The organism is Roseomonas sp. SRI_022, from assembly GCF_057586215.1.
Genome location: NZ_JBYCZL010000019.1, coordinates 1 through 110619, shown reverse-complemented (window position 1 = coordinate 110619; position 110619 = coordinate 1). Strand labels below are relative to the sequence as shown.

Annotated in this window: 95 protein-coding genes, 1 tRNA gene, 2 pseudogenes and 1 riboswitch; of the genes and pseudogenes, 51 read left to right on the top strand and 47 right to left on the bottom strand. The window is 67.1% G+C overall.

The genetic code is table 11. From position 1 onward, the window contains the following. Nucleotides 1–148: 148 nt before the first annotated feature. The 8 genes from AC2YHJ_RS18710 to AC2YHJ_RS18675 all read left to right on the top strand — a co-directional run bounded on the left by AC2YHJ_RS18710 (nt 149) and on the right by AC2YHJ_RS18675 (nt 9518). Nucleotides 149–1369, top strand: a complete 1221-nt coding sequence (locus AC2YHJ_RS18710) for an LL-diaminopimelate aminotransferase (RefSeq protein WP_487397607.1) — start codon at nt 149–151, stop codon at nt 1367–1369. A gap of 35 nt (nt 1370–1404) precedes the next feature. After that, nucleotides 1405–1866 carry a VOC family protein gene (locus AC2YHJ_RS18705; RefSeq protein ID WP_487397606.1) on the top strand — a complete coding sequence of 154 codons (462 nt, stop codon included), beginning with the start codon at nt 1405–1407 and terminating at the stop codon, nt 1864–1866. A 55-nt stretch (nt 1867–1921) separates the two neighbouring features. Next, nucleotides 1922–3214, top strand: coding sequence for a homoserine dehydrogenase (locus AC2YHJ_RS18700; RefSeq protein WP_487397605.1), 1293 nt, complete (start codon nt 1922–1924; stop codon nt 3212–3214). Next, a complete protein-coding gene (locus AC2YHJ_RS18695; RefSeq protein WP_487397604.1) occupies nt 3211–3660 on the top strand; it encodes a hypothetical protein in 450 nt (149 codons plus the stop codon). Before AC2YHJ_RS18700 ends, AC2YHJ_RS18695 begins: the two co-directional genes overlap by 4 nt. A 79-nt stretch (nt 3661–3739) precedes the next feature. Then, entirely contained in the window at nt 3740–4750 is a 1011-nt protein-coding gene (gene glpX / locus AC2YHJ_RS18690; RefSeq protein WP_487397603.1) for a class II fructose-bisphosphatase, read from the top strand. Nucleotides 4751–4758: 8 nt separating this feature from the next. Further along, nucleotides 4759–6540 carry a single-stranded-DNA-specific exonuclease RecJ gene (recJ, locus tag AC2YHJ_RS18685; protein WP_487397602.1) on the top strand — a complete coding sequence of 594 codons (1782 nt, stop codon included), beginning with the start codon at nt 4759–4761 and terminating at the stop codon, nt 6538–6540. Nucleotides 6541–6596: 56 nt separating this feature from the next. After that, nucleotides 6597–6672: transfer RNA gene (locus tag AC2YHJ_RS18680), tRNA-Glu, on the top strand. Between the two features lie 563 nt (nt 6673–7235). Next, a complete protein-coding gene (locus AC2YHJ_RS18675) occupies nt 7236–9518 on the top strand; it encodes a P-loop ATPase, Sll1717 family (protein ID WP_487397601.1) in 2283 nt (760 codons plus the stop codon). 132 nt (nt 9519–9650) lie between these two features. Here the strand turns inward: AC2YHJ_RS18675 and AC2YHJ_RS18670 are convergent. The 5 genes and pseudogenes from AC2YHJ_RS18670 to AC2YHJ_RS18650 form a co-directional block, all read right to left on the bottom strand. Then, nucleotides 9651–10447 (bottom strand): annotated as a pseudogene (locus AC2YHJ_RS18670) (DDE-type integrase/transposase/recombinase); the annotation flags it as partial. Between the two features lie 191 nt (nt 10448–10638). Then, a pseudogene (gene tnpC / locus AC2YHJ_RS18665) lies at nt 10639–11837 on the bottom strand (IS66 family transposase). Between the two features lie 63 nt (nt 11838–11900). Beyond that, nucleotides 11901–12248, bottom strand: coding sequence for an IS66 family insertion sequence element accessory protein TnpB (gene tnpB, locus AC2YHJ_RS18660; protein WP_487397600.1), 348 nt, complete (start codon nt 12246–12248; stop codon nt 11901–11903). Further along, a complete protein-coding gene (gene tnpA / locus AC2YHJ_RS18655) occupies nt 12245–12640 on the bottom strand; it encodes an IS66-like element accessory protein TnpA (RefSeq protein ID WP_487397599.1) in 396 nt (131 codons plus the stop codon). Before tnpA ends, tnpB begins: the two co-directional genes overlap by 4 nt. Nucleotides 12641–12747: 107 nt before the next feature. Continuing rightward, nucleotides 12748–14814 carry an ATP-dependent helicase gene (locus AC2YHJ_RS18650; RefSeq protein ID WP_487397598.1) on the bottom strand — a complete coding sequence of 689 codons (2067 nt, stop codon included), beginning with the start codon at nt 14812–14814 and terminating at the stop codon, nt 12748–12750. 179 nt (nt 14815–14993) lie between these two features. Here AC2YHJ_RS18650 and AC2YHJ_RS18645 point away from each other — a divergent pair, with 179 nt between their 5' ends. Continuing rightward, nucleotides 14994–15953, top strand: a complete 960-nt coding sequence (locus AC2YHJ_RS18645) for an MBL fold metallo-hydrolase (RefSeq protein ID WP_487397597.1) — start codon at nt 14994–14996, stop codon at nt 15951–15953. Here AC2YHJ_RS18645 and AC2YHJ_RS18640 read toward each other — a convergent pair. The 5 genes from AC2YHJ_RS18640 to AC2YHJ_RS18620 all read right to left on the bottom strand — a co-directional run bounded on the left by AC2YHJ_RS18640 (nt 15942) and on the right by AC2YHJ_RS18620 (nt 22502). Further along, on the bottom strand, nt 15942–16499 hold the full coding sequence (locus tag AC2YHJ_RS18640; protein WP_487397596.1) for a DsbA family protein: 558 nt from the start codon (nt 16497–16499) through the stop codon (nt 15942–15944). The two genes, AC2YHJ_RS18645 and AC2YHJ_RS18640, sit on opposite strands and share 12 nt — an antisense overlap. A gap of 85 nt (nt 16500–16584) precedes the next feature. Next, nucleotides 16585–17763 carry an MFS transporter gene (locus AC2YHJ_RS18635; protein WP_487397595.1) on the bottom strand — a complete coding sequence of 393 codons (1179 nt, stop codon included), beginning with the start codon at nt 17761–17763 and terminating at the stop codon, nt 16585–16587. Nucleotides 17764–17833: 70 nt separating this feature from the next. Next, on the bottom strand, nt 17834–18715 hold the full coding sequence (locus tag AC2YHJ_RS18630) for an alpha/beta fold hydrolase (RefSeq protein ID WP_487397594.1): 882 nt from the start codon (nt 18713–18715) through the stop codon (nt 17834–17836). Between the two features lie 286 nt (nt 18716–19001). Then, on the bottom strand, nt 19002–22259 hold the full coding sequence (locus AC2YHJ_RS18625) for an error-prone DNA polymerase (RefSeq protein WP_487397593.1): 3258 nt from the start codon (nt 22257–22259) through the stop codon (nt 19002–19004). 3 nt (nt 22260–22262) lie between these two features. After that, complete coding sequence (locus AC2YHJ_RS18620) at nt 22263–22502, bottom strand: hypothetical protein (protein WP_487397592.1); 240 nt, start codon at nt 22500–22502, stop codon at nt 22263–22265. A 102-nt stretch (nt 22503–22604) separates the two neighbouring features. Between AC2YHJ_RS18620 and AC2YHJ_RS18615 the strand changes: the two genes are divergently transcribed. Continuing rightward, nucleotides 22605–23075, top strand: a complete 471-nt coding sequence (locus AC2YHJ_RS18615) for a hypothetical protein (RefSeq protein ID WP_487397591.1) — start codon at nt 22605–22607, stop codon at nt 23073–23075. Nucleotides 23076–23088: 13 nt separating this feature from the next. Here AC2YHJ_RS18615 and AC2YHJ_RS18610 read toward each other — a convergent pair whose 3' ends face one another. From AC2YHJ_RS18610 to AC2YHJ_RS18600, 3 genes are all read right to left on the bottom strand, one after another. Continuing rightward, a complete protein-coding gene (locus AC2YHJ_RS18610) occupies nt 23089–23829 on the bottom strand; it encodes an SOS response-associated peptidase (protein ID WP_487397590.1) in 741 nt (246 codons plus the stop codon). Between the two features lie 145 nt (nt 23830–23974). After that, nucleotides 23975–24115, bottom strand: a complete 141-nt coding sequence (locus tag AC2YHJ_RS18605) for a hypothetical protein (RefSeq protein ID WP_487397589.1) — start codon at nt 24113–24115, stop codon at nt 23975–23977. Between the two features lie 1351 nt (nt 24116–25466). Further along, nucleotides 25467–25895, bottom strand: coding sequence for a Ros/MucR family transcriptional regulator (locus AC2YHJ_RS18600; RefSeq protein WP_487397588.1), 429 nt, complete (start codon nt 25893–25895; stop codon nt 25467–25469). Between the two features lie 192 nt (nt 25896–26087). Between AC2YHJ_RS18600 and AC2YHJ_RS18595 the strand changes: the two genes are divergently transcribed. Both AC2YHJ_RS18595 and AC2YHJ_RS18590 read left to right on the top strand, forming a co-directional pair. Beyond that, nucleotides 26088–27878 (top strand): RecQ family ATP-dependent DNA helicase, encoded by a 1791-nt coding sequence (locus AC2YHJ_RS18595; RefSeq protein ID WP_487397587.1) that lies wholly within the window; start codon nt 26088–26090, stop codon nt 27876–27878. Between the two features lie 65 nt (nt 27879–27943). Beyond that, a complete protein-coding gene (locus tag AC2YHJ_RS18590; protein WP_487397586.1) occupies nt 27944–29062 on the top strand; it encodes an HNH endonuclease in 1119 nt (372 codons plus the stop codon). A gap of 43 nt (nt 29063–29105) precedes the next feature. On the opposite strand, the gene AC2YHJ_RS18585 is transcribed toward AC2YHJ_RS18590, so the two are convergent. Then, entirely contained in the window at nt 29106–30260 is a 1155-nt protein-coding gene (locus AC2YHJ_RS18585; RefSeq protein ID WP_487397585.1) for a hypothetical protein, read from the bottom strand. Nucleotides 30261–30607: 347 nt separating this feature from the next. On the opposite strand from AC2YHJ_RS18585, the gene AC2YHJ_RS18580 reads away from it, so the two are divergent. Then, complete coding sequence (locus AC2YHJ_RS18580) at nt 30608–34552, top strand: beta strand repeat-containing protein (RefSeq protein ID WP_487397584.1); 3945 nt, start codon at nt 30608–30610, stop codon at nt 34550–34552. 444 nt (nt 34553–34996) lie between these two features. Here AC2YHJ_RS18580 and AC2YHJ_RS18575 read toward each other — a convergent pair whose 3' ends face one another. Both AC2YHJ_RS18575 and AC2YHJ_RS18570 read right to left on the bottom strand, forming a co-directional pair. Continuing rightward, complete coding sequence (locus AC2YHJ_RS18575) at nt 34997–35467, bottom strand: GIY-YIG nuclease family protein (protein WP_487397609.1); 471 nt, start codon at nt 35465–35467, stop codon at nt 34997–34999. Between the two features lie 237 nt (nt 35468–35704). Continuing rightward, nucleotides 35705–36244, bottom strand: coding sequence for a DUF4823 domain-containing protein (locus AC2YHJ_RS18570; protein WP_487397583.1), 540 nt, complete (start codon nt 36242–36244; stop codon nt 35705–35707). A gap of 645 nt (nt 36245–36889) precedes the next feature. Then, nucleotides 36890–36998: riboswitch (SAM-I-IV-variant riboswitch) on the top strand. 457 nt (nt 36999–37455) lie between these two features. Here AC2YHJ_RS18570 and AC2YHJ_RS18565 point away from each other — a divergent pair. Continuing rightward, nucleotides 37456–37734 carry a hypothetical protein gene (locus AC2YHJ_RS18565; RefSeq protein WP_487397582.1) on the top strand — a complete coding sequence of 93 codons (279 nt, stop codon included), beginning with the start codon at nt 37456–37458 and terminating at the stop codon, nt 37732–37734. A gap of 413 nt (nt 37735–38147) precedes the next feature. Here AC2YHJ_RS18565 and AC2YHJ_RS18560 read toward each other — a convergent pair whose 3' ends face one another. The 5 genes from AC2YHJ_RS18560 to AC2YHJ_RS18540 form a co-directional block, all read right to left on the bottom strand. Further along, a complete protein-coding gene (locus AC2YHJ_RS18560) occupies nt 38148–38927 on the bottom strand; it encodes a hypothetical protein (protein WP_487397581.1) in 780 nt (259 codons plus the stop codon). 1141 nt (nt 38928–40068) lie between these two features. After that, on the bottom strand, nt 40069–43599 hold the full coding sequence (locus AC2YHJ_RS18555; RefSeq protein WP_487397580.1) for a VapE domain-containing protein: 3531 nt from the start codon (nt 43597–43599) through the stop codon (nt 40069–40071). An 84-nt stretch (nt 43600–43683) separates the two neighbouring features. Further along, nucleotides 43684–44025 carry a MerR family transcriptional regulator gene (locus tag AC2YHJ_RS18550; RefSeq protein ID WP_487397579.1) on the bottom strand — a complete coding sequence of 114 codons (342 nt, stop codon included), beginning with the start codon at nt 44023–44025 and terminating at the stop codon, nt 43684–43686. Nucleotides 44026–44157: 132 nt separating this feature from the next. Continuing rightward, nucleotides 44158–44829 (bottom strand): hypothetical protein, encoded by a 672-nt coding sequence (locus tag AC2YHJ_RS18545; protein WP_487397578.1) that lies wholly within the window; start codon nt 44827–44829, stop codon nt 44158–44160. Then, nucleotides 44826–46088: a tyrosine-type recombinase/integrase gene (locus AC2YHJ_RS18540; protein WP_487397577.1), complete on the bottom strand. Its 1263-nt coding sequence runs from the start codon at nt 46086–46088 to the stop codon at nt 44826–44828. Before AC2YHJ_RS18540 ends, AC2YHJ_RS18545 begins: the two co-directional genes overlap by 4 nt. Nucleotides 46089–47221: 1133 nt before the next feature. Between AC2YHJ_RS18540 and AC2YHJ_RS18535 the strand changes: the two genes are divergently transcribed. Next, the gene (locus AC2YHJ_RS18535; protein WP_487397576.1) at nt 47222–47608 is read left to right on the top strand and encodes a YMGG-like glycine zipper-containing protein; all 387 of its coding nucleotides are present in this window, start codon (nt 47222–47224) and stop codon (nt 47606–47608) included. A gap of 109 nt (nt 47609–47717) precedes the next feature. On the opposite strand, the gene AC2YHJ_RS18530 is transcribed toward AC2YHJ_RS18535, so the two are convergent. Next, nucleotides 47718–47999, bottom strand: a complete 282-nt coding sequence (locus AC2YHJ_RS18530; protein WP_487397575.1) for a ParB N-terminal domain-containing protein — start codon at nt 47997–47999, stop codon at nt 47718–47720. Between AC2YHJ_RS18530 and AC2YHJ_RS18525 the strand changes: the two genes are divergently transcribed. Further along, nucleotides 47998–48621, top strand: a complete 624-nt coding sequence (locus AC2YHJ_RS18525) for a hypothetical protein (protein ID WP_487397574.1) — start codon at nt 47998–48000, stop codon at nt 48619–48621. The two genes, AC2YHJ_RS18530 and AC2YHJ_RS18525, sit on opposite strands and share 2 nt — an antisense overlap. A gap of 248 nt (nt 48622–48869) precedes the next feature. On the opposite strand, the gene AC2YHJ_RS18520 is transcribed toward AC2YHJ_RS18525, so the two are convergent. From AC2YHJ_RS18520 to AC2YHJ_RS18500, 5 genes are all read right to left on the bottom strand, one after another. After that, nucleotides 48870–49676 carry a substrate-binding domain-containing protein gene (locus AC2YHJ_RS18520; protein WP_487397573.1) on the bottom strand — a complete coding sequence of 269 codons (807 nt, stop codon included), beginning with the start codon at nt 49674–49676 and terminating at the stop codon, nt 48870–48872. Nucleotides 49677–49762: 86 nt separating this feature from the next. After that, complete coding sequence (locus tag AC2YHJ_RS18515) at nt 49763–50590, bottom strand: anti-sigma factor family protein (RefSeq protein ID WP_487397572.1); 828 nt, start codon at nt 50588–50590, stop codon at nt 49763–49765. Further along, complete coding sequence (locus tag AC2YHJ_RS18510; RefSeq protein WP_487397571.1) at nt 50587–51123, bottom strand: RNA polymerase sigma factor; 537 nt, start codon at nt 51121–51123, stop codon at nt 50587–50589. The genes AC2YHJ_RS18515 and AC2YHJ_RS18510 overlap by 4 nt, the downstream gene beginning before the upstream one ends. Nucleotides 51124–51608: 485 nt before the next feature. Next, the gene (locus tag AC2YHJ_RS18505; RefSeq protein ID WP_487397570.1) at nt 51609–52583 is read right to left on the bottom strand and encodes a Bug family tripartite tricarboxylate transporter substrate binding protein; all 975 of its coding nucleotides are present in this window, start codon (nt 52581–52583) and stop codon (nt 51609–51611) included. Beyond that, nucleotides 52580–53734, bottom strand: coding sequence for a CaiB/BaiF CoA transferase family protein (locus AC2YHJ_RS18500; RefSeq protein WP_487397569.1), 1155 nt, complete (start codon nt 53732–53734; stop codon nt 52580–52582). Before AC2YHJ_RS18500 ends, AC2YHJ_RS18505 begins: the two co-directional genes overlap by 4 nt. 101 nt (nt 53735–53835) lie before the next feature. Between AC2YHJ_RS18500 and AC2YHJ_RS18495 the strand changes: the two genes are divergently transcribed. From AC2YHJ_RS18495 to AC2YHJ_RS18465, 7 genes are all read left to right on the top strand, one after another. Beyond that, nucleotides 53836–54804 (top strand): LysR family transcriptional regulator, encoded by a 969-nt coding sequence (locus AC2YHJ_RS18495; protein WP_487397568.1) that lies wholly within the window; start codon nt 53836–53838, stop codon nt 54802–54804. 93 nt (nt 54805–54897) lie between these two features. Further along, the gene (locus AC2YHJ_RS18490; RefSeq protein WP_487397567.1) at nt 54898–55698 is read left to right on the top strand and encodes an enoyl-CoA hydratase; all 801 of its coding nucleotides are present in this window, start codon (nt 54898–54900) and stop codon (nt 55696–55698) included. A gap of 84 nt (nt 55699–55782) precedes the next feature. Then, nucleotides 55783–56769, top strand: a complete 987-nt coding sequence (locus AC2YHJ_RS18485) for a Bug family tripartite tricarboxylate transporter substrate binding protein (RefSeq protein ID WP_487397566.1) — start codon at nt 55783–55785, stop codon at nt 56767–56769. Then, on the top strand, nt 56766–57257 hold the full coding sequence (locus AC2YHJ_RS18480) for a MaoC family dehydratase (RefSeq protein ID WP_487397565.1): 492 nt from the start codon (nt 56766–56768) through the stop codon (nt 57255–57257). The genes AC2YHJ_RS18485 and AC2YHJ_RS18480 overlap by 4 nt, the downstream gene beginning before the upstream one ends. A 264-nt stretch (nt 57258–57521) precedes the next feature. After that, nucleotides 57522–58295, top strand: coding sequence for an SDR family NAD(P)-dependent oxidoreductase (locus AC2YHJ_RS18475; RefSeq protein WP_487397564.1), 774 nt, complete (start codon nt 57522–57524; stop codon nt 58293–58295). 56 nt (nt 58296–58351) lie between these two features. Then, entirely contained in the window at nt 58352–59347 is a 996-nt protein-coding gene (locus AC2YHJ_RS18470) for a Bug family tripartite tricarboxylate transporter substrate binding protein (protein WP_487397608.1), read from the top strand. A 43-nt stretch (nt 59348–59390) separates the two neighbouring features. Beyond that, nucleotides 59391–60569, top strand: a complete 1179-nt coding sequence (locus AC2YHJ_RS18465; protein ID WP_487397563.1) for a CaiB/BaiF CoA transferase family protein — start codon at nt 59391–59393, stop codon at nt 60567–60569. A gap of 103 nt (nt 60570–60672) precedes the next feature. On the opposite strand, the gene AC2YHJ_RS18460 is transcribed toward AC2YHJ_RS18465, so the two are convergent. Continuing rightward, entirely contained in the window at nt 60673–61650 is a 978-nt protein-coding gene (locus tag AC2YHJ_RS18460) for a Bug family tripartite tricarboxylate transporter substrate binding protein (RefSeq protein WP_487397562.1), read from the bottom strand. Between the two features lie 295 nt (nt 61651–61945). Between AC2YHJ_RS18460 and AC2YHJ_RS18455 the strand changes: the two genes are divergently transcribed. Together AC2YHJ_RS18455 and AC2YHJ_RS18450 are read left to right on the top strand one after the other, a co-directional pair. Then, nucleotides 61946–62911, top strand: coding sequence for a Bug family tripartite tricarboxylate transporter substrate binding protein (locus AC2YHJ_RS18455; RefSeq protein WP_487397561.1), 966 nt, complete (start codon nt 61946–61948; stop codon nt 62909–62911). A 14-nt stretch (nt 62912–62925) separates the two neighbouring features. Next, nucleotides 62926–63792, top strand: coding sequence for an IclR family transcriptional regulator (locus tag AC2YHJ_RS18450; protein WP_487397560.1), 867 nt, complete (start codon nt 62926–62928; stop codon nt 63790–63792). Here AC2YHJ_RS18450 and AC2YHJ_RS18445 read toward each other — a convergent pair. Further along, nucleotides 63725–65065 (bottom strand): aspartate aminotransferase family protein, encoded by a 1341-nt coding sequence (locus tag AC2YHJ_RS18445; RefSeq protein ID WP_487397559.1) that lies wholly within the window; start codon nt 65063–65065, stop codon nt 63725–63727. The two genes, AC2YHJ_RS18450 and AC2YHJ_RS18445, sit on opposite strands and share 68 nt — an antisense overlap. Nucleotides 65066–65196: 131 nt before the next feature. On the opposite strand from AC2YHJ_RS18445, the gene AC2YHJ_RS18440 reads away from it, so the two are divergent. From AC2YHJ_RS18440 to AC2YHJ_RS18405, 8 genes are read left to right on the top strand one after another with little or no spacing between them, the layout of a single operon-like run. Beyond that, a complete protein-coding gene (locus AC2YHJ_RS18440) occupies nt 65197–66096 on the top strand; it encodes an SMP-30/gluconolactonase/LRE family protein (protein ID WP_487397558.1) in 900 nt (299 codons plus the stop codon). Nucleotides 66097–66107: 11 nt separating this feature from the next. After that, entirely contained in the window at nt 66108–67013 is a 906-nt protein-coding gene (locus tag AC2YHJ_RS18435) for a dihydrodipicolinate synthase family protein (RefSeq protein WP_487397557.1), read from the top strand. After that, nucleotides 67013–67291 (top strand): (2Fe-2S)-binding protein, encoded by a 279-nt coding sequence (locus AC2YHJ_RS18430; protein ID WP_487397556.1) that lies wholly within the window; start codon nt 67013–67015, stop codon nt 67289–67291. Before AC2YHJ_RS18435 ends, AC2YHJ_RS18430 begins: the two co-directional genes overlap by 1 nt. Beyond that, nucleotides 67288–68703 carry an FAD-dependent oxidoreductase gene (locus AC2YHJ_RS18425; RefSeq protein ID WP_487397555.1) on the top strand — a complete coding sequence of 472 codons (1416 nt, stop codon included), beginning with the start codon at nt 67288–67290 and terminating at the stop codon, nt 68701–68703. Before AC2YHJ_RS18430 ends, AC2YHJ_RS18425 begins: the two co-directional genes overlap by 4 nt. Beyond that, nucleotides 68700–69812 carry an NAD(P)/FAD-dependent oxidoreductase gene (locus AC2YHJ_RS18420; protein ID WP_487397554.1) on the top strand — a complete coding sequence of 371 codons (1113 nt, stop codon included), beginning with the start codon at nt 68700–68702 and terminating at the stop codon, nt 69810–69812. Before AC2YHJ_RS18425 ends, AC2YHJ_RS18420 begins: the two co-directional genes overlap by 4 nt. Then, entirely contained in the window at nt 69809–70576 is a 768-nt protein-coding gene (locus AC2YHJ_RS18415; RefSeq protein WP_487397553.1) for an SDR family NAD(P)-dependent oxidoreductase, read from the top strand. The genes AC2YHJ_RS18420 and AC2YHJ_RS18415 overlap by 4 nt, the downstream gene beginning before the upstream one ends. Continuing rightward, a complete protein-coding gene (locus AC2YHJ_RS18410) occupies nt 70576–71784 on the top strand; it encodes a CaiB/BaiF CoA transferase family protein (protein ID WP_487397552.1) in 1209 nt (402 codons plus the stop codon). The genes AC2YHJ_RS18415 and AC2YHJ_RS18410 overlap by 1 nt, the downstream gene beginning before the upstream one ends. A 25-nt stretch (nt 71785–71809) precedes the next feature. After that, nucleotides 71810–72772, top strand: a complete 963-nt coding sequence (locus tag AC2YHJ_RS18405) for a Bug family tripartite tricarboxylate transporter substrate binding protein (RefSeq protein WP_487397551.1) — start codon at nt 71810–71812, stop codon at nt 72770–72772. 50 nt (nt 72773–72822) lie between these two features. Here AC2YHJ_RS18405 and dapA read toward each other — a convergent pair whose 3' ends face one another. The 5 genes from dapA to dctP form a co-directional block, all read right to left on the bottom strand. Next, a complete protein-coding gene (dapA, locus tag AC2YHJ_RS18400) occupies nt 72823–73749 on the bottom strand; it encodes a 4-hydroxy-tetrahydrodipicolinate synthase (RefSeq protein WP_487397550.1) in 927 nt (308 codons plus the stop codon). Between the two features lie 231 nt (nt 73750–73980). Beyond that, nucleotides 73981–74418, bottom strand: coding sequence for a type II 3-dehydroquinate dehydratase (locus AC2YHJ_RS18395; protein WP_487397549.1), 438 nt, complete (start codon nt 74416–74418; stop codon nt 73981–73983). A 23-nt stretch (nt 74419–74441) separates the two neighbouring features. After that, on the bottom strand, nt 74442–75743 hold the full coding sequence (locus AC2YHJ_RS18390; protein WP_487397548.1) for a TRAP transporter large permease: 1302 nt from the start codon (nt 75741–75743) through the stop codon (nt 74442–74444). After that, nucleotides 75740–76234 (bottom strand): TRAP transporter small permease, encoded by a 495-nt coding sequence (locus AC2YHJ_RS18385; protein WP_487397547.1) that lies wholly within the window; start codon nt 76232–76234, stop codon nt 75740–75742. Before AC2YHJ_RS18385 ends, AC2YHJ_RS18390 begins: the two co-directional genes overlap by 4 nt. Nucleotides 76235–76239: 5 nt before the next feature. After that, the gene (gene dctP / locus AC2YHJ_RS18380; RefSeq protein ID WP_487397546.1) at nt 76240–77229 is read right to left on the bottom strand and encodes a TRAP transporter substrate-binding protein DctP; all 990 of its coding nucleotides are present in this window, start codon (nt 77227–77229) and stop codon (nt 76240–76242) included. A 189-nt stretch (nt 77230–77418) separates the two neighbouring features. On the opposite strand from dctP, the gene AC2YHJ_RS18375 reads away from it, so the two are divergent. From AC2YHJ_RS18375 to AC2YHJ_RS18365, 3 genes are all read left to right on the top strand, one after another. Next, nucleotides 77419–78186 (top strand): GntR family transcriptional regulator, encoded by a 768-nt coding sequence (locus AC2YHJ_RS18375; RefSeq protein ID WP_487397545.1) that lies wholly within the window; start codon nt 77419–77421, stop codon nt 78184–78186. Then, nucleotides 78183–78857 carry an FCD domain-containing protein gene (locus AC2YHJ_RS18370; RefSeq protein WP_487397544.1) on the top strand — a complete coding sequence of 225 codons (675 nt, stop codon included), beginning with the start codon at nt 78183–78185 and terminating at the stop codon, nt 78855–78857. The genes AC2YHJ_RS18375 and AC2YHJ_RS18370 overlap by 4 nt, the downstream gene beginning before the upstream one ends. 71 nt (nt 78858–78928) lie before the next feature. Beyond that, the gene (locus AC2YHJ_RS18365) at nt 78929–79588 is read left to right on the top strand and encodes a TetR/AcrR family transcriptional regulator (protein WP_487397543.1); all 660 of its coding nucleotides are present in this window, start codon (nt 78929–78931) and stop codon (nt 79586–79588) included. Nucleotides 79589–79590: 2 nt separating this feature from the next. Here the strand turns inward: AC2YHJ_RS18365 and AC2YHJ_RS18360 are convergent, their stop codons facing one another. Further along, a complete protein-coding gene (locus tag AC2YHJ_RS18360) occupies nt 79591–80463 on the bottom strand; it encodes a shikimate dehydrogenase (RefSeq protein WP_487397542.1) in 873 nt (290 codons plus the stop codon). Between the two features lie 170 nt (nt 80464–80633). Here AC2YHJ_RS18360 and AC2YHJ_RS18355 point away from each other — a divergent pair, with 170 nt between their 5' ends. After that, nucleotides 80634–82499, top strand: a complete 1866-nt coding sequence (locus AC2YHJ_RS18355; protein WP_487397541.1) for a bifunctional sugar phosphate isomerase/epimerase/4-hydroxyphenylpyruvate dioxygenase family protein — start codon at nt 80634–80636, stop codon at nt 82497–82499. Between the two features lie 162 nt (nt 82500–82661). Next, nucleotides 82662–82796, top strand: a complete 135-nt coding sequence (locus tag AC2YHJ_RS18350) for a hypothetical protein (RefSeq protein ID WP_487397540.1) — start codon at nt 82662–82664, stop codon at nt 82794–82796. Nucleotides 82797–82819: 23 nt separating this feature from the next. Here the strand turns inward: AC2YHJ_RS18350 and AC2YHJ_RS18345 are convergent, their stop codons facing one another. The 7 genes from AC2YHJ_RS18345 to AC2YHJ_RS18315 form a co-directional block, all read right to left on the bottom strand. Further along, the gene (locus tag AC2YHJ_RS18345; protein WP_487397539.1) at nt 82820–83458 is read right to left on the bottom strand and encodes a TetR/AcrR family transcriptional regulator; all 639 of its coding nucleotides are present in this window, start codon (nt 83456–83458) and stop codon (nt 82820–82822) included. Continuing rightward, entirely contained in the window at nt 83455–84939 is a 1485-nt protein-coding gene (locus AC2YHJ_RS18340) for an efflux transporter outer membrane subunit (RefSeq protein ID WP_487397538.1), read from the bottom strand. The genes AC2YHJ_RS18345 and AC2YHJ_RS18340 overlap by 4 nt, the downstream gene beginning before the upstream one ends. A 2-nt stretch (nt 84940–84941) precedes the next feature. Continuing rightward, nucleotides 84942–88097: an efflux RND transporter permease subunit gene (locus AC2YHJ_RS18335; RefSeq protein ID WP_487397537.1), complete on the bottom strand. Its 3156-nt coding sequence runs from the start codon at nt 88095–88097 to the stop codon at nt 84942–84944. Between the two features lie 12 nt (nt 88098–88109). Then, the gene (locus tag AC2YHJ_RS18330; RefSeq protein ID WP_487397536.1) at nt 88110–89318 is read right to left on the bottom strand and encodes an efflux RND transporter periplasmic adaptor subunit; all 1209 of its coding nucleotides are present in this window, start codon (nt 89316–89318) and stop codon (nt 88110–88112) included. A 203-nt stretch (nt 89319–89521) separates the two neighbouring features. Then, on the bottom strand, nt 89522–91003 hold the full coding sequence (locus AC2YHJ_RS18325; protein WP_487397535.1) for a phospholipase D-like domain-containing protein: 1482 nt from the start codon (nt 91001–91003) through the stop codon (nt 89522–89524). Between the two features lie 20 nt (nt 91004–91023). Continuing rightward, nucleotides 91024–91896 (bottom strand): endonuclease/exonuclease/phosphatase family protein, encoded by an 873-nt coding sequence (locus tag AC2YHJ_RS18320; protein ID WP_487397534.1) that lies wholly within the window; start codon nt 91894–91896, stop codon nt 91024–91026. Nucleotides 91897–92077: 181 nt separating this feature from the next. Next, nucleotides 92078–93646, bottom strand: coding sequence for a GMC family oxidoreductase (locus AC2YHJ_RS18315; protein ID WP_487397533.1), 1569 nt, complete (start codon nt 93644–93646; stop codon nt 92078–92080). Nucleotides 93647–94005: 359 nt separating this feature from the next. On the opposite strand from AC2YHJ_RS18315, the gene AC2YHJ_RS18310 reads away from it, so the two are divergent. The 8 genes from AC2YHJ_RS18310 to AC2YHJ_RS18275 all read left to right on the top strand — a co-directional run bounded on the left by AC2YHJ_RS18310 (nt 94006) and on the right by AC2YHJ_RS18275 (nt 101160). After that, entirely contained in the window at nt 94006–94212 is a 207-nt protein-coding gene (locus tag AC2YHJ_RS18310; protein ID WP_487397532.1) for a cold-shock protein, read from the top strand. A 209-nt stretch (nt 94213–94421) separates the two neighbouring features. Next, complete coding sequence (locus AC2YHJ_RS18305; RefSeq protein ID WP_487397531.1) at nt 94422–94580, top strand: hypothetical protein; 159 nt, start codon at nt 94422–94424, stop codon at nt 94578–94580. A gap of 147 nt (nt 94581–94727) precedes the next feature. Next, nucleotides 94728–95063, top strand: a complete 336-nt coding sequence (locus tag AC2YHJ_RS18300) for a hypothetical protein (RefSeq protein WP_487397530.1) — start codon at nt 94728–94730, stop codon at nt 95061–95063. 95 nt (nt 95064–95158) lie between these two features. Beyond that, nucleotides 95159–95470, top strand: coding sequence for an HU family DNA-binding protein (locus AC2YHJ_RS18295; RefSeq protein WP_487397529.1), 312 nt, complete (start codon nt 95159–95161; stop codon nt 95468–95470). Between the two features lie 30 nt (nt 95471–95500). Beyond that, nucleotides 95501–95740 (top strand): hypothetical protein, encoded by a 240-nt coding sequence (locus tag AC2YHJ_RS18290; RefSeq protein ID WP_487397528.1) that lies wholly within the window; start codon nt 95501–95503, stop codon nt 95738–95740. Nucleotides 95741–96059: 319 nt separating this feature from the next. Then, the gene (locus AC2YHJ_RS18285; protein ID WP_487397527.1) at nt 96060–98306 is read left to right on the top strand and encodes a DUF3141 domain-containing protein; all 2247 of its coding nucleotides are present in this window, start codon (nt 96060–96062) and stop codon (nt 98304–98306) included. Between the two features lie 157 nt (nt 98307–98463). Next, a complete protein-coding gene (locus tag AC2YHJ_RS18280; protein ID WP_487397526.1) occupies nt 98464–100155 on the top strand; it encodes a SulP family inorganic anion transporter in 1692 nt (563 codons plus the stop codon). A 159-nt stretch (nt 100156–100314) separates the two neighbouring features. Then, the gene (locus tag AC2YHJ_RS18275; protein WP_487397525.1) at nt 100315–101160 is read left to right on the top strand and encodes a hypothetical protein; all 846 of its coding nucleotides are present in this window, start codon (nt 100315–100317) and stop codon (nt 101158–101160) included. Nucleotides 101161–101307: 147 nt separating this feature from the next. Here the strand turns inward: AC2YHJ_RS18275 and AC2YHJ_RS18270 are convergent, their stop codons facing one another. Genes AC2YHJ_RS18270 through AC2YHJ_RS18255 form a run of 4 tightly spaced genes read right to left on the bottom strand, consistent with a single transcriptional unit; the run spans nt 101308 to nt 106218 of the window. Continuing rightward, the gene (locus tag AC2YHJ_RS18270) at nt 101308–102528 is read right to left on the bottom strand and encodes a M20/M25/M40 family metallo-hydrolase (RefSeq protein WP_487397524.1); all 1221 of its coding nucleotides are present in this window, start codon (nt 102526–102528) and stop codon (nt 101308–101310) included. Further along, a complete protein-coding gene (locus tag AC2YHJ_RS18265) occupies nt 102525–103574 on the bottom strand; it encodes an adenosine deaminase family protein (protein ID WP_487397523.1) in 1050 nt (349 codons plus the stop codon). The genes AC2YHJ_RS18270 and AC2YHJ_RS18265 overlap by 4 nt, the downstream gene beginning before the upstream one ends. Then, nucleotides 103574–105208 carry a gamma-glutamyltransferase family protein gene (locus AC2YHJ_RS18260; RefSeq protein ID WP_487397522.1) on the bottom strand — a complete coding sequence of 545 codons (1635 nt, stop codon included), beginning with the start codon at nt 105206–105208 and terminating at the stop codon, nt 103574–103576. The genes AC2YHJ_RS18265 and AC2YHJ_RS18260 overlap by 1 nt, the downstream gene beginning before the upstream one ends. Before the next feature lie 2 nt (nt 105209–105210). Beyond that, on the bottom strand, nt 105211–106218 hold the full coding sequence (locus tag AC2YHJ_RS18255; protein WP_487397521.1) for an MBL fold metallo-hydrolase: 1008 nt from the start codon (nt 106216–106218) through the stop codon (nt 105211–105213). Nucleotides 106219–106389: 171 nt separating this feature from the next. Here AC2YHJ_RS18255 and AC2YHJ_RS18250 point away from each other — a divergent pair, with 171 nt between their 5' ends. The 4 genes from AC2YHJ_RS18250 to AC2YHJ_RS18235 all read left to right on the top strand — a co-directional run bounded on the left by AC2YHJ_RS18250 (nt 106390) and on the right by AC2YHJ_RS18235 (nt 109501). Continuing rightward, on the top strand, nt 106390–107457 hold the full coding sequence (locus tag AC2YHJ_RS18250) for an amidohydrolase family protein (RefSeq protein ID WP_487397520.1): 1068 nt from the start codon (nt 106390–106392) through the stop codon (nt 107455–107457). Beyond that, the gene (locus AC2YHJ_RS18245; RefSeq protein ID WP_487397519.1) at nt 107454–108563 is read left to right on the top strand and encodes an amidohydrolase family protein; all 1110 of its coding nucleotides are present in this window, start codon (nt 107454–107456) and stop codon (nt 108561–108563) included. The genes AC2YHJ_RS18250 and AC2YHJ_RS18245 overlap by 4 nt, the downstream gene beginning before the upstream one ends. Then, the gene (locus AC2YHJ_RS18240; protein ID WP_487397518.1) at nt 108560–108973 is read left to right on the top strand and encodes a Rieske (2Fe-2S) protein; all 414 of its coding nucleotides are present in this window, start codon (nt 108560–108562) and stop codon (nt 108971–108973) included. The genes AC2YHJ_RS18245 and AC2YHJ_RS18240 overlap by 4 nt, the downstream gene beginning before the upstream one ends. 210 nt (nt 108974–109183) lie before the next feature. Beyond that, nucleotides 109184–109501 (top strand): hypothetical protein, encoded by a 318-nt coding sequence (locus AC2YHJ_RS18235; protein WP_487397517.1) that lies wholly within the window; start codon nt 109184–109186, stop codon nt 109499–109501. 19 nt (nt 109502–109520) lie between these two features. Here the strand turns inward: AC2YHJ_RS18235 and AC2YHJ_RS18230 are convergent, their stop codons facing one another. Next, a complete protein-coding gene (locus AC2YHJ_RS18230) occupies nt 109521–109955 on the bottom strand; it encodes a hypothetical protein (protein WP_487397516.1) in 435 nt (144 codons plus the stop codon). Nucleotides 109956–110180: 225 nt separating this feature from the next. Here AC2YHJ_RS18230 and AC2YHJ_RS18225 point away from each other — a divergent pair. After that, a partial coding sequence (locus AC2YHJ_RS18225; protein WP_487397515.1) for a hypothetical protein occupies nt 110181–110619 on the top strand: 439 nt, incomplete at its 3' end.

Sequence of the window (110619 nt, the reverse complement as noted above, 5' to 3'; positions counted from 1 at the left end):
GTCCGGGCCGCCGCCGCTGCCTTCGCCGGACCTGCTCGCGCCCCGCACGCGCTGAGGGGCCGCGCCACCGCAACGATCCGCTTGCGGCGATACACAGGGCGCGGCGGTTGCTCTATAGGTCGCGCCCCTTCCACCACGGAACGCCGCCATGACCGAGGACTTCCACCGCATCCGCCGCCTGCCGCCCTATGTCTTCGCCGAAGTGAACGCGGCAAAGGCCAAGGCGCGCGCGGCAGCGGAGGACATCGTCGATCTCGGCATGGGCAATCCGGACAGCCCGACGCCGCCGCACATCGTCGCCAAGCTGATCGAGGCCGTGCAGGACCCGCGCACGCATCGCTATTCGCAGTCCAAGGGCATTCCGGGGCTGCGCAAGGCGCTCGCCGGGTACTATGCGCGCCGCTTCGGCGTGAAGCTGGACCCGGAGAACGAAGTCGTCGCCACCCTTGGATCCAAGGAAGGGCTGGCGAACCTGGCCCAGGCCATCGCGAGCCCGGGCGACACCATCCTGGTGCCGAACCCGTCCTATCCGATCCACCAGTTCGGCTTCATCATCGCTGGCGCCTCGGTGCGGAGCATCCCGTACACGCCGGATGATTCGATGCTGTCGGCGATCGACCGCGCCGTGCGGCATTCCGTGCCGAAGCCGACCGCGGTGATCGTCAACTTCCCGTCCAACCCGACGGCGCTGGTGGCCAGCATCGAGTTCTATCGCGAGCTCGTGGCGCTGTGCCGCAGGCACGAACTCTTCATCCTCTCCGACCTTGCCTATGCGGAGTTGTATTTCGGCGACACGCCACCGCCGTCGGTGCTGGAAGTGCCGGGGGCGAAGGATATCACGGTGGAGTTCACCTCGATGTCCAAGACCTACAACATGCCGGGCTGGCGGATGGGCTTCGCGGCGGGCAATCCGCGGCTGATCGCCGCACTCGCGCGGGTGAAGTCCTACCTCGACTACGGCGCCTTCACGCCGATCCAGGTGGCGGCGACCGCCGCGCTGAATGGTCCGCAGGACTGCATCGAGGAGATGCGTGTCCTCTACAAGGATCGGCGCGAGGTTCTGGTGAAGGGCCTCAAGGCCGCGGGCTGGGATGTGCTGGCGCCGGAGGCGTCGATGTTCCTGTGGGCGCCGATCCCTGAGCGCTTCCGCCATCTGGGCTCGGTCGGTTTCTCGAAGCTGCTGCTGGAGAAGGCGAAGGTCGCGGTGGCACCCGGCCTTGGCTTCGGCGAGCATGGCGACGAGCATGTCCGCATCGCGCTGGTCGAGAACAACCACCGCATCCGCCAGGCGCTGCGGGGCATCCGGACCTTCCTGGCCGGCGACAATGCCGCGCCGGCGGAAAGCGACGTGACGGCCGGCGCCGCCTGACGGCGCGCCGCCACTGCAGAGAGGAGGGAAGCGGCATGGAGATCGGCATCAACGGCATGGCGCATGTCGTGCTGACGGTCAGCCGCTTCGCCGAATGCCGCGCCTTCTACGCCAGGCTGCTGCCGCGGCTCGGCATGAAGCCGGTCTTCGACGGGCCGAAATTCTTTTACTGCGTCGGTGCACGGACCGCGATCGGCATCGAACCCTGCGACCCCGCCCACGCGGGGGAGCGTTTCGATCAGGGCCGCGTCGGGCTGCACCATCTGTGCCTGCGCGCCCGCACGCGGGAGGATGTTGACCGCGTCGCCGCACTGCTGCGCGAGATCGGCGCGACGATCATCCGCGCCCCCGTCGAGAGCAGCTGGGCGCCAGGCTATTATTCGGTGCTGTTCGAGGATCCCGACGGCATCCGGCTTGAGGTCAATCACGTGCCCGGCGCCGGCGTGCTGGCCGAGGGCGCGAAGTTCAATTCGTCGGACGGCTACGAGGACAAGTGATGGGCGCGATGGCGATCAAACGACACGGCGACGGTTCGGCGTGGAGGATCGGGGCATGACGCGCCCGCTCGCGATTGCCGTCGCCGGCCTCGGCACGGTCGGCGCCGGCACGGTGAACCTGCTGCGTGCCAATGCCGAGATGATCGCCGCGCGTGCGGGGCGGCCGATCGCCGTTACCGCCGTTTCGGCGCGCGACCGGTCGCGTGATCGCGGCATCCCGGTCGCCGGGCTGCGCTGGTACGATGATCCCGTGGCGCTCGCGGCCGATCCGCAGGTCGAGGTTGTCGTCGAGTGCATCGGCGGCTCGGACGGTCCGGCCAAGGCGCTGGTGGAAGCCGCCATCGCCGCGGGCAAGCATGTCGTGACGGCGAACAAGGCGCTGCTGGCCGTGCACGGGGCTGCACTCGCGCAGGCGGCGGAGGCCAAGGGTGTTGCTCTCGCCTTCGAGGCCTCGGTCGCCGGCGGCATCCCCGCGATCAAGGCGGTCCGCGAAGGCCTGGCCGCGAACCGCATCCAGCGCGTCGCCGGCATCCTGAACGGCACCTGCAACTACATCCTGACGACGATGCGCACCGAGCGGCGCGAATTCGCCGAGGTGCTGAGCGAAGCGCAGAAGCTTGGCTATGCCGAGGCCGATCCGTCGTTCGACATCGACGGCATTGATGCGGCGCACAAGCTCGCCATCCTTGCGGCACTCGCCTTCGGTCGGCCGGTCGATTTCTCCGCGGTGCATGTGGAGGGCATCCGCGAGGTGTCGGCGCTCGACATCTCGCTGGCTGAGGAACTGGGCTATCGCATCAAGCTGCTTGGCATCGCCAAACGTGAGGAAGGCGGCATCTCGACGCGCGTGCATCCCTGTATGGTGCCCGTGCATGCGCCGATCGCGCGCGTGGACGGCGTGTTCAACGCCGTGGTCGCGGAAGGTGACTTCGTCGGGCGCGTGATGATGGAAGGCCGCGGGGCGGGGGCAGGGCCGACCGCCTCGGCCGTGGTGGCGGACCTGATCGACATCGCGCGCGGGCGCTTCACCCCGGTCTGGGGGGCGGGTTCGGCGGCGCTGAAGCCGGAAGCCTCGCTGCCGATGGACCGCCACACCGGCGCCTATTACCTGCGACTGATGGTGGTGGATCGGCCGGGCGTGATCGCAGATGTGACGGGCGTGCTACGCGACAGTGCCATCAGCCTCGAGTCCATGCTCCAGCGCGGCCGCGCGCCGGGCGAGGCGGTGCCGGTGGTGTTGACCACGCACGAGACGAGCGAGGCATCCGTGCGCGCCGCGCTGGCGCGGATCGCAGCACTCGATGCAGTGGTGGAGAAGCCGGCGCTGATCCGCATCGAGGCGTTGTGACTCGCCTCGCCGCGCTGCTGGTCCTGCTCGCGGCACCCGCTGCGGCGCAGGAGGGGCTGCGCGGCACCTGGCGTGGCGCATATCACTGCAACCAGGGCAATACGGCCCTGGCGCTGACTATCGAACCGCGCAAGGTCGGGACGTTCGCCGCGCTGTTCCATTTCGAGGCAGCGTCGGACAATCCCGGCGTGCCGACCGGCTGCTTCGAGATGGAGGGGCGCTTCGAAGCCGCCACGGGCCGGACGGTGCTGCGGCCATTGCGCTGGGTCTTGCGGCCGGCGAACTACCTCATGGTCGGCCTCGAAGGGTCGGTCTCCGTCGAAGGCGGGCGGATGGAAGGTGCGGTGCACGGGCCAGGCTGCACCGCCTTCCGGGTGGAGCTCGTGCCCGGGCCGCCGGCCGCCGAGGCCTGCCGGTCGGGGGCGCCGCTGCTCTCGCTGCGCTGACGCGGAGCAAGATTCCGAGTATGGGACATCAGGGGAGGCGGGTAAGCCTGCCCGGGTGTTTCGATTCGGAGGATAGTCCATGGCGGGTGCGACCCCCGAGCCGGGTGTGGTTGTCGACCGCAACCTGGCGCTGGAACTGGTGCGGGTGACGGAGGCCGCGGCGCTCGCCGCCTCCCGCTGGATCGGCCGCGGCGACAAGAACGCCGCCGACGGCGCGGCGGTCGAGGCGATGCGCAAGGCCTTCGACACCGTCGCCATCACCGGCACCGTCGTGATTGGTGAGGGCGAGATGGACGAGGCGCCGATGCTCTACATCGGCGAGAAGGTCGGACTCTACGCCAGGGCCGGCGGCGGGCCGGAGGTCGACATCGCGGTCGATCCGCTCGAGGGCACCTCGATCACCGCGAAGGGCGGGCCGAACGCCATCGCGACGGTCGCGCTTGCCGAGAAGGGCAACTTCCTGCACGCGCCCGATATCTACATGGACAAGATCGCGGTCGGGCCCGGCCTGCCGTTGGGCGTGGTGAATCTCGACGCTTCGCCGGAAGAGAATCTGCGCGAACTCGCCAAGGCGAAGCAGTGCTCGATCAGCGACCTGATGGTCTGCACGCTCGATCGCGATCGCCACAAGGAGATGATCAAGGCGTGCCGCGCCGCAGGTGCGCGCATCACGCTGATTGGTGACGGCGACGTTGCCGGCGTGATCAATGTCAGCCAGCGCGATGCGGGCATCGACATCTACATGGGTTCCGGCGGTGCGCCGGAAGGTGTTCTGGCGGCCGCCGCGCTGCGTTGCATCGGCGGGCAGATGCAGGGCCGCCTGATGTTCGAGAATGACGAGCAGGTCGCCCGCGCCGCGACGATGGGCGTCACCGATCCGAAGCGCATCTACGGCATCGAGGACATGGCGCGTGGCGACGTGATGTTCGCCGCGACGGGCGTGACCTCTGGCGCGATGCTGCGCGGGGTGCGGCGTTTCCCCGGCGGTGCCTATACGCATTCGATCGTCATGCGCTCGAAGTCCGGCACGGTCCGGTACGTGGAAGGGCATCACAACTTCGCCCTCAAGCCCTCCGCTTTCGTGGCCTGAGGCCCGTGATGGACGGGACGGCCCTCGACGCCCCGGTCCTTGGTGTCGCGCGCAGCGTGACCGGCCGCCGCTGGATCTGGCGGCCGGCGGATGCGCGCACGGGCCTTGGCATCGCGCAGCGGCTCGGCCTGCCGGAGATGGTAGGCAGGCTGCTTGCCGCGCGCGGTGTTGGGCTGGATGTCGCAGCGGACTACCTTGATCCGACGCTGCGGGCGCTGATGCCTGATCCCTCGGCGCTGATGGACATGGATGCCGCGGCGGACCGCATCGCCGCCGCCGTGCGCAGCGGGGAGCATGTGGCGGTGTTCGGCGACTACGACGTCGATGGCGCCTGCGCCGGTGCGCTGATGTCGCGGTTGCTGCGCGACCTCGGCTGCGAGGTGACGCCCTATGTCCCCGACAGGCTGAAGGAAGGCTACGGCCCCAATGGGCCGGCGATCGCATCGCTGTGCGATCGCGGCGCGACGCTGATCGTCTGCGTCGATTGCGGCATCGCGGCCGCGGAGGCACTGGCCGTCGCCGAGGGGCGCGCCGATATCGTGGTCCTGGACCACCACAAGGCGGAAGGGCCGGTGCCGCGGATCCTGGCGGCGGTGAATCCGAACCGGCTCGATTGCGGGTCCGGGCTGCATCATGTCTGTGCCGCCGCCGTTGCTTTCCTGGCCGGCGTGGCAACGATTCGTGCCCTGCGTCGCGCCGGCTGGTTCACGCGGCGGTCGGAACCGGATCTGCTGGGTCTGCTTGACCTCGTTGCACTGGCGACGGTCTGCGACGTGATGCCGCTGACCGGCTTCAACCGCGCGCTGGTCGCGCAGGGGCTGAAGGTGATGGCGCGGCGGGGCAGGGCGGGCATCGCGGCGCTACTGGACGTAACGGGCGCGCGGGATGCGCCTTCGGCGCATACGCTCGGCTTCCTGCTGGGGCCGCGGATCAATGCGTCGGGCCGAATCGGGGAGCCTGATCTCGGGCTGCGGCTTCTGCTGTGCGAGGACGCGGTCGAGGCGCGCGCCATGGCGGAGAAGCTCGATACCGTGAACAAGCGGCGGCAGGAGGTGGAAGGCGAGGTGCTCGCCGCGGCCCATGCCATGGCCGAGCGCCAGGCCGAGGACGGTCGCGCCGTGCTGCTGTTGGTCGCGGAGGGCTGGCATCCGGGTGTGGTTGGCATCGTTGCGGGCCGGATGAAGGAACGCTTCAACCGCCCTGCCTGCGTTGCGGGCGTGGCGGAGGGCCTGGCCAAGGGATCCGGCCGTTCAGTGCCTGGCGTGGACCTCGGTTCCGCTGTTATCGCGGCGCGGCAGGCCGGGCTGCTGGAGACGGGCGGCGGCCACGCCATGGCGGCAGGCTTTTCCTTCCGCGCGGGGCGCGAGGCAGAGATTCACGCGTTCCTCGAGGAACGCCTGCGCCATGCGGCACTTCTGCCGGCCGCGGCCGACCTGCTGGTCGAGGGTGCGTTGAACGTCGTCGCGGCGCAGCCTGAACTGGCGCAGGAGGTGGCGCGGCTTGCACCCTTCGGGCCGGGCAATGAGGAGCCGATCTTCGTCGTGCAGCGGGCGCGCGTGGTGAAGGCGGATCGTGTTGGCAAGGATGGCGCGACCGTGCGCGCCATCGTGGAGGGCGAGGATGGCGGCCGCCTGAAGACGATCTGCTTCCGCGCCAAGGACGGGCCGCTGGCGCAGGCGCTGCTGGCGCAGGACCGGGTGCCGATGCACCTGTGCGGGCATCTGCGGGCGGAACAATGGAACGGGCAGACCACGGTTTCACTGCAAGTGATCGACGCGGCGCCCGCCTGAATGCGTTTGGCCTATTGACCGTGGAGGTGACGCGCTTTAACCCGCGCCTACGGCCGGTCCCCTTCGTCTAGAGGCCTAGGACACCGCCCTTTCACGGCGGCGACACGGGTTCGAATCCCGTAGGGGACGCCAAGAATGGCGCTGAAATGGTAGAAATCGGCCATTTCTGATTGGAGCTCCGAGGATAACCCCCTCAGGAACCCCCGCAACAATATAGCAATTGCCTCTTCATTCCGCCGCCGAGGTCTGCCTCAAGCGATCGCAGGAACCTCTTGGTTCTGCGCCGCCGGCCCGACTGTCGCCAACGGCTTGGGGTGGCCGAATTCGAGCGATCGCTGGTCGTGGAGGGCGTCACCGCCAGCATCGCGGCGACGAAAGTGGAGCAAGCGCTCCGGTCGGCCGAGGAAGCTATCGCCCAAGCAGGTAGCGCATGCGCGGCTATTTGCCAGCCAGATGGAAACCGCGGCGGGGATGGCGGTGCTGCTCGGCGTCGATCATTCGACGCTGTGGCGGGCGGTGCGCATGACAACCTCTCATCCTAGCAAACGCTGAAGAGTGGCGCGGCGATCCTGGCGTTTGGCTTCGCCCGCGCCACGCTCGGGAAAGCCCGCATTCTTGAGCGACGGTTCTTCTGATCGCCAAAAGTGTGCATAAGGAGATGCAACGATCACGATTCGTCAGGAAACGAGCACCGCATGTCCTCGGTCTTCGTCGCTTACGCCTCCGGAAACGAATACCATAAGGACTTGATAGAGGAGGCATGTCGGGATGCAACCACTCCAGATAGGCGGGTCACGCCGTGGTCGGGTCTTGATACCTCCGGCCGTCCAATCGCCAAGTCGGTGGAGGAATGGATTGAGACCGCGGACGCTTTCGTAGGCGATATATCTATTGTAAATGATAACGTTACGTATGAAATCGGCTACGCCCTTGGCCAAAAGAAACCAGTCAGGCTAGTACGCTCTACACATTTCGATTTGAAGGAGGTAAAGAGCGTCGGACTACTTGATACATTGGGCCATGATTCATATGATTTTTCTACAGCATTGTGCAAAATACTAAAGAAAACGGATGATTTGACCAAATGGCCGGAGATAGACAAAAATAAAGACCAACCCGTATTTATTTTGCAGCCACCAAAGCCGAATGATTGGTCACTTCGTTTTATTAGTTCGATTAAGAAGATTGCGCGCGTCCGATTCAGAAGCTTTAGCCCATCCGAAATTAGCCGTCTCAATGCAAGTGAGGCGTACGAGCAGGCGCTATCATCGTTTGGTATTGTCGTGTTTTGGGTTGACGGCAATACGCAGGAGGCCACGCGAAGTAATCAGCGCGCGTCCTTCCTTTTTGGCTTAGCGCGAGGTGTTGGTCTTCCTGCGTTGCTCATCGCACATGAAAAGGATCATCTCCCACTCGATTTGCATGACCATGCAAGTCGCTGGGGGCGATTGGAAGATCTTGATAAACTTGTCGCCACCTTCCGAGACAATGTTGCCGATCTGCAGTCGGAGTACGTCCAGTTTCGGCCGGTGCTGACGAATCTGCTAGAACATTTGCACTGCGGCGACCCAGTCGCTGAAAACGAAGCCGCCGCGCTGTCAACGATCTTCCTTGAAACAGATGGTTATCGAAAGGCATTGGAGGGACAAGTTAATGTATTAGTTGGAAGAAAAGGCAGCGGCAAAACAGCCGTCTTCCTACAGGTTCGCGATCGGACCAGAGCAATAAGAGAGAATATTGTCATCGACTTAATTCCGGATGGACATCAGCTAATCAAAATGAAGGAGGTAATACTAGAAAAAATCTCCCTAGGTTCTCGAAAGGAACTTGTGGCCGCTTTTTGGGAGTATGTATTGTGGCTTGAGATTGCCTATAAACTGCTAGAAAAGGATGAGAAGAGAGCCGCACGCGACCCAAAGCTTCTGGTCCAGTACAGGACGCTTGAAGAGTTGTTTCGCGGCAGGGTGGATACTGGGTTGGGCGATTTTTCCGAGAGATTGACGCGCCTGTCGGAGAACATGCAAGAACGGTTTGAAAAGAATCATGACGATCTAACTCGCCTCGATTCGTCGAAAGTCTTGGAGATTGTTTATGGGCAGGATGTTCGACAGATGCGTGAAGCCGTCCTGGAATATCTTCGCATCAAAGGAATCGTCTTATTCTTATTTGATAACCTAGATAGATTTTGGACTCCCGGCGGCTTCGACGAAAGTGATGCGCTGATCATTGTCGGACTGATCGAGTCCATGCAGGAGATTACTCGCAAGTTCGCTCGACGCAGCCTCGAATTTCGGTGGGGAATTTTCGTTCGGAGTGATGTCTATGAGTTTCTCATCCGAGGGATGGCCGACTACGGCAAGTTGGCGGTCCAAAGCTTGGAGTGGTCAGACAGGGAACTCCTAAAGGCGCTATTTGAGCAGAGACTACGAGCTAGTGTGACTACGCTCGATCGTCCGTGGAGTTCGGTGTGGACCCAGAGTTCAGTACAGGCGGTGGACGGAAAGCCCGTCCTCGACTTCCTTGTCGATGGAAGCCTTATGCGGCCGCGGTATCTAATTCGCCTTTTTGAGATCGCCCGCCGAAGAGCCATCACATTTAGGCGGTCACAGATAGCAGCTGAGGACTACACCGCCGCCATCAAGGAACTCGGCTGGCAGGTTCTGGAGGATCTTGATCGGGAGATTTCGGATCTTGTCCCCACTGCTACCGACCTACTATTCACTATTCTACAAAACAGCGCAGACTTAACGCCCGATAAATTGCGATACATCTCAGGTCGCAAGCTAAGCAATCCCGATTTAATTGAAAAACTGATTAATGTTATGATTTGGAACGGAAGTCTTGGCGTCGACGACGCAGGCGAGCCGAAATATATTTTTGATTGCGGATACAAGCGGCAGTATCTTGCCTCCATTATTGGTTCAAATCCAAACGTTAAGCTGTCGTTGCATCCCACGTTATTGGCCTCCCTGCGTTGACCGCGATAACCTAAAGCTGCCTTTTGAAGGCGGCGGATGGGCGTGCTGAATCTGTTGTGACCGTGCCTCCCAGCCATCGTTCATGAGCGGCGCCTGCTCTAAAGTTCCCTCGATACGGGGCGGGCGACGAAGGCTGCTGGGGGTGAGCCCGTTGAGGCTGTGTGTACGTGGGGGGGGCGTATTGCAGTGGCTCCTCCAGGCTTCAATAATCCGGCACGCTGGGGGCAGGCTGCCGAGCAGGAGCTCGTTGGGGCATTCGTCGCGGAACCGGCTGTTGTAGCTCTCGACGAGCCCGTTCTGTGCGGCTTGCGCGGGTCGTTGTAGTGGCACAGCTGACGCCACGCTCCCGTTGCCAGCGCAGCATCGCGTGCGAGGTCCGGTCGGTGCCATTGTCGCTGACGATCACCGCCGGACGGCCGCGTGGCGCCACAATCCGATCGAGTGCCCGCCCGGCGCGCAACCCCGACAGCGAGGTATTCGCCGCCAGCGCCAGGCACTCGTGGGTGAAGTCGTCCACCACCGCCAGCACGCGGAACAGCCGCCGGCAGGCCAGTGCATCGGAGATGAAGTCCAGCGACCAGCGCTGCTTCATCGCCTGCGGCAGCGCAATCGGCGCCCGCGTGCCGAGTGCTCGCTTGCCCCCGCCGCGTCGGCACATGCCAAGGCGTTCCGCCCCGTACAGGCGGAACAGCGTCTTGTGGTGCAGCCGGTGTCCCTCCCGCACCAGGAGGATGTGCAGGCGCCGGTAGCCAAAACGCCGGCGTTCATTCGCCAGGGCTCGCAGCCGAACGCGACCTCGCCATCGTCAGGGCGCCGCGAGACGTAGCGATAGGTCTTCGCCGCCATGCCGACGAGTTGGCGCGCCGCTGCGAGTAGTCCTTCTCCTCGATCGCCCAGGTCACGGCTTTTCTGCGCGAGCCGGGCGTCAGATACAGCGCAGCCCATTTCGACCGGGCACATCACCGGTCGGGAGCGCCGTACGGGCTACATTGCCGAGGAATCGGCTCGGCGGGAGATGACGGTGTCGGTCGCCCCCACCTTCACGGCGTCTCTCCTAGCTTGCTGGCATTGGCGGTGCGGATCTCCGTATCCGTCCGGTGATGGCCGCGGGTTGGTAGGATCAGGCGGCGACGGCGTGGACGGCTTGGGCGGCCTTCCAGTTCCAGGGCAGCAACTCGTGCAGACGCGATGTCGGGTGGTCGGCGATGCGGGCGATGACGTCGGCAAGCCACGCACGAGGATCGACGTCGTTGAGCTTCGCGGTGATGATGAGCGAGTACATCGCGGCGGCGCGTTTACCACCGTGATCGGAACCGGCGAACAGCCATGACTTTCGCCCCAGGGCGATGCCGCGCAGGGCGCGTTCGGCCGCGTTGTTCGTCAGGCAGATGCGACCGTCGCCTAGGAACCGGGTGAACGCGTCCCAGCGCTTCAGCATGTAGTCCATCGCCTTGGCCAGATCGGCGTGACGAATGGCCGATCAGCCCGCACATAGGTCCAGAGGCGGGCCGTGACCGTCCTGTCCTTCGCCATCATCGGCACCGTGGTGTCGTCGCCGTGCAGACGTTCGGCGGCCAGGACATGCGCGTCGATCAGCCTCCCCAGCGGCGCCAGCATCGCCGTGCAGATACCGACCCAGTCGGCGAGCGTCGAGACGCTGAGATCGACGCCCTCGCGGCCGCAGGTCTCGCTCTGGCGGTTCAGCGGCAGGTGCTGGCCGAACTTGGCCTCCAGGATCATTGCCAGCAGGTTCGGCCCGGCGCGGCCGCGCGCGATCGGGTGGAACGGCGCAGGCGGCTGGGTGATGGTCTCGCAGGATCGGCAGGAGAACCGTTCCCGCACGGTCTGGACCACCTTCCACTGGCGCGGCACCACCTCCAGCGTCTCGGTGATGTCCTCGCCCAGCTTGGAGAGCGTCCCGCCGCAGCACGGACAGGCAGCCGGCGCAGCGATCACCACCCGCTCGCGCGGCAAATGCGCCGGCAGCGGTGCACGCACCGGCTGACGGCGCGCAGGCTGGTTCGGTTGACCTCCGGCGCTGCCCTTGTTGGCCGTCTCCTCCGCCCTGGTGGCATCCTCGCTGGCGGCGGTGACCAGCTCGTCGAGTTCCAACTCCAACTGGTCGATCAACTTGCGGCCGCGCTCCGAGGAGGCACCGAACCGGTCATGCTTGAGCTTGGCGATCAGCAGCCTGAGGTGCGCCACCATCGCCTCGGCGCCGGACGCGCGCGCCTCGGCCTCGCGGCGGGCCGACTGCTCGGCCACAAGCGCAGCGCGCAGGGCTTCGACATCGTCGGGAGTGCTGTCCGGCGCGGGCATCACGCCGGGGATCGAATCACACCCTGCCTGCGGCGGGTAGCCGAATTTCGCTGCCGCGCTGACCTATCCCGCGACTTCCGGTCGCCAGGTGCGCTGCGGGTTCCGCCAGTCGATACCATCGAGCATATAGGCCAGCTGAGAGCCCGATATCGCCACCGATCCATCGGCCGGCGAGGGCCAGATGAACCGGCCTTTCTCCAGCCGCTTCGCATAGAGCGACATGCCGAGCCCGTCGTGCCAGACGATCTTGACCAGGTCGCCGCGGCGACCACGAAAGACGTAGAGGTCACCGGCATAGGGATCACGCCCGAGCGCCTGCTGCACTTGCAGCGCCAGGCCGTTCATGCCGCGTCGCATATCGGTGTGCCCGACCGCCAGCCAGACCCGCACACCCGAGGGAACCGGGATCATCCGCGCAGCACCGACAGCACGCGGCGCAGTGCTGCCGTGCCGATCCCCTCCGTGACCCGCACCACGGTGCCGTCCGGCAGCGCGATCTCGATACGCTGGTCCGGCGAACCGTCCGGATCGGCCGGGGGCGTGGGCGTCATCGGCGCGACAGCCTGCGTCTGCGGTTCGGGCAGCGCCGGCATGACATGCAGCGGCACGAACGTCGGTGCCTCCGCCACGAGCCTGCCGCGCCGCTGCGCGTCCCGCCATTGCCAGAGTAGCCCCCGGCTCACATCGTGCCGACGTGCAACGTCGACGAACTTCACCCCAGGCTCGTCGAGCTCGGCCAAAATCCGATACTTGTCCTCCGCCCGCCAGCGCCGCCGCCGCTCAACACCGGTGATGATCTCCATCCAGCCACACGCCCTCTGCCCTTAACGGCGATCGAAAGAACGCCCGTAGAAGCAGAAGACAGCTTCAGCACCTCATCGGAAGGCGGCCTTCGCCGGAGGGATACGCTTCAGCGCCACATGCCCCTCATCTGAGCAGCAATGTCGACGCGCGGGCCGGCAGGCATACCGTTTGTCGGCTCGCTCCCTCGGTGTCCCGGCCAGTTCACATAGTCGAAGTGATCGAGTATCTCGCGGGGAATGAAGCGAGTCCGGGAGGCGTAGACGTGTCGGTCGCCCTTGGCGCGCTGCCCATGCGTATAGAAGCGCTGCGGCAGGATCAGATAGAGGTCGTCCTTCGCGCGCGTCATAGCGACGTAGAGCAGTCGGCGCTCTTCCTCGATGGCTGCCGTGGTCCCGGTGCCGAGATCCGATGGGATGCAGCCATCCACGGCGTTCAGCACGAACACTGATCGCCATTCCTGCCCCTTCGCTGAATGGATCGTCGAGAGGATCAGATAGTCGTTGTCGAGCGATGGCGCCCCGGCCTCGTCACTGGTCGCCGAGGGTGGGTCCAACGTCAACTCCGTCAGAAAGCGCTCCCGTGAGGGGTATCCCGCGGCGATGCCCTGAAGCTGAAGCAGGTCGGCAACGCGCGTTGAGGCGTCGTCATGCAGCCGCAGCAGGATCGGCTCATACCAGTTCCGGACATGCTCGAGCTGCGCCGGCCATCCGGCCGCGCCACCGCGAAGCGCAGCCAGCAATGCGACCAAGCCGGTCCACTCTGCTCCAAGTCGTGGAGGCACAGGAAGGCGGTCCAGGGCTGCAATCGGGTCAACCTCTGCTGCCATGGAATCCAGCGCGCGGCGCGCCGTCGCCGGCCCTGCGCCGGGTACGAGCAGCATGACGCGAAACCCGGCGACGAGGTCGCGCGGGTTCTGCGCAAAGCGCAGCAGCGCCAGGACATCCTTTACATGCGCGCTGTCGAGGAATTTCAGTCCACCGAACTTCACGAAGGGAATGCGCCGCCTCGTGAGCTCCACTTCAAGCACAGCGCTGTGGCTCGCTGTACGGAACAGCACGGCCTGCTGCTTCAGCGTCGCGCCAGCCTCCCGGTTCTCGAGAACGCGGGTTGCGATGAGGCGCGCCTGCTCCATGTCGTCGTGCACAGTGACAAGATGTGGTCGCTGTGTTCCTTCGCGGTCCGTCCAGAGGTTCTTTGTGAATCGCTCCTTCGCAAAGCCGATGACGGCGTTTGCGGCATCGAGGATCGGCTTCGTGGACCGGTAGTTGCGATCGAGTGTGATGACCGCCGCCGGAGGATCGAACGCCTTCGGGAAATCCAGGATGTTGCGCACTGTCGCGGAGCGAAACGCATAGATCGACTGCGCATCGTCGCCCACCACGGTCAGACCATGGCCGTCGGGTTTCATGCTCTGTAGGATGCGCGCCTGCAGTCGGTTGGTATCCTGGTATTCGTCGACCAGCACGTGGTCGAAGCGGCCGCCAATGTCCTTCCCAAGGCCGGGATCCGTCAGCATCTGTGCCCAGTAGAGAAGCAAATCGTCGAAATCGAGGACACGCTGCGCCTGCTTGGCCTCGACATAGCCAACGAACAGCGTACGCAACTCGTCTTCCCATGACGCACACCAAGGGAAGGCGTCGTTGAGGATATCTGGCAGGGCGGAACCGCTGTTCACGGCGCGGGAATAGATATCCAGGCAGGTCGTCTTGGCGGGGAACCTGCGCTCCGTGCGGGAGTAGCCCAGCTCGTCGCGGACCAGATTCATCAAGTCCGCTGAGTCCTGACGGTCGTGGATCGAAAAGTCCGGCGCCAGGCCGATCTGCTCCGCGGCGTCGCGCAGCAGTCGCACGCCGATGCTGTGGAAGGTCCCGGCCCAGGGCAGCCCCGCCGCCAAAATGCCGGCGCGTTCGCCCATCGCATGTCTGCAAATTGCCTCAGCGCGACGCATAAGATCGCTTGCCGCTCGGCGCGAAAAGGTCATCAGCAGGATGCGGTCCGGATCGGCACCATTCATCAGCAGATGCGCCACGCGATGGGCGATGGTGTTGGTCTTGCCGGAGCCAGCACCTGCGATGACCAATAGCGGGGCGGAAGGCCGGCCGGCCACGTTCACCCCATACTCCACCGCGCGGCGCTGGTCGGCATTCAACCGTTCGAGGTAGGCGGCATTCATCGGGTGAATCGGGGCATAGCACCCACAAGTCTCCCAGTTTCCTGTTTTGTTCGCAATCCGCGCGACGGTTCCGCCCCGAGGTGCAGCGGGAATTCGCGAGCTACAGGCAACTAACCTCTTCAAATTGCGGGGCAGCCATCCGATCCCCTAGGCTGACGACGGGTCCGATGGAGGACGGCATGCGCATCCGCCGCCGAGGCATCATCGCGGCATTGGCAATCCCCTTTTGTGCGCCGCAGGTAGCGCGGTCGCAGCCGGCGACGCCACTAGTCCGTCCGGAGGGACTGCGCAGCGTCTCCACCCATGTTCAGGTCATCCCTGATGGCGACGTGCCGGTGGTCCCCAATGTCGGCTTCGTTGTCGGTGAGACGGGCATCCTCGTGATCGACACCGGGCTTGGACCGCGCAATGGGGAGGCTGTGGCCGCGGTGGCTCGTCGTCTGGGCGGGCAGCGCGGGATGTACTTGGTCACGACGCATGTTCATCCTGAGCATGATCTCGGGGCGCAAGCTTTCCCTGCTACGACCCGACTGATCCGTTCGGCCGACCAGACAACCGACATCGCCGAGTTCGGGATGAGCCTGGCGGGCGTCTTTGCGGCGCGCTCGCCCGAGATGGCGGCCCTGCTCGAGGGAGCCCGGTTCCGCGCGGCCGACGTCGCGTTTGAGCGTGACTACAATCTGGAACTCGGTGGCGTGCACGCCCGAATCCTGGCTCTCGGCCCGAATCACACGCGCGGCGACACTGCCGTCTGGGTGATGCCGGATCGCGTCCTGTTTTCCGGAGACGTGGCCATGAGGGCTCAGCCATCCTTCGCCAGCCCCTACTCGAGTGTGAACCACTGGCTGTCGAGCCTCGACCGGCTCGTAGCGCTTGGGCCGAATGTCATCGTCCCAAGCCACGGTCCCATCGGCGACGCGCGCTTCATTGCCGGGTACCGCGTCTATCTGGTCGAGATCCGCGAGCGTGTCGCCGCCGAGAAGCGAGCCGGCCACAGCCTCGATCAGACCGTCGAAGCGGTCTCCACTGCCATGGCCCCACGCTACCCGGATCGCGGCAGGCTGGCAGGTGCTATCCGGTCGGCCTACGCCGAAGCTCGACAGGAGCCACGACGCACGGTGGCACTTCTATCCCAATAGCTTCTTCACCCAGGATTCCACTGGATCGCCGCTGCTCATATCGGACTGCACCAGACCGTCGATCATGAAGGTCGGCGAGACATGGATGCCGTTCTGTCGCGCATACTTGGCGTGCCATTTCACCTCGGCCTGCAACTCGGGAACGGCGAATGCCTCCGCCAGCGCTAAGCCGCTGTACTGCTCGATGCGCTCAACGATCTGATTTGGCGTCGCATCCATGTTCGGGCCACAGCAATGCTTCTCAAACTCGAACTCCTCGCGGTGTGCGCCGACCGCCTGCATCGCACGCTTCGCGTCTTCCTTACCGCCATCCAGGGTGGATGCCGCGAGGATCGCCCGCACGATGACGCCGGAGTACATGTGCCAGGGCTGCGAGTGCATGCGGAGCTTCACCGAGATCTGATCCGAACCTGCCTTCGCGAGCAACTCATCCAGCTTGTTGAGTGCACGCACGGAGAAGGGGCAGGTGGGCTCCAGGAAGATTTCGAGGCTGCGGGGGCCGTGTCCCCAAACAAGCGGATCTGGGCGGCGTAAGGCTTTGGTCATGCGGCAACTCCTTCCTGCGCAATCTGCGCACTGCGCGTCGCCGCCATTGACGCAGGCGCAGATGGTGCTCGCAAGGGAGCCCCCTTTACGCCGCGGCTTTCGACGGACGCCTCGATGCGATCCCTGCGGCTACAGCTGCGATGAAGATTAGGGCGGTCGACGTCATCAGTGTGACTGGCAACGAGCTCCAGGTCAGTGTCGCACTCGCCAGTATGACGCCCATGGAGTTTGCCGTCCTGGACAATGCGAAAACCTCCGCCTTGCGGTGCTGGGGAGCCAAGGCATCGAGCCGTAGCGAGTAGCAAGTACCCAGCGGGGCGAGAAAACAGCCGACGATGACGGCGCCAATAAGCGTCGTCCCAATCGAGGTGCTTGAAGCCGTAAGGGATGCGCCCAACCCCATCAGCAAAAGTAAGATCGGCACGGTTCGACGGCTTGGCGCCTTATTGCGAGCGCTCACCCATACGCCGCCGGCCACGGAGGCCACACACAAGGCGACTGCAAAGATCGCGCCGTCGGCGGGAGCGAGACCAAAGCTAATCGCAATGGCAACCGATCCGATCTCCACGGCGGCCACGACAGCGCTATTCGCCACGGTGCAGGCTAGCCAGAGGACGATGGAGGGCCGCAGAAGTCGACCGCCATCCGCTGCCGGTTCCAGTCCGGACTTTGGGGCCGCCGCACCGGGGATCGGTGGCACGAGGAATATGGGGGCCGAGCCCAGCGCGACTAGCAGCAACAGCGCGATAACGGGATTGATCGTCGACCCCAGCACCGACGCAAGGAGCGGGGCCACAACAAAGGTGACCTCATTCAACGTCGCGGCCAGCCCCAGCGCGCGAGGCATCGAGGATGGGGCCGCGAGATGATTCAAAATGGATCGCAGGAAGCCAAAGGCTGCGCCGTTGACGAGGCCGCCGGAGGCGGCGGCAATGAGAAGAGCGGGGAAGGGGGCTTGTGCCTGCGCCAAGAGTGCCAATCCGATGAACGCCATCGCCCGAATGGTCACCAGCGCCTTCAAGTAAGATACGGCGTTGAAGTTGGCGCCAAGCCGAGCAAGCGGTACGGCTCCGGAAATCTGCGCAAGGGTTATGGCCAGCACCAGGGCCGCCCCGCTGCCTGCACTGCCAGTCAGGGGCATCGCCAATAGAGTGAAAGCGATCGGGCCGGCCGCTTGCGGGACACTGAACGTTCCGTACGCCAGCAACCAGCGCACCAGCAAGCCAGAGAAGTTGGCGTGCTTGACCTGGCTCAGGAACGCCATGGCCCCACCTCGCTAGCAGGCATCTTGGCATCGGGTGTGGGCGCCCAAACAATTCTGGCGATCATCGATATCAGCGGACGATGGAACCCTCTCCCTCGACCGGATGTCGCTTTAGGTGGTCGATCAGCATTGTGTTGACGCGGTCCGGCATCTGGTCCGGAGCGTAGTGGCCAGCGCCGGCGAGGATCTCGAAGCGATACGGGGCATCCACAAACTCGGCCGTCCCCTCAGCTGCCATCCGACCGACCGTGTCATCCGCGTCGCCCCATATGAAGATGGTCGGCACCTTCACCAATCCACTCTCGCGATAGACCTTGCCTCGGGCTCGATACCAGGCCAGCGCGGCTTCCATGGCGGGAAGGGAGCCCAGGACGGAGAGGTGCTTTTCTGTCGATGCTGGCGGGACGCCGTTGGCGGCATGCCGAACGCGTATCCACTCAGCATCGTTGGCTAGCAGCCTCCCGGCCGCATCGGGGTCCTGGAACGCCTTGTGATGTCTCGAGCGGTGCGGCTGCTCCGGATCATCTCGAAGTGCGCGGATGAACGCCGCCGGATGCGGCCGCGACAGCATGGTGAGCGAGGCAAGCCGCTCCGGCCACCGCGCGGCAATGTCCCAAGCCAGGCTGCCGCCCCAATCGTGACCGACAAGGTGAAAGCGCTGAGCGCCGCCTCCCATTGCTGACGCCAGCGCTAGCGCGTCACCGATCAGGAGCTCGATGTCGTAGTTCGTGAACTGCGCCGGGTCGGGGCGCGCCCCCGCGGAATAGCCGCGCTGATTGGGTGCGACTGCAAGGTAGCCTGCGGCGGCAAGTGCAGGAAGCTGCGCATCGTACAGATGGCGGGAAACGGCAAAGCCGTGCAGAAGCAGGACGAGCGGCGCATCGGGCTCGCCGGCGATCGACACGTCGAAGACAAGCCCCGGCTGCAGCTCAATCCGACGATCTTCGATCACGGCATGTCCTCCCTCGCCTCGACGTTGGCTCAGCGCCGACAGCATTGCAGCAGATCGCCCCCGCGAAAGCGACCGCCCCCTGTTCACTACAGGTTGCGACCCAGTCCCCGGTGATCAGCTCCGGAAGCGCACTGGTCACGTGGCGGTCTTGCATCCAAGCGGCGAGACTCGCTTCGATCTCCTGCCGCTCCCGCTGGTCGGATCGCGCCTTCATATTTGAGCGGCCCGATGGAGGTGGTCGGCCTCAGCTGGGTCTGCCCGGCCTGCACCCACACAGGGCTGCGGTTCAGCGAAAGTCCCGCGTTGCCGGCATCTTCACTTCTGCGCCTGGTCTCGCAGCTCGGGTGCCGCCCTCAACCATCGTCATCAGGTGCTGTAGCAGATCCGACCGGTCGATGAGCCGCGACGCGATGAGGTGAATGATCGGGACCTCGGAGTGCTGGTCCTCGCGCTCAACGCGACCTTCGACCACCATCAGCCCCGACGTCAGCAGTGGTATCCGGTCCCGTTCGGCAATGTGCGTGTAGACCACGACGTTGGCCTGGCCGTGCTCGTCCTCGATCGTCACGAAGATCACGCCCTTCGCCGTCATCGGCTGCTGCCGCATCAACACCAGACCTGGCACGCGGATACGGCGGCCGGCCGGTGCACGCGCGAGGGTCCGCGTGTCCTCGCAGCGCAGCTGGGTCAGGATCGGCCGCAGCAGCGCCATGGGGTGACGTCGCAAGGTGAGGCCGGTGCTGGTGTAGTCCCGTCCGATGGCCTCGCCCTCGGCCATGGTGGGAAGGGTCGGAAGCATTTCCGGGATCAAGGGCCGGTCCTCTGGCTGTTCGGCTGCCATGGCCGCGCCGAACAGCGGCAGGTCGGTCGGCATCCGCGCATCCACCGCTGCCGCGTCCCACCGTGCCGCGCGGCGTCCGAGGCCGATGGCGGCAAACGCATCAGCTCCAGCCAAGGCTTCGATGGCGCGGCGATCCAGGCCGGCCCGCATCGCCACCTCTTCCACCGAGCCGAACGGCGCACCATTGCGCGCTATCCGTGCCTTCACCAGGTTCCGTCCGGCCTCCTCGTGCAGCCCACCCACCATGCGCAGGCCAAGCCGCAGGGCGTGCTGATCCGTGCTGGCTGCGTCTGGCTCCAGGCTGCAGTCCCATTCGCTGTCGTTGACGCTCACCGGCCGGATCGCGACGCCATGCTCCTTCGCATCCCGGACGATCTGCGCCGGGGCGTAGAACCCCATCGGCTGGCTATTGAGCAGCGCGCAGGCAAAGACCGCCGGGTGGTGGCACTTCAGCCAGGACGACGCGTAGACAAGGTGGGCGAAGCTGGCCGCATGGCTCTCCGGGAAGCCGTAGCTGCCAAAACCCTCGATCTGCTTGAACACCCGCTCGGCCATCTCCGCCGAGTAGCCCCGGCGGACCATGCCGCCGACCAACCGGTCCCGATAGGCGCCGACACCTTGGGTGTATTTGAAGGTCGCCATAGCTCGGCGCAGCGCATCGGCTTCGTCCGGTTCGAACCGCGCGGCGACGATGGCGAGCCGCATGGCCTGCTCCTGGAACAGCGGCACGCCGAGAGTGCGGCCCAGAACCGCCTTCAGTTCATCCGCCCTGCCATGCTCCGGCGAAGGACCCGGATACTCTGGCTCCTCGAGTCCCCATCGCCGCCGGATGTAGGGGTGCACCATGTCCCCTTGGATCGGGCCGGGCCGCACGATCGCGACCTGCACGACGAGGTCATAGAACTCTTTCGGCCGCAGACGCGGCAGCATCGCCATCTGCGCCCGGCTCTCGACCTGAAACACGCCGAGGGAGTCCGCACGCCGCAGCATCTCATAGGTGGCCGGATCGTCCTTCGGCACGCTCGCCAGGTCGAGCGACCTCCGATGGCTCGCGCGCAGCAGGTCAAAGCCGCGCCGCAGGCAGGACAGCATGCCGAGGCCAAGGACATCGACCTTGAGGATACCGAGGGCTTCCACGTCGTCCTTGTCCCATTCCAGGACCGTCCGCCCCGGCATGGCGGCATTCGAGACCACCGCCAGCTCGACCAGCGGGCCGCGGGTGATGACGAAGCCGCCGACATGGGTGGCCAGGTGGCGCGGGAAGTTCTGGATCTCCTCGGCCAGTTCCAGCGTCATCGCCAGCCGTCGATCCTGTATGTCCAGGCCGGCCGAGGCCGCGATGTCCGCGAGCGGCTCGTCGGAACTCGGCCCCCATACGGACTTCGCGAGCTTGGCCGTCACGTCCTCGCTCAGACCCATGACCTTGCCGACCTCGCGCACGGCGCTGCGGGATCGGTAGCGGATCACAGTGGCGACGATGGCGGCGCGGTCGCGGCCGTAGCGGTCATAGATGTGCTGGATCACCTCCTCGCGCCGCTCATGCTCGAAATCGACATCGATGTCGGGTGGCTCGCCGCGACTGGCCGAGACGAAGCGCTCGAACAGCAGGTCGTGCTTGGCGGGATCGACGGCGGTGATGCCAAGGACGTAGCAGACGGCGGAGTTGGCGGCGCTGCCGCGCCCCTGGCAGAGGATGCCCTTGCTTCGGGCGAAGCGGACGATCTCGTGCACCGTTAGGAAGTAGGGCGCGTAGCCGAGTTGCTCGATCAGCTGTAGCTCGTGGTCCAGACGGCCGGTGATGTCGCCCCCGACGCCGTGCGGCCAGCGCTCGTCCACCGCCTCCGCGACACGGGCAACCAGCGTCTCCTGCGCCGTGCGGCCGGGCTCAAGCACCTCCTCGGGATACTCGTAGCGGAGCTGGTCGAGGCTGAAGTCGCGGGTGGCCTCAAGGATACGCAGGGAGGCAGTGAGGGCGTCGGGGTAGCGGTCAAAACGCTGCGCCACCAAGTCCAGCGGGTGGAGACGCCGCTCGGCGTTCTTCTCCGCTGCAAACCCAATCTCATCGACCGTCTTTCGGAGCCGGATCGCGGTGAGCACATCGGCGAGGCGTCGACGTTCCGGAACGTGGAAGCGGGCGTCATTGATCGCCAGCAGCACGGCGCCGGCCGCATCCTTCATCCCGGCGAGGCGGTCGAGGCGGGACTGATCGTTGCCCTGCCGCGCGCATGCCGAGGTGCAGTGCAGCGGCAGCACGAGGCGGCCTCGCAGCGCCTCCGCATCGGCCTGCAGGCGGGCGGCGAAGGCTGGGCCGATGTCCCACGGCGGAACGATGGCCAATGCCCACCCTTCGGCAGCCGCGATCAGATCCTCTCGCCGGATGCAGCATTCACCCTTCGGCGCCCTCATGCGGCCCCGGGACAGTAGCACCGTCAGCCGACCGTAAGAGGCACGGTCAGTCGGCCATGCGAGGTACTCGGCGCCATCGTCCAGGAGCAGGCGCGCACCCACCGCGAAGCGCAAGCCAGCCTCCTTCGCGGCGACGTGGCCCTGCACCACGCCCGCGAGGGTGTTGCTGTCGCAGATTCCGATGCCGGCATAACCATGCGCCGCGGCGGTAAGCACCATCTCGGCCGGGTGCGAGGCGCCATCCAGCAGGCTGAAGTTGCTGCGCACCCCAAGATCGGCAAAGGCCGCGGCGGACATGCGTCATCCCGCAGAGTGCGTCGGTGCAGCCTTCGCCTTGAGGACTACGAAGCCGCTGCGCTGCAGGTGCTCGACAAGCCGCTCCGCCGCCAGATGGGTGGCGAACTCCCACCCGCCCGGCACCGGCTTGCCTCGCTGATCGAAGCGCAAGGCATAGGCCAGGGTCTCCGCGATCTCCCGCGCACTGGCAGGGGCGAGGCCGGCGGTGGGGATGGGCGGGATGGCGAGGGGGTCGGCGGACATGGCCGGACGATGCCGGACGCTTGCGAACAAATCAAGAACATCGTATGGATGCCTCACCGGCGGAAATTGCGCTGGTCCTCACCACCCGAGGAGGTCGCAACCATGGCGGACACGGAAGCAGCCGCGCGTATCGAGGCAGAGGCACGCGCCAAGGTCATCTGGTGCAGTGGATCGCCGCAGCAGATCGCGCAGGCAGAAGAAGCACTGCGGGTCTACTTCGTCGCCAAGGGCGTCACGCCGTTCGAAGCCTGGACATCATCGAACTGGGTCCAGAGTGACGCCGATTTCGAAGATGACTTCGGCCTACCGCCCCCCGCGAATGACGTTCCGACACAGCCCCGCGTGACGACGGACGACGAGCTTAAGGCGCGAGTATGGTGGAACGCACGAGAGGTTGCCTGGCGCAGCGTCGGCGGCAGCGTGGCGACGTTAGACGGCCTGCCGCCATGGGAGTTCGACGTCCAAGTCGCGTTCGACCATAGGGCGTGGTTGACGGCGACAGGCAGCAATTACGTCGCCGAGATATGCAATAGCGTGGATGAACCATCGGACGGCGCAAGGCGAGCGATGTAGATCCAGCGCCAAGCTACGTCGGCCTTGGCTCAGACTTCGCCGGCGGGTCGCGCTTTTCGCCGCGAGATACGATTGTCAGTGATCCGTCCGGCAATGGGCGCTGCAGATCCTTCGCCTCGGACCAATCTGCGCTCATCCATGTCTCGATCTCTTCGGGCGCGGTGAGGATCACCGGCATCGCCCTGGGATGAATTGCCTTCACTTCAGCGTTCGGGTCGGTCGTCAGGAAGCCGAAGAGATCGATCGTCTCCTCGCCGGTCTTCACCTTCCGCACGCTCGTCCACTGCGGCACCCAAATGCCCGCGAAAAAGGTCAGTGGGCGGCTATCGTCGCGCGCGAACCAGATATCGCCACCAGCATCCCGGTTGAACTCACTGAAGGACGTGAAGGGAACCAGGCATCGATTTTCCACGCCAAGCCAGCGCTTCCAATGCTTGGAAGAGGTGTTGCGAACGTTCGTGGTGCCGCCGTCAGGCTCCATGCGTAGTAGCTTGTCGAAGTCTACCGGCTTGTCCTTCGCTCGGAGCTTGTCCGCGCGTTTCGTCGCAGCATCAAACAGCGCCTTTTCCGAACTCGGCATGCCCCACCGGACCAAGACCAGCTCGCGGCCCTCGGACGTGTTTCTCACGATTGGGGCTGCGTAGTCGGGGAACACGCTCGGCATCGGCTGCAGGTTGCCGGTGCTGTCGCGGAAGGCTCGCCCAAGGTCGAGGATGGCCTGTTGGTTAGAGACGATGCTGTAGAGGTTGCACATCAGCACTCTTCCATCCGCAGGATCGCGGATTGGATCACCCGCGCGCCAGGACCATTCAACATTCAAATTCGAGACAAGCCCGCCCGCTCCACCAACCAAGCCAGGCCGCGCATCGACAAGCCGGCCAGGACCAGCAGCCCACCCGTCACAGGCCGAAGAGTGATTCCCAGAAGCGCAGCGACCACCGGGTGGCCGGATAGGCAGGGGTGAGGTTCGATGGATCATAGAGGAAAGGCAGCGTGTCCCCGCCACGCCAACTTGGGTGGGAGGTCGCGATACGCGCCATGAACCTCCCGTTCTTGGCCATCCTGCGTACGGAAGCAGAAGACAGGCGCAAAGGTGGATTGCCCTCCGGAGCCTCGCCGCCGATCGAGCCGCCAGACTGCGGCCTCGGTTTCGATGGCGCGGGAGGTCAAGCTCGCCGTGTCGAGCGCAATGATACCCGCCAAGAGAAGCAGCGCGCCCCCTGGCCAGATGACGAACCACGCGTCGAAGCGCAAGGCTTCGCCGATGCGCCATCGTTCAGGGCATAGCCCAGCCAACCCTTGGCCATGTGCGACTTCTCCCCATCAGGCAGCGCGAGTGACGTTCCATCTCCCTCGCATAGCCAACGCACGACGCTGTCAAGGCCGCCTCAGCGACGCAGCGAGGCGCAATGCACCGTCCGCAAACTCATAGATGGGATGTGCGGCTGCAGTGCCGTTCCTAGTGAATGGCAGCCCCATACTTGACGAGCACGTGGCGTACGCGTTCCCGAACAAGAGGTGACCTAGCCCACGTCAGAGGGAGAAGGTCGGCGACGCCTACCGCAATCTCGCCATTGCGGATCGCTGCGCAAGCCCGCCAATACACTTCCGCCTCAGCCGCGCAGTTCCGTGGCGGTGAGGCGGGAACGATGACCGTTTGCATCTCAGGAACCTCCCTTGCCAAAGGAGCTATTGCTGTGCGGTGGTCCGCGCTTCGCCAGCGACCAGGCGAAGCCTATGGCGCATCGACGGGATCGGCGCTGCAACATTTCGTACAGTCCAGCACCGGCGGATTCGACGTTGCGGTGAGGCGGCAGTCATCCTCGTGCAATCACCTGCCAACCTCGTTCGCGCACGACCATCGTTGCGATTGCACTGATCGACCGCGCTACTTACAGCGGAGGCGTGTCTTTCAGGGGAACCGCGGGCGGCGATCGAAAGCGAACCGGGCGACGGGACGTGGCGACGGCTCGTGTCCCAAAGCCAGGCGGGAAAGTGGCCACCCTCTTCTGCAGAAGGAGCAACCCAGTCGCTGCGTCCTCACATGTCGATGGCTGGGCATATCCGACGAAAATTCTCAGGTCCTTGGCGAAGACCCAACCGTCCTTGGCAGATGCAACCCGCGCGATGCTGCCCTCCAACTCCTCGATTGCAGCGAGCCTCGTGCGGCAGCTATCGCGCTCCGCAGTGACCGTCGCGTGCGGCGCGAGTACAGCCACGGCGTCGCGTTCCCGCCATGTCAACTGGACGGCCCAAGACCTCATTCCCCGATCTCCCCTTGACGCGCGATGGTGCGGCGTCGGGTCGCTAAACGCTCGAGGTGCTCGGGGGTTCACTCCAAACGGGGACATTTCTGGGACATTCGCAGAAGCCCTAGTTAGCGGAGCCGTACTACTTCCTCTTCTTCCTCCGCGCCGTACCCGCGGTGCCGAGGCCGGCCTCCTTCGCGAGTGCTGACCGCCGCGCGGAGTACGCTGGGGCGACCATCGGGTAATCCGCAGGTAGGCTCCACTTTTCCCGGTACTGGTCCGGCGTCAGGTTGTAGGAGGTCGCGAGATGCCGCTTAAGCATCTTCAACTTCTTCCCGTCCTCGAGGCAGACGATGTAGTCGCGCTGGACCGACTTCTTCACCGGAACAGCCGGCTCCTGCCGGCTTTGCGTAGGCTTCTCTGGCTCCTGGCCGACACCTGTCAGTGCGGAGTAGACACTGGCGACGAGGCCAGGAAGTTCGCCTGCTGGCACTGGGTTTCTCGAGACGTGCGCTGATACAATCGAAGCGGTAAGCTTCAAGACACTGGACTTCTCTGCGGATTCAGACATTGGCTCACTCCGTTCGGCCATTCGCCGGCCGCAATATTGCCGACCGCGCCGTTCCGGCAAAAGAACTACTAGGCCAACTGGAGAGCAATTCAACTTGATCGGCATTTTGGCGGACGGCTGTTCCGAGCGAGAATGTAGGGGTGTACTGGCGACCCGTGCTTCTGACATGGTTGAAGAAGATGTCAGGCCAAGGTGCTCAATGTCCGCTGGCCGCGCGGGCGTCGCGTCGGCGCCGCTACGCTCATTTCCTGGCCCGAGGGTGTTTTGACCGCGGAATGGGAGATTGCCCGCCAGACGGTGCTTCGCCGTGACGGGCATCGGTGTGTTCAGTGCAGCGGCGACCTCAAGGCCGATGGCGCGCACGTCCACCACTTGCTGCCGCGCGCATCTGGAGGCACCGACGAGCCGGCAAACCTGATCAGCCTATGCGCGATGTGCCATGCCGCGGTGCATCCGCATCTCGGAGCAGGACTGGCCCGCCGCCTGCTCCAGAAGGCAGCTGTGCGCCTGGCCCATTGGCTCGACACCGAGGGCAGGCTGGCGCACGAGACCGGGCACCTCGGCCCGGCTTTGAGACTGTTCGGGTTGGACACTTTCCGGCCAGCGCAGATCGACGTTGTCGAAGCGGCGCTGCGGGGCCGCTCCCTGTTGCTGGTCAGTCCAACCGGCTCCGGCAAAAGTCTCGCCTTCCAGGTGCCAGCCCTGCTGACGCCCGGCCTTTGCCTCGTGGTCTCCCCGCTCAAGGCGCTGATGTCGGACCAAGTCTCGGGTCTTCTGCGGCGTCGGATCCCGGCAACCTTCATGAACTCGGACCTCTCTTCCGAGGAGAAGCAGTTGCGCCTCGACCTGCTCACGAAGGGGTCCTTCAAATTCCTCTACCTGGCACCCGAACGTTTCTTCGGAGCAAATGAGCGCGAGTTGGCGTTGCTCCGCGCGCTGCGGCCTGCCTATCTCGTCGTGGACGAGGCGCACTGCATCGATCGCTGGGGCCGCGACTTCCGGCCTGAGTATGGGCGGCTTCGGGAAGTCCGCGAGCAACTGGGCAATCCGCCGGTCCTGGCCTTCACGGCGACGGCCGGCCGCGAGACGCAGGCGCGTATCCTAGCCTCGCTGGGAGCCGCCGAAGGGGACGTGTTCGTGCATGGCGCGAACCGCCCCAACATCACCTTTCTGCGGCGGCGGGTGCGTCAGGACGCCCGACCAAGCTTTGTGGCCGAACTCCTACGCCTTGCAGACGCGCTCGGTATCAAGTCGATGGTCTTCGTGCCAACCCGCAAGATCGGCAAAGCCCTCTCGGCGGCCCTGGCCACGCAGGGTGCCGCCACGCCCTTCTTTCATGGCCAGCTCCGCACGCAGGAGAAGGAGGATCTGCTGCAGCGCTTCGGGGGCCATCTCGAGCCGAAGCTGTCGCGCATCATCTGCACCAATGCCTTCGGCATGGGAGTCGACATTCCTGACGTGCGCCTCGTGATCCACTGGCAGCACCCGGCCTCGCCGGAGGACTACCTGCAAGAGTTCGGGCGCGCCGGCCGCAACGGCCAGAGAAGCGTTGCCGTCCTTCTCACCGACCCGAAGCCGGACGGCCCGGCGCTCAGCCTGCTGGACTTTATGGCCGGGCTGACTGTGGAAGAGGCGAAGGTGACGTCGGGAGAGCGCGCTGAGCTTCTGACTCAGAAGCGGCGGCTGTCGCGCCAGATGCAGACCTTCGCATTTGACCGCAGCTGCTTTCGTGATGCGCTGCTGAGCTATTTCGGCGAGGCTCGCGCTCGGCCACGCCGCCCACTGGCGCTGCGCATCATCGACTGGGCTTTCGCCAAGCATGGCGCGCGCGCCGAGACGGGAGTTTGCTGCGACGTTTGCCATGCTCGACGCTGCTCCCCGGAGGACCACGTCCGGTTTGTTTGTGAAGCCCTCGGTGTTCCGCGGCCGCCGCAGATCCAGTGCGGATCCTATGCGTGGCGGTCCGGGCGCTGGCGCTCGTGACGCCATGAGCGGCCGATCAGCCTCATTGTGTTCTCATCGCAGCCATGTTGAGGGACTCGACTAGGATGGATTTCGACGATCGCCTCGAGCGTCGCCACGTTCTCGCGGCGATGGAGAGGATCAAGCAGGAGGATGTGCCCGAGCGGGCGCAGTCGACCAAGTACGACGTACTGCACCCGGACGACCGGAAGCCATTCCCACCAAAGCTCGTCCTGTCCATCGCGGCGGAGCTCGCAACGGGCGAGCCATTACCGCGGACAGAATTCACTGGCGGTGAACAAACCAACGCGCGGCTCCGGGCGCTGGGCTTCGAGGTGGTCCCGAAAGCCGCGGCGTCTGGCCCGGAGACGCTCGAGGCGCTGCAACCGGGCGATGTTCTGACGAATGACCAACTGTCCGGTCTGTTCGGCGTCGGCAATTCCGGCGGCATGCGGTGGTCTGGTGGCCATGGTCGCTTGGTGATCATCGCCGACCACACGAAGAGCCTCTACGACGATCGTTGGGAGGGCGATGTCCTCCACTACACTGGGATGGGTCGGATCGGGGACCAGACCCTGACCGGCCAGAACCAGCGCCTGGCCCAGCAGCCCACAACGGCCGTGCCGGTCCATCTCTTCGAGGTCTTTCGTCAGAACGCGTATGTTTATGTCGGTGAAGTGCGGCTGATTGGCGAGCCACGGCGGGAACGCCAACTGGACGACGCAGCCGATGAGCGTTGGGTGTACGTCTTCCCGCTCGCCTTGGTGGGGGATTCGGAACGTGCCATTCCGGACCGGCGGGATCTCGAACGTATCGAAGCCAACCGCCGAAAGGCCATGTCTCGCGCTTCACTGGGCGAGCTCGTGCGGCGAGCAAAGCTCGGTGGACGGGAAAATCCTGGCGCCCGGCAGGCCACGGTCACTCAATTTGAAAGGAACGCCGCAGTCGTGGAGCTGGCGAGGCGGCTAGCTGAGGGCAAGTGTGATTTCTGTCAAAAACCAGCACCTTTCTCAGTCTCGGACGTGCCCTATCTCGAGTGCCACCACGTCGTTCACCTTGCACAGGGCGGACCGGACACGATTGAGAACGCTGTAGCGCTATGTCCGAATTGCCATCGCAGGATGCACGCGCTGGAACTGCGCAGCGATCGTGAAAGGCTGCTCGCGCGAATTGCGGCCAGAAGCATGTCTGCAGGGCTTTGTTAACAAGTCCTTTGGGGCGTCTTGCATCCTGATGGCATTGGGTGGCCTATGGCAGGGTCAGCAGCCGTTCAAGCGCGCGCAGGTTCGTCGCCCCGGTCTTTTCCAGGATGCTGCGAATCTGCGCCCTGACGGTCGGCACCGCGACGCGCCGCCGCGCCGCGACCTCCTCCGCCGAACGCCCGCCCAGCAGTGCCAAGGCTACTGCGGTCTCGACCGGGGTAAGGCCATAGAGCGCCTCCATCACCTCCGATGTCATGGACGGCCGGGCCGGTGGGTCGCGGATCAGCACCAGCACTAGGCCGGTCGGGGCGCGCGCGCCGGCATGGGGATACCGGGCGACATCCGTCAGGACCGGGGGCAATGGGGTGACCAGCAGTTCGAGCTGCCGACCCTCAACATCCGGCGAGAGCCGCATAGCGCCGCCGGCGCCGCCCGTCGCCGAGTCTGCCACTAGGGCAGCCAGCCGGACGGCCTCCGCGCTGCCGCAGACGGTAAGCGTGACCCGCGCCGTGCTGGGGCCGCTCCCCTCTTTCCGGAGGCGGACTGCGGAATTCCGAGCCAGTTCTTCCGCCGCCCGATTCACGAAAAGCACGCTTCCTGTTGCATCCACCACGAGGGTGGGTGCGCACAGGGTGTCGAGGGCGGCGAAGCCAGCATGACTGCGCAGCTCCGCCTCGGCCAGGCGATCCGCGATGCGCAGCGCACCTTGGAGGTGAGGCAGCAGCAGGTCGAGCCGGCGGCGATCGGCGCTGCCGAAGGCTGGCATGTCGCGCGTTCGGTGCGCGCCGAGCATCACGGTACTGCCCGGCCGGATTTGCCACGCCGCGGCGACAACGTGAAAGGCTCCGACATGATCGCGCGAGAAATCGTTCCAGATCTCTGAAGCCTCGAATACCTCCGGCGGGACCACGTCCTGCCCGAGCACGGCGCCTATGTAGCCACGCGGCCGAGCCAAGGTGGCCCAAGGGTCATCACGCCAGTAGTGGGCGGCATAGAGGCGGTGCGCCGTCTCGTTGAAGCCTGGAGAGGCAAGGGGGATGATGCCGTCCGGCCCGTCCACGAACAATAGGCCGGAACTGCCCTGAAAGGCGGCAATGACGTCGGACCAAGCTTCGGCCCAGCCCTGTTCACCCGTCGCGGCGTCGTAGAAGCCGCGGGAGAGCTTCAGGACTTCGGCGACCGGATCGTCAGAGTTTGCCATGACCAGAGCTGCAAGGGGCATTCGGACGGACAAAGAACGATTCAAGAATTTTTTGACTCAGTCAATAGAACTGATGATGCGGCGACGCTGCCGCTCGGAGCAAAATTGGTTCGTTTCAAAATTTAGCGCTACCGTCGGGAATTCGGCATGGAGCGCGAGGGTTGTAGGCAGGTGCAGGTCTGCGCGCGACGCCTGCCGGGAGCACGTCATAGAAGAGTAAATGGGGTGCTATTGGTGCAGGAGCCCCGGACCGGAACGCCATACAACGCGGTCATTCTCAAACGCGCTCGAGACTGTAGCGTATACCTGCTCTAGAAGGCGTCATCGTTGTGAGCTGGGAGATAGAGATGGAAACCTTCATTATCTCTCGACCCTATCAAGACTCAATCTATCGGGAAGCTGCCGATGGCAATCAGTATGAAGTCCAGCAGTCAATAAATATAGATGAAATAATAGATTCCAACGAACTGCTATCGGAGGCTGCTTCAAGTTTTACGCTGGCGTTTCGTACCACGCTTGTAGAGTCCGATTGGGGTAAGGCTAAAAGTCTACCCGTATTCATCTTTGATTCCAATGCGCCAGGAAGACTTACTTGGAAATATTTAGATAGCTTCACTATTCATCAATCCGGGATCGGAATTGTTGAGCTCGGCTCTGATCGAAATGTAATCATAGCAACTCCGGTATCTAGTACCGTGGATCCAGCCAGGGATGGATGGAGCGGTACATACAATGATTACTTTGGTCCTTTTGGTGTTGCGGGCGCGACGGATTTTCATGCTGATGTCGGATGGAATTTCACTGGTTGGTCTGTGAATACGGATGGTGAAACTCTGGTGCTGCAGTCTCAACGACGAACGCTGGATTTCACTATTTCATCAGGTCCGTTTATTCAAACGGATCATCTCGTATTTGAATGGACGCCATTTCTTTTATTTAACGGCAAAGATAATATTGTGAATTTCGACTTTCTTAACGAATCGCAGCTTAGCGCTGTATTAGAAGTAGGGGTTGACTTGTATAATGCCCTTGACGGGAATGATCAGGTAACTTTACCAGGCGCTCTAGCTGCGGGTGATTTTGGCTTTCTGCGTTCCAACTGGTTCTATGCCGGCCTTGGCAACGACACAGTGGCTGGTACAGCTTACGATGACCGAATTATTGGTGACTCTGGGCGGGACTCCCTCGTCGGCGGCATTGGCAATGACACACTTGTTGGCGGAAACGCGCTCGGTGGAGAAGCGGGCGACGACACGCTGTCGGGCGATGCCGGCCGAGACCGCCTAGTCGGGAGTAGCGGCAATGACAGCCTAACCGGCGGGACTGAAAGCGACACGCTGTTCGGGTCGAGCGGTGACGATGTCCTAGACGGGCTCGACGCCCGCGGCGTCGGCGATCGACTCGCGGGCGGCGCTGGCAAGGACGTCTATCTCGTTGACGGGTCGGACACGATTGTCGGCTTCGAGGTCGGCGACACCATTCTCGTCTCGACGGCATGGAGCGCGTCGGCGCTCGCCATCTCCACTTATGGTGGCCAGGCCAGCATTTTCCTGTTCAATGCCAATGGTTTTGTTCCGACCGACGAGATCAGGATCATCGGCGACTTCAAAGCCAAGGATGTCACCTTCGGGCTCAACAACGTCGGCTTCGGCGCTACCTTCGGTCTGCGGTCGCCCGCGGCCGGTACTCCCGCTTCCGCATTCATCGACCCGGCCGCGGCACGAACATCCCTCGGCATAAAGATTGCTGATGCCGTCATCGAATTTGTAGTGGGTCAAGCGCTCAACAAGGCATGGGATAGTAGTGTAAAGAGCTACGTGTCGGCGAATATCGCCGAATTTTCGAAAGATGCGGCAGCCGAGTTCCTGTCAACTGCGCTGAAAATTAGCAAAGCTACGGCGATAGGAGCAGCCATTACGTTTAGCCGTGACATAGGTACGATTGTCGGTAAGGCGCTTCTGGGGGAGTACGATAATAACCGTGCCGAATTGGTGTCAGATCTGTTCTCTGCAACGGGGTTGCTCGGAGCTGGTACCGAGCTTGCCTTTAAACTCGGCGGTATCGTCTTCGATCATTTCCTCGATAACCTTCGCGACGGCTTCACGTCGCTGGTAAACGCAATTGCAGTCGGCAGCAGTGGCAACGACACGATCAACGAAGGCGACTTCATCTACGCGCGCGATGGCGATGACCTTGCGATCGGTGGCGTCGGGACGCAGTCCTTCAAGGGTGGCGACGGCGGTGGCAACGATACCTATGACGGCGGCGCTGACGCCGACATCGTCACATATCTCAGCGCGACACGTCCCGTTGAGGTGGACTTGCTTGGAGGCTTCGCGCGTGGCGCCGACATCGACCAGGACCGATTGATCAGGATCGAGGACGTGGTCGGTGGGCAGGCGGCCGATACGATTCGCGGCAACGGCTTCGCGAACAGGCTCGAAGGCGCAGGCGGAAACGATACGATCCGTGGGCTCGCGGGGCATGATACGTTGGATGGCGACGAAGGTGCCGACTTCCTAATCGGAGGCGCTGGCGATGACCTCTACTTCGTCGATCACGCGAATGATGTCGTGGTTGAGATCGCGAACGCCGGACGTGATACAGTCATCACTTCAATCAGCCATGCACTGAGGGCCGAAGTCGAAGTCCTGGAACTCATGGATGGCGCTCAGGACGGCATTGGTAATGCTGCGAACAATCTCCTGGTGGGCAGTAGCAATGCCAACAGGTTGTTCGGTTTTGCTGGTGATGATTCGGTTCTCGGTGGCAGCGGCGACGATACCATCAACGGCGGCATCGGTACCGATAGTATGTTCGGTGGCTTTGGCAATGATGTCTTCTTCGTAGACATCGCGTCGGAGCTTGTGATCGAGGCAGCAGACGAAGGAGCCGACGCGGTCTATACCACAGCGCCCGCGCTGATTCTTGCGGCGAATGTCGAGAACGTCTTTGCCACTGACCTTGCCGCTCACAGGCTGACTGGTAATGATTTGGCGAACTCTATGGCCGGCAACAAGGGAAACGATACACTCACCGGGGGCAACGGCAATGACACGTTGAACGGCGGCGCGGGCAGCGATCGGCTCGTGGGTGGCCTCGACGACGATACCTATGTCTCGGATAGCTCGGGCGATGTTGTCGTCGAAGGGGCAAATCAGGGCATTGATACAGTCCGAACAGGGCTCGCGACCTATACGTTAGCAACAAACGTTGAGAATCTGGTTGCCACCACCGCCACTGCCCACGGCTTCGTCGGCAATGGTTTGGACAATGCCATTACAGGGCACGGGGCTGCCGATGCGCTGAACGGACTGGCCGGCGTTGACACCCTCACTGGCGGTGCGGGTGCTGATACCCTCGATGGCGGGGTCGGCGATGACCGAATGGTCGGCGGCACCGCCAGCGACATCTACGTTGTCGATTCCACGTTGGACGTGGTTGTCGAACTGCTGAACCAGGGCATCGACACGGTGCGCACGGGGCTCGCGAGCTACGTGCTTGGCGCCAATGTCGAGACGCTCGTCGCCACCACTTCGACGGCACATAACTTCATCGGCAACGCGCTTGCGAATGGCATCACCGCTAATGCCGGCGCCGACACGCTGAACGGCGCGGCTGGCAATGACACACTCGATGGCGGAACAGGGATCGACCGGCTGGTCGGAGGACTGGGCGATGACCTGTTCATCGTCCAAACCGGCGACGTGATCGTGGAACTGCTTAACCAGGGCACCGACACGGTGATCGTCAGCAGCGGCGCGGCCTTCACCCTCGGGCTGAACATCGAGGGGCTGGTGCTCGGCGGCACGGTCGCGAACGGCACCGGTAACACGCTCGGCAACACCATCACCGGCAATGACGCGGCCAATGTGCTGCAGGGTCTCGCAGGGGCGGATATGGTGGCCGGCCAGGGCGGCAACGACATCCTGATCGGCGGCACGGGGCAGGACACGCTGACCGGCGGCGCGGGTGCGGACCAGTTCCGCCTGACCGGCCTCGCCGACAGCACAGTGGCAGCGCCGGATCTGATCACCGACTTCACCTTCGTCGTCGGCACGCTCGACCGCATCAGCCTGGCGCTGATCGACGCCAATACGACGCTGGCGGCCGACCAGTCCTTCACCTATCGAGGTGCGAACTTCACCGGCGCGGCGGGAGATCTGCGGGTGCAGTCGCTGGGCGGCGGGGTGTATGTCGCAGCCGGGGATGTGGACGGCAACTCGACGGCCGATTTCGCCATCGCCATCCAGTCCGCGACGGCACCGGGGCAGGCATGGTTTATCCTGTAGCTGGGCTCAGCGACGCTAGGCGCGACTAGGAGCGCCGAACGAGTGGAGACGGTTCGATCCCGGTAGCACTCCCTCCGCCAGTTTTCTTTCGGCGTCCTGCTCTCCGTCGCACCGACCCACGCGCTGAGTGGCAGGTTCTCTGGGGCTTTCAAGGCAGACCTGATGAACGATGACCGAAAGGCTCGTAGTCGTTGTGCGCCACGCCGAACGCAACGATCAGCGCAAGCCATTTCTTTGAGGTTCTCTGACGTCGATCTCACAGCCACGGGGCGGCGCGGATGGTTGTTTCCGGGCGAGCGTCGTGTCTCTGTTGTCCATGGCCGCTGGCCACTCATGCACGCTCAAGCCGGCAGGAGTGGTCGGAGTGAGAGCGCTGCTGTGGGGCTCCACGCGCCCGGAAGGCTGTCGATGCAGCGAGACAAAGGGACGCACAGAGCGATGTGTTCACGAGCCGCTACGCCGCATGGCGCGTCTGCCTCCTTCAAGTTCAATCAGCACGGGCAGCAGCTTTGCGCGTCCCATGGCTGCCCTGCGAACCTGTTTCAGCAACGAGCAGAAGGGGTGCATGTTAGCCGCAAGGTTGAGGGGTAGTCGGAGTTGGGATAGCAACTCAGCCTCAGCCTTCCATGGATCCGATATTGGGATCGGCGCCACCGTTGCGCGGGCACGCATCCACTCATCCGGACGCTGCTCACCCCGATGACCGAACGTCATCCGTTTGCCGCTGCCGACTCGCCTTAGGTGAATGCCGAGCAAGCAACCCAATGTTCGACGAAGTGTTGACCTCTCTGCATTCCTGAGATGGTCCCTCATGCGTGCGCGGAGATGGCGCTTCTCCCCGTTCTGAGCCGGGCGCCGCGCAGCTGATGGCGCGATCCCGATGTAGAGCAGGTGACCAAACTTTGAATGGCGCATACGCGTCTGTAGGAACTTCAGGCGGCGCCTCGTCGAAGAACCACCCATAGATCCCAGCCAGAGTCGGGATGAGTTCAGGCTTCGTAGTGGAAGCGCCAACGCTGTGATGATCACCGAATTGCCGAAGCCGATGCAGGATTTCCGCGACCATATTCGCTAGCCCGCCGCCTGTTCGATCTGCCCGATGCTACCGCTCATGCGTCGCCTCCTCAGGTGCTATCGAGTTCAAGCACTGAGTCAGAACAAGGACGCAGCGAAGACCCCTGTCGGCGTGGCCAGAAGATCTTGGGGCTTGTCTCCGCCGAGCGTCCACCAGGAACTCCGCCCAGTGATGGCGCTTCGGGTCAAAAGCTGGCCATTAGGCATTTCGAGAACCGAGACGATCACTTCAATCCGGTCGGGCAGGCCGGACCACTCAGTGGCGCGGTCTTCCCAATGGGTAATGAGCGGGAAGACTAGGTAGTCGGCCTGAGCGGCGCGCGCTGCCGCGAAAGCAGCATCCTGAGAGACGGCGGCACCGCCCAAGTCCACGCGTGCTGCATGTTCCATCAATGCCGGTTGGAGGGCGCGTGCGGTGGAATCGCCGGAGCCAGCGTAGGTGGTCTCTCCGTATCGGCCATCCGGCGGCACCGTAACCAAGAACCTGCGATTGCGGTCGAGGCGCGATTGCTGAGCCGTGAGGGTCGTTGCCTGCTGCGCACTGCCGCACCCGGCGACGAGAGCGGCTGCGGCCAGTGGAGCGATGCGACGGGAAAGAAGTTGGACGGGAGCCGGCACTACGTCGAATCCTGATCCGAGACAGGTTCGGCGCAGTATTGCAATGGCGCGCTTGGGAGTGAAGTCGCCGAACCTTGCTCACTACGGCTTTGAGGAGAAGGACCATCGGCGGGCAGAAGTTGCCCAATCAGCGCGCGTGTCGCGCCCCGGTGCACGACCGTGGCAGTGTGCGCGGCAGTCGGACAGAACCGGTGGCCAATCCTCGGCTTCGGTCGGGGTCCAGAGAATTACCGTTCCCGGTTCCCATCGCTGCGCGTTAGGGATTCAAACCGAGAAACCCGACCCCGATGCTCAGCTGCGTTGTCGCGGGGGGGGGGCGGGGGATATGGCTTAGGGCGGCGACTGCGCGGCTTTGTCTGCTCGGAACGGTACGGTACGCAAGCGCCGACGGCCGCATGGCTGCTCAGCATTCACGAAGGTGGTCGATTGGGGGCGCTGGCCACCAACCCTCCACCTGCCCCCAGGGTGATGCCAGCGGGGGGGGGGCTAGAGGCACCGAGCTCGTCATTGAACGAGATCCGGCAGCTTGCGTCGGGCAGTGGCTGGTCTAGGCCGCGCGATAGAGCCGGTACGCCAGAGTCGGCGCGGCCGCAGTTGCCATTGCTTGCTTCCCTTGACGGCATTCGATCAACCCCATAGTGGCCATACCAGCATCAAGAGAGCTCGGGCAGCCTGTCCGCGCCGCCAACCGGCCCTCCGTCCGGTGGCTCCCAGTTCGGGGATGCGGCCCTCTCGGGCAAAGGAGGCTTTCCATGGCCAAGTCGAAAGTCGTCCCGGCACACGTTCGGTGCCTGGATCTTTGGCGCTCTTGTCAGGTGGAGCCAGCAGTCGTCAGCGGGAAAGTCGTATGGCGTGTCGTGGCAACGCGCCCTGAGTCATCGTCCAAGGGTGGCATCTCGGGCTGGCGTGTGGCGCGTGACTTCACGACGCGGATCGAGGCGTGGAGCGCGGTGACGGAGGCGAACAATCCACCGAGGGATAAGCGTGGGCGGATCCGTCCGTGGAGGACTGAGGTGTGGATCCAGACCACGGATGAGATGACCCTGCAGCCGCGCGAAGTGCCCCCGCCACGAACCCGGATGCGGATGCCGAAACCACGATCGGCGTCCGCTGCCAGGCCATCGTGTCCTGAGGTAGAGGCGCTTGGTGTATCCCTGGCCGAGCGCGGCGGCGTGTGGTCATTCACCGGGCTCTGGCGTGGGACCGAGCGCGTGCCGGCTCGCCTGAAGTCCGATCTTTATGGTGCGTTCTGGGATCTGCGAACCGGCATCGGCGGCCGGACGCGCGTTCCGGCCGGGCCGCGATCACGTGTCCAGCGGGAGCTCGGGCTTCACGAGCGCGAGGAGATTGCGCCCGGCGTCGTGAAGACGCGCAGGACGAAAAGCGACGGCGCTGGCTTCGTCATCCGCGCCTGGGTCGCGCGGGCGGGATGCAAGTGGGGGACCGACGCGGTGCCCGTGGATGACGACGCAGCAGACGGCGCGGGGTGATTGGCTGCGGGTAGGGCGGGGGGAGGTCACCGGCTGCTGGTTTCCAGCGCAGGCGGCGCTTGCTCAACCGACGCGAACAGGGAGCGGGCGGATTTTTGGCCGGGGTTCGTTTGGAGATGTCGATCCCCCGCCACTCCACTCGCCCCCCGCCCGGGGCACCCCGGGGGGGGGGGGGGGGATGACGGACCTGCCCTGGGGTCAGCTCCCTCCCTCCAAACCGGGGCTTGGGATCCGCGCGCGGCCGTTCGAGGCGCTGCGTCCTCGCAATGACCGCGATAGAAGGGGGTTAAGCGAGGGGGTTGCGCTCATCATTGCGAAGAACGCCTCAGATATACGCCAATTCGGCGATCTATGTGGCGTCCTGTATGGACGCCTACTGCCTTCTGCGGCGAACTGGGGCCGGAAGCCGGGCTTCAGTCGAGCGGATTGTCCTCGTAGTCCTCGGCGACTTGGTTGTCGTCGACGAACTCGCTCTGCCCTTCGCATGCAACCAGTTCAACGTTCGTCGCCTTGCCGTCGATCACGAGGGATCCATCGGTCGATACCCGGCAGCTGCTCACCACCTCGAGCAGGACGAGCAACTCATCACGCGTCAGACCGTCGAGAGCGGAGACGTGGACGTGATCCATTCGCGTTGGCGCGTAGGTGCCTGCGATCTTCGACACCTCGGACAAGGCGGTTGCAATCGCGCGCCGATCCCGCGCGTTGTGGGCATCCTGGATGAGCTCGTGCAGCACCGCCATGCTCCAGGCTTTCACTCCGTCGCGCCCTGCTCGAGCGAGGTCGATCCTCGGAAGCGGAGTCGGTGGGTCAATGGCGAGGACAGCACTGGGTGCTGTTCGAGACGTGCTGGTGCTGGAAGGTGCCCGCTCTTGCGGGCTCAGCTCCTTGGCAACGACAGCGCGCGAGGGCGACGGAGCGACCTGGGCAACCGCAGCAGCGCGGGCGACCGGCTGCACCACGGGCGGCGCCGGCGGAACCAGCGGCCAGGTCTTCCGAGGCGCAGGACGTGCCGCGGTGACCTGCAGTTCCGCGATGCGCTGCTGCACCTCTGGGCGCTTTGCCATTTGTGCCGCCTTGGACGCGGCTGTCGTACTCGAGAAGCCGGAAGCCCGGCAGGCGGAAGCAGCCGACAGGCCAGACACAAGCAACGATGCAAAGGTCTCCAGGCGTTGATCGTAGAGCGCGGGCATATCCGGCGGGACCCTTCCGTGTGTGGTAATATAATACCACATAGTCGAGCCGCCGAACACAGAGTTCTCGATAACAGTAGGTAGGTGAGTGGGTAGGTGGGTTGGTCCGCGACACCCACCCACCGACGGTCGGGCATGACCGGCGAGACGGGATCGCGCCGCGCTCTGACGGATGGGACGGCGATCTGCCCAGTTCGGCGATCGCATCAATGGTCCGAACTGCCCACAGGTCGGATTATCTCGGCCATTTCGGCTCATTCAACGAGCGGCGCCTTGGCCGACGCGCATATTTTCGGGGCTTTGGGGTGGGTGCCAACGTCCACGTCGGGGAGGCGCGGTGGCAGTCCAGTGCGGACCCACACGGGAAGGGCTGAGACTGTCTGGCTGTCGGAATTGCCGCCCTGAACCGCGGGAGCGCGCGCGCCGCGCGCTTTTCGGTTCCTCATACCGTCGGGCGCCGCGGCAGACACACTGTCGCTGAGGCCGGATTGAGGCCGGACATCGACGATCGGGTGGCCTCAATGTATCCCAAGGAATACCTGGCGTTCAGCTGATTTGAGGCCATGAGGCTGGGAGTATGTTTCACGCATATACGATGGGGGGCGGCAAGTATGACCGTGCTTGTCGCTCTCGCGCGCCCGCCGCGAGGACAGACGCGCGGGGTTTGGGAAACGCAGATCGACCGTGGCCTCAGCCTCAAATAAGGCTGAAACCCCCAGAAAACCTGGCATACGTGATGGAGGGACGCGGCCTCAACTGTGGCCAGGCTCGGCCTCAACCCGGCCCACAGTGTGCTGAAGCAACACGTTGAGGCACGTCAGTGCCGGATTGGGATGGTGCAAGGTCCATTGCGGGGCCGAAGGCTCGCGGAGCAATCGCTGCTCCTGCTGCTCGATTGGCTGCATGCCATGAGGTTGACGCAGGAAGCCGCGCGCCACGCGCCTAGCCTCCCCGAGATGTCAGGATGGAATTCGCCACCAGCACCGCGGAACGCGGCGACCGGCCGATCTGCTTCAATGGAGAGAGGATGCGCTGCTCGCCTTCGGCAACGGTGATGGCGCCGCATGGCCGCTGTCCGTCGCGGCAGCCTCGTCGGCATTGAGGATCTTCGTCCTCAATGGCGATCCATGCAGCGCGATGCTCAGTCCATGGGGCTCTCTTCTTCCTTCTGTCCAGCGACGTTCGCCGGAGCGCCGTAGATCCCCCCGCGCTCCCGCTGTTCAGTCAGCCACCGGCGGAAGCGTCGACCCCTTGCACCCGACTTATCGTCCGCGATCGGGGCATGCTGTCGCATCTGCAGCCCCTGCCTCGAGAGCCACACCCTTTCGTCATAGGCGAAGTCCAGCGCGCCGCCACGCCGGAACTTCAGCCGCACGACGTCCCATCCAAGCGCCACCAGCGCGCGCCTGATGTTCGTCACCGCAAAGGCATCCCTCGCGGGGTCTAGGCCGAACTCCAGCGCCATGTCGTACAGCTTCGATGAGGGCACGACCATCAAAGGTGCGGACCTCCGGTTCCAGGCCGCGATGCGACCTGCCTGCGATAGCTTTGGCGCTTCGCAAACCCAACGCCGAACGGTTTCTTCGAGACCAGTCTTCACACGGCGGTCTTCGGCTGACGCGGACAGAGCATCTCGCAGTTCGCCGTCGGCGCTGTTGTCGGGGGCATCCTGCTCAACCCAGTACCTCTCGCCGGCGCGGTAGCGCGCGACCGCCTCGGCCCAGAGCTGGTCTCTCTCCTCCAGCAGCAGGTCGGTGTCGATCCGCTTCACCTGGACCACGACGAAGCGTCTCGATCCGGTAGAATCCGCAAGAAAGCCACCGCCATCGTCATTGACGGTGCAGACCAGGATACCTCGCCTCACCATCAGTCCAGGCAGACGCCCATAAGGAACGCGGATCCGATCCTGAGGCGTGGTGATGAACTGCTTGATGGCGGTCACGTCCGACCGCTTCAAGGACGCGCCCTCGGAGATGTCGGTGAACCACGCCTGGTGCATGTTCATGAGGTTGTCCTTGTCCGAAAGGTTCCCCGTCACGCTTTCGTTGTGCCACCGGGAGCTTCGCGCGAGGATGCGGATAGCTGCGGACTTGCGCCCGCCCTGATCCCCAGCCAATACCAGCACGGTGTCGAGCCTCGCGGCTTCCATGGCGGTGCTCTCGGCCGGAACCAGCGCGCGTGCGACGGCGCCGATCATCGTCATGGACAATGCCTTCTGACCAACCGGACCGGATTCTGCGCCACCGTGCCGTACGAGCCAACCATCCAGCCTTGGCATTCCATCCCACATGTTCCGCGCCTCCAGACGATGGAGGTAGTCCACAACGGGATCGGCGATTGTCGTGTTCGCCATCCAGCGCACGGCCTCGAGCATGACGTCCTGCGACACCATGACGCCCTGTTCCTGCGCCCAACCGACGGCAGAGTTCGTGATATCGTCTGTCCAGACCCAGACTGGCACATCAGTCAACGGTTCGATGAACGTCGGCTTCAGAGTACCAAGCCGGAGCGCCTTCCACGCCTCGCTCCCGCGCCTGACCCGCGACAGCAGGATGTCGCCCGTCCGGGTGTCGCGCGTTAGCCGAGGGCCATCCTTGGTGGCATCCAGCCGCAGCCCGTTTCGAAGAACGTTTACCGCGTTGTGCTGATTTGACTTCCGCTGGGCGTTGCCGGGGAGCAGCCAGTTCACACGAGGCGCATCATCTGGCTCGGGATCGCCGCCGTACCGTGCAGTGCTCGCGACGCCGCTGACCGCCTCCTGATCATCACTCATGGGCGGCTGACAAACAGGATGCTCGCCCATGGCCCCGCGGCGGGCTTCCTCGGACCTCGTCCGATCCTCGGCAAGGACGAGCCGGATGCGCTCGGCATTCGAGCCCGCTGCCTCCCAGAAGGCGGCGAGCGCGTCCGTGAGACCAAGAACAAGGCCGTCGCGCTCCAGCCCCGAGGTGATAGCGTCCTCAGCCTCAATCAGCGTCATGATCGCATTCAAGTTTAGCAGGCTACCTTGTGCGTCGAGCCCGCCGTCCGCCATCTCGATCCGAAGACTGTGTGTCAGACCCTTCAAATTCTCGATGACGTGCTGTCCAATTTCCCAACCAAAGATATCCCGGCGCGTGACACCGCATCCCGCCAGCGCCTTGTCCACCTCGGCTCGCGTCGCGCTGGGCAGCAGGCGCCAGAACATCTGTCCGATCGCACCGCCAACTGTTTCGACTATTTCGAACCGCGTCGGTTCGGTGCCGAGCGTCCTGGTCAGCAAGGCCACACAATCATCCGCCCGCCGGCGAAGGTCCTCCGCTGACCAGCCGAGCTCGAACCGCCGCCCGCCATGCGCCTGCGAGAAAATCGACGGGCAGCGCCCATCACCACCATCCATCACAGCCACGTTTTTGGTTGCGCCCCGATAGTCAGGCTCGATTGGATCGAGCAACTTTACGCGCCAGCCATCACCGTGCTTGCGAAGAAACTTATCCGGGTTGGCCAGGACATCGGCCACCGGCACAGAGGTGTCAGGGTTCAGCCAAATCAACGCCTCGCCATCGAGCTCCCGCCGCTCCCGGCCCGCGAGGCGGCGGTCTACCTCCGCCGGCGTTGCGCCGCGTGCAAGCAGACGTTGCCGTTCGGGTTCGCGGTGAGCCGCCTTTAGCTTAGTGATCTCCGCGGCCAGCTTTTCCCGCAGGTTGCGTTCGATCTCCTTCAGCCGAACTTCTTCCGCCTCCGTGAGCGCTGGCGGCATCATCGTCGCGATGTTGAGGCGGCCTTGCGCGGGATTGACCAGCACTGGAATGCGCGCGCCTTCCTGTTGCTCCAGCCCTGCGCCAAGCGCGGCAGGGCCGCTGTACCAAATGCGTTCCCCTCTGCCAGAAGCGGCGAGATCGAACAGCGAGCGCACCTCCGTGTCGCCCGCCTTGCTGATGAACAACCAGCCCCACCCGGCAAGAATCAAACGCTGATGGAGGCGCCGAAAGAACTTCACCGCGTTGACACTGCCGTCTCCCGGATCGTCGCAGATCATCCAGACATGGAGCGACCGGCTGTCACGCAACACCGCCTTCGTCTCGGCATCCAGAATGCCGCAGGACGACGACGGCACGACCAGCATCTCCACCGAGCGCAGTGCAGGGCATGCGGCCGTCACAACGGCGATAACCCCTCCGGCGGCCTCCAGACGCGCCTGAAACGTCGCATCAAGAAAGCCCGCGTCATGGTCGCCACCCACGAGGGCCGGTGCACCATCAACATAACCCAGATCGGCCTTCGTCCGGGTGATATGGCGCGCGAGAGCGGCAGCCTTCTCGCCCTTGGCGGCGACGTTGACCATGGCCGCCTTTGTACGGATCCATGCCTCCTCGCCCACATCCGGCTTCACGATCCGACCGGCAACAATGAGGTCACCTTCGCTAAGATCAGCAAGGATCGGCGCGAGATCCGCAATGGCGTCAATTCTTGTCCTGGTCGCCTTGCCGCCCGCGAGCCGGGCGGGCGGAAGTTGCACCAACTCGCCGCCCGCGCTCAGTTCATATGCCTTGCTCTGACGAACCCTGGTGCGAATGACGGTGAACTCGACCGCTTGCCGGCTGCGAGCCGCGCCGCGGTCGGTCGATGCGGAGGGCACGGAGGTTTTTAGGGCGTCACCCCGCTCGGCAGCAGGCGCTTGATCATCGGCCATGGCTTCGCCCCTTCAGCAGCTGCAGCTGTGAGCAAGAATGGAACCTCGCACTTCAATGACGTCCAACACGCAGTCCGAGGACGGTCACGATGATCGCCTCCGGTTGGTAGTTTGCGCGGCGCGAACCATGCGACCGTTCCGAACAGCCGCCTGCACCTCTGCCTGGCGTGTGGCGATGCCTTCGGTAACGACACGATGCAGGTCGGCATAGACAATCAGGGACCGGCGCCCGACCCGGGAGATTCGCAGACGTCCCTTCGCGATAAGGTCGTAGATAGCGGTGCGGGGAATTCCGCTCGTCGCGATCGCGTCCGCGATGGTCAGACTGATCGGCGTGCAGATCTTCCTAGTCGGCCGCGAGAGCTGCCGCGCGTCTTTCGCTTGCGCCGCGGGAATGGCGCTTTCGCGCCGATCGCTGGATGTCATCTTTGCCTCGTTGGATGTCCGAGGCTCAACCATCTAGCCTGAAATTTTGGCCGGTCGGCTGGGCGAGCGGCCAACTTTTTTAGGAGGGTCCGCCGTTATCGGTTCCCGCGATCGCGCACACCCGGAGTTGTGTCAGCTCGGCTGCTTCGCCGCGAGCGCCCGCCGCACCTTGGAGCGAGACCAGCTGTGTTTCCTTCTCGCCCGCTCGTATCTCGCACTGTCGGTGGGGAGGCGCTGCGTCGATTCCAGATTCCAGAATTCCCGGATGCGCTCATATTCCTTCTGCGCCGCCGCCGATCGCTTTGCATTCTTAAGCTCTGCCCCGACCCGGCCTCCGGCGTAGGTCGGCGCCGCCAACGCGTTTGCCGTTGCGCGGATGGTTTCGAGGACGACGTCCTGCAATGCCTGCTCTGGCGTCTTGGTGTTCTGAAGAATGGAGAGGTTTCCACCAACAATCGCCGCATGGATGTCGTCGAGCATATTGTCGAGCCGTGGGTCGTCGCCCAGCAGCAACTTGAGCGAGGCGGGTACGCCTACGAGGCGCAGATGGGTGCGGAGCCAGCGACGTGTTATTGCACGCTCATCATCGACAATCGCCGCTTCGTACGCTTCTTCCTCCGGGGTGTAGTCGTTGGTTTCATTGTCGCCCGCCAGGATCCTATTCGCTTCGGCGCGGAGGACGGTGGGATCGCGGTCGATGTGCTCAACCAAATCCGGAGCGACGCGCTTCACCTGTTCGGGGCTGAACTTGGGTCCCAGGACATCAGCCAGACGAGCCAGAGTACGGCGAGAGACCGCCGTCACGACGCCAGTTCCTTTGCCAAAACAGGCGCAATAAAGGCGCACCAACGGTCAATCACTTCCCGGCGCCGATCCAGCAGATCCGTGCGCGCATACGCCTGCTCGACCGCGCTGCCGATCCTGTGCGCCAGGGACATCTCGGCGAGGTCCCGCGGCACACCATGATCACCGCACCACGACCGGAAGGAGGTGCGGAAGCCGTGCGGCGTGATCCGCGTCTTGTCCTCATCCACCCAACCCAGCCCGCCGCGCTTGGTCGCTAGATCCTGCATCCGCAGGACCACAGCGAGCAGGCTCATGTCGCTGTATGGCGCGCCCTTCGGATTGGGAAACACGAGCCCCCGCGCCGGCTTGTTCCCATCCTCGGGCAGCAGGCTGGTCAGCAACGCAATAGCAGCCGGAGCAAGCGGGATCCTGTGGGCAGTGCGCGCCTTCATGCGCGCTGCCGAAATCTTCCATACGCGAGCCACGAGATCGATCTCGGACCAATCCGCGCCGCGCGCCTCGCCGCTGCGGCAGGCGGTGAGTATACAGAGGTGAAGGCATGTCGCGGCAGCGCCAGGCTGCTGCCGGAGCGCGGTCAGGAAGGCCGGCACGCGCCGCCAGGGAAGGGCAGGGTGGTGCCGCGTCGTGTGAAGCGTGCTCGGCTTCGCCAATAGCGGGCGGAGGCCGCCCTTCCAGGCCGCGGGGTTCGCCCCGCTCATCCAGCGCGCCGCGATGGCGAATTCAAACACTGCCTCCAGCCGGCCGCGCACCTTCTGGGCCAATACCGGGGTCGTCGTCCAAATCGAGGACAGGGTGTCGCGCACATCCTCCAGGGTGATGCCAGCCACCGGACGATCGATGAGTGCAGCGGCGTGCTTTTCGATGGAGGCGCGGAACACCGGTTCCGTCTTCGCGTTCTTCCAGGCGCCCGAGTGCGCGGCGAGGTAGCCAGCCAGCGCGGCGCGCAGGGTCCGCTCTTGCGCCACTGCGGCTGCCGCCTTCGCACCCTGACGAGCAACCACCGGATCCGCGCCGGTGCGGACCTGCTCCTGCGCCGCCTCAGCACGGCGCCTGGCCTCGCCGATGCCCACCTCCGGATATGTCCCGTGCCCAATCTCACGGACCTTGCCGCCCGGTACACGCAGCCGTTGCGCCCACGCGCGTGACCCGCTTTCGCGGACCACCAGGTACAGGCCGGTGCCCTTGCCGTCGTGGTGCTTGCCGGGCTCGAGGAAGCCCCTCAGCCGCGCGTCCGTCAGCCCCTGAACTTTCGCCATCCGTAGCCCCCGTTTCCCGCCCCCGCGCCGAGGGGGTTGCCCCTCGAACTGAGGGGGTTCGACCCCCTCACACGCACCGGCTGCAGTCGGATCGAACCGAACAGAACGGGACGCTGAGGGGGTGCAATGCGAATACTAATTACAGCCAAATGGCCGCTTAGAGAAGCCTCTTCTGGACGGACTGGCACAGAACGGGACGCCAAATCGATCGAGCTTCGCCGAGTAAATGGCATCCGTAGGGGACGCCAATGTTTTCAACAGCTTAGGGCGTATCCAACCGGCAGGGTCCAATGCGGGGTCCAATATCGATTCTGCGTCTCTCGTTGTTTTTGGTTCGTTCTTCTTCGTCCTGCATTAGTCGCCCGATGGATCAGGAATGCCGGCAGGATCGGATCAGGCCGGAACCTCTCCAACGATCTCTCCAACTTCCCATCCTGATCGATCGTGCTCGCGATCGCGCGGTCTATGGCCGGCATTGATCATGTTCCAACGTCCGTGTGCCGATATGCCGGCGGGAACCTAGCCCCACGGGCAGGGTCCAAAACGCCCCCTCGACCTTCGTGGCTTGCACGCCCGGCTACGAGGCGGCCTGTCCCGAAATCGAATTTCCCCGCTGTCGCACGTGGATGCCCCGCGCCGTCGCTGGGCGGCGTTTGCAGGCCTCGCCCCAAATCCTACGCGGCGGGGCTCCAGCCGCAGTGTCAGCCGTGCGGCTCACCCGTACCAGGGCATCGTGAATGGCACTCCAACGTCGCTCGCCGGTGTGATCAACCCGGCGGGCTTCCTTTGTCCTGCCTGGAGTTCTGCGAACCGGCCGGCCGGTTGGCGCACCGGCACCACCGCTACATGCCCTGCGCCCTTGCCCTCCGCTGCGACCGCCCCATCTCTTGCGCGATCTGCGCCGAAGAGCGCCGGAACGCGCCGGCGGCGTCCGACTTGACGGTGATGTCCACCGGTGCCGCTGGCCACGTGCGGCGGCGTACCACCAGATGCCCTGCCGCCAACTGCGCTCACCGCTGGTGATCGTCCCGGCCATCCGATTGCGTCGCTAGGCAACTCCGTTGAACTCGCCGCGTTCATGCCCCGAAGCGTTCCGATTCTAGCCATGGCCAAGGCCGGGCGAGGAGGATGCGATGAAGCGCGAGGCCTGGATTCTTGCAGCGCCCCTTCTAGTCGCGCTGGGAGCCTGCGGCACCAATCGGACCGACAGGGTGACCGGTGGTGCTGCTGCCGGGGCGGCGACGGGTGCGGGCATCGGGGCATTCGGTGGACCGCCTGGCGCGCTGGCCGGGGCCGCTATTGGCGGCGGCGTGGGCGCGATGACCGGGGCGGTCACAGAGTCGCGCGACGTCAACCTCGGCCGACCGCCCTGGAGCAACCCGGAAGTGCGAACGCCGATGGATAGCAACCGGCCTCGCCCCCGCACCAGCAGTCAGCCTCGTGACGAGCGCGACCGCGCCTATATGGGCGGCGGTATGATCGTGGAGCGGCCTCCGCCGGCTCCGTTACCGACACCGTAGTGCGTTGTGCCACAGGCTCGCTATAGGCGCCGGCGGCGCACGGGGATGTCAGACGCTTGGCTTGTCACTATCGCGATTGCGGTCGTCTTCATTTCGGTCTGGCTCGTGTTCATGATTGCAAGGTGAGACGCCAATGCGCGGGGGCGTTGCCGCGCCGCCCGCAGCGCCGCCGCATGCCACCGGGAAACCCCCACCGCTCAACCATCGTCAGTTCCGCGCGGTGCAGGTTCTGTGCGATCTCCCACAACCGCGCATCGGCTTCGACGCCGTCGCAATGGATTGCGTCGATCTGCTCCCAGTCGAGAGCCTGAGCATCTGTGCGACAGGTCATCGCGCGCGGCGCCGCCAGCGGCGAAAATGTGGCCGAAGGGGGTGGAAGGGAGTTCGGCATGCGTGTCGGGTTCGGTGGCAATGCGACGTTCAACAGGGCCTCGCCATCCAGTCACAGGCGCTGCGTCGCGCGGATCGTGGCGGATTACGTCGCCAATGCGCCGTCCCGCCCGGCGCGTATCCTCGATGTCGGCGGTACGGCGCGGGGTTTCTGCGCGGCGGGTATCGATGATCTGCCGGCCGATGCGGTGGTGGTGATCGCCAATCCCGAGCCAGGCGTAGGAGCAGACTACGACTATGTTGCGGACATCCCGGCGGGAGTGGAGGGCTTCGACCTCGCCATGCTGTTCGGCGTGATGATGTACCTGCCGCCCGATGATCTGGTCGGTCTTCTTGGTGATATTCGCCAGAGATTGCGCGGCAGCGGCACGCTGCTGGTGGCCGAGCCCGACCCGGAAGGCGTGATCGGGCGTGTCGAGGTCGTCGCCAAGACGGTCTATTCAGCGGTGAAGAGCCTCTGGAGCCCAACCGAGTTCCATTTCCACACCGCTGCCGATACCCGGCGCATGCTGACCGAGGCTGGCTTCACGCGCATCGACGACCGGCAGGACCTGACTCCGAATGCCATGGGCGTGCTTCCGCCGCCGATCCCGCCCTACTTCGTCATCGCCGCCGGGGCGTGACGGCTCGCCAATAGCTTGCTGGAGAGCGCCCTAAATAAGATCAGCGCCGGCATTCCGGCCCCTTCCGCTTCGTGAAGGCGACACAGGTTCGCTGCAAGTCCGGCAAAGAAGGAGCGTCTCGCAGCGTCCCTGGCAGGCTTCCCGATTCATATGCTGCCGGACTGCTACTGCCCTGGATCAAGACGGGCGTTGAGCGACATCGCGGATTGCGAACCTCCCTACCTTGCGGTCGCCCGCCGGGCCGCGCTTCAGCCGCTCCAGCCGAAACGGTGGAAGGCGGCGCGGCCCTGTTCGCTCAGCAGGAAGGCCTCGAAGCGCCGGACCTCCGGGCGCCCGGCGCCACTGCGCGACAGCACCGAACCGGCCGAGCGCCAGATGCGGAAGGGTTCCTCGATCTCGACGAGCGCGGCGTACTCGGGTGCCGCGAGCTGCCAGTGGTTCCACACCAGCCAGACGTCATAGGCGTCGGGCTTGCTGCGCCATTCCTGCTGCGCGGCGCCGGTGTTCGGCGCGATGGCGACGATGCGCTCGCGCATCGCGCGCAGGAGGCCGATGTCGCCGGTCCGCCCGGCGATGTCCTCGTAGAGCGCAACCTGGCCCGCGCCGGCGGTCGCGAGGATGCGGGCCTCCGCCGGCGCCCGCGAAAGCACGTCGCGCAGCCCGGTGTAGCCGCGCGGATTGCCTGGTCGCACCAGCAGGGCCGAGGGGCGGAGATAAAGCGTCTTGCGCGTGGCGAGGTCGAGCGCGTCGCGGAAGCGCTCGATGAACTCGTCCATCATGTATTCGGCACCGGAGAAGACGAGATCCGCCTCGGTCGCGATGCGGCTGGCCCATTGTGGCGTCGGGCCGGCAACGATCTCGACCGGAGTGCCCTCGGCGGCGCGGAAGGCCTCGGCCGCGACGCGCATGGCTGGGGCCGGGCCGCCCGGGCCGAAGCAGCGGATCGGCGTCGCCGCCTGCGCTCTTGCGAGGCTTGGCAAGGCCGCCGTGGCCAGCAGCAGGGCGCCGCGGGAGAGGAGGAGGCGGCGCCCGGGGGCGGCCTTGGCATGCGTCATCATGGTTTCCTTGCGTGGGGGCCGCGTTGAGCGGGAGCGCGGCACAGATGTGGGACGTCAGCGCGCGGTGGTTATTCCGCACCGCACTACAGGTGGGGCGCTTCTTGCGCCGGCAGCACGGATTGCCGGTGGACCAGTTCCGCCACGCGCAGCAACTGCGCGCGGTCGAGGCCTTCGGCCGCAACGGCATGGCCGAAGCCACGATCTACCCACCAGAAGGCCGAGACGCCCTGGCGCGCATCGCCGGCGAAGCGGAACTCGGTGCCGAGGCCGCCGGCCTCGTCAATCCGCAGATAGACCGAGAGGCGCTGTCCTTCGGCATTCTCGTACATCAACTGCGCCGCAGGCTGGCCCGCCACGCCCGGCAACAGACGCCCGCCGATCAGCGCGTAGCCCAGCGGCGCCAGCGCCGGTGGCCGCAAGGGACGGCCGAGGCGGTTGGACAGCCAGCGGACCAGCAGCGCCTCCTCGGCCGCGCCGATCTCGACCGGGCGGCGTAGGTCGGCGGCGAAGAGGTGATGGGCGGCCAGCGCCTCCCGCACCATCGGCCGCAGTGCTGCGGGCGCCGCGACCGGCGCTGCCTCCGATCGCAGGCCGTTCGCTGTCCAGCCGAGGCCGCCACCGAGGAGGAGGCAGCCCAGCGCCGCGGCGAGGCCGACGTGGAGGCGATGCCGCGCGCGGCGACGCGCATCGACCAGCGTCGCCACGCGCAGCGCCGGCGGTACCGTCTCGGCGAAGCGCGGGCGCAGCGCCGCGCGCAGCGCGTCGCGCTCGGTGGCCATTGCGTGCATCAGCGCGGCGTCCTCGGGGTGGGCAGCGAGCCAGGTATCGATCTCTGCACGGCGGCCGGGCGGCAGGCGGTCGTCGACCCAGGCCTGGCGCTCGGCCTCGTCGAAGGGGGGCTGGGACATCATTTTACCCTCCTCAGTGGCGGGACGGGGGCGGCGTCGCCGTCCATCAGCCGGTGGAGCCGCGCGCGGCCGCGCGCCAGGCGGGACATCACGGTGCCTATCGGCGCGCCGGTCAGCCGCGCCACCTCCTCGTAGGAAAGATCCTCGACGCCGACGAGCAGCAGGGCGGTGCGCTGCTCCTCCGGCAGGGCATCGAGGGCGGCCAGCGCGTCCCGCCAGACCAGGCCGGCCTCGGCGGCATTGCTGCCTGCGGCGGGCAGGTCGGTCGCGGCCTCGATCGGCTCGGCATGCCCGCGGCGCGCGGTGGCGCGGCGCGTGTCGATGAAACGGTTGTAGAGGATGGTGAAGAGCCAGGCCTTGGTCGTGCTCTGCGGGCGGTGCTGGTGCCAGCGGGCAATGGCGCGCTCCAGGCAATCCTGGACCAGGTCGTCGGCTTCCGCAGCGTCGCGCAGCAGCGACCAGGCGAAACGACGCAGCGCCGGGATATGCGGCTCGATCTGCGCGGCCAGTTCGCGCACGGGGTCGTCGCGCCTCATCGCTGGTGGTGCCGGGGGCGGACGCGGACGGTCATGCGGCAGGCTCCTCCTCCGGCCGAGGTGGATCGGACCGGTCATCGTGAGACGTCCCGACTGCGCGTCTATTCCCAGGGGGGTGGCGAATTCCGGGCCGCTGCCCACGCCGAGCCCCTGCTTGATCCGCACCAACGTGCCGGTTCGCCCTGGCGGACGGATTCTGCATCCAGCCCCGGTGCGGAATGCGCGGGCCATGTATGGGCCCAGGCTTCGTTGAGACCCCGTGACGGGAGGCCGTTCCGTATGCCGATCGACGGATTCACACGGCAGAGTCTGGCCGCCAGACGCCTGTCAAGCAAGGACGTGTTGGCGACGCTGACGGACGGAACTGTGCGTCCGGCCGTGCCCGAGGCGTGGCCAAGCGGGCCGCGCCGGGCTACGTCGCACGAACCGGTGAACGCGATCCGCCAGGCTCGCGCGCGCGGCCCGCACCGCTTCCAGCGGACTCGTCAGCCGTCCGACCGCATCCCCGTATCGCGCAGGAACTGCCGCCAGCGGGCGGTTTCCTGGTCCAGGAACTGTGGCAGACGATCCACCGGCGTGATGTAGGCCTCAGCGCCCCGCGCCTCCAGCCGGGCGATGTAGTCACGATCCGTGCTGATCTCGTGAATGGCCTGACGCAGCCTTGTCAGCAGCGGGGCCGGCGTATGGAGAGGCGCATAGACGCAGAGCCAGAGAGAGAACTCGACATCGGGGATCCCGAGCTCTCCCAATGTCGGCACCTCAGGCAGCACCGAGGACCGAGCCGAGGAGGACACCGCCAGCGCGCGCACGGAACCACCCCGGATATGGCTGAGGGAGGTGGTGATGCTGTCGAAGAGGAAATCGATCTGCTCGCCGAGCAGCGCCGTCAGCGCTGTCGCGCTGCCGGTGAAGGGAACCTGCAGGGCACGGAAACCGGCACTGCGCTGGAACATCTCCGTCACCACATGGGGTGAGGAACCTGGACCGAAGGTGCCGAAGCTCAGTTCGTCCGTACGCTGCCGGCCGCGTGCGACCAGCCTTGTGATATCCGCGATGTCCGTGCGCTTGGGTATGACGACCAACACGTTCGGCAGCGCCGCCACCGTGCCCACAGCCGCCAGGTCCTTTGCCGGATCGACGCGCGACCCGGGGATGAGCAGCGGCGTCATGGTATGCGTGCCGAGCGTGCCGATGACGAGGCTGTAGCCATCCGGCTCGGAGGACGCGACCTGCGCATGCCCGATGCTGCCGCCAGCACCGACGCGGTTCTCCACGACGACGGGCTGGCCGAGTGCGTCCTTCAGCTTCTCCGCCACCATGCGGCCGATGAAATCGGCAGGCCCACCAGGGGCGAACGGTGCGACCAGCCGCAAGGGACGCGTCGGCCAATCCTGCGCATGGGTTGCTGGGGCTGCCAGAGTCGCAAGGCCGGCAGCCAGGGCAGTACGGCGGGTGATCACGTCAGGGCTTCCTCCGGCTGTGAGCTTTGCACCGGAGCGAATTCCCGCCGGATGAGCTCATCATGTTCGCCCACCGACGGCACGTGCCGGGTGGGGATTGTCGTGCCTGCCGGCGTTCCAGGCGGAACCAGCATCTTCAGGCGGCCCTCCGCGAGCATGACGTCCATGAAGCGGGCCTGGGGATGCTCGGCGAGTTCGGGCAGCCCGTTCATCCGGGCATAGGCAATGCGACCTTCTTCGCAGCGCTGGATCAGCGTGTCGCGCGGCAGATCGCGAAAGATCGCTGTGATCTCGGAATCCGGCGCTGCGCGGTTCGCGGCGCGGAGCGTCGTGGTCGCGAAACGCGCATCCTTCGCCATGTCCGGCCGCAGCAGCACTGTCGCGCAGAAGCGTTCCCACTCGCCTTCGTTCTGCACCGCGACGAACAGCGTCCCGTCGGCACAGCGATACGCGCCATAGGGCGTGATCGTCGGGTGATGCAGCCCCGTGCGCTCCTGCGCGTATCCGCCATAGGCCCACTGCAGGTAGGGGACATTCATCCAATCGGCGATGCAATCGAACATGGAGATGCGGATGGGGCGGCCGCGCCCCGTGCGATGACGCGCGTGGAGCGCCTGCAGGATCGCCTGATAGGCATACATCCCCGTGGTTATGTCCACGATCGAGATGCCGACGCGTGCCGCCGCCTCCGCCGTGCCGGTGACACTGCACAGGCCGGATTCAGCCTGCACCAGCAGGTCGTAGGCCTTCATGTCGCGGTATGGCCCTTCGGCGCCGTAGCCGCTGATCGAGCAGGTGATGAGTCGAGGATTGCGACGGATCAGTTCCTCGTCGCCAAGGCCATAGCGTTCCGCGGCGCCGGGGGAAAGGTTCTGAATGAACACATCCGCCCTCTCCAGCATGCGCAGTAGCAGATCACGGTCCGTGGCATCGCGCAGTCCGACCGTCATGGCCTCCTTGCCGTGATTGAGCCACGAGAAGTAGGCGCTCTGGCCCAGCGCGTAGCGGTCATAGCGCCGGGCGAAATCGCCTTCGCGCCGCTCGACCTTGATGACCCGGGCACCTGCGAGCGCAAGACGGCATGACGCGAAGGGCGCGGCAATGGCTTGCTCCAACGAGACTACCAGAAGGCCATCGAGGTCGCCGGTCATACACAACTTCCTTTTGGAGCAATGAATGAACGGCGCGCTTGTGCAGGGGTGGTGTGGTTCCTACAAGATCGTTGAGGATATGGTTCCCATAGGAAATCGCTATGAGTGGCCTCGACGCGCGGGCGCTCCGCTACTTTGTCGGTATTGTCACGGAGGGATCCATCACGCGGGCTGCAGAGCAGCTCAACGTCGCGCAACCCGCCCTGAGCCTGCAGGTGAAGAAGCTTGAAGCGGTGCTGGGGACGGAACTCCTCCACCGCACGGCCCGCGGCGTAACGCCGACCGAGGCCGGCCTTCGGCTCCTGGACTACGCCAGGGACATCCTGAAGCTGATGGAGGCTGCGCGCGAGGAATTGCGCAGCGCGGCGTCCGAGCCAATCGGTGATGTGAGCCTGGGCCTGCCGCAATCCGTCTCGATGGTATTGACCGTGCCGCTAGCGGAAATGGTGCTGGCGACGATGCCGAAGGTCCGCCTGCGCGTGGTCGAGGCGATGACCGGATACATCCCGGGTTGGCTCCGGTCGGGGCACCTCGACCTCGGGATGCTGTTTCGCAGCGGCGATGCGGCAGGTCTCGTGACGCGGCGCTTCCTGGACGAAAGCCTCTATGTCGTCGGCCCACCCGGCGCCTTTCCGGTCTCGGGGCGCAAGGGCGCGCGCCGCTGCGGCAGCGTGCCCTTCTCGGCCCTCGGGGGCCTGCCACTGATAGCGCCGGGGAGGCCGCACGGCCTGCGGGACCTGGTGGATGACGCGGCGCGCAGCCAGGGCGTCGAACTGCACGCGATCGTCGAGGTGGATGCCATCGTGCCGATGCTGGAGCTCACGGCGCGGGGTGTCGGCTATTGCGTGCTGTCATACGCCGTGGTGCGGGGCGCGATCGAGGAAGGGCGCGTCTCGGCTGCAAGGCTCGTCGATCCGCCGATCCGACGTTCCGTCTACATCTGCCGCGCGGCCGATGCGCCAATCTCGCGCGCTTCGCGGGAAGTGGAGGCGCTTGCCTGCCGCCTGATGGCGGACCTGGTCACCAGCGGTCTGTGGTCGGCGGACCTTGCGGGCGATGCCACCCCATAGCGTTGGCTTATGACCGCCAGCTAAAGCCTGTCTTTGTCCTCGCCTGCCCGTCCGACGCATCGTGCCGACCGATCCTTTTCGGAGACGAGAGTCATGGGGCAGGGCTATGACGGCCGCGTGGACGTGCGCATTGAGCAGCGTGGCGATCGTGGCGTGGTTGCGTATGTCACGATCGAGAACTCGGCCAAGCTCAACACGCTGAACAGCGGCCTGATGGACGCGTTCGCGGATGCCATCCGCGACCTCGGCCGGCGCCAGGATCTGCGTGTCGTTGTCGTCACCGGCGGCGGCGAGAAGGCGTTCATTGGCGGCGCGGACATCCGCGAACTGGCGGAACTCGATCCGATCGTCGGCAAGGCCTTCATCGAGAAGGTCCACGCCACCTGCCGCGTCCTGCGCGAACTGCCGGTTCCGGTGATCGGCCGCATTCAGGGCTACGCTCTGGGCGCGGGGCTCGAAGTGGCCGCGGCCTGTGACCTCCGCATCGCAGCGGACAAGGCGGTGTTCGGCATGCCGGAGGTGTGCATCGGCATTCCTTCCGTCGTGGAGGCCGCCCTGCTGCCCGGCCTGATCGGGTGGGGACGCACCCGGCAGATGCTGATGCTGGGCGAGAATATCGGCGCGGGCGAGGCGCTGGAATGGGGCCTCGTCGAACGCGTGGTCCCGATGGCGGAGCTGGACGCGGCCGTCGAGCAGTGGGTCGCGAAGCTGGTCGCGAATGGCCAGAATGCCCTCACGGTCCAGAAGAAGCTGATCCTGGATTGGGAGATCCTGCCGATGGACCAGGCGATTGCCGCCGGCATTCCCGCCCTGGCCGGCTCCTTCACCAGTGACGAGCCGAAGGCCTTCATGAAGGCATTCCTCGAGCGGCCGCGGCGGCGGGCCGTTGCGTAGCGTTCTTCCTGTGCAGTGGCGCCGGGTGGCCGGCCGGGCGCGATACGCCGTGGCGCGGTGAAGCGATCCAAGGGAACTGAAGACGTGCAAAGCGTGATTATCGGACGCCGGAGGCTCACCATTGCCGGCGTCGCATTGATGGCGGGAACGGCGCGGCCCGCGCGGGCGCAGGATGCCTCGGCCGCACCGCTGCGCATCGTCGTTCCTTACTCGGCCGGTGGGCCGACGGACGTGCAGGCGCGCGTGCTCGCCGGGCATCTCGAGCGGGTCCTGGGGCGGTCCGTCGTGGTCGAGAACCGCACCGGCGCAGGCGTGCTGGTCGGCACGGAGGCGGTGGCGAAGGCGCGGCCGGACGGGCAGACACTGCTGCTGACAACTGTCGCCCATGCCGTGAATCCAAGCCTGCTGCCGCGGCTGCCCTACGACACCGAGCGCGATTTCGCGCCGGTCGCGCTCGTCGCCACGGTGCCGTTGGTGATCCTGGTTCGCCCAGATCTGCCGGCACGGGACGGGCGTGAGTTCCTGGCGTGGCTGCGCACCCAGGGCGGGCGGGCAACCTATGGATCGGCGGGCGTCGGCAGCGCGCCACATATCGGCACCGCCCTCCTGCTGATGATGGCCAATGCACAGGCTGAGCACGTTCCATATCGCGGCACGGCACCGGCCATGACGGACCTCGCCGCAGGGCGCATCGACTTCTATCTCGACGCCGTTGCCACGGGCATTGCCCAGGCGCAGAGCGGCAGCGTGCGGGCACTCGCCGTCACCTCCGCATCGCGCAGCGCGGCCGCACCCGAAATGCCGACGCTAGCCGAGCAGGGCCTGCCCGGCTACGAGGCCTACACTTGGAGTGGCGTCTTCGCCCCGGCGGGCACGCCGCCCGAGATGGTGGCACGGCTCAACGCGGCAGTCAGGGAAGCCATGGCGGACCAGGCGCTGCGTCGCCGCTTCGCGGAGATCGGCGCCGAACTCGCCGCGCCGGCGGCGCCCGAGGCGCTCGGCACCTTCGTGCGTACTGAGATCGCGAAATGGTCGCAGGTGGTCGCCTCGTCCGGGATGCGGGCAGAATGAGCGCTTCGTCCTTCGACCCACGCAGCCATCGGCTGGTTCCCGAACAACGGTGGTTCGAGGATTTCCGCATCGCGGAACGCTTTCCACTTCCCAGCCGGACCATGACCGATGCGGTCTTCCTCGCCTTCCAGGCGGCATCCGGCGACAACCATCCGGTGCACTACGATGTGGAGTATTGCCGGGCGCACGGCATGCCACACATGCTGGCGCACGGCTTCCAGGTGGTGATCCAGACTGCCGCAGGTGCTGGCCTCTTTCCGCATCTCGTCGAGGATTCGCTCAAGGCGTTCCTCGAGCAATCCAGCCGCTTTCTGCTTCCGGTTTTCGTCGGCGACACGCTGTATCCGGCGCTGGAGGTGGATGCACTCGCGCCGAACCGCAGTTCCGGCGTAGTCGGGCTGCGCAGCACCGTCCACAACCAGCGCGGCGAACTCGTGCTGGAGGGGCGGCACAGGTATCTGCTGCGGAAGCGTGTCAGCGGCGCTTGATGGCCGCGTGCGGTGGGATTTCCAGGCACGCTGGAGTGCCGTCGCGATCTCCTTGCGCACGAAGGGAAGGGATCCCGCCCTGGGAAGCAGGCTCCCGGGCGAGAGAGCACAGGCGCGGCAGCAATCGCCCCGCCGCGGGGATGCACGGGACTGCAATCTCCGCCGGCATTCGCTTCGGGACAACACGCATCCAGGAATGGCGTCGTGACGGCGCGTTCTGAATCGCCGAGCAGGCGACGGTCACCAACCAGGAGCCTATCGACCATGACCAAGCCAACTTCCCTCGCGGATCGAAATGTCATCGTGACCGGTGCCGGACAGGGCATCGGCAGGGCGGTCGCGAAGATGGCCCTGGAGCTCGGCGCGAAGGTCATTGGCGTCGACGTCAATGCGGACACGCTCCGCTCGGCGGAGGCGGAGTTCGGGGCGGACCGCTTCGCGCCCGTCATCGGCAGTGTGGCGGAGCCCACGACGGCACAGGGCGCGGTGGAGCTCTGCCTTCAGCGCTTCGGCGCGATCCATGGCCTGGTGAACAATGCCGGCGTCATCCGGCCGGCCATGATCGAGAAGATGACAGTCGAGGCGTGGCAGACGGTCATCGATGTTCATCTGACCGGCTCCTTCCACTTCCTCCAGGCGGTGGGGCGGGCCGCGATCGAACGTGCCAAGGCCGGTGACGAGACCCGGTGCTCCATCGTCAATATCTCGTCCGATGCCGGCCGCAAGGGCACTGTCGGGCAGATCAACTACGGCGCGGCCAAGGCCGGTCTCTTCGGCCTGACCATGTGCGCGGCGCGCGAATGGGCGCGGTGGGGCATCCGCGTCAACACCGTCGCTTTCGGCGTCGTCGAGACGCCGATGACCGACACGATCCGCGGCGAGAAATTCCGCGACACCTATCTCGCTCAGATTCCACTGGGACGATGGGCCGACCCCGAGGAGAGCGCGAAGCCCGTCTGCTTCCTGCTGTCGGACGACGCCTCCTACATCACGGGCCAGCACCTGTCCGTCAATGGCGGCTTCGTGATCTCGCTCTAGCCCACGCCGCGCGCGGCCCGCTCACAAGAACGCAGGAGGAAATCAGCGTGGCGAAGATGTCATCCACCCGCCGGGCGATGCTTCGGCACGCCGGTGGCCTTGCGGCTATCGCCGGCTCGGCCCCGGCGGCGCGCCCCGCACTCGCGCAGGCGCGATATCCCGCGCGACCGATCGTCATCGTCGTACCCTACACGGCGGGCGGCCCGACCGACCTGACGGCCCGTCGCATTGCCGAGCAGATCGGCAAGGTCCTTGGTGCGAATGTCGTCGTGGAGAACCGGCCCGGCGCCGCGACGCTGGTCGCCGCGGAGTACGTCGCGCGTGCGCCGGGGGACGGCTACACGCTGCTCTTCGCGCCAGGGACGACGACGTCGGCCAACCCGTATCTGTTCAGGCGGCTACCCTACCGTCTGGACGATTTCGCGCCGATCTCGCTTGTCTCGAAGCAGCCTTTCGTCCTCACCGCCGCGCGTAGCACCAATGCCCGCACCCTCAGCGAGTTCGTGGCCTATGCGAAGGACCGGCCGGAGGGCATCACCTTCGGCACCACGGGTGTCGGCAGCCTGACCCACATCATCGGGAAGTGGATCGGGCGGACGCTGGACATCAACATGCAGGACGTTCCCTACCGGGGAACGTCGGCTGCCCTCGGGGACCTTCTCGGGGGGCGCCTCGACTCCCAAGTGGAAGGGATCGTGAGCGCCATTCCCTTGCACAGGAACCAGCAAGCCAGGGTGCTCGGCGTGCTGAGCGAGGAACGGTCGCCCCCCTTGCAGGACGTGCCGACTTTCCGAGAGGCCGGTCATCCCGATCTGGTGGCGCATATCTGGTTCGGCCTGCTGGCACCGGCCGCGACGCCCGCTGAGGTGGTCGAGAGGCTCCACGGCGCGGCAGTGAGCGCGGTCGCTCTGCCGGAGTATCGCAATCAGCTCACCGAGAATGGAGAGACCGCCGTTTCCTCCGCGAGCCGCGATGACTATGCCGGACATCTGCGACGAGAGTACGAGGCCTGGGGCCGGATCATCGCACCGCTGAACCTGGAGCCCCAGTAGGGACGGCGCCGCAACCCAACAAGACGGGAAAAGGACTCTGCGCATGAGGTCGGACATGGGACAGGTGGCGGAACGCGCGCTTCCCTTGGCGGGATGTCGCGTCCTTGACCTGAGTTCGGTCGTGATGGGGCCAGTCTGCACTCAGATCCTGGCCGACTACGGCGCGGAAGTCGTCAAGATCGAGCCGCCCGAAGGCGACATCATGCGCCATGCCGGTGAGCCCTGCGGCGACGGGCTGGGCGCCATGTTCCTTCATATCAACGAAGGGAAGCGGTCGGTCGTTCTCGACCTGAAGTGCGAGGCGGACCGTGCACGCCTGTGGGCGGTTCTGCCGTCCTTCGACGTCCTCGTACACAACATCCGCCCGCAGGCGGCCGCGCGGCTCGGGCTCGACGAGGCGAGTATCCGGCAGGTCCATCCGACCATCGTCTATGCGGAGCTGATGGGGTATGGGCGCGAAGGCCCCTTCGCCAACCGCGCCGCCTTCGACGATGTCATCCAGGCGCAGTCTGGCATCGCGGATCTCCTCGCGCGGCATTCAGGTGATGAACCCCGATACGTACCGACGCTCATCGCTGATCGAATCAGCGGCATGACCGCCGCGCACGCCATTCTCGCTGCACTGATCCGACGCGGGCGTGACGGAGAGGGGGAGCGCGTCACCGTCTCCATGTTCGAGACGATGGCGGCCTTCGTGCTGGCCGACCATATGGGCGGCGCCTCCGTCGAGCCGGCGACCGGGCCAATGGGATACAGTCGCCTGCTCACGTGGCATCGGCGTCCGTACCGGACGAAGGACGGCTACATTGCGGCCGTCGTGTACAACGACAAGCATTGGAGCCGGTTCTTCGACGCAATGGGTGAGACGCGGACCTATCTCGCCGACCCTCGCTTCCGGAGCGCCGCCGCGCGGGCGCGGAACTACGACCACATCTATGGACATCTATCCGCTGTGATGCGGACGCGAGCCACCGAGGAGTGGCTCCGGTTGTTGGAGGCCGCCGACATTCCCTGCGGCCGCGTGGCCAGCATCGAGGACCTCGTCCAGGACCCTCAACTCGCCGCGGGCGGCTTCTTCCATTTCGATACGCGCGAGGATGGCCGACGGATACGGCGCATCAGCAAGCGATACCGCGCCCCTATCGACGGAGGTGGCGCCGCGGGGTCGGCGCCGCGCCTCGGCGAGCACGACCTGACGCCCGGCGCCACAGGATCTAGGTGAGCGACGGTACTCCGCCGAAGACACGTGTCTGACGCGGCGGCCCATGGCCGCCCCCCGCATGCCTCCCGTTAGCGGCCAGGTGAGGCCGCAGGGTTCTGGTGCCCTACTGGCGCTCGATCCCGGCGCGGTCGATGACGCTGTTCCAAAGCGCAATATCGGTCCGCAGCAGCCCCGTCATTTCTTCGGGCGAGTTCGTGCCGCCCTCCACGCCCAACTCGAGCAGTCGCGCCTGGACCGCCGGCCGGCTGACGATCTCACGAACATGCGTGTTCAGCAGCTGGATGACTTCGCCTGGCGTGCCGGCGGGCGCGAAGATCGCGTTCCATCCATCCATCACGCAATCCGGGTAACCGCTCTCGCCGATCGTAGGGACTTCGGGCATGAGACGCGACCGCCGCTTTCCGGTGCTGGCGAGCACGCGGACCGTCCCGGCTCTGATCTCGCCGGCCGCGGCGCCGTAGCTCTCGATGGCGAGATCGACGTCGCGGCGGCGAAGGGCGGTGAGGACTTCCCGGCTCGTCCTGAAGGGCACCAGCGTGATCGGGAGGCCCGACGCCAGCCGAAACATCTCGCCTGTCAGGTACTGGGTGCTGCCTGCTGTCAGCGTGGCGATCGTCAGCGGTCGCGGCGAGTCCGCCGGGCGCAGATCCGCCATGCTCCGCACTGGTCCGTCACCGGGTCCCATCAACAGTGCGTCGAAAAACGCCATCGCCGTGACGGGTGTGAACTGTGCGACAGGATCGAATGGCAGGTTGCGGAACAACGCCTTGCTGATGGCGGTTCCAGAGGTGAACACGATGAGCGTGTGTCCATCCGGTGCGCCGCCGGCCACGGCCTGTGCGGCAATGGCACCGCCGGCACCCGGCCGATTGTCGATGACGACTTGCTGGCCGAGCCGACCTGACAACTCCTGCGCCACAGTGCGGACGATGATGTCGGCAAGGCCGCCCGGACCGAACCCGATGACGATCCGGATGGGTCGTGTCGGGTAGGCGAGGGCGGTGCCGGAGACGAACCCAACGGCGAGGCCTGATCCCAGCAGAGCACGGCGCGTTAGCCAGGGTTTCGAGATCAGCGCCATCGTTTCGTCTCCCGGGTGCAGCACCGCCTCGTGGCTGATACGCCACCTGCTGGGCGGCAGTCAGGATGCGCCGCTTCTGTCCGCCCAGTCCACACGAGCACCCCCCAGCGGACCTCCGCACGGTCGTGAGCAAGCGCGAACGGATCGCTGCACTGGGGATCAGGACCGCGAGGATCCGAGTGGCCGATCGTCCCGCCGGACGCGTTCGACCAGCCGCCAGCGCAATCACCCACATAGGCATTGCGTTCCGCAGGTCATTTAGCGTTTTATATATAAAACCTCGTCGAGGTCCCTCATGCGCCTCACACGTCGTGCCCTTCTGGGGCTTCCCGTCATCCTCACGACGCCTGCGCTGGCGCAAGGAACCTGGCCGTCACGCGCCGTGACCCTCGTGGTGCCCTATGCCCCCGGCGGCGGCGCCGACGTCATCACGCGGGCCGCCGCGCCGATCATGGAACGCGTGCTCGGCCAGCCCATGGTCGTAGAGAACCGCCCCGGCGGCGCGACCGCGCTGGCCGCGACCTACGTCTCGCAGGCCCGACCCGATGGCTACACTCTGCTGATGGGCACCACCTCGCTGGCCATCAATCCGGCGCTGCAACCCAATCTCACGCCGCGCGATCCGATACGCGAGCTCGCCCCGGTCGGGACGGTCTATCGCAATCCCTTCGTGCTGCAGGTCCATGCCGCGCTGCCGGTCCGCACGTTCTCGGAATTCGTCGCCTACGCGAAGGCCAACCCAGGCAAGCTCGACTACGGCAGCGCCGGCATCGGCACGGTCAACCACTTGGCCTTCGTGCTGCTGGCCAAGGAAGCCGGCATCGAGGTTGAGCATATCCCCTATCGCGGCGGCGGGCCGGCGCTGCTCGACCTGCGGGCCGGTCGCGTCCAGGCGCTGTTCAGCTCGGCGCTGGAGGCGATGCCGCTGATCCAGGACGGCGTGTCGCGTGCCATCGCCGTCTCCTCGGCCACGCGCATCGCGTTGATGCCGGATGTGCCGCCCGTCGCCGCCAGCATCCCCGGCTTCGACGTCGCCTTCTGGCAGGGCCTGTTCGCCCCGGTCGGCACGCCGAATGCGGTGATCACCCACCTGGCGGAGGCATTGCGCGTCGCCACCACAGACGCCGAACTGCGCCGCCGCATGACCGAACAGGGCGTTGACCTCATCATCGGCGGGCCGCAAGACATCGCCCGCATGCTTGCCGATGAAACCGCCATCTGGGCCCGCGTCGTGCGCGAGGCGAATATCCGCGTCGACTGACGCGGCCGCAGCACATGGCCGACGCCGACGACATCAACCCCAATCACGGCGCCTACCTGGTGCCAGGCCTCGAGCGCGGGCTGCGGGTGCTGGAGGCGCTCGCCGAGGCCGGCCGCCCGCTCGGCCTCACCGAGATCGGGGCACGGCTGGGGCTGACGCGGTCCTCGGTGTTCCGACTGACCTACACGCTGCGGCACATGGGCTTCCTGGAGGAGGTCGAGGGTTCCAAGGGCTACCGCCTCGGCGCGCGGGTGCTGAACCTCGGCTTCGCCTATCTGACCGCGCAGGACATCATCGAGACCGCGCGGCCTGAACTTGAATTGCTGCGTGACCGGACGGGCGTGACCACCCATCTCGCCATCCGCGACGGGGCCGAGGTGCTCTATCTCTCCTGCATCCAGACGCGCACCGGCTTCCTCAGCAACATGAATGTCGGCAGCCGCATGCCCGCGCACGCGACGCCGATGGGCTGGCTGCTGATGGCCGATCTCTCGCCGCGCGAGGTCGCGCAACTCTTTGCCCATGTCGCGCTGACGCCGCTCACGCCCCAAACGCCGGCGGACCTCGGCGCGCTGACCGCACGCATCGGGGAGGCTGCCGCGACCGGCCACGTGGTCAGCCGCGGCGCGATGGAATCCGGCGGCAGTTCCATCGCCGCGCCGATCTTCGGGCGGGACGGCAAGATCGCGGCGGCGATCGACATCTCGGGCCCCGATTCGGCCTTCGACCTGGCCGAGATGGACAACCGCTACGTGCCGGAGGTGCGTGCCGCCGCCAGCCGGATCAGCGCGCGCCTCGGCTACCAGGACATGCCTAGGCCAGCACCGCCGCCAGCGCCGGAGCCAGGCGGTCCACGATCTCCCCAATCTCCGCATCGGTGACGGTGAAGGGCGGGGCGAGCAGCACATGATCGCCATCCGTGCCATCCGCCGTGCCCGAGGAGGGATAGCAGATCAGCCCGCGCCCCTGCGCTGCCACCTTGAGGCGTGGGGCGATACGGCACGCGGCGGGAAACGGCGCCCGGGTCTCGCGATCGGCCACGATCTCCATCGACCAGAGCAGACCGCGGCCGCGGATGTCGCCGATATGCGGATGCTGGCCGAAGGCCTCGCGCAGGTGGCGTTCCAGCAGCGCGCCCTGGCGCTGCACGCGTTCGATCAGCCCCTCATCCTCGATGGTGTCGAGCACGGCGAGCGAGGCGGCGCAGGCCACGGCGTGGCTCATATAGGTGTGGCCGTGGGCGAGCAGGCCGGACCCCTCGCGGATCGCCGCAACGACGCGTTCGCTCGCCATCACCGCGCCGATCGGCTGGTAGCCCGCGCCGAGGCCCTTCGCGATGGTGATGAGGTCCGGCGCCACGGCCTCCTGCGACATGGCGAAGAAGCTACCGCTGCGGCCCATGCCGCACATCACCTCATCGGCGATGAACAGCACGCCATGCGCGTCGCAGATCTCGCGGATGCGGGCGAAGTAGTTCGGCACGGCCGGCACGCTGCCGAGCGTGGCACCCACCACCGGCTCGGCGATGAAGGCGGCGACGGTCTCTGCGCCAAGGCGGCGGATCATGGCGTCGAGTTCGTCGGCGACACGCTGGCCATAGGCCTCGGGCGCTTCGCCGGGCAGTGCGTCGCGATAATGATGGCAGGGCGCGATTTGGAAGGTCTCGGCGAGCAGCGGCTGGTACATCGCGCGCCGCCCGGCATGGCCGCCGACCGCGAGCGCGCCGAGCGTATTGCCGTGATAGCTCATGCGCCGGGAAATGAAGCGCGTGCGGCCAGGCTCGCCGCGTTCCACATGGTATTGCCGCGCGAGTTTGAGCGCCGCCTCCACCGCCTCGGACCCACTGCCGACGAAGGCAGCGAGCCCTGCGCCGAAACCTTTCGGCGCGAGGGCGACGAGACGCGCGGCGAGCGCCTCGGCCGGCGCATTGGTGAAGAAGGAGGTGTGCGCATACTCGACCTGGTCGAGCTGCGCGCGGATCGCCGCCGTCACGCGCGGATGGCCATGACCAAGACAGGACACCGCCGCGCCGCCCGAGGCATCCAGGTAGCGCCGCCCATCCGCATCGATCAGCCAGGACCCTTCGCCGCGCACCACCGTAGGCGGCGTGCGCCGCAGGTCGCGATGCAGCAGGGCGCTGGCGGCTGTGGTCATCGGCGTTCAATCCCACATCAAGACGGTTGATATATAAAACACATGACCGTATATAAAACAACAACACGATGGCGAGACGGAGGGGGAGGCAGGACCGTGAGACGCGATTTCCGCCGGGCCGGCATCCGCGCATGATCGCGCCGCGCCTGCCCGTCACGCTCTTCGCCCGCCTGCCTGAGCCGCTGCACTATCGCGGCGAGCCCACCGAATGGGTGCGCGTCACGCGCCCCGGCCAGCGCCTGCATTCCTTCCTCGAAGGTCCTTGCTTCGACGTGGATGGGCATCTCTGGCTGGTCGACGTGCCCTATGGCCGCATCTTCCATGTCGCGCCTGATGGCGGCTGGACGCTGGCGCATGCCTATGACGGCGAACCCCACGGCCTCGCGCGGCTTGCCGATGGCGCCCTCGCTGTCACGGATTATCGTCGCGGCTTGCTGCGGCTCGATCGCAGCGGAGCGATGGCGCCACTCGTCACTGGCGTGAACAGCGAGAATTTCCGCGGCCTGGGCGACATCACGGCCGGGCCGGATGGCAGCCTGTGGTTCGCCGATCCGGGGCGCAGCAGCCTCAGCGATCCGACCGGCCGGCTGTTCCGCCTGCGCCCGGGCGCGGCGGCGGCCGAACCGGTGCTGGTCAACATCCCCTATCCGAACGGCATCGCACTCAGCCCCGATGGCCGCTTCGTGCATGTCGCGGCGACCCGCGCCAATGCGGTATGGCGGCTGCTCGCGGATGCGCCCGATCCGTTGCTGCCCATGGCGGGTGTCTTCCTTAATCTCTCCGGCGGGCTTGGGCCGGATGGGCTCGCCATCGACCGGCATGGGCGCCTTGCCGTCGCCCAGGCGCAGGCAGGACGCGCCTACCTATTCGATGCGCTCGGTGATCCGCTCGCCACCATCCGGCTGCCCGAGGGGCGCTGGACCACCTCTGTCGCCTTCGCCCCCGATGGCGACACCCTGTTCATCATCGAGGCCGAAACCGCCTCCATCTACCGCGCCGACCTGACCGGCGTGCCGACAACCGCGCCCTGAGGATGCAAGAGATGGCCCTGACCGCCGAGACGCTGCACGGCTTCCTCCCCGCCGTCGTCACCCCCTTCACCGCCACGGGCGAGATCATGGAGGACGCCTTCCGCGAGGTGGTGGACCGCCAGATCCGCATCGGCGCCGCCGGCATCTGCGTGGCCGGCGACAACGGCGAGTCCTGGACGCTCGACGTGACGGAACGCGCGCGCCTCACGCGCCTCGCCGTCGATGCCGCCGCCGGCCGCGTGCCGGTCATCATGGGCGCGAGCGCGCCCGGGTCCGCGCAGACCATCAAATACGCCCAGGCGGCGAAGGATGCCGGCGCCGCGGGCGTGCTGGTCATGCCGCAGCCCTATGTGCTCAAGGCCTCGCGCATCGAATTGACGCGCCGCTTCGCCGCCCTCGCCGCGGCGGTGGACATCCCGATCGTCGCCTACAATTCGCCGCGGCGCAGCGGTATCGAGCTGACGGTGGACGACATCGGCGCGCTGCTCGACACCGCGCCGATCATCGGTATCAAGGAATCGCACCGCGACTTCTTCCATCACACGCATCTGCTGCACCGCTACGGCGACCGCATGGCGGTGATGACGGGCCCGTCGCATTTCATCATCCCCTGCATCGGGCTCGGCGCGCGCGGCTTCATCGCCACGGGGCCGGAACTGCTGGGCGAGGAAGCCGGCCGCATCGTGGACATCGCGAAACAGGCGCCCGGCCCGGTGCAGAAGTCGCTGCATTACCGGCTCACTGTCCTCTACCAACTGCTGATGGGCACCGGCACCTGGCCGGCGGCGCTCAAGGCCTCGCTGAACCTGCTCGGCTGGCCGGCCGGCGTGCCGCGCGATCCGGTGATGGCGCTGGAAGGGGCGGATCTCGAGAAGGTGCGCCGCACCCTCGGCGAACTCGGCCTGCTGCCGGGCTGATGCCAGAGACCCTGCGCATCGCGGGCGCCGCGCGCGGCCCGGCCATCCGCTTCACCTTCGATGGGGTGGAACTGCCGGGCCATGCCGGCGAATCCCTCGCCGCGGCGCTGATGGCGCTGGGCATGCGCACGCTGCGCGAGGGCGTGGACGGCAGCCCGCGCGGGGCCTTCTGCCTGATGGGGCTGTGCCAGGATTGCCTGGTGCGCGTGGATGGCGTGCCGGTCGAGGCCTGCCGCACGAAGCTGCGTGCGGGGCTGGTGGCGGAGCGGCTGCGGTGAGCGATGCCGACCTCGCCGTGCTCGGCGCTGGCCCGGCGGGCGTGGCCGCGGCGCTGGAGGCGGACGCCCTCGGCCTGAAGGTCGTACTGCTGGACGAGGCGCCAGTCGCGGGCGGTCAAGTCTATCGTGCGCCCTCCGCTGGCGAGGCCGAAGACGAGGATGGTCGCGCCGGTGCCGCCCTGCGCGCGGCGCTCGCCGCATCGCGCGTCACGGTGTTGCCTGGGCGGCAAGTGTGGATGCTCGAACCAGGCTTCCGCCTCGCGGCACTCGGTCCAGCGGGGCCGGAGCGCATCACGGCACCACGGCTGATCGTCGCGGCGGGCGCGATGGAACGCCACATCCCGACGCCGGGTTGGACGCTGCCGGGCGTGATGGGCCTCGCCGCGGCGACGATTTTGCTCAAGGCGGAACGCATGCTGCCGGGCCGCGCGGTGGTCGTCGCCGGCACCGGGCCGCTGCTCTACCTGGTCGCGGCGAAGATCCTCGCCGGGGGCGGTCGTGTCGCCGCGGTGGTCGATGCGCAGCCGCGTTCTGCATGGCTGCGGGCGTGCGCGGCGCTGGCGGCGCGGCCCGACCTCGCCCTGCGCGGCCTGGGCTGGATGGCGAAGCTGCGCCGCGCGGGCGTCCCGCTTCTGGCCGGCCACGCTGTGACCGCCATCGAAGGCGACGGCCAGGTGGCGCGCGTCCGCATCGCGTCGCTCGACGCCGATGGACGGCCGCGCACCGCGCATGAACGCATCGTCGAGGCCGATGCCGTGTGTCTCGGCTACGGGCTGGTGCCGGCCACCGAGGCGACGCGGTTGCTCGGCGCCACGCATCACTTCGATGTCGAAGCCGGTGGCTGGGGGCCGGTGCTCGACCGCTGGCAGGAGAGTGATGCCCCGGGGCTCTTCGTCGCAGGCGATGGCGCGGGCATCGCGGGTGCCGCGGCGGCACTGCTGAGTGGGCGCCTCGCGGCCATCGGTGCCGCGCGCCACGCCGGGCGACTGGACGAGGCGGACGCATCGCGCCGCGCCGCGGTGCTGGGCGCGGACCTGGCCAAAGCGCGGCGTTTTGGACGCGCGATGACGGCGCTGTCCACGCCGCAGGCGGGCCTTCTCGCGGCGATGACCGACGCGACGCCGCTCTGCCGCTGCGAGGGCGTGACGCGCGCCACAGCCGCCGCCGCTATCGATGCAGGCGCGACCACGCTCGTCGAACTCAAGGCCGCGACGCGCTGCGGCATGGGCCCCTGCGGCGGGCGCATGTGCGGGGAGGCTGCGGCGATGCTGATGGCCGAACGCACCGGCCGCCCGCGTGCCGCGATCCCGCCGGCCACCGCGCGGCCGCCCCTGCGTCCGGTGCCGATCGCCTCACTCGCCGGCAACTTCGACTATGAGGAGCTGCCCATCCCGCAGCCGGCGCCGCTGTGAGTGCCACCTTCGACACCGATCTCGCGGTGGTCGGCGGCGGCATTATGGGATGCGCGGCGGCGCTGCGCGCGGCGGAAGGCGGCATGTCCCCGCTCATCCTCGAACAGGGGGAGATCGGTGGCGGCGCCTCCGGCGTGAATGCCGGCACGCTGTCGCTGCAGATCAAGCGGGTGCGGCTGATGCCCTACGCGCTGCGCGGGCGCGAGCTGTGGGAGGAAGCCGGCGAGGCCGTCGGTTATCACCGCAGCGGCGGTTTCACCCTCGCCTTCACCGAGCGCGAGGAACAACTGCTGATCGAACGCAGCGCTCTGAAGCATGAGGCCGGCGCTCCGATCGAGATCGTCTCACCTAACCGCGTCGCCGAGGCCGAGCCGGGCCTGACGCGGCGCGTGCGCCTCGCCGCCTGGTGCGCGCTGGACGGCTACGCCAATTCCAGCCTGACCGGCAGCTACTACCGTGCGCGGCTCGGAGCGGCGGGCGTGCCCTATCGCCAAGGCTGCCGCGTGACGGCCATCGAGCGCCTGTCGCGCGGCTTCATGCTGGAGACGAGCCAGGGCCCGGTGCGCGCGGCGCGGCTGCTGCTCGCCTGCGGCGCGTGGCTCCGGGGTGCTGCGGCGATGATCGGTTTGGACCTGCCGGTGCGCGCGCGGGTGAACACCGTCTCGGTCACCGAGCGCGGGCCGCGGCTGGTCAACAGCGTCATCGGCCATGCGACGGGGCTGCTGACGCTGAAGCAGAAGGTCAATGGCACGGTGCTGATCGGCGGTGGCTGGCAGGGCACGGGCATCCCTGAAACCGGACGCGGCCAAGTCTCGATGGATGCGGTGCTGTCCAATCTTCGCCTCGCGCAATTCGCCGTGCCTGGCCTCGCCGGCTTCCGCGTCGTGCGGTCCTGGACGGGGTTCGAGGCCAATGTGCCCGACTTCTATCCGCTGGCCGGCGCTGCGCCCGGCGTGCCGGATGCCTTCGTGATCGGCTGCGTGCGCGGCGGCTACACGATCGGCCCCTATATCGGCCGGCTGATGGGCGACCTGATCCTCGGCCGCGAGCCTGAGATGCCGCTGTTCGACCCTGGCCGATCCTATGAGACGGAGACCGTCCCCGCATGACCCAAGCCCTTCAGGGCCGCACCGCCATCGTGACGGGCGGCGGCACCGGCATCGGACGCGCCATCGCGGAAACCTTCGCCAAGGCCGGCGCCTTCGTCGTCGTCGCCGGGCGTAGCCTTGCCACCATCGAACCTGTCGCCGCGGCGGTCGGCGGGCGCGCCGTCGCCTGCGACGTGACGCAGCTCGCAGAGGTGGAGGCGCTATTCACCATCGCTGCGGAACGCAGCGGGCGCGTGGACATTCTTGTGAACAATGCCGGCCAGACCGGGCCGGTGGGTGCGATCGCCGATGTCGATCTCGACGCCTGGCGCGACTGCATCGAGACCAACCTGTTCGGTACCATGCACTGCCTGCGCGTCGCCGCGCGGGTGATGGGCGCGCAGCGCGGCGGGTCGATCATCAACATGTCGTCCCGCATGGGATTGCACGGCTATCCGATGCGCACGGCGTATTGCGCGACGAAGTTCGCGCTCATCGGCATGACCGAGGCCGTGGCGCGCGAGATCGGCCCGATGGGGGTGCGGGTGAACGCGCTCTGCCCCGGCGCGGTGAGCGGCGAGCTGATGGACCGCGTCATCGCACGCCGCGCCGCGGTCGAAGGCCGCCCGGCCGAGCAGATCATCAAGGAGGCCTATACCGACAGCGCCGCGCTGCGCCGCTGGCTGTCGCCCGAGGAAGTGGCGACGGCCGCGCTGTTCCTCGCCTCCGATGCGTCCTCCGCCATCACGGGCGAACGCATCAAGGTGGATTGCGGGCGGTTCTGATGCGCGCGCTGGACGGCATCCGCATCCTCGACTTCAGCCACGTCATCGCGGGGCCGTTCTGCACCGCGCAACTCGCGCTGCTTGGGGCGGAGGTCATCAAGGTCGAGGAACCCGGCGTCGGCGACTACATGCGCGGGCGCGGCGGGGATGACGCGCTGCGGCGGATGGGCATGGGCGACCATTTCGCCGTGCAGAACGCCAACAAGCGCAGCGTGGTGATCGACCTCAAGCATCCGCAGGGCCAGGCGCTGGCCCGCCGCCTTGCACTGTCGGCCGATGCGGTGGTGGAGAATTTCCGCCCCGGCGTCATGGCACGGCTCGGCCTGGACTACACGACGCTGTCGGCGGCGAAGCCGGATCTGGTGATGTGCTCGCTGAGCGGCTTCGGGCAGGACGGGCCGCTCGCGGAGCGGCCGGTCTACGACAATGTCGTGCAGGCCTTCAGCGGGCTGATGGCGATGACGGGCACGGCCGGTTCCGGGCCGCTCAAGGCCGGGGCGCCAGTGCTCGACTATGCCTCGGGCACCATGGCGGCCTTCGCGCTGACCGCGGCGCTGCTGCGGCGCCAGCGCAGCGGGGAGGGGCAGCATGTGCAGCTTTCCATGCTCGACACCGCCTTTCTGCTGATGGGGCCGGTGATCTCCTCGCTGCTCAACGGTGGCAAGCATCCACGCCCGCATGCCAATGAGCACGCGCTCGCCGGTGCCAGCTGCTACGAGGCCGCGGATGGTGCGCTGATCATGCTCGGCGCCTGCACCCAGCAGCAATTCGAGACGCTGTGCCGACTGATCGGGCGGGAGGATCTGCTTGCCGATCCGCGCTTCGCCGATGTGCGGCGGCAGGACCCGCATCGCGGCGCCCTGGCGGCCATCCTCGCCGAGGAGATGCGCCGCCGCCCCGCCGCCGCATGGGAAGCGCTGCTCGGCGCGGCGGTACCGGCGGCGCGGGTGCGCACCCTGGCCGAGGCGCTGACCGATTCCGACGCGGAAGGCCGCGGCGTGGTCGCGCATGCGCCCTGGCCATCCGCATCCGGCGACATCGCCATCCCGCTCGCGGCGCATCGCGCTGATGTGGACGGGCCGTGCCTGGACCGCGCGCCGCCTCGCCTTGGCGAGGACACCGACGCGGTGCTGCGCGAGGCGGGCCTGGCTGCCGAGGAGATCGCCGCGCTGCGCGCCGCCGGCGCGCTCGGCCCTGCTACCGACTGATCGAGACAGCAAGGAGGACGGCATCATGACCCTGACACGTCGCATGACCCTCGGCGCTCTGCCGGCCCTGGCGTTGCCGGGCCTGGCGCGGGCCCAGGCCTGGCCGGTGCGGCCGGTGCGCTTCCTTGTCGGCTTCGCCGCGGGTGGGACCATCGACATCGCGGCGCGCCTGCTGGGCGAGAAGCTTTCCCCCGTCTGGGGCCAGCCGGTGGTCGTCGAAAGCCGCGCCGGCGCGGGCGGCACCATCGCCGGCCTTGCCGTTGCGCGCGCCGAGCCGGATGGGCACACGCTGCTGGTCTCCTCCGCCGCTGAGGTCGTGGTCGCGCCACTGACCCAGGCGAATCTCGCCTACAACCCCGCGACCGAGCTGACGCCGATCAGCCTGATCGCGCGCAACCCCTTCGCCCTGGTGGTCACCGAGAGCCTGCCGGCGCAGACCCTGCCGGAGCTGATCGCGCTGGCGAAGCGCCAGCCGCTCAGCTTCGCGAGCTCGGGCGTCGGCACCACCACCCATTTCGTCGGCGAGCTGTTCAAGATCCGCGCCGGTGTCGATATGGAGCACGTGCCCTATCGTGGCACGGCGCAGCTTCAGGCCGATCTGATGGCGGGGCGCGTGCAGGTGGCCTTTGACGCGGTCTCGGCGGTGCTGCCCCAGGTGCGTGCCGGGCGGGTGCGCATGATCGGTGTCGCGACTGCACAACGCAGCCCGCAGGCGCCCGACGTTCCCACGCTGAGCGAGCTCGGTCTGCCGGGTTTCGTCGGTGGCGGTTGGGTCGGCTTCATGGGGCCGGCGCATCTGCCCGCCCCGATTGCGACGAAGCTCGAAACCGACGTGCGCGCGGCCATGCAGGCCGGCGTCGCGGAGCAACTGGCGCAGCGCGGCTTCGATCCTGCCGGCAGCACCAGCGCCGAGTTCCGTAGCTTCATCGCGGAGGAGTCGGCGCGCTGGAGCGATGTGGCGCAGCGCGCCGGTATCAGGCCGTCCTGATCGGGCGTGTGGACGGTGTAGGCGCCGGCCCGGCTTGAGCCGCCGCTGCTCTATACCATGGCGGCGTGGAACACCGGGTCGTGCGTCCCTCGTGCCAGGGCAGCCTCGATCCGGACCGCAAGCCCGTCGCTCACGGCCGTCATTGGTAACCTCACCTCAGGGCTGTCGATCAAGCCGGCGCGCCAGAGCCAATGCTTGATCGGCGCCGGGCTCGGCTCGGCGAAGAACAAGCGCGGCAGGTCGCAGATGCTGTGCCACGCTGCCAGGGCAGCCGCGCCGTCGCCTGCTCGCAGCAGGTCGCGTACCGCGGCGAAGCCCTGCGTCCTGACATGGGCCGAGGCGATGATGCCACCCTCCGCACCTTGCGTGAGCATCGGGTGAAAGAAAGCGTCCTCGCCGGTCAGCACGGCGAAGTCGGCCGGCTTGCGGCGCAGCAGGTCGAAGGACTGCGCCATGTCGGCCGAGCAATCCTTCACGCCGACGATGTTTGGCATCGCGGCGAGTTCCAGCATGGCGTCGTTGCCGAGGTTAACACCGGTCCGGTACGGAATGTTGTAGATCATGATCGGCCGCGCCGTGCCCCTGGCAAGGGCGGTGAAGTGGCGAACCATCCCATCCTGCGACGGCCGCGTGTAGTAGGGGCAGGCGATCAGGTAGCCATCGATCGGCCAGGCAATGGTACGGCCCAGCGCCTTGACGAGCTTCCGCGTGTCGCTTCCCGACAGGCCGAGAAAGAGTGGCAGGCGTCGGCCAAGGCTGGCCAGCTCCTTCGCGACAAGGGCAACCAGGCGCTCGGTCTCGTCATCATCGAGGGTCAGGCCCTCACCGGTCGTGGCGGCCAGGATCAGGCCGTCGAGCGGTTCACCGGCATAGTGCCGCACAAGCCGACGGAGCGACGCCTCGTCGAGCGCGCCATCGCGGAAGGGCGTGACCAGCGGCAGCCAGAGGCCGCCAAGCGTGGGATGATCTGCTTGCACCGTGATCCGTCTCCTTTGATGCCGGAGACGAGACCCGATTGTGACCCCGTCCGAACCGGCGGGGTCTAACCTGATCCTGAAGCGCTCTAAGCTACCGCGCGCGAAGACCCGTCATGCCCCTGGCAGGGCACTTTTTCGATATCGCGGTGTTGGAACGGTGCGGGACCACGTCTTCAACATCGGCCGGCACGATCACCGACGTCAAGATGGCAAGGCCGCGCCCACTCCGCATTACCCGTCGAGCATCTCCCGCATCGCACGCATCGATGTCGCGTAGCCGCGCGCACCGAGCCCGGCGATCACGGCCGTGGCAACGGCCGAGACGAGGGAATGGTGGTAGATCGGTTCCCGCCGGTGGATGTTGGAGATGTGCAGCTCAATGATCGGCACCCGGACCATCTTGAGCGCATCGAGCACCGGGATCGACCGGAATGTCAGTCCGGCGGGGTTGATGATGATGCCGGCTGCCTCAGTGTCGATCGCATCATGGATCCACTCCACGAGCTGACCCTCGTGATTGGTCTGGCGGAACACCACCTCGTCCTCGCCGGCTTCCGCACGGCACATCGCCTCGACCTCGGCAAGCGTCGTACGGCCGTAGATCTCCGGTTCGCGCCTGCCCAGACGGTTCAGGTTCGGGCCATTGAGGACGTGGATGCAGCGGGGCAAGGCGGACTTCCTCGTTCTGCGGCTCAGCCCTGGTAGCCCATCTGCCGCGGCAGCCAGAGCACCAGTTCCGGCACATAGGTGATCAGCATCAGCGCCGCGACCATCGCGACGATGAAGGGAATGGTGTCGCGCACCACGGCGGAGAGCGGTGTGTCCGACAGCTTCGCGACGATGAACAGCAGGAGTCCGTATGGCGGGGTGATCAGCCCGATCATGATGTTCACCACCACGACGACGCCGAAATGCACCATGTCGATGCCAAGTGCCTGCGCGGTCGGCACCAGCACCGGCACCACGATCAGCAGGATGGTACTGCCTTCCAACAGGCAGCCCAGCACCAGCAGGATCAGATTCACCACCAGCAGGAATTCCGACTGGGACATTTCCCAGCCGGCCAGGATGCCGCGCACGGTGTTCGGCACGTTCTCGCTGGTGATGACGTAGTTGAAGGCGAGTGCACCGGCGATCAGCATGCCGATCGCTGCGGTGGAACGCGCGCTCTCCACCACCGCCGCCCAGGTCTGGCGCAGGGTGAGGCTGCGATAGAACAGCGCGGCGATCAGATAGGCATAAGCGGCGGCGACAGCGGCCGCTTCGGTCGGCGTCATCACGCCGCCATAGATGCCGCCCAGCAGGATCACCGGCATCAGCAGCGCGGGGAAGGCTTCCAGGGTCAGGCGCGGGAATTCGCGCAGCGGCACGCGTTCCGAGATCGGGAAGTCGTGGCGATGCGCCATCCAGCTGTTGATGCCCATCTGGGCGATCGCCATCAGGAAGCCGGGCACCACGCCGCCGAGGAACAGGAAGCCGATCGACGCATCGGCAACCAGCGCATAGAGCACCATCGGGATGGATGGCGGGATGATCGGCCCGATGACGGCGGTGACGGCAGTGAGCGCGGCGGCGTAGCTCGCCGGATAGGCGCCGCCCTTCGTCATCATGTCGATCTGCACCTTGCCGCTGCCCGCGGCATCGGCAATGGCCGATCCGGACATGCCGGCGAAGATCACGCTCTGCACCACGTTGACGTGGCCAAGCCCGCCGCGGAAGCGGCCCACCAGCAGGTTGCAGAAACGCAGCAGACGGTCCGTCAGGCTGCCCGCATTCATCAGCCCCGCCGAGAAGATGAACAGCGGCACGGCGAGCAGCACGTAGCTGCCGTTCAGCCCGTTCAGCAACTGCTCGGCGGCGATCGACATGTCCTGCCCGGACAGGCCGAGGTAGATGATGCTGGCCATGATCATGGTGAGCCCGATCGGCAGCCCCATCAGGGACAGGCCGACCAGCGCGATGATCGACAAGGTGAAGGGATCGTGCAGGTTCACGCCGCACCCCGCGTGATGCCGCGCCCGGTTGCCGCGCGCCAGGCGATGACGGCGTGACGGATGATCATGGCGGCGGCGAAGATCAGATAGACCGAGTAGAGGATATCGAAGCGGATGCCGAGATAGGCGCTGCGCTCGACCTTCATGAAGGTGACGTAGTCGAACATCGCGGGCAGCGACCAGGTGAAGACCAGCACCACCGCCGTTCCGGTGATCGCATCGCAGGCGCGGCGCGCACCGGCCGGCATGTTGCTGTAGAGGATGTCGAAGCGGATTTCCTCCTCATCCCGCAGCACCAGCCCCGCGCCCCAGAGGATGCCCCACACCCAGGTGAGAGTGGACAGCTCCGCCGTCCAGCTCAGCGGCGCGTTCAGCACGTAGCGCGTGACGATCTGCAGCATGAAGGCGATGAACATCGCCACCAGCAGCACGGAGAGCACGTCCTCCGCGCGCCGCCGGGCCCAGTCGAGAAGGCGGCACGCCGTCGTCATGCGGGTCAGCGCACCGCCGCGATGCGATCGAGGATCCCTGCCGGCCAGCCCTGCGACTGCGTCGAGGCGAGGTAACGCCGCTGCGCTTCCGCCCGGAAGGCGGCGACATCCGGCTCATAGACCTCGAGGCCTTGTGAGCGGAAGAACGTGACCATCTCCTGTTCCTGCGCAAGGTGGCGTTGGGTGCTCTGGTCGATCGCCTTGTTCACCGCGGCCTGGATCGCGTCGCGCTGCGGCTGGGTCAGCCCGTCCCAGAAGCGGGAGGAGATGGAGAGCAAGTCGTATGCGACGAGGTGGCTCGTCAGCACGAACTGCGTCGTCACCTCGTAGAAGCGCATGGTGCGGCTGGTCGGCAGCGGGTTGTCCTGCCCGTCCACCGTGCCGGATTGCAGCGCAGTGTAGAGCTCGGCGAAGGCCACCGGAGTCGGGTTGGCGCCGAGCGCCTCGCCGAGGAACTGCCAGGTCTCGCCTGGCGGCATGCGCAGCTTCATTCCCGCCATGTCGGCCGGCGTATTGATGCGCTTGCGCGGCCGCAGGTTCACGTGGCGCGTGCCGAAATACAGCGGCCCCAGTACATGGACGTTCAACTGGTCCCGCGCCATGCGGTTGAATTCCTGGCCGATCTCCCCGTTGAAGACCTTGCGCATGTGGTCGGCGTCGCGGAACAGGTAGGCTGAGGCCATCACGGACCAGGCCGGGATCTGGCGGGACAGGTCCTGCGGCGAGAGGTTCGCCATCTCCACATTGCCGCGCTGGATCGCCACCAGCTCCGTGCCCTGGCGGAACAGCGTGGCGTTCAGGTGCAACTCCACATCGAACTGCGACTGCAGGTCGGTTTGGAGGCCGCGCATCGCCTCGGCGCGGATGTCCTGGTCGGAGAAGACGGCGGTGAAGCGGATGCGCCGGCGTGCCTGGGCCCGGGCGGAGACGGCGGGCAAGGCCAGAGCCGCGGCAGCGGCCGTCATGATGGAGCGACGTCCGATGTGCATGCGCATGGGCGTTATCCCTTCCCTGGACATTCTTGTCGCCACGCATCGGCGGCTTGCTGCGACGCTAGGGGTGAGCGGAGGGAGGATCAATAGAGATTCGCAGGAATATCGTAGATTAGCGGAAATGACGGGTATTGCACGCCGGCCCCTGCGTCACCGATACTTCGTCGCTAGCGGTTCTAGGGAGGCGCCGCCGTGACGCGGGCAGGGCAGGAGAGACCTGGCGAAGGGGAAACCTCCGGTGAGGCGGCGTATCGCCGCATCCGGGCGGATACCGTGCTGGGACGGCTCGCCCCTGGCCGGAAGCTCGGCCTCGACGGGCTGCGTGAGATCTATGGCGTCGGGGTCGGCACGCTGCGGGAAGCCCTGACCAGGCTTGCCGCGGAGGGCCTAGTCATTGCTGAGGGACAGCGCGGCTTCGCCGTTGCCCCGGTCTCCGCCGAGGACTTTCGGGAGATCGCCGAACTGCGCCTGCTGCTCGAATGCGAGGCGATCACCGCCTCATTCGCGAACGGGGACCTTGATTGGGAAGGGCAGGTCGTCGCCGCCCACCACAAGCTCGCCGTGCTGGAACGCCGGCTGCTGGCAGCCGAGACGGCCGATGCCTCGCTGTGGAAGCACTATGACCGGGAGTTTCATCACGCGCTGATCGCGGCCTGCGGCTCGACGGCGCTTCTGGAAACCTACGCCGCGGCCTACGACCGCTTCCTGCGCTACCAGATGGTCGCGGTGGTCTTCCGTGGCGCCATCGCGGCGGAGCAGCATGCGGCGCTGCTCGGCTGCGCGCTGATGCGCGACGCGGCCCGCGCGCGGGACATCCTGCGGGCGCATGTCGAAGGCTGCGTGGAGCACGTCGTCCATGGCGGGGCGCTGGTGCCCTTCGTCGCGCGCGACCGCCGCGCGCGGCAGGGCGCCGTACCGCCGGGCGAGGCGCGACAACCGGCGGCAGGCCTCGGCGGATGAGCGGCGGCGTCGCCCTGACGCCGGCCGAGGCCCCGAGCGAGCGCGCCTGGCGTCTGATCCGCGCCGACATTCTGCGCGGCACGCTGGAACCCGGGCGGAAGCTGCGCCTCGAAGGGCTGCGCGACAGCTATGGCGTCGCGGTTGGCACGCTGCGGGAAAGCCTGAGCCGCCTGATCGCCGAACGCCTTGTCGTTGCGGAAGGCCAGCGCGGCTTCGAGGTGTCGCCCTTCTCCGCCAAAGAGCTCCGCGAGTTGGCGCGGCTTCGCCTGCTGCTCGAAGGCCATGCGATGGAACACGCCTTCCGCGCCGGCGACGTGGAATGGGAAGGGCGCGTCGTAGCTGCGCACCACAAGCTCGCACAGATGCAGGACCGCCTGTGGGCGGGTGACGGTGCGGCGTTGGACCTCTGGCGCGGCTTTGATTCCGAATTCCACAGGACGCTGATTTCCGCCTGCGGGTCGCGCACGCTGATGGCGACGCATGCGACCGTCTTCGACCGCTACCTGCGCTACCAGAACCTCGCCCTCGGCTTCCGGGGGGAGATCGCAATCGAGGAGCACAAGGCCCTGCGGGACTGTGCCATCGCTCGCGACGCGGCGCGGGCGCGGGCGGTCCTGGCGGCGCACATCCTCGGCGGCGTTGACCACGCGCTGGCCAGCGGCGCGATCTGACCGGGCGGGATCACAGGACGCGCGGGCCATGGCAGACTGCGCCGGGACCGATCAGAAAGCCGCGCCCTGCCATGGCCGACAGCGAGACCCCAACCAAAGGCGCACGCGTCCGGCGGCAGCGCCGCACACCGGAGGAGACACGGCGCGAGGTGCTGGACGCCGCCATCGCTGAATTCAGCGAGAAGGGCTTCTCCGGCGGCCGTGTGGACGACATCGCGGCGCGGATGCGCACGACCAAGCGCATGATCTACTATTACTTTGGGAGCAAGGAACAGCTCTACGCCGCCGTGCTGGAACATATGTATGGCAGCATGCGGGATGCCGAGCGGGCCCTGTACCTCGATACCCTGCCGGCTGCCGAGGCGCTACGCCGCCTGGTGGAGGTCACTTTCGACCACCATGCGCAGCACCCCGAATTCGTCCGTCTGGTCAGTGTCGAGAACATCCATGAGGCTCGCATCGTCGCTGCCTCGCCCACCATCCCCGCACGCAACGCAGCGATCATCGGTACGCTGCGCAGGCTGATCGCGCGTGGGGAGGGGGAGGGCGCGTTCCGGCCGGGCCTGGATGCGCTCGACCTGCATATGCTCATCAGTTCCTACTGCTTCTACCGTGTCTCCAACCGGCACACGCTGCGGGCCATCTATGGGCGGGACCTCGATGCACCGGAGGCCGTCGCGGCGCAGCGTCGGATGATCGTGGATGCCGTGCTGCGCTATGTGCAACCTTAGGGTCAGGGCTCAGCGGCCGACATCTCCGTGAAGTGCCGCAGCATTCGCTCGGCGTCCGGCTCGATCCCGGTGAACAGGCGGAAGGCGCCGACGGCTTGGAACACCGCCATGCCACCGCCATCGAGCGTGCGGCAGCCGAGGGCGCGCGCCGCGCGCAGCAATTCGGTCTCAAGTGGGAAATAGACGATCTCGGCGACCCACAGGGCGGCCCGCAGCAGCGCCGCCGGCAGCGGCATACCCGGGAACTTCGCCATGCCGACCGGCGTGCAGTTCACCAGCCCGTCGGCATCGGCGAGCGCCCCGACCAGGTCGGCGCAGGCGATCGCGCGTCCGGCACCGAAGCGAGCGCATAGGCCCTGCGCCAGCGCGGCGGCGCGCGGCGCGTCGCTGTCCATCACGGTCAAACGACTGACGCCCTCGGACAGCAGCGCATGCGCCACCGCGGCACCCGCGCCGCCGGCGCCGAGTTGCACGACCCGCGCGAGCACCGCATCGGGCAGGCCACGACGGAAGCCCTCCGCGAAGCCCGAGCAATCGGTGTTGTGACCGATGCGCCGGCCGTCGCGCAGCACCACCGTGTTCACCGCGCCCAGCGCCCGCGCATCGTCCGACAAGGCATGCAGCAGCGGGATCACGGCCTGCTTGCAGGGATAGGTGATGTTGACGCCTGCAAAGCCCATGCGCTCGGCCGCGGTCAGCAATTCGTCGAGTGCCTCTGGTCCCAGGCGCAGCAATTCGAGGTCGATCAGCCGGTAGATCAGCCTGAGACCCTGTCGCGCGCCTTCGCGTTCATGGAGCGCCGGCGAACGGGAGGCCTGGATCCCTGCCCCGATCAGCCCAACCAGAACCGGCGGCAGGCGGTCGGAACTGGTCATGGTGGATCTCCCAAGGGGTGGTAGGTCTTGCTTGCGGCGTTATGTACTGATTGGTACATACAAGCGCAACGTGCCGGCGCGTCGCGACGCCGGTTCAAGGACGAGTGGCACCGCCACGGGCCATCGTCTTCGACGTTCGGGCGTGTCGATGCCGGATCGGAGGATGTGTGATGCCGCAGCGCAGCCTGCCCAAATCCATAGCCACCGTTTGCCTGTCCGGAACCCTGCCGGACAAGCTCGAAGCCGCAGCGGCCGCCGGCTTCGACGGCGTCGAGATCTTCGAGAACGACCTGCTCACCTTCGATGGCACACCGGCCGATGTGCGGCGCATGTGCGAGGATCTCGATCTCGCCATCACGATCTTCCAGCCCTTCCGCGATTTTGAGGGGATGCCCGAGCCGCAGCGCAGCCGCAACCTCGACCGGGCGGAGCGCAAGTTCGACACCATGCAGGCGCTGGGCACCGAATTGATCCTGGTCTGCTCCAGCGTACATGCCGCAGCACTTGCGGAACCGGCGCGCGCAGCCGAGGACCTGCGCGCCATGGCCGAACGCGCCGCGGCGCGCGGTCTGCGCGTCTGCTATGAGGCGCTGGCCTGGGGCCGGCACGTCAGCCGATGGCGGCAGGCCTGGGACATCGTGCGGCAGGCCGACCATGCGGCACTCGGCCTGTGCCTCGACAGTTTCCATACCCTCTCGCTCGGCGACGATCTTGGCGGGCTTGCGGGGACGGTGCCGGCGGAGAAGCTGTTCTTTGTCCAGCTCGCCGATGCGCCGAAGCTGTCGATGGATGTGCTGTCCTGGAGCCGCCACCACCGGCTGTACCCTGGTCAGGGTGAACTGCCCGTCGCGGATTTCCTGAAGGACCTGCTCGCCACCGGCTATGCCGGGCCGCTGTCGCTCGAGGTCTTCAACGACGAGTTCCGCGCCGCGCCATCGCGCCGCATCGCGCGAGACGGCCAGCGCAGCCTGGTCCTGCTGGAAGATGAGGTGGGCCTCGCGCCGCTGCCGGCACTGCCGAGGCTCTCCGGCATCGAGTTCGTGGAGTTCGCCGTCGATCACGCGGCGCGAGAGGAACTCGGGCGCTTCGTCGGCGCGCTTGGTTTCCGGCGCGCGGGGCTGCACCGCTCGAAGGATGTCGAGCTGTGGCGCAATGGTGGAGCGAACCTCATCTTCAACGCGGAACCGGACAGCGCGGCGAGCGAGCGCTTCGAGCAGCTTGGCCCCTGCGTCTGCGCCATGGCGGTCCGGGTGGACGACCCGGCCCGGCTCGTCGCACGCGCCGAAAAGCTATCCTACGCGGTCTGGCGCGAGCGCATCGGCGCCGGCGAACGGCGCATCCCGGCCGTGCGCGCCCCGGACGGCACGCTCCTGTACCTGGTCGAGGACCCGTCCGCGGAGGGCCGCCGCTTCTGGGAGGACGACTTCCACCTTGAAGCCGCCCACGATGGCGGCGAATTGCGCGGCGTGGACCACGCCGCTCAGGCGATGACGCCGGACATGATGGACAGCTTCGTCCTGTTCTACCGCGCATTGCTGGGTCTGGTGCCGGATACGCCCTGGGAGTTGCCCGACCCCTACGGGCTGGTGAGTTCGCGTGCCTTCGTCACCGGCGACGGCAGCGTGCGGCTGCCGCTGAATGTCTCGGAAAGCCGGCGGACCGGAACGGGCCGCTTCGTCTCGGCCCATGCAGGGGCCGGCGTCCACCATGTCGCCTTCATCGCGGCGGACGCCGCCGCGGCCGTCGATGCCGCTGCATCACATGAAGCGCCTCTGCTCGACATCCCCGAGAACTACTACGAGGACCTCGCCGCCCGCTTCGACCTCGACGACGCGACGATCGCGGCGCTCGCCAGGCGCCACTTGCTCTACGATCGGGATGCTGCCGGCGGCACCTTCCTGCATGCCTACACCCATGCCTTCCGCGACCGCTTCTTCCTGGAGATCGTCGCGCGCGCCGGCGGCTATGCAGGTTTCGGGGCGGCCAATGCGCCGGTCCGCATGGCGGCGCAGAGGCGCCTCGGGCCGAAAGGGTGAGGGCCGCTGATTGGCATTGCAGTCGCTAACCAGGAAAGCTTATCGTCAACCGTGACGCTCTACCGGTGGTTATCCAGATGAGCGCGGGGGGTTCCGATGAACAAGCCCATCGACGTCGTCCTTGCTGACGACAGACTTCTCTCGGAGCATACAGACTTGGACATGCGGCAGCCCTGGCTCCGCGCGGCGATCGCGGCGCTGGACGAGATAATGGCCGCCGCGCATGAGGCCGGGGATTGGCGGGCGCTGCGGGTGCTGCACTCGGTCACGGCCCTGCTGACCGCCAGCCGTCACTAGAACCGATCGCACGCAGCGCCGGCTCAAGACCCTTCGGGGATGAGGGCGCCTTGCAGGAAGACCGCGACGGCGTCGGCGACCAGCCGCGCCACCTCCGTCCGCGCCGGCGCTTCCTTGAGGCCGAGCAGGTGGAACACGTGCGCCGTGCCGATTGCCATGCCGAACAATGCGTGCGCCGCCGCGCGGGCATCCGTCATGCGCAGCCGGCCCTGAGCAATTTCGACCGCCAGACGCCGTTCGAGCGAACCTGCGCCGCGACCGGGGCCCGCCCGATGAAAGGCCTCGGCGAGTTCCGGGGACCGCTTCACCTCGGCGATGACAAGGCGGAAGACCGCGACCTGGCGCGGTTCGAACAGGTGCCGGCTCAGCGCTTCCAGCATGCCCCGCAGCGCGGTCGCCAGGTCCGGATGGTGTTCCAGCGCCATGTCCACGCCGAAGGGCGCGAGGCAATCCTCCATCACCGCTTCGAACAGCGCGGCCTTGGAGGGGTAGTGCTGATACAGGGTGCGCTTCGACATCCCCGCGCCGCGCGCCACCTCATCCATATGCGCCGCGGCATAGCCGTCGCGCAGGAAGACCTCGGCGGCCGATTCGCGCAGCAGGCGGCAGCGGTCCTCATCGGACAGGCGCCGCCGTGCGATCGGCTCCGCCGCCACGCTCATGACCGTCCGGCTTGTCCCTGCGCCATGGTGCCGCTCCTCTCCTGCCAGCCGCCGCCGAGGGCACGATACAGCGACACGCGGTTTTGCAACCGCAGCAATTCAAGCCCGATCAGCTCCTGCTGCGCGGTGAAGAGCTGGCGCTGGGAATCGAGCGGTGCCTGGTAGTTGTCGAGCCCGCTGCGGAAACGCAGCAAGGCGAGGCGGTAGGCGGCCTCATAGGACGCGACGAGGGCGCGCTGCGCGGCGATCTGCCGGTCATAGGTGCCGCGGCCGGCCAGCGCGTCCGCGACCTCCCGGAAGGCGGTCTGCACCGTGCGCTCATAGGTCGCGACCTGGATGTCCGTGCGGATGCGCGCGGCATCCAGGCTGCCTTCGAGCGCCCCGCCGGTGAAGATCGGCAGGTTGATCTGCGGCGCGAAGGACCAGATGCCGCTGCCCGCGCCGAACAGCGCCGACAACGCGGCACTGCCGGTGCCCGCGCCGGCTGTCAGGGTGATCGAGGGGAAGAAGGCGGCCCGCGCGGCGCCGACCTCCGCATTGGCGGCGGTCAGGTTGCGCTCCGCCGCCAGCACGTCCGGCCGGCGCAGCAGGATCTCGGAACGGACGCCGGGCGAGACCTCCGCCACGGCCGGATTGCGGGCCGACAGCGACGCCGGCAGCAGGTCCGCTGGCACCGGCTGGCCGAGCAGCAGCGCCAGCGCGTTCACATCCTGCGCCTTGGCGCGGGTGTAGCGTTCCAGGGTGGCCCGCGCCGTCTCCACCGAGGTCTGCGCCTGGCGCAGCGCGAGTTCAGTCGCCGTGCCGCCTTCATAGGCCGCGCGGGTGATGCCGTAGGCTTCCTGCTGGTTGGCCAGCGTGCGCTGCGTCAGCTCGATCAGTTCCTGGTCGGCGGCGATGGCGAGCCAGCCGCTGGCGACCTGCGCCACCAGGCTAATCTGCGCGCTGCGCCGCGTCTCGGTATAGCCAAGGTAGCGTTCGAAGGCGGCGGTGCTGAGGCTGCGCGTCCGGCCGAACAGGTCGATCTCATAGGCGCTGAGGCCGACGCCCGCATTGTAGACGCGCCGTGTCACCCCCGCCGTGCTGTCCACCGGCGCGGCGGAGGAGGCAAGGCCGAGCGGTGTGCGGCTGGCATCGAGGCTTGCGGAGGCGCCGAGTTGCGGGAACAGGTCGGCCCGCTGCACCCGGAATTGCGCCTCGGCCTCCGAGGCATTCAGCACGGCGATGCGCAGGTCGCGGTTGTTGGCGAGCGCTGTTTCGATCGCACGCTGCAGCCGCGCATCGGTGAAGGCGTCCCGCCAGCTGATGGCGTCGGCGGCGAGCACCGGATCCGCCGGCGCGGGTGCTGCTGCGGCGGTGCGGCGGTAGGCCGGTCCTTCCGGCCAGCCGGCGGTGACCGCGGCGTCGGTCGCCGGTCGGTCGGGAATCAGGCTGCAACCCGCAGTGAGCAGCACCGCGAGGGAAAGGGCGGGAAGGCGGGACATGGTCACTCTCCGGCCGCCGGAACTGCGGCGGGGGGATTTGATTCGGTCTTCGTCTCGGACTTCCGCCGTGTGCGGAACAGCCGCAGCACGACGAGGAAGAAGACCGGCACGAAGATGATGGCGAGCAGCGTGCCGGCGGCGACGCCACCCAGCACGCCGATGCCGATGGCGTTCTGCCCGCCGGCGCCCGCGCCGGTGGAAATCGCCAGCGGCACCACGCCAAGCCCGAAGGCGAGGGAGGTCATGATGATCGGGCGCAGCCGCTGGCGCGCGGCATCCACCGCCGCTTCCAGCAGGCCCATGCCGCGGTCGAAATTCTCCTTGGCGAATTCGACGATCAGAATGGCGTTCTTGGCCGACAGGCCGATGGTGGTCAGCAGCCCGACCTGGAAATAGACGTCGTTCGACAGCCCGCGCGCGAGCGAGGCCGCGACCGCGCCCAGCACGCCGAGCGGAACCACCATCATCACCGCGGCCGGGATCGACCAGCTTTCGTACAGCGCGGCGAGGCAGAGGAAGACCACCAGCAGCGACAGCGCATAGAGCGCCGGCGCCTGGCCGGAGGATTGCCGCTCCTCATAGGACAGGCCCGACCAGGCATGGGCGAAGCCGGGCGGCAACTGCGCCATCAGCCGTTCCATCTCGGCCATCGCCTCGCCCGTGGTATGGCCCGGTGCCGGGGCGCCCGCGATCTCACGCGACGCGACGCCGTTGAAGCGTTCCAGCCGCGGCGAGCCATGGACCCATTCGGTGTGCCCGAAGGCGGAGAACGGCACCATCTGGCCGGAGGCATTGCGCACGAACCAGCGGTCGAGGTCGCCCGGCAGCATGCGCGCGGCGGCTTCGCCCTGGAGATAGACGCGCTTCACCCGACCACGATCCATGAAGTCGTTGACGTAGGTCGAGCCCCAGGCGGTGGACAGCGTGGTGTTGATATCCCAGACCGAGAGGCCGAGCGCGCTCGCGCGTTCCCAGTCGATGACCAGGCGGAACTGCGCTTCGTCATTCAGTCCGTTCGGGCGCACGGCGGCGAGCACAGGGCTTTGCGCGGCCAGGCCGAGCAACTGGTTGCGTGCGGCCATCAGCGCGTCGTGGCCAAGCCCGCCTTCGTCGAGCAACTGGAAGGTGAAGCCCGTGGCGTTGCCGAGCTCGGTGATCGCCGGCGGGGCGAAGCCGAAGATCATCGCGTCGCGATAGGTGCCGAAGCGGCGCATGATCCGCCCCGTCAACGCCTGCACGCTGTTGGCGGCACCCGGCCGGTCGGACCAGTCGCGCAGCTTGACGAAGGCCATGCCGGAATTCTGGCCGCGCCCGCTGAAGTTGAAGCCGTTGATGGCGAAGACCGAGGCGACGACGCCGCGCTCATCCTCCAGCAGGTAGCGCGTCACTTCGTCCAGCGCGCGCTGGGTGCGGTCGGCGGTCGCACCGGGGGGGGCGACGATCTGCACGAAGGCGATGCCCTGGTCCTCATCCGGCAGGAAGCCGCCGGGCAGGCGCAGGAACGCGACGCCCAGCCCCGCCAGCAGCGCGGCATAGATCACCAGCATGCGGAAGGGCCGCCGCAGGCTGGCGCCGACGCCGCGGGTATAGCCGCGATTGGCGCGGTCGAAGCCGCGGTTGAACCAGCCGAAGAAGCCGCGCTTGCCCTGGCCCGGCTTGTGCGGGCGCAGCAGCGTGGCGCAGAGCGCAGGGGTGAAGAAGATCGCCGTCAGCACCGACAGGCCCATCGCGGTCGCGATGGTGATGGAGAACTGGCGGTAGATCACGCCGGTCGAACCGCCGAAGAAGGCCATCGGCAGGAAGACGGCGGACAGCACCATGCCGATGCCGACCAGCGCCCCGGTGATCTGGTCCATCGACTTGCGCGTCGCCTCGATGGGCGACAGGTGTTCCTCTGCCATCAAGCGCTCGACATTCTCGACCACGACGATGGCGTCGTCGACCAGCAGGCCGATCGCCAGCACCATGCCGAACATGGTCAGCGTGTTGATGGTGAAGCCCGCGGCCTGCAGCACCGCGAAGGTGCCCAGCAGCACGACCGGCACGGCGATGGTCGGGATCAGCGTCGCCCGGAAGTTCTGCAGGAACAGGAACATCACCAGGAAGACGAGGCCGATCGCCTCGATCAGCGTGTGCACCACGCTTTCGATGGACAGCACGACGAAGGGCGTCGTGTCGTAGGGGTACACCACCTCCAGCCCCTGCGGCAGCAGCGGGCGCAGCCGGTCGATGGTGGCGCGCACGGCCGCCGCGGTGTCGAGCGCATTGGCACCGCTCGCCAGCTTCACGCCGATGCCGGCGGCGGACTGGCCGTTGAAGCGCGCTTCGGTGGCGTAGCTCTCGCTGCCGATCTCGATCTGCGCGACGTCGCGCAGCCGCACCTGCGACCCGTCGGTGCGCACGCGCAGCAGGATCGATCCGAATTCCTCGGGTGAGCGCAGATAGGACGGGCCGATGACGGTGGCGTTGAGCTGCTGGCCCTGCACGGAGGGCAGGGCACCCATCTCACCGCTCGCGACCTGCACGTTCTGGGCGCGGATGGCGGTCGCCACATCGCCTGGGGTCAGGCCGAAATTCAGCAGCCTCGCCGGGTCGAGCCAGATGCGCATCGCATATTGCGACCCGAAGACCTGGTAGTCGCCGACGCCCGGCGTGCGGCTCAGCGGGTCCTGCACATTGGTGGTGAGGAAATCCGCGATATCGGCATTCGTCATCCGCCCGTCAGTCGAAACGAAGCCCACCACCACCAGGAAGTTGCTGGTGGACTTGGCGACCCGGATGCCCTGCTGCTGCACCGTCTGCGGCAGGCGCGGCACGGCGAGCTGCACCTTGTTCTGCACCTGCACCTGCGCCGTGTCGGGATTGGTCCCCTGGCGGAAGGTCAGGGTGATGGTCGCGCTGCCATCCTTCGACGCGTTGGAGGAGAAGTAGAGCAGGTTGTCGATGCCGCTGAGCTGCTGCTCGATCACCTGCACGACGGTGGATTGCACCGTCTCGGCCGAGGCGCCGGGATAGGTGAGCGAGATCGAGATGGCGGGCGGTGCGATGGAGGGATACTGCGCGACCGGCAGGCTGCGCAGCGACAAAGCGCCGGCCAGCATGATGGCGATGGCAAGCACCCAGGCGAAGACCGGGCGGTCGATGAAGAAGCGGGCCATGATGAAAGTGCCTCAGTTCGCGGCCGCGACCTGGCCGGGCCGGGCAGGGGCCTCGGAGGCTTCGACCCGGGCACCGGGGCGGATGCGAAGCACGCCCTCGGTCACCACGCGATCGCCGGCGGCGAGGCCTTCCGTCACCAGCCAGTCGGTGCCGATCGCTCGGCTGGTTTTGAGGATGCGCTGTTCCACCACGCCCTGGGCGTTCACCACATAGGCCATGGGCTCGCCGCGCGGGGTGCGCATCACCGCCTGTTGCGGCACCAGCAGCGCCTGGTCGATGGTGCCTTCCTCGACGCGGGCGCGCACGAACATGCCTGGCATCAGCAGCCCGTCGGGATTCGGGAAGACGGCGCGCAGCGTCACCGACCCGGTGCCCTGGTCGACGATCACCTCGGAGAACTGGACCTCCCCCCGCCGGGCGTATTCCGAGCCGTCCTCGAGGATCAGCACCGCCGATGCGCGGTCGGCGGCGTCGCGGCGCAGCACGCCATCCGCGACGTCGCGGCGTTGGCGCAGCAGCGCGGCACTCGGCTGCGTCATGTCCACATGGATCGGGTCGAGCTGGGTGACGGTGACGAGGGGGGAAGACTGGCTCGCCGTGACCAGCGCGCCCACCGTCACCGAGGACCGCCCGGTGCGCCCGGCGATCGGCGAATTCACCACGGTGTAGCCAAGGTTGATGCGCGCCGTGTCCACCGCGGCCTGGGCCGAGGCGACATCCGCCTGCGCCTGGCGCAACGCCGCTTCCGCGAGGTCGAGATCCTGCTGGCTCACGGCGCGCGCGCGCACCAGCGGGCGGTAGCGGTTGACGGTGAGTTCAGCCGAGTTCGCGGACGCTGCGGCACGGGCGAGCGACGCCTCCGCGGTCTCAAGGGCGGCCTGGAAGGGGGCGGGGTCGATGCGGAACAGCGGCTCGCCGGCCGCCGCTTCCTCGCCTTCGGTGAACAGCCGTTCCCGCAGCACGCCGCCGACCTGGGGGCGGACCTCGGCCACCCGGAAGGCGGTGGTGCGGCCGGGCAGCACGGTGGTGACCGGCGCGGGCTGGTGGCGCAGCGTCACAACCGTGACCTGGGCGGGAGGCGGCGGGGCGGGCGCGGCATTGGCGGCGCCGCCTGATTTGCCGTCGCACGCGGTGAGGGAAAGTAGTGTCAGCGCGGCGGCAGCGCCGATCCCGACCCTGCGGTGGATGGCGGAGTGCTGGCGCGAGGAGAGGAGCGGCATTGGGGATCCCATGCGGAAACCGGCTAGTTTTCTAAATGGAAACTGACGAGTTTCTTGCTGGCGGTCAAGTTGCCCGTTGCAACGCAACATGACGTTCCGGATGTTTATCCATGGCGGATTTCCGGCCTGCTACGCGGACTGCCTGCGCGCGAAAGGTATGTCACTGCTGCAACGGTGAAGGCGGGAGCGCGGTGGAGTCCGTGTCAGAGCTGTTCTTCGACCGGCAGCCGCTGAACCAACCAGGCCACGGCGCGCCGCCACAGGGATGCCGAAGGTTCCTGCCGCAGAATCCCTGCGCTGTCGCGCCAGCCCAGGGCGCCACGGTCCCAGACCATTCGCCAGCTCAGCGCGGGATCGGCGAGCCGCGCATGCTCATCGGCCACCGCCTGCGCCACCGCCGGATGCCGCACATGGGCGCCCATCTCGGTGTTCAGCGCCGCCGATCGCGGATCGAGGTTGAAGGAACCGACGAAGGCCTGCGATCCGTCCACGACGAACGCCTTGGTATGCAGCGCGGCACCGCGCGAACCGATCAGGCTGGCATGCTCGCCGGTGGAGCGCGGCTTCAGTTCAAACAACTCGACCCCGGCTTCCAGCAGTGGCCGGCGATACTTCGCGTAGCCGCCATGCACCGCCACGACATCCGTCGCCGCCAGCGAATTGGTGACCACCGAGACGCGCACGTCGCGCGAGCGGACCTCCCGCAGCAGGGCTAGCCCGGCCTTGCCGGGCACGAAGTAGGGCGAGATCAGAAGCACCTCGCGCCGGGCGAGCCGCAGCGCATCGGCGATCTCCGCCGCGATGCCGCCGGCCGCCCGTGCCCGCTTGCGGGCGCCGAGGCCACGCCGTGCCTTCTCCGGCGGATCCGCGACCACCTTGACCGAACCGCGCCCGACCGGGGTCAGCGCCAGGCCAAGCCGCGGCTGTGCCGGTCCGGCCAGCATCGCCAGCAGGTCCTGGGCCTCAGGTTGCGCCGCGGTGCGTTCCAACGCCTGCCGCAGTGCCGGCAGCCCACCCTTCGCCCCGGTCGTCGCGGCAACCTGGTCGGCGGGCCGCGCCAGGGGGCTGGTCCAGTAGCGGTTGAATACCAGAAGCGCCTGGGCGGCCGCCGGGCCGGCGATCAGCAGGTCGAGGTCGCGGAAACTGATGCTGCCCTTTGGCCCCACGCCGAAATACTCGTCGCCGAGATTGCGGCCGCCCACCACGGCCAGGGCGCCATCGGCGATCCAGGCCTTGTTGTGCATCCGGCGGTTCAGGTGCCAGTTGCCGAACAGCAATTCCAACGGCAGGCCGAGACGGCCGAGGACGCGCCAGCGTCCGCCATTGAACAGCCGCACCTCGATGCGCGGATGCGCGCCGAGCGCGGCGAGGAGGCGTTCGCGCCCGGGCGCATAAACGCCGTCCAGTAGCAGCCGCACCTTCACGCCGCGATCGGCCGCGCGCAGTGCCTCCGCGGCCAGCAACTGTCCGGTCAGGTCGGCGCGCCAGATGTAGTATTGCAGGTCCAGGCTGCGCTCGGCGTCGCGTGCGCTGCCGGCCCGCACGGTAAAGGCCGCCGCGGGATCCGATATGGCGGCGATGCCGGCGTCGCCGTCCCAACCCGTGCAATCCCTGGCCAGCGAGGCCCGGACGCGGCGTTCCAACCGCGTGAAGGCTTGGTCCGTCGGGGCTTCGGCGAGGTGCATCTGGTGCCCGCCTGCCGCTTCTAAGCGGCGCGCTGCATCCCTTGCGCGGCCTCGCCCAACCGGACCAAGGCGGTCAGCGGAAGATGGTCCGAGGCAATGCGCGCGCGCGGGCTTTCATGGACGGCGACATCCGTCACCAGCCCCTGCGGCCAGCCCAGGATGCGATCCAGCGCCAGCATGGGCAGCCTGGCCGGGAAACTGGCTGGCGCCACATCCGGCACCGTGAAGACCGGCTCCAGCGCGCGCAGGGATGACCGGGCGCCGGGTTGCCACTCGTTCAGGTCGCCAAGCAGCAGGGTCGGCATCACCTTGCCCTCAGTCAGGGCGTCGAGGATCGTCGCCGCCTGGCGCTTCCTGTGCCGCCGCAGCAGGCCGAGATGCGCCGCGACCACGCGCAGCGGACCCGACGGCAGGTCGAGTTCCGCAACGACGGCGCCGCGCGGTTCGGCGCCCGGCAGGTGCAGTCGCCGGAAGCGGGCGGGTGTGCCGGGCCGCACCAGCAGCGCGTTGCCGTGCCAGCCATGGCCATCCGGATCAGCGGAGACGCGCAGCGGTACGAGGCCGGAAGCATGCTCCACCGCGGCAAGGTCCAGCAGCCCGGTGCGGCGGCCGAATCGCTTGTCCACTTCCTGCAGGGCGACGATGTCCGCGCCGAACTCGCCGATCACAGCCGCCGACCGGGCGGGATCGAAACGGCCATCCACGCCGACGCATTTGTGCATGTTCCAAGACGCGACGCGCAGGTCGTTGCTGCCGCGCGGCGTGGCGGCGACCGGGGCGGGCGGGGCAACTGGTGAGCGCCGTTCAGCCATCAGGTCACGAACGCGCCGGGTCAGGTGGGATATCCGCGGCGTGTAGGAGGACGGCGCGCGGCGCGACGGGATCAGGGGCATCGATGGCTTTCGGCGATCCGGACGAGGTCTCTGCGTAACCACACATTCGAACGAAAGTTGCGGCATCCAAGCGCCGGCCCGGGTATCGCCCTGGCCACCAGGCACCCGCGCCGGATGGACATGCGGTCGGGCCCGCCCGCCTGCAAGGAAAATCTCGCGGGCGGCGCCGAGGCGGCGGCCATCAGCCCGGGCGCTGCATGCGGCGGGCCAGGTTCTCCCCGATCATCACGCAGGTGAAATGTAAATTGGCCCGGCAATCGGTCGGCATGATGGAGGCATCCGCGACGCGCAGCCCGGTCACGCCGCGCACCCGCAGGTCCGGATCGACCACGCCGCGCGGATCCTCATGCGCGGTCATCCGGCAGGTGCCGGCAGCGTGCTGGATGTCGCCGGCCTCACGCAGCATGACGGCGTCGAGCGCGTTGTCGTCCAGCGCCGCGGCCTCCTGCATCGATAGGTCGCTGTCGCCGAAGCGGATCGACTCGGCGATGCTGGACAGCGGGGGCAGGGCGGCGAGCGTTGCCAGCCGTCGCACGCCGTCGCGCATCCGCAACCGGTCGCGCGGATCGGCGAGCATGTTCTCGTCCACCTCGGGCTGCGCGTCCGGGTCGGCTGAGGTGAGGCGCAGGCTGCCGCGTGAAAAGGCATCGTACAGCGCGACGCCGACCGCGCCGCCCGGCGCGGGTGCGCCATCGGCCGTCAGGCCACGGTGATTGTAGGCGATCATGATCATATCGCGCTCCCCGCCGCTGCCGAGGCCGCTGCTGTAGGTCAGGCAGCAATTGGTGTGACGCGCATCCGCCCCCTGGGCGCGGAAACCGGGTCTGAGCTCGATGGTGGCGCGCAGGATCGGGTGGTCCATCAGCCCCTGCCCGACGGCCGACTGGTCAAACTGCACTGCGATGCCGAGCGCGCCCAACGCCGCGGCCGGCCCGATGCCCGAGCGCATCAGGATGGCCGGGCTGTGGATCGCCCCGGCGCAGAGCACGATCTCGCGGCCTTCGATCTCCTCCCAGGCATCGCCGAAGCGCACACGCACGCCGCGCGCGCGGCTGCCCTCGAACAGCACACGGTCGACCAGCGCGCCGCCGCGGATGGTCAGGTTCGCGCGCCCGCGCGCGGGCTCCAGGTAACCGTCGTTGGTCGTCACCCGCAGCCCGTCGCGCAGGTTGATCGGGTTGCAGGAAATGCCTTCGCCCTCCGGCGCGTTGAGGTTCGGCTTCCAGCGATAGCCCGCCGCCAGCGCGGCATCGCGCAGGGCGAGATCGACCGCGCCCCAGTGTTCCTCCGGCATGCGGAAGACGGGCAGGGGGCCGCCCTGGCGGATGCCGGGGGCAATGCCGGTATCGGCGTCGTCCTCGATGGCATCGAACAACGGCAGCACGTCGCTTGCCGCCCAGCCTTCGCAGCCGGCCTCGGCCCAGGCGTCGAAAGCGGCGGGGACGCCGCGGATGGCAATCTGAGCATTGACTGCGGAGGAGCCGCCCATCGCCTTGCCGCGCCAGTAGAATTTCGGCTCCTGAACCGCGGTCCGGCGTGTCATCAGCCCCGGCCACTGCCATTCGGCCTGGTGTCGCGGGTCGTGCATGAAGGGGACGATGTTGGCACTGCGCAGCGCGTGCGGTGCGTCCGCGGACCGCCAGTCGCGCCCCGCTTCCAGCAGCAGCACGCGGCGATGGCCGTCTTCCGACAGCCGCGCGGCGACCGGCGCGCCGGCGGAGCCGGCTCCCACCACAATCACGTCATACATGGCGTTCGGCGTTTCCTGACTTTCCAAGATTTGGGGGACATCGAAGCGATCGGAGCACCGGATCCTTCGCCCGGCACCCCAACTTGTTCGAATTGGCCAAGGAGGATCCCGATGGCGGCACGATAGGCGATTTCCTGCGATCCCAAGGCCGCGATGCGGGACACGCGTGTGCCGCAAGACCTCGGGACTCCCTTGCAATCACGCGCCAAGCACCCATTTGCCGCTGGTCAGCCTCGTTTGGTTCGGCCTGCTCTCCAAGCTCGTGATCGAGCGCCGAGCCCGCTGCCCGCTCCCTACAGACGTTTGATCCGCCTTGCGATCTCGCGTGGCGGCACATCGAGTTCGATCGGAATTTCCCCATGTCCAACGGCACCATCAAGTGGTTCAACGCCACCAAGGGCTTTGGCTTCATCCAGCCGGAAGATGGCACCAACGACGTCTTCGTCCACATCTCCGATGTGGAACGCGCCGGCATCACCGCACTGCGCGAGGGTGACAAGATCACCTATGACGTCCAGCGCGGCCAGCAGGGCAAGATGTCGGCCTGCAACCTGAAGCTCGCCTGATACCACGCTTGCGAAGGGTGGGTGCTGCGGTGCCCGCCCGTCCTCTTCGCCCGCGGTGCCATTCATGGCTGCGGCGGGCATCGGATCGACCCGCACGTTCCGCATCGCCGCTGGCGCTGCCCTGCCGTCGACCGGACAAGCATTCACGACCCACTCTCATCAAGGAATATGGCGCCGCGGCCACGTGGGCTGCGCTGCCGGTAGTACACATGCATACCCAGTCTTCTGAGCTTGCCCTTTGCGGGCGCCCGACCCACCAGACGTCCTCCAATCCGCTGCGCGACACGCATGACGCGACGAGTGTGCCCAAGCCGACCGGCCTCTCCCAGGCGGAGCTTCGCCGGATCGTGCTGGATCTGATCGGCTGACCGGGCCGGCGCGATCCGGCAATTGGCTTCGTCCTGCGTCCGTCTGCTGGTCGGACCCGGCCGCCCCTTCATGTAGCGGGACGGTCGCTGCCGATTGCAGAACAATACCGGAACACGATAAAGTTCCGCATTGCACGGAGATATGGCATGGCGGCGGCAAGACAGCGGGCGGCGCACCCACTCGACGTGGCGCTTGTGCGTCTGCAGGCCATGGCCGTGCGTGGCGTCCAGCCCATGCGCATGGCGCGCGAGGTGGAGATCATCGTGTCGGAATGGCTGGCCGCGGCGGATGCCGACCCGGCGGCGGTGAGATCCCGCCTCGACGAATTGCGCGAATTGCTGGCCGCTGGCGTCAGCGATGCCGAGGAGCAGGTCTCCTACGTCGATCCCGATGAGGCCGCCGCCGTCAAGCAGGCCGGGATCACCCTGGCGGCGCTGGTCGCGACCCGGGACGCCGTGACCCAGGCGCGTGACGCGCTTTAGCATCCCGGCCAGCGCATTGCCCGAATGCGGCCGGCGACGCTGACAAGCCCGGCGGCCTCCGCTATGCCAGGGCACCCGCAACGGAGATTCTGCCTGTGTCTAAGAAGTTCCTGACCGAAGTCATCGCCGGCGCGACCGATCTGTCCGGTGTCGCATCGGCCAAGCTGGCAGGCGATATCATCGAGGCGATCAAGGGCGAAATCGTCCAGAGCGGGCGCTTCACCATCCCGGATTTCGGCGCCTTCGTCGTCCGCGAGACCCCGAAGCGCACCGGGCTGAACCCCAAGACGGGCGAGAAGGTGCAGATCAAGGCCGGCGCCACGGTGCGCTTCAAGGCCAGCCCGTCCCTCAAGACCGCCGCGCTCGGCGGCGTGAAGAAGGCCAAGCGTAAGTCCACGAAGGGCTGAGGCTTGGCGACGATGGAGCGAGCGGTCCGCATGGAACCCGTCCTGACGCCGCTGCTCTGCCGTGAGGCGCGCGCGCTGCTGGATCTCGACACCGCCGAGGTGGCCTTCGTCGCCCGGATCCCGGTGGCGGTGCTCGAGACCTTTGAGGCCGGCCACGCCACGCCGCCGATGCCGGTCCTCGCTTCTCTGCGCCGCATTTTCGAACGCAGCGGCGTGGCCTTCACGCCGGAGCGCAGCAAGCGCGGCGTGGAACTGCGAGCCTGCGCCTAGGGCAATCGCACACGGCCGGAAGAGGCCGTGTGCGTGACGAGGCTTGCACACAGCGGTTGATCCGGTTTCGACCGCTCCGGCGCGTTGCGGTCCGTTGTTTCCCGGCGTCGCGGTAACATCACCGCGACGGACCCCCGCGCCCCCGGTCTAAACCCAGCTGCGGGTCAGTCCGCAGGCATCCAAGCGTTGTATGACGTTTCGCAGCATCCGCATGCTCGCTGTGTCGGAGTGCCCCGCGGCACTGGTATGATGCGGATCAAGGCGATCTGCATGCGCAGCTGCGCATGCTGTGCCTTCGCCACTCGACAGGAGAATCGCCATGACACCAGACCTCGGTCCCATGCCTTGGGCCGCCTATGCGATGGATGCCTGGCAGCGCTCCGTGATCTTCCTCGACGTGCTGCGCCAGCGCGGCAACGCTTTCCTTGAACGCGAGGACGATGCCATGCGCAACGTCCTTACCTTCGATTTCGACGTGGTGATGGACGGCCGCAACCTGCCGCGGCCGGTGAACTACTGGATGGCGCGGATCACCCCGCCAGCCGGCGCGCCGCCGACCGACCCGCAGAACCGCCCCTTCATCGTCATCGACCCGCGCGCCGGGCACGGCCCGGGCATCGGCGGCTTCAAGGCGGACAGCGAGATCGGCGTCGCGCTGGCCGCTGGCCATCCCTGCTATTTCGTCGGCTTCCGCCCGAAGCCCGAGCCCGGCCAGACCATCGAGGACGTGGTCCGCGCCATCGTCGCCTTTGCCGAGGATGTCGGCCGCCGCCACCATGTCGCGGATGGCAAGCCGATCGCGATCGGCAATTGCCAGGCGGGCTGGGCACTGCTGATGGCCGCAGCCATACGCCCGGATGCCTTCGGCCCGCTGCTGGTCGCCGGTAGCCCGGTTTCCTACTGGGCCGGCGTGCCGGGCAAGGCGCCGATGCGCTATCTCGGCGGGCTGCTCGGCGGGTCGTGGCTCACCGCCATGACGGGTGATCTCGGCGGCGGCACCTTCGATGGCGCCTGGCTGGTGACGAACTTCGAATCCGGCAATCCCGCCAACACCTACTGGACCAAGCAGTACGAAGTCTGGGCGGATGTGGACAAGGCCGCCGACCGCTATCTCGGCTTCGAGAAATGGTGGGGCGGCCACGTCACGCTGAACGCGGCGGAGATGCAGTTCATCGTCGATGAGCTGTTCGTCGGCAACCGGCTCGCCACCGGCGAGCTTACCTTCTCGGACGGCACGCGCGTCGATCTGCGCGCCATCACCTCCCCGATCATCGTGTTCTGCTCGGAAGGCGACGACATCACGCCGCCGGCGCAGGCGCTGTCCTGGATCACCGATCTCTACCCGGACCTGGACGACCTGCGCACCCATGGCCAGACCATCGTCTATTCCGTGCATGGCAGCATCGGCCATCTCGGCATCTTCGTCTCCGGGGGCGTGGCGCGGAAGGAGCACAACGAATTCGCGTCGAACATGGACATGATCGACGTGCTGCCGCCGGGCCTCTACGAGGCGGTGCTCCATCCGGCCGAAGGCGCCTCGCCGGCCGGCGCCGGGCACGGCAACTGGCTCGCGACCTTCGAGGCGCGCGACCTCTCCGCGCTCGCCGCCTATGGCGGCACCAGCGCGGAGGATGAACAGCGCTTCGCCGCGATGCGCCGCGTGTCGGAGACGAACCTCGCACTGTACAAGCAGTTCGCCCAGCCCGTGATGCAGGCGATGGCCACGCCGGCGACGACGATGCTCTCGACGCAGCTGCATCCGGCACGGCTGTCCTACACGCTGTTCTCGGACCGCAATCCTTGGATGGGTTGGGTGCGCTGGGCCGCGGACATGGCCCGCACCAATCGCACCCCGGTCGCCGATGACAATCCGGGCCGCGCCGCCGAACGCCAGGTCTCGGAGGCCGTGACGCAGGCGCTCGAGGCCTATGGCCGCCAGCGCGATGCGATGAGCGAGCGGTTCTTCCGCGAATTCTACGCCGCCCCCAGCGTGCAGGCAGCGACTGGCGTTGCGGCGGCCAGCGCGCCGGCACGCCTGCATCCCGGTCATTCGCCCGACCATCAGCGCTTTGTGGCGCTCGCCACCGAGCGCCTGCGGGCGGCGATGGCGGAAGGCGGGCTGCGCGAGGCGGTGCTGCGCGCATTGCTCTGGGTGCGCTTGCCGCTGGCCCAGGCGGATGAGCGCAGCTTCGCCGTCGTCCGGCGCCTGCGCCAGAAATACGGTGCGGATGTTCTGCCGCTGCCTGAATTCAAGCGTATCGTCCGGGATCAGTTCTTCATGCTGATGATCGACGAGGCACGCGCCATTGCGACACTGCCGGCGCTGTTGCCCGATGACGCAGTGCTGCGCGGCGAGGGGTTCGCGATACTGCGTGAGATCGTGACCTCGGGGGGCGAGATGCCGGACGAGGTTCAGGCGCGCCTGGCGCAGATCGAGCGGATCTTCGCCAGCGCCGGAGCGCCTGCGGCGGAGCAGCGGCTTCTGTCTGCCGCGCCGGCGGGGGAGGCCGACGGATCGGGCAACTTGGCGCGACGCCGCATCCGCCCCGCCACGCGATCGAGCTGACGCGGCGCCACAAGGGCGGGGCCGCGGCGCCCCGTCCGTCCTGCCGGCACGGGACCTCCGCGTTCAATGAGGGCACGGGGCGCTGGCCGCGGACAGCCTCCGGCGGGATGATGGCACCGCAGCGCGAAGGGTGGCCGACGCGCCGAAGGGGGGTCTGATGACCACGCCATCGACTGGGCGCCTGACCGGGCTCCTGCCGCCCCTTGCCTGGATCGGCGGCTACCAGCCGGCATGGCTGGGCGCTGACCTTGTCGCGGGCCTCACGCTCGCCGCCTATGCCGTGCCGGTCGCGCTCGCCTACGCGACGCTGGCCGGCCTGCCGCCGCAGGTGGGTGTTTATGGCTATTTGCTGGGCGGGCTCGGCTACGCGCTGCTGGGGTCATCCAGACACTTGGCGATCGGCCCGACCTCCGCCATCTCGCTGATGGTCGCCGCCTCGGTCGGCACCATGGCGGGCGGTGACGCGGCGCGCTACGCGGCGATCGCGAGCCTCGCTGCCTTTGCCGTGGCACTGCTCTGCCTCATGGCCTGGGCATTGCGGCTCAGCGTATTGGTCAAACTGATCAGCGACAGCATCCTGGTGGGGTTCAAGGCCGGGGCCGGCATCACCATCGCGATCACCCAGTTGCCGGCACTGTTTGGCGTTCCAGGCGGCGGGCACAACGTCATCGCGCGCATCACGACCCTGGTCGGGCAATTGCCCGGTCTCGATCTGCTGACGCTGCTGGTCGGCTCGGTTGCTCTCATCTTGCTCGTTGCCGGCGGCAGGCTGTTGCCTGGTCGACCCGTCGCGCTCGGCGTCGTGGTGCTGTCGATCGCGGCCGCCGGGCTGTTCGGCCTTGCCGGGGAGGGCGTGACGGTGACGGGGCAGATCCCCCCGGGCCTGCCGGAACTCGGCCTGCCGCCGCTCCGCCTTTCGGACGTGGAGGGTATCTTCCCGCTCGCCGCAGGTTGCCTCCTGCTTGCCTATATCGAAGGTGTGTCGGCGGCTCGCGGCTTTGCGGAGAAGCACGGCTACCCGCTCGATGCCCGGCAGGAATTCCTCGGCCTCGGCGCGGCGAACCTCATGGCTGGCTTCGGGCATGGCTATCCCGTGGCTGGCGGCCTGTCGCAATCCGCGGTCGCCGAGAAGGCCGGTTCGCAAACGCCGCTGACGCTGGTCGTCGCCTCGGCGACGCTCGCGCTGTGCCTGCTGTTCCTGGCAGGGCTGCTGGCGGACCTGCCGAAGGCGACGCTCGCCGCCGTGGTGCTGACGGCAGTGGCAGGGCTGATCGATATCCGGGAACTACGCCGGCTCTGGCGCATCAGCCCTCCCGACTTCGCCGCGGCGGCGGTGGCGCTGGTGGGCGTGCTGCTGCTCGGGATACTGCAAGGCATCCTGCTCGCGGCGCTGGCATCGGTGCTGATGCTGCTGGTGCGGGCAAGCCGACCGCATGTCGCCTTCCTGGGTCGCATTCCGGGCGGTGCCGGCTATGGCGACATGGACCGGCACCCGGAGAATGAGGCGATCCCCGGCGTTCTCGCCTTCCGGCCGGAAGGATCGATCCTGTACGTCAATGCGGAGGCGGTTCTCGAGGCGGTCCTCGCGCGGCTCGCGACGGCGCAGCCGGGTTCGGTGCGGCTCGTCGTCTGCGATCTTTCGGCCTCGGTGCATCTCGACCTGGCCGCCGTCGGCATGCTGCGGAAGCTGCATGCCACGCTGTCGGGACAGGGCATACGCCTGGTCGTGGTCGGGCCGCATGGCGGCGTTCGCGATCTGCTGCGCCGGGAAGGCTTCGCGGCGCTGGTAGGCGGCATCGACAGGGCGGTGACGCTTGTGACGATCCTCGCCGAGGCCGAGCGCGGATGATGGCGCCGATCGGGCGATGAGCCCGGAATGCTGGAATCGGCTATCGTTTTCATCTGGATTTGACTCGCCGCGGCGCGGAATGTGCCTGGCAATCAGGCGTGTCGGTCGCAGCCGGGCCATCCCGTACACGTCGCACGCCATCCGGAGCCTGGAACCGCCATGCGCCTCGACCGCCTGCTTCCCCTAGCCCTGCTGGGCACGACCCTCGCTGCCTCGGGCGCCAGCGCGCAGGGCGCGGATGAGCGTTCCGGCTGGAGCTTCCAGGTCAGTCTCTACGGCTGGGTGCCGACCTTCGACGGGACCCTGAACTACGCCCTGCCGGCCGGGTTCGGCGGGACCGCGACGGTCAAGGCCGATGCGGGCAACTATCTCAGCGATCTCAACTTCGCGGCGATGATTGCGGCGGAGGCGCGCTACGACCGGTTCTCGGTCATCACCGACCTGATGTATCTGGACCTCGGGTCGAGCTCGAGCCGGGTGGGTTCCGTCAATCCCGCGGCGCTGCCATCCAACCCCGTCTCCAGCACGCAGAATCTCAGCGGCGATTCCACCCTTCAGGCGACGGTGTGGACGCTGGGGGCGGGTTACACGGTGGCCTCCGGCAGCTGGGGCAATGTCGATGTGCTCGGCGGCTTCCGGCTGCTGGCGGTGGATGCGCGGACGAATTACGGGCTGAGCCTCGATATCACCGGCCCGCGCGGCGGTGGCGTGGCGCTGTCACGCAACGGCCGCCTGTCGGGCAACACCGACATCTGGAACGGCATCGTCGGCGTGCGGGGCCGCATCCTGATCGGTGATTCCGGGTTCTTCGTGCCGTATTACATCGATGTCGGCACTGGCGATTCCAACCTGACCTGGCAGGCCTTCAGCGGCATCGGATACCAGACCGGCTGGGCCGGCGTGCAACTGGGCTACCGCTACATGTCCTTCGACCAGGGCAGCGGCAGCCTTGTCGAGAAGCTGTCGATGGGCGGTGCCTATCTCGCGGTGAACTTCACCTTCTGATCGGCCCCGCCCGAGGGGCTCATACCGCCGAGCCTTGCTGGTGACCTCGTCATCAGCAAGGCGAACGGTATGGCGCGTGGGGTTGGCGGGGCGGCCGCGCGCGCAAGCAGGATGCTGACACCGAGTCAGCCGTAAGGCTGGCCGGTATCAGCCGATCCCCTCCATCCCCGCCAGTGCGAGGATCGTCGCGAGCGTGGTGCGCATGCCGCGCAGGCTTTCCTCCGGCGCGACGTCGAGCCATTCGTCGAGCGAATGCGCCCGTCCGCCGCGCCCGCCCGCGCCGACCTTCAGCGCGGGGATGCCGAGGCTCATCGGCACATTCGCGTCGGTCGAGGAGAATTCGAAGCGCGGCGCATAGCCCTCCGCCGCGACCGCCGCGGCGGCGATGCCGCAGATCGGCGAGCCCGCCGGCGTTTCCCCCGCCGGACGGTCGCCGACGCGGGTGAGCTCGGCGGTGATGACGCCGGCGGCGATGGAGCGCGCGGCATTCTCGGTCGCGACCGCCTCATCAACGATCTTCAGGAAACGCTGGTCGAGCCGTTCCAGTTCCGCGGCGGAGGCGGAGCGCAGATCGACCTCGACCGTCACCGCATTGGCGATGGCGTTGATCGAGGTGCCGCCGGAGACGACGGAGACGCAATGCGTCGTCGGCGGCGACTTTGGCACCTCGACCGCTGCAAGGCCGCGCGCGGCTTCGGCCATCGCATACATCGGGTTCACCAGGCCGAAGGCGGCATAGGAGTGCCCGCCGGGCCCACGGAAGGTCACGCGGTAACGTCGAGACCCGACGCCGCCCGAGACGATGCGATCGACGTCCGGGCTGTCCACGGTCAGGAAAGCGCGGATGCGCGGGCGGTGGCGCGAATTGGCGAACAGGTGCCGCACGCCGCGCAGGTCGCCCAGCCCTTCCTCCCCGACATCGCCGACGAACAGCAGGTCGTGCCGCGTGCGGATGCCCGCCGCATCCAGCGCGCGGATGAAGGCGAGGTTCACCGCGAGCGACCAGGTGTCGTCGGACACGCCGGGGGCGAAGAGCTTCGTCCCCTCCCGCCGCACGCGCACATCGGTGCCGGCGGGGAAGACGGTGTCGAGATGGGCCGCCACCACCAGCACGTCGCCATTGCCGAAGCCGCGGCGGATGCCCATGACGTTGCCGATCTCGTCCTGCTCGACTTCCTCGAGCCCATGGGCGCGCAGCATGTCGAGATAGGCGCTTGCACGCTTCTCCTCCCCGAAGGGCGGGGAGGGGATCTCGGTCAGGGTGATCACGTCGGCCACGGTGCGGTCGTGCTCGGCGGCGAGCGTCGCGGTAGCCTTGGCGAAGCGGGCATCGGTGCGGATGGCGGCGATGGTCTCGGAAGCGTTCATGTCGTGATATCCAGTTCGGCGCGGAGGCGGTCATACTCCGCCGCGAAGGTGGCGGCGAGGCCACGCTTGTCGTCCTCGGGGATGAAGGCGCCGAGGATGCCGTTCAGCATGAAGCGGCGGAGGTCATCGAGATCGAATCCGAAATCATCGACCATCATGGACCAGCAGCGCTGCGGATCGACGCGGTGCAGCGGCGGATCGTCGGTGTTCGGATGGATCAGCAGCCCGGCGCCGGGCATGCGGCGGATGGGGTGGTCGATTGCCCAGCGTTCCGGTTCCAGCGTCCGCAGGTAATAGGAATTGGTGGGCACCACCGTGAATACGATGCCACGATCCGCGCAGCGGCGCGCAAGCGCCGGGTTGTCGAGCACGGTGTAGCCATGGTCGATGCGCTCGACCCCCAGCAGGTGGATCGCGGTCTCGATGTTGCGCCAGTGGCAGCCGAATTCCCCGGCATGGGCGGTCAGGCGGAAGCCGGCGCGCTTGGCATCGCGGTACGCCTTCCAGAACGCCTCGGGCGGGCCGTCATTCTCGCGATAGTCGATGCCAAGGCCGGTGATGCGGTCGCGCCGATGCGCTTCCATCCATTCCACCATCTCCGTGGCTTCCTCGGGCGTGCCTTCGCGGTCGATGGAGGGGATCAGCAGCGCCGAGATGCCGTGGTCGTGCTTCGCATCGTCGAAGGCGGCGAGGATCGCATCCGCGCCGGCGGCATAGGGAATGCCAGTGTCGCGCGCCGCACCCGTGGGGTTCCAGAAGATCTCGGCATGGCGGACGCCCTGCGATGCCGCGTCCTCCAGATATTCGTAGGCGATGCGGTGCAGGTCTTCGGGGCCGCGCATGATGCGCTGCTCCAGCGCGCGCAGGATGTGCAGCACGCCCTTGGGCTTGGCATCGCGGCGCGCCAGATCGGCGACCTCCTCCGCCGTGTAGCCGGCGCCCTGCCGGGCGGCCATCTCCGCCAGCGTGTCCAGCCGTATGGCGCCGAGCAGATGGACGTGCAGCTCCACCTTGGGCAGGCGGCGGCAGAATTCGCCCAGATCCATTAGGCAACGCCAGCCGGATAGCCGTCCCGCTGCGGATCGGCGGCGCCTTCCAGCGCGCCATCCCACATGGCGATGCCATGCACGCCCGCGAAGGCATAGGTCGTCGGCACGCGCTTCACCTTGTAGCCATCGGCGGCCAGCGCCGCTTCCGTCGCGCGCGGGATGCGCAGCGACAGGTCCAGGGTCGCGCTGGTGGCGCTGACACGCGGCGCCAGCACCGCTTCCTGGATGCCCATGCCGAAGTCGAGCAGGTTCACCAGCACCTGCGACAGCGCGACCCCGATCCACGCCCCGCCCGGCGCGCCGAGCGTCGCAACGGGCGCTTCCCCTTCCAGCACGACCAACGGCGACATGGAGGAATAGCGCCGCTTGCCCGGCGCATAGGAGGTTGGGTGGCCCGGCCGCGGATCGTACCAGTTCATCGCCCCGTTCAGCATGAAGCCCAGACCCGGCACCACGACGCCGGACGGCACGCCCAGCGTATGCGTCACCGACACCACCAGCCCATCCGCATCGACGCAGGAAATGGTGGTGGTCCCCTTCGGCTCGGCGCCGACGCGGGTGAGATCCGCGCGTTCGCCGTGCATGATGCGCGCCGCCGCGTCCGCGGCGTGCGCATCGCCGAGCAGCATGTCGAGCGGCACCGGGACGAAATCCGGATCACCGACATGGGTGTCCTTGTCGATGCCCGCGATCTTCATCGCCTCCGCCAGCACGGCGATCATCGCCGCGCTGTTGTGACCCATCGCCGGCAGGTCGAAATGCTCGAGGATGCGCAGCACCTCGGCGATGAATACGCCGCCGGCGGGCGGCGGCGGCAGCACCAGCGTCCGTCCGTGATAGGGCACGCGTAGCGGCGCGACGCGGCGGCTGCACACGGCGGCGAGGTCGGCCTCGGTGATCAGCCCGCCATGCGCGGCCATGTCGGCGGCGATGCGGCGAGCGATCTCCCCGCTGTAGAAGGCGTCAGCGCCGTCGCGCGCGATCGTTGCGAGCGCGTTCGCCAGCTCCGGGTTCACCACGCCGTCGCCCGGCCGCTTCGGGGTGCCGTCTGCGCGCAGGTAAAGTCGCGCGCCATCCTCGGTCAGCTTCAGCTTTTCGGCGGTGTTGACGCGGCCATAGGCGGTCTCGTCCATCGCCATCATGGTGTGGACGTGGGGACGCACCATCCAGCCCTTGCGCGCGCAGTCGATGGCGCCGTCGAACAGCCCCGACCAGGGCATACTCCCGAAGGCGGCATGCGCATCGGCGAAGGTGCGCAGGATGGACGGCACGGTCACCGCCGTGCGGCCCATCTCGTTCACCGCGCCGCGCAGGACGAAGCCGTAGCCGTCGCTGCATTCGCGCTCGAACAGGTTGGACCACATATCGGCATGCGCGCCGGCGGGGCAGGGGGACAGGCCATCGAAGACCGTCTGCGTGCCGGTCTTCGGATCATGAATGGTCAGCACGCCGAGCCCGGCGATGCCGCACATCATCGGATCGACTACGCCTTGGGTGAAGGCGCAGGCGAGCGCTGCGTCGATCGCATTGCCGCCGGCGGCGAGCACCGCGGCGCCAGCCTCCACGGCCTCCGGCTGCGGCGCCACGATCATGGCACGAGGTTTCGGAATGCGGCGTTCGGGACGGGCCACGATCACGTCCTCCCCCAGGCGATCACGCCATCCGGGCCAGGCATGCGCTCGACGCGGCCCATCACCTCCAGCCGCCGCAGATGCGCGAGCGTCTCGCCCAGCCCGAAGCCCAGGCTGCGGTTGTCGAGCGGGCGGCGGAACAGGGCCGGCAGCAGGGCGTGGGTGGTGGATGGCGTGCGGCACGCCTCTTCCAGCGCGGCGAGCCGGTCGGTGTGATGCGCCGCCAGCGTATCCAGCCGCTGGTGCAACGGCGTGAAGGGTTCGCCGTGCGATGGCAGGACAAGCGTGTCCTCGGGTAGCACGCGGAAGCGTTCGAGCGTCGCAAGGAACGCGCCGAGCGGGTCGGCCATCGGCTCACCCGCATGCAGCCCGATATAGGGTGTGATGCGCGGCAGGATCTGGTCGGCGGCGATCAGCACCTTCGCCTCCGGGCAGAACAGGCAGGCCATGTCCGGCGCGTGGCCCTGACCGGTCATGACCCGCCACTCGCGCCCGCCGATCAGCAGGGTGTCGCCATCGGCGATGCTGCGGAAGGCACGCGGCAGCGGCGAGACCGAGACCTGGTAGAGCGGCCCGCGCGCGCGCTGGAAGGCGCCGTACTCGGCCGGCGCGCCGGCGATGCGCGCGAATTCGACCTGGTGCTCGATCATCTCGGCGCCGGTGTCGAACCACAGGGACCGCGCCTGCAGCCATTCGATCCGCGTCATCATCGGCGTCAGCCGGTGCTCGGCCGACAGCCAGCCCATCAGCCCGGCATGGTCGGGATGGAAATGCGTGATCAGCAGGCCGGTAAGGGGCCGGTTACCGAAGGCCTCGCCGGCCAAGGCCTTCCGCCAGTTCCCACGGGTCTCGTCATTGCCCATGCCGGCATCGATGGCGAGCCAGCCTTCGCCATCCTCCAGCAGCCAGACATTCACGTTGCTGGGAGGAAAGGGCAGGGGGAAGCGCATCCAGCGCAGGCCCGGGATGATGGTCTGGGCCTCGCCGGGCGGGGGGATGTCGATGTTCATGTCCGGCGCAGCGTGGCCCGGCCGGGCCGGAGGCTCAATCCCCGGCCCACGCATGGCAGGTCGCCGGCCTGGCCCGACCGATCGGTCGGCGGCCGCCGCATGCCATTGCAGCGCACGGCGAACCGGCCGAAACTGAGCGGACACGGCCGCCACACGAGCCGAGGAGGATACGTGACGCACGCGGACGCGATCGACTGTGACCTGCACCCGGGCGTGCCCGGTGTGGCGACGCTGCTGCCCTACATGGACGACTACTGGCACCACACGCTGAAGGAACGCGGGATCGAGGTGCTGGAAAGCGCCTCCTACCCGCCCAATGCGCCATCCTCCGTGCGCGATGACTGGCGTGGCCCGAAGGGCGGCGCGCCATCCACCGTGGGGCAGTTGCAGGCCCAGGCGCTCGACCGCTGGGGCGCGTCGATCGGCATCCTCAACCCGTTGTTCCCGGTGCAACTGCCCTTCAGCCGCGACATGTCGGCGGCCATGGCGCGCGCGGTGAACGACTGGGTGCGGGCGGAATGGCTCGACCGGGACGCCCGGCTGCGCGCGGCCATCCTGCTGCCCAACGGCATCGAGGACGCGCTCGCCGAGATCGAGCGCCTGTCCCCCGACCGCCGCTTCGTGCAGGCGATGGTGCTCTGCATGGGGGAGATCCCGCTCGGCCGACGCGAATGGTGGCCGGTCCATGCGGCGCTGGAGAAGGCCGGGCTGCCGCTTGCCATCCATGCCGGTAGCGCCTGGCGGCATCCGCCGACCTCGGTGGGCTGGCCGTCCTGGCATGTCGAGGAATACGTCTCCAACGCCTATGGCTTCCAGGCTTCGCTCGCCTCCCTGCTGACCGAGGGTGTGTTCGGCAAGTACCCCGGCCTCAAGGTCGTGCTGGTCGAATCCGGCGTCTCCTGGCTGCCGGCCTTCCTGTGGCGGCTGACCAAGTCCTGGAAGGGCGTGCGCTTCGAGATCCCCTGGGTCGATCGCCCGCCCGCCGAGATCATCCGCGACCACGTGCGCCTGACCGTGCGCCCCTTCGATGCGCCGGAGGATGCGGACGGCGTCGCCCGCCTGCTCGACCACCTACGATCGGATGAGATGCTTCTCTGGGCCACCGACTGGCCGCATGCGCATTTCGAGGGCGACGCGACCGTCCCGCCTGGCCTGCCGCCGGGCCTGCTGCCGAAGATCATGGTGGAGAACCCGCGGGCGACCTATTCTCGGCTGCGGGAAGAAGGAGGAAGCGCATGAACCTCGTCCGACCGATCGTCGCCCCGGGACGTCCGGCGGCCGCGACGCTGGGGCTGGTGGATGTCGACATCCATCCGCGCGTGCGCGACCTGTCCGAGTTCCGGCCCTTCCTGTCCGACGCCGATTGGCACCGCCTGGCCACCTACGGCATCCACGCTCGGCACGGCTTCGCCAAGGGATACCCGTTCCCCAAGGCCGCACCGCTTGCCTGCCGGCGCGACGCCTGGCCGCCGGGCGGCGGCCCGCCGGCCTCGGATCTGCCCTTCCTGCAGCACCAGTTGCTCGACCAGTACGGCATCGATTTCGGCGTGCTGAACCCGTTGCAGCCCTCCGGTCAGGGCGACGTGAATGACGGGCTGTCCATCGCGCTCTCCCGTGCCGTGAACGAATGGCAACTGGCGCATTGGGTGGACCATGAGCCGCGGCTGAAGGCCTCGATCGTCGTCCCGTATGAGGACGGCGCGGCATCGGCCGCCGAGATCCGCCGCTGGGCCGGCGACCCGCGCTTCTGCCAGGTGCTGCTGATGAGCCGCACCTGCGAACCGCTTGGCCGCCAGCGCTATTGGCCGATCTGGGAGGCCGCAGCCGAGGCCGGGCTGCCCGTCGGCATCCACGCCTTCGGCTATTCCGGCCATGCCATGACCAATGGCGGCTGGCCGTCCTTCTACATCGAGGAAGTGCAGGAACACGCGACCTCCGCCCAGGCGCAGGTGGCCTCCATGGTCGTCGAGGGCATCTTCGAGCGCTTCCCCGCCCTGCGCGTGGTGATGATCGAATGCGGCTTCGCCTGGATGCCGGCCCTCGGCTGGCGGCTCGACGCATCCTGGAAGCGGCTGAAGGATGAGGTGCCGCATCTGAAGCGCGCGCCCTCGGAATACCTGCGCGAGCACGTCTTCCTCTCGACCCAGCCGATCGAGGAGCCGGAGCGGCCGGAGCATCTGCTCGACACCATGGGCTGGATCGGCTGGGACCGGATCCTGTTCGCCTCGGACTATCCGCACTGGGATTTCGACGATCCCCGCCTCGCCATCCCTTCCTACATCCCGGAGGAGAAGCGGGCGGCGATCTATGGCGGCAACGCGAAGAGGATCTACCGCTTCCGATGAGCAAGCATGTCGTCGCACCGGCAGCCGAGATCCCGCCCGGCGCGCGCAAGGTGGTCGAAGCCGCGGGCAAGCGCATCGTCGTCTTCAATCTGGATGGCGACTTCTTCGCCTTGCTCGACCGGTGCCCGCACCAGGGTGGCGCGCTGTCTGGCGGCATCCAGTGCGGGCTGACGCTGTCCGACGAACCGGGCCGGTATCACTTTTCCCGCGCCGGGGAGTTCATTCGCTGCCCCTGGCACCAGTGGGAATTCGACATCCGCACCGGCAAATCCTGGTTCGATCCGCGCCGGACCAAGGTGCGGCCCTTTCCGGCCGGGGTCGAGGCGGGTGCGACGCTGGTGGAAGGCCCCTACCAAGCGGAGACCATCCCCGTGCGGGTGGAGGAATCCTATGTGGTCATCGACGCCTGAGCCGCCCGCGGCTCACTTTAGGATTTTAGGATTTTAAGTACTTTAAGCCTTTATCGGCCCCGGTCCGCCGTGGGCGCAGTTGGTCCCTTGATGAAAGGAACATATCAGGAACGCGCGGCGAATGCCAGCCTTGCCTCCGGCAGCCGCGCGACGTCGCAGCGCCCTTCGCCAATGATGCCCACCGCGCGTGCATTGCCTAACCTGTCGTCCATGATGATGCGAATCGCACCCACCGCCTGCCTGCTGGCGCTCATCGCCACAACGCCTTTCGCGACGGCCTGGGGCCAGGGATCGCCGTCGATCAGCGGGGCGCCGTCCGGCAACCCCGTCACCATCGCCCAGCGCGTCATCCAGCGTAATTTCGACCGTTCCGCCTGCCCTCGCGTCACCCGGGCGCGGCGCCTCGACAACGGGTCCATCCACGCCACCTGCGACAATGGCGAGACCTTCCGCGTCTTCGAGATCGGCGGCCGGGCCGTCGCCATGCGCTGCTCGGCGGCCGCGCGGCAGGGCATCGAAGGCTGCTGAATCGCTGGCCGCCAGGCCGTCAGCACCCATGCAGCCGCCGGCATGACAGATACGCCTGGAAGCAGCGCTGCATACATCCCGCCCGATCGGTCGGCGTGAAGGCCGGTGCGCCGGGGTTCATGCTCCACATCGGTGGGCAGGCGACCTGGCAGGAACTCTGCTGCCCCAGGCAGGCATTGGCGAGCGGCGCTGGGCATCGCGACGGCGCCTCCCCCTGCGCGGCAGGCGCGCCGGACGGCGGCGGCTGGTTCATCGGCGCGCCGAGGGGCGGTGGCTTCGTCGTCGGTAGCCCCTGCGCCAGCACCGGGCCGGCCATCAGCAGCAGCAGCAACGGCAAACCCAGATGCCAAAGGAATCTGGATTTACCGCGCGCAGGGTTGGCGTGGCGGCTGCGCGCGGGACAAAGCCAAACCCAAACTCCACTGGAGTTTGGGTTCATCAGCATGCGGCGCATCGCGGGAACCTTGATCGGGGAGCGGGCGCGCGACAGTCGCGCGACGGTGAAGGCCCGGTCAATCACGTGCTGCGATCGGGATGAAGTGCTTCAGGACACAGTGCCATGCGCGGCCTTCGCCATGGCGAAGCCATTCTCCGTTGAGACCATGACGCCTACTATCCTCGGTGGAGGCGCGGGATTCGGACGCGCCGCAGCAATGACCGGTTCGGAGCCGACCACAGCATGGCGAGTCCGCGCTTCATCCTGAAGACCGAGCTCACGGGGCTCGAACCGGTGACCGTCGGCGGCGCCGCGGTGCTCGATGCCGATGCACGGCTACGCGGCCTGCTCGGCCCCGACCGTGCGGCATTGTTCGCCGAACCGGTCATCACCTGGGGCAATGGCCGCAACGCCGGATCGGTGTCCTGGTATGCGGTGGCAGGCGGCGATCCGGTGCCGCTCTCGGCGCTGCCGCCGGCGCGGCGCGCGGCGGTGGAACAGACCCTCGCCGCCGAACTCGCCGCGCTCGCGCCGCTGATGGGCGACCCGCTGCTGCGCGGGGCGCTGGTGCTGGCCGGACCGGATTCGATCCTTGCCGCCGATGACCGCCCACTGATCACCGGCTGGGGCCTCGCACCGGCCGGCGCGCTGCGCGACCCGTCGAGCCGCCTCGCGCATCTGC

Excerpts from the sequence above, each read along its gene's own strand:
- AC2YHJ_RS18710 (WP_487397607.1), top strand. The coding sequence starts at position 149 with ATGACCGAGGACTTCCACCGCATCCGCCGCCTGCCGCCCTATGTCTTC.
- AC2YHJ_RS18705 (WP_487397606.1), top strand. The coding sequence starts at position 1,405 with ATGGAGATCGGCATCAACGGCATGGCGCATGTCGTGCTGACGGTCAGC.
- AC2YHJ_RS18700 (WP_487397605.1), top strand. The coding sequence starts at position 1,922 with ATGACGCGCCCGCTCGCGATTGCCGTCGCCGGCCTCGGCACGGTCGGC.
- glpX (WP_487397603.1), top strand. The coding sequence starts at position 3,740 with ATGGCGGGTGCGACCCCCGAGCCGGGTGTGGTTGTCGACCGCAACCTG.
- recJ (WP_487397602.1), top strand. The coding sequence starts at position 4,759 with ATGGACGGGACGGCCCTCGACGCCCCGGTCCTTGGTGTCGCGCGCAGC.
- AC2YHJ_RS18675 (WP_487397601.1), top strand. The coding sequence starts at position 7,236 with ATGTCCTCGGTCTTCGTCGCTTACGCCTCCGGAAACGAATACCATAAG.
- tnpB (WP_487397600.1), bottom strand. The coding sequence starts at position 12,248 with ATGATCCCGGTTCCCTCGGGTGTGCGGGTCTGGCTGGCGGTCGGGCAC.
- tnpA (WP_487397599.1), bottom strand. The coding sequence starts at position 12,640 with ATGGAGATCATCACCGGTGTTGAGCGGCGGCGGCGCTGGCGGGCGGAG.
- AC2YHJ_RS18650 (WP_487397598.1), bottom strand. The coding sequence starts at position 14,814 with ATGAATGCCGCCTACCTCGAACGGTTGAATGCCGACCAGCGCCGCGCG.
- AC2YHJ_RS18645 (WP_487397597.1), top strand. The coding sequence starts at position 14,994 with ATGCGCATCCGCCGCCGAGGCATCATCGCGGCATTGGCAATCCCCTTT.
- AC2YHJ_RS18640 (WP_487397596.1), bottom strand. The coding sequence starts at position 16,499 with ATGACCAAAGCCTTACGCCGCCCAGATCCGCTTGTTTGGGGACACGGC.
- AC2YHJ_RS18635 (WP_487397595.1), bottom strand. The coding sequence starts at position 17,763 with ATGGCGTTCCTGAGCCAGGTCAAGCACGCCAACTTCTCTGGCTTGCTG.
- AC2YHJ_RS18625 (WP_487397593.1), bottom strand. The coding sequence starts at position 22,259 with ATGTCCGCCGCGGCCTTTGCCGATCTTGGGGTGCGCAGCAACTTCAGC.
- AC2YHJ_RS18620 (WP_487397592.1), bottom strand. The coding sequence starts at position 22,502 with ATGTCCGCCGACCCCCTCGCCATCCCGCCCATCCCCACCGCCGGCCTC.
- AC2YHJ_RS18615 (WP_487397591.1), top strand. The coding sequence starts at position 22,605 with ATGGCGGACACGGAAGCAGCCGCGCGTATCGAGGCAGAGGCACGCGCC.
- AC2YHJ_RS18610 (WP_487397590.1), bottom strand. The coding sequence starts at position 23,829 with ATGTGCAACCTCTACAGCATCGTCTCTAACCAACAGGCCATCCTCGAC.
- AC2YHJ_RS18605 (WP_487397589.1), bottom strand. The coding sequence starts at position 24,115 with ATGGCGCGTATCGCGACCTCCCACCCAAGTTGGCGTGGCGGGGACACG.
- AC2YHJ_RS18600 (WP_487397588.1), bottom strand. The coding sequence starts at position 25,895 with ATGTCTGAATCCGCAGAGAAGTCCAGTGTCTTGAAGCTTACCGCTTCG.
- AC2YHJ_RS18590 (WP_487397586.1), top strand. The coding sequence starts at position 27,944 with ATGGATTTCGACGATCGCCTCGAGCGTCGCCACGTTCTCGCGGCGATG.
- AC2YHJ_RS18585 (WP_487397585.1), bottom strand. The coding sequence starts at position 30,260 with ATGGCAAACTCTGACGATCCGGTCGCCGAAGTCCTGAAGCTCTCCCGC.
- AC2YHJ_RS18580 (WP_487397584.1), top strand. The coding sequence starts at position 30,608 with ATGGAAACCTTCATTATCTCTCGACCCTATCAAGACTCAATCTATCGG.
- AC2YHJ_RS18575 (WP_487397609.1), bottom strand. The coding sequence starts at position 35,467 with ATGCGCCATTCAAAGTTTGGTCACCTGCTCTACATCGGGATCGCGCCA.
- AC2YHJ_RS18560 (WP_487397581.1), bottom strand. The coding sequence starts at position 38,927 with ATGCCCGCGCTCTACGATCAACGCCTGGAGACCTTTGCATCGTTGCTT.
- AC2YHJ_RS18555 (WP_487397580.1), bottom strand. The coding sequence starts at position 43,599 with ATGGCCGATGATCAAGCGCCTGCTGCCGAGCGGGGTGACGCCCTAAAA.
- AC2YHJ_RS18550 (WP_487397579.1), bottom strand. The coding sequence starts at position 44,025 with ATGACATCCAGCGATCGGCGCGAAAGCGCCATTCCCGCGGCGCAAGCG.
- AC2YHJ_RS18540 (WP_487397577.1), bottom strand. The coding sequence starts at position 46,088 with ATGGCGAAAGTTCAGGGGCTGACGGACGCGCGGCTGAGGGGCTTCCTC.
- AC2YHJ_RS18535 (WP_487397576.1), top strand. The coding sequence starts at position 47,222 with ATGAAGCGCGAGGCCTGGATTCTTGCAGCGCCCCTTCTAGTCGCGCTG.
- AC2YHJ_RS18525 (WP_487397574.1), top strand. The coding sequence starts at position 47,998 with ATGCGTGTCGGGTTCGGTGGCAATGCGACGTTCAACAGGGCCTCGCCA.
- AC2YHJ_RS18530 (WP_487397575.1), bottom strand. The coding sequence starts at position 47,999 with ATGCCGAACTCCCTTCCACCCCCTTCGGCCACATTTTCGCCGCTGGCG.
- AC2YHJ_RS18520 (WP_487397573.1), bottom strand. The coding sequence starts at position 49,676 with ATGACGCATGCCAAGGCCGCCCCCGGGCGCCGCCTCCTCCTCTCCCGC.
- AC2YHJ_RS18515 (WP_487397572.1), bottom strand. The coding sequence starts at position 50,590 with ATGATGTCCCAGCCCCCCTTCGACGAGGCCGAGCGCCAGGCCTGGGTC.
- AC2YHJ_RS18510 (WP_487397571.1), bottom strand. The coding sequence starts at position 51,123 with ATGAGGCGCGACGACCCCGTGCGCGAACTGGCCGCGCAGATCGAGCCG.
- AC2YHJ_RS18500 (WP_487397569.1), bottom strand. The coding sequence starts at position 53,734 with ATGACCGGCGACCTCGATGGCCTTCTGGTAGTCTCGTTGGAGCAAGCC.
- AC2YHJ_RS18495 (WP_487397568.1), top strand. The coding sequence starts at position 53,836 with ATGAGTGGCCTCGACGCGCGGGCGCTCCGCTACTTTGTCGGTATTGTC.
- AC2YHJ_RS18490 (WP_487397567.1), top strand. The coding sequence starts at position 54,898 with ATGGGGCAGGGCTATGACGGCCGCGTGGACGTGCGCATTGAGCAGCGT.
- AC2YHJ_RS18480 (WP_487397565.1), top strand. The coding sequence starts at position 56,766 with ATGAGCGCTTCGTCCTTCGACCCACGCAGCCATCGGCTGGTTCCCGAA.
- AC2YHJ_RS18475 (WP_487397564.1), top strand. The coding sequence starts at position 57,522 with ATGACCAAGCCAACTTCCCTCGCGGATCGAAATGTCATCGTGACCGGT.
- AC2YHJ_RS18470 (WP_487397608.1), top strand. The coding sequence starts at position 58,352 with ATGTCATCCACCCGCCGGGCGATGCTTCGGCACGCCGGTGGCCTTGCG.
- AC2YHJ_RS18465 (WP_487397563.1), top strand. The coding sequence starts at position 59,391 with ATGAGGTCGGACATGGGACAGGTGGCGGAACGCGCGCTTCCCTTGGCG.
- AC2YHJ_RS18460 (WP_487397562.1), bottom strand. The coding sequence starts at position 61,650 with ATGGCGCTGATCTCGAAACCCTGGCTAACGCGCCGTGCTCTGCTGGGA.
- AC2YHJ_RS18455 (WP_487397561.1), top strand. The coding sequence starts at position 61,946 with ATGCGCCTCACACGTCGTGCCCTTCTGGGGCTTCCCGTCATCCTCACG.
- AC2YHJ_RS18450 (WP_487397560.1), top strand. The coding sequence starts at position 62,926 with ATGGCCGACGCCGACGACATCAACCCCAATCACGGCGCCTACCTGGTG.
- AC2YHJ_RS18445 (WP_487397559.1), bottom strand. The coding sequence starts at position 65,065 with ATGACCACAGCCGCCAGCGCCCTGCTGCATCGCGACCTGCGGCGCACG.
- AC2YHJ_RS18440 (WP_487397558.1), top strand. The coding sequence starts at position 65,197 with ATGATCGCGCCGCGCCTGCCCGTCACGCTCTTCGCCCGCCTGCCTGAG.
- AC2YHJ_RS18435 (WP_487397557.1), top strand. The coding sequence starts at position 66,108 with ATGGCCCTGACCGCCGAGACGCTGCACGGCTTCCTCCCCGCCGTCGTC.
- AC2YHJ_RS18430 (WP_487397556.1), top strand. The coding sequence starts at position 67,013 with ATGCCAGAGACCCTGCGCATCGCGGGCGCCGCGCGCGGCCCGGCCATC.
- AC2YHJ_RS18415 (WP_487397553.1), top strand. The coding sequence starts at position 69,809 with ATGACCCAAGCCCTTCAGGGCCGCACCGCCATCGTGACGGGCGGCGGC.
- AC2YHJ_RS18410 (WP_487397552.1), top strand. The coding sequence starts at position 70,576 with ATGCGCGCGCTGGACGGCATCCGCATCCTCGACTTCAGCCACGTCATC.
- AC2YHJ_RS18405 (WP_487397551.1), top strand. The coding sequence starts at position 71,810 with ATGACCCTGACACGTCGCATGACCCTCGGCGCTCTGCCGGCCCTGGCG.
- AC2YHJ_RS18385 (WP_487397547.1), bottom strand. The coding sequence starts at position 76,234 with ATGACGACGGCGTGCCGCCTTCTCGACTGGGCCCGGCGGCGCGCGGAG.
- dctP (WP_487397546.1), bottom strand. The coding sequence starts at position 77,229 with ATGCGCATGCACATCGGACGTCGCTCCATCATGACGGCCGCTGCCGCG.
- AC2YHJ_RS18370 (WP_487397544.1), top strand. The coding sequence starts at position 78,183 with ATGAGCGGCGGCGTCGCCCTGACGCCGGCCGAGGCCCCGAGCGAGCGC.
- AC2YHJ_RS18365 (WP_487397543.1), top strand. The coding sequence starts at position 78,929 with ATGGCCGACAGCGAGACCCCAACCAAAGGCGCACGCGTCCGGCGGCAG.
- AC2YHJ_RS18360 (WP_487397542.1), bottom strand. The coding sequence starts at position 80,463 with ATGACCAGTTCCGACCGCCTGCCGCCGGTTCTGGTTGGGCTGATCGGG.
- AC2YHJ_RS18355 (WP_487397541.1), top strand. The coding sequence starts at position 80,634 with ATGCCGCAGCGCAGCCTGCCCAAATCCATAGCCACCGTTTGCCTGTCC.
- AC2YHJ_RS18350 (WP_487397540.1), top strand. The coding sequence starts at position 82,662 with ATGCGGCAGCCCTGGCTCCGCGCGGCGATCGCGGCGCTGGACGAGATA.
- AC2YHJ_RS18345 (WP_487397539.1), bottom strand. The coding sequence starts at position 83,458 with ATGAGCGTGGCGGCGGAGCCGATCGCACGGCGGCGCCTGTCCGATGAG.
- AC2YHJ_RS18340 (WP_487397538.1), bottom strand. The coding sequence starts at position 84,939 with ATGTCCCGCCTTCCCGCCCTTTCCCTCGCGGTGCTGCTCACTGCGGGT.
- AC2YHJ_RS18335 (WP_487397537.1), bottom strand. The coding sequence starts at position 88,097 with ATGGCCCGCTTCTTCATCGACCGCCCGGTCTTCGCCTGGGTGCTTGCC.
- AC2YHJ_RS18330 (WP_487397536.1), bottom strand. The coding sequence starts at position 89,318 with ATGCCGCTCCTCTCCTCGCGCCAGCACTCCGCCATCCACCGCAGGGTC.
- AC2YHJ_RS18325 (WP_487397535.1), bottom strand. The coding sequence starts at position 91,003 with ATGCACCTCGCCGAAGCCCCGACGGACCAAGCCTTCACGCGGTTGGAA.
- AC2YHJ_RS18320 (WP_487397534.1), bottom strand. The coding sequence starts at position 91,896 with ATGCCCCTGATCCCGTCGCGCCGCGCGCCGTCCTCCTACACGCCGCGG.
- AC2YHJ_RS18315 (WP_487397533.1), bottom strand. The coding sequence starts at position 93,646 with ATGTATGACGTGATTGTGGTGGGAGCCGGCTCCGCCGGCGCGCCGGTC.
- AC2YHJ_RS18310 (WP_487397532.1), top strand. The coding sequence starts at position 94,006 with ATGTCCAACGGCACCATCAAGTGGTTCAACGCCACCAAGGGCTTTGGC.
- AC2YHJ_RS18305 (WP_487397531.1), top strand. The coding sequence starts at position 94,422 with ATGCATACCCAGTCTTCTGAGCTTGCCCTTTGCGGGCGCCCGACCCAC.
- AC2YHJ_RS18300 (WP_487397530.1), top strand. The coding sequence starts at position 94,728 with ATGGCGGCGGCAAGACAGCGGGCGGCGCACCCACTCGACGTGGCGCTT.
- AC2YHJ_RS18290 (WP_487397528.1), top strand. The coding sequence starts at position 95,501 with ATGGAACCCGTCCTGACGCCGCTGCTCTGCCGTGAGGCGCGCGCGCTG.
- AC2YHJ_RS18285 (WP_487397527.1), top strand. The coding sequence starts at position 96,060 with ATGACACCAGACCTCGGTCCCATGCCTTGGGCCGCCTATGCGATGGAT.
- AC2YHJ_RS18280 (WP_487397526.1), top strand. The coding sequence starts at position 98,464 with ATGACCACGCCATCGACTGGGCGCCTGACCGGGCTCCTGCCGCCCCTT.
- AC2YHJ_RS18275 (WP_487397525.1), top strand. The coding sequence starts at position 100,315 with ATGCGCCTCGACCGCCTGCTTCCCCTAGCCCTGCTGGGCACGACCCTC.
- AC2YHJ_RS18270 (WP_487397524.1), bottom strand. The coding sequence starts at position 102,528 with ATGAACGCTTCCGAGACCATCGCCGCCATCCGCACCGATGCCCGCTTC.
- AC2YHJ_RS18265 (WP_487397523.1), bottom strand. The coding sequence starts at position 103,574 with ATGGATCTGGGCGAATTCTGCCGCCGCCTGCCCAAGGTGGAGCTGCAC.
- AC2YHJ_RS18255 (WP_487397521.1), bottom strand. The coding sequence starts at position 106,218 with ATGAACATCGACATCCCCCCGCCCGGCGAGGCCCAGACCATCATCCCG.
- AC2YHJ_RS18245 (WP_487397519.1), top strand. The coding sequence starts at position 107,454 with ATGAACCTCGTCCGACCGATCGTCGCCCCGGGACGTCCGGCGGCCGCG.
- AC2YHJ_RS18240 (WP_487397518.1), top strand. The coding sequence starts at position 108,560 with ATGAGCAAGCATGTCGTCGCACCGGCAGCCGAGATCCCGCCCGGCGCG.
- AC2YHJ_RS18235 (WP_487397517.1), top strand. The coding sequence starts at position 109,184 with ATGATGATGCGAATCGCACCCACCGCCTGCCTGCTGGCGCTCATCGCC.
- AC2YHJ_RS18230 (WP_487397516.1), bottom strand. The coding sequence starts at position 109,955 with ATGCGCCGCATGCTGATGAACCCAAACTCCAGTGGAGTTTGGGTTTGG.